At 32.9% G+C, this 94175-nt stretch carries 81 protein-coding genes and 1 pseudogene (1 of these 82 only partly in view); 60 read left to right on the plus strand and 22 right to left on the minus strand.

Annotated elements, in window-relative coordinates:
* Together AVL50_RS01090 and AVL50_RS01095 are read right to left on the minus strand one after the other, a co-directional pair.
* Positions 1-742: the 5' portion of an AMP-binding protein gene (locus tag AVL50_RS01090; RefSeq protein WP_062614630.1), read on the minus strand. It extends 899 nt beyond the left edge of the window; the window shows 742 of its 1641 coding nt (coding positions 1-742); its start codon is at positions 740-742; the stop codon falls past the left edge of the window.
* 94 nt (positions 743-836) lie between these two features.
* Positions 837-4325 (minus strand): hypothetical protein, encoded by a 3489-nt coding sequence (locus AVL50_RS01095; protein WP_062614631.1) that lies wholly within the window; start codon positions 4323-4325, stop codon positions 837-839.
* Between the two features lie 446 nt (positions 4326-4771).
* On the opposite strand from AVL50_RS01095, the gene AVL50_RS01100 reads away from it, so the two are divergent.
* From AVL50_RS01100 to AVL50_RS01245, 31 genes and pseudogenes are all read left to right on the plus strand, one after another.
* Complete coding sequence (locus AVL50_RS01100) at positions 4772-5587, plus strand: polysaccharide biosynthesis/export family protein (protein ID WP_157491087.1); 816 nt, start codon at positions 4772-4774, stop codon at positions 5585-5587.
* 271 nt (positions 5588-5858) lie between these two features.
* Positions 5859-7967, plus strand: a complete 2109-nt coding sequence (locus tag AVL50_RS01105) for a polysaccharide biosynthesis tyrosine autokinase (protein ID WP_172826736.1) — start codon at positions 5859-5861, stop codon at positions 7965-7967.
* A 41-nt stretch (positions 7968-8008) separates the two neighbouring features.
* Positions 8009-8710, plus strand: coding sequence for a hypothetical protein (locus AVL50_RS01110; protein WP_062614634.1), 702 nt, complete (start codon positions 8009-8011; stop codon positions 8708-8710).
* A gap of 75 nt (positions 8711-8785) precedes the next feature.
* On the plus strand, positions 8786-9301 hold the full coding sequence (locus AVL50_RS01115) for a UpxY family transcription antiterminator (RefSeq protein ID WP_062614635.1): 516 nt from the start codon (positions 8786-8788) through the stop codon (positions 9299-9301).
* A 69-nt stretch (positions 9302-9370) separates the two neighbouring features.
* Positions 9371-10420 carry a dTDP-glucose 4,6-dehydratase gene (gene rfbB, locus AVL50_RS01120; protein WP_062614636.1) on the plus strand — a complete coding sequence of 350 codons (1050 nt, stop codon included), beginning with the start codon at positions 9371-9373 and terminating at the stop codon, positions 10418-10420.
* Between the two features lies 1 nt (position 10421).
* Positions 10422-11330, plus strand: a complete 909-nt coding sequence (gene rfbA, locus AVL50_RS01125; RefSeq protein ID WP_062614637.1) for a glucose-1-phosphate thymidylyltransferase RfbA — start codon at positions 10422-10424, stop codon at positions 11328-11330.
* A 132-nt stretch (positions 11331-11462) separates the two neighbouring features.
* The gene (rfbC, locus tag AVL50_RS01130; RefSeq protein WP_062614638.1) at positions 11463-11993 is read left to right on the plus strand and encodes a dTDP-4-dehydrorhamnose 3,5-epimerase; all 531 of its coding nucleotides are present in this window, start codon (positions 11463-11465) and stop codon (positions 11991-11993) included.
* 204 nt (positions 11994-12197) lie between these two features.
* Entirely contained in the window at positions 12198-13055 is an 858-nt protein-coding gene (gene rfbD / locus AVL50_RS01135) for a dTDP-4-dehydrorhamnose reductase (RefSeq protein ID WP_062614639.1), read from the plus strand.
* Positions 13056-13403: 348 nt separating this feature from the next.
* On the plus strand, positions 13404-13895 hold the full coding sequence (locus AVL50_RS32655; protein WP_062614640.1) for a hypothetical protein: 492 nt from the start codon (positions 13404-13406) through the stop codon (positions 13893-13895).
* 96 nt (positions 13896-13991) lie between these two features.
* Positions 13992-14573 (plus strand): transposase, encoded by a 582-nt coding sequence (locus AVL50_RS01145; RefSeq protein ID WP_062614641.1) that lies wholly within the window; start codon positions 13992-13994, stop codon positions 14571-14573.
* Positions 14574-15324: 751 nt separating this feature from the next.
* On the plus strand, positions 15325-15612 hold the full coding sequence (locus AVL50_RS33795; protein WP_062614642.1) for a hypothetical protein: 288 nt from the start codon (positions 15325-15327) through the stop codon (positions 15610-15612).
* Between the two features lie 66 nt (positions 15613-15678).
* Positions 15679-15912: pseudogene (locus AVL50_RS33800) on the plus strand (transposase).
* A gap of 319 nt (positions 15913-16231) precedes the next feature.
* Positions 16232-16747 (plus strand): hypothetical protein, encoded by a 516-nt coding sequence (locus AVL50_RS01155; RefSeq protein ID WP_062614643.1) that lies wholly within the window; start codon positions 16232-16234, stop codon positions 16745-16747.
* Between the two features lie 13 nt (positions 16748-16760).
* Entirely contained in the window at positions 16761-18155 is a 1395-nt protein-coding gene (locus tag AVL50_RS01160) for a nucleotide sugar dehydrogenase (RefSeq protein ID WP_062614644.1), read from the plus strand.
* Positions 18156-18178: 23 nt separating this feature from the next.
* The gene (locus AVL50_RS01165) at positions 18179-19105 is read left to right on the plus strand and encodes a sulfotransferase (RefSeq protein WP_062614645.1); all 927 of its coding nucleotides are present in this window, start codon (positions 18179-18181) and stop codon (positions 19103-19105) included.
* 6 nt (positions 19106-19111) lie between these two features.
* Positions 19112-19804, plus strand: coding sequence for a sulfotransferase family 2 domain-containing protein (locus tag AVL50_RS01170; protein WP_062614646.1), 693 nt, complete (start codon positions 19112-19114; stop codon positions 19802-19804).
* Positions 19804-21255, plus strand: a complete 1452-nt coding sequence (locus AVL50_RS01175) for an oligosaccharide flippase family protein (protein ID WP_062614647.1) — start codon at positions 19804-19806, stop codon at positions 21253-21255. The genes AVL50_RS01170 and AVL50_RS01175 overlap by 1 nt, the downstream gene beginning before the upstream one ends.
* The gene (locus AVL50_RS01180; protein WP_062614648.1) at positions 21252-22379 is read left to right on the plus strand and encodes a glycosyltransferase family 4 protein; all 1128 of its coding nucleotides are present in this window, start codon (positions 21252-21254) and stop codon (positions 22377-22379) included. Before AVL50_RS01175 ends, AVL50_RS01180 begins: the two co-directional genes overlap by 4 nt.
* On the plus strand, positions 22363-23265 hold the full coding sequence (locus tag AVL50_RS01185) for a hypothetical protein (RefSeq protein ID WP_062614649.1): 903 nt from the start codon (positions 22363-22365) through the stop codon (positions 23263-23265). The genes AVL50_RS01180 and AVL50_RS01185 overlap by 17 nt, the downstream gene beginning before the upstream one ends.
* The gene (locus tag AVL50_RS01190; protein ID WP_157491088.1) at positions 23258-24472 is read left to right on the plus strand and encodes a hypothetical protein; all 1215 of its coding nucleotides are present in this window, start codon (positions 23258-23260) and stop codon (positions 24470-24472) included. Before AVL50_RS01185 ends, AVL50_RS01190 begins: the two co-directional genes overlap by 8 nt.
* Positions 24473-24475: 3 nt before the next feature.
* Positions 24476-25117, plus strand: a complete 642-nt coding sequence (locus AVL50_RS01195) for a CatB-related O-acetyltransferase (protein ID WP_062614651.1) — start codon at positions 24476-24478, stop codon at positions 25115-25117.
* Positions 25110-25688 carry an acyltransferase gene (locus AVL50_RS01200; RefSeq protein ID WP_062614652.1) on the plus strand — a complete coding sequence of 193 codons (579 nt, stop codon included), beginning with the start codon at positions 25110-25112 and terminating at the stop codon, positions 25686-25688. The genes AVL50_RS01195 and AVL50_RS01200 overlap by 8 nt, the downstream gene beginning before the upstream one ends.
* An 11-nt stretch (positions 25689-25699) precedes the next feature.
* Positions 25700-26848: a glycosyltransferase gene (locus AVL50_RS01205; RefSeq protein WP_062614653.1), complete on the plus strand. Its 1149-nt coding sequence runs from the start codon at positions 25700-25702 to the stop codon at positions 26846-26848.
* Positions 26835-27917, plus strand: coding sequence for a glycosyltransferase (locus tag AVL50_RS01210; protein ID WP_062614654.1), 1083 nt, complete (start codon positions 26835-26837; stop codon positions 27915-27917). Before AVL50_RS01205 ends, AVL50_RS01210 begins: the two co-directional genes overlap by 14 nt.
* Entirely contained in the window at positions 27907-28470 is a 564-nt protein-coding gene (locus tag AVL50_RS01215) for a transferase (RefSeq protein ID WP_062614655.1), read from the plus strand. Before AVL50_RS01210 ends, AVL50_RS01215 begins: the two co-directional genes overlap by 11 nt.
* Positions 28460-29356, plus strand: coding sequence for a glycosyltransferase family 2 protein (locus tag AVL50_RS01220; protein WP_062614656.1), 897 nt, complete (start codon positions 28460-28462; stop codon positions 29354-29356). Before AVL50_RS01215 ends, AVL50_RS01220 begins: the two co-directional genes overlap by 11 nt.
* On the plus strand, positions 29353-30288 hold the full coding sequence (locus AVL50_RS01225) for a UDP-glucuronic acid decarboxylase family protein (RefSeq protein ID WP_062614657.1): 936 nt from the start codon (positions 29353-29355) through the stop codon (positions 30286-30288). The genes AVL50_RS01220 and AVL50_RS01225 overlap by 4 nt, the downstream gene beginning before the upstream one ends.
* Before the next feature lies 1 nt (position 30289).
* Complete coding sequence (locus AVL50_RS01230) at positions 30290-31051, plus strand: glycosyltransferase family 2 protein (protein ID WP_062614703.1); 762 nt, start codon at positions 30290-30292, stop codon at positions 31049-31051.
* Positions 31052-31377: 326 nt separating this feature from the next.
* Complete coding sequence (locus tag AVL50_RS01235) at positions 31378-32748, plus strand: undecaprenyl-phosphate glucose phosphotransferase (protein ID WP_062614658.1); 1371 nt, start codon at positions 31378-31380, stop codon at positions 32746-32748.
* A gap of 6 nt (positions 32749-32754) precedes the next feature.
* Positions 32755-33867, plus strand: coding sequence for a GDP-mannose 4,6-dehydratase (gmd, locus tag AVL50_RS01240; RefSeq protein ID WP_062614659.1), 1113 nt, complete (start codon positions 32755-32757; stop codon positions 33865-33867).
* Positions 33868-33941: 74 nt separating this feature from the next.
* A complete protein-coding gene (locus AVL50_RS01245) occupies positions 33942-34886 on the plus strand; it encodes a GDP-L-fucose synthase (protein ID WP_062614660.1) in 945 nt (314 codons plus the stop codon).
* Positions 34887-34975: 89 nt separating this feature from the next.
* Here AVL50_RS01245 and AVL50_RS01250 read toward each other — a convergent pair whose 3' ends face one another.
* The 3 genes from AVL50_RS01250 to hemB form a co-directional block, all read right to left on the minus strand.
* Positions 34976-36292: a hypothetical protein gene (locus AVL50_RS01250; protein ID WP_062614661.1), complete on the minus strand. Its 1317-nt coding sequence runs from the start codon at positions 36290-36292 to the stop codon at positions 34976-34978.
* 120 nt (positions 36293-36412) lie between these two features.
* On the minus strand, positions 36413-38029 hold the full coding sequence (locus AVL50_RS01255; protein ID WP_062614662.1) for a M61 family metallopeptidase: 1617 nt from the start codon (positions 38027-38029) through the stop codon (positions 36413-36415).
* A gap of 109 nt (positions 38030-38138) precedes the next feature.
* Positions 38139-39116: a porphobilinogen synthase gene (gene hemB, locus AVL50_RS01260; RefSeq protein ID WP_062614704.1), complete on the minus strand. Its 978-nt coding sequence runs from the start codon at positions 39114-39116 to the stop codon at positions 38139-38141.
* Positions 39117-39286: 170 nt separating this feature from the next.
* Between hemB and AVL50_RS32855 the strand changes: the two genes are divergently transcribed.
* Positions 39287-39460 carry a hypothetical protein gene (locus AVL50_RS32855; protein WP_157491089.1) on the plus strand — a complete coding sequence of 58 codons (174 nt, stop codon included), beginning with the start codon at positions 39287-39289 and terminating at the stop codon, positions 39458-39460.
* Between the two features lie 41 nt (positions 39461-39501).
* Here AVL50_RS32855 and AVL50_RS01265 read toward each other — a convergent pair whose 3' ends face one another.
* The 3 genes from AVL50_RS01265 to AVL50_RS01275 form a co-directional block, all read right to left on the minus strand.
* The gene (locus AVL50_RS01265; RefSeq protein ID WP_172826738.1) at positions 39502-40512 is read right to left on the minus strand and encodes a hypothetical protein; all 1011 of its coding nucleotides are present in this window, start codon (positions 40510-40512) and stop codon (positions 39502-39504) included.
* Between the two features lie 57 nt (positions 40513-40569).
* Positions 40570-42246, minus strand: coding sequence for a mechanosensitive ion channel family protein (locus tag AVL50_RS01270; protein WP_172826739.1), 1677 nt, complete (start codon positions 42244-42246; stop codon positions 40570-40572).
* A gap of 234 nt (positions 42247-42480) precedes the next feature.
* Positions 42481-42819 carry an RNA-binding protein gene (locus tag AVL50_RS01275; RefSeq protein WP_062614665.1) on the minus strand — a complete coding sequence of 113 codons (339 nt, stop codon included), beginning with the start codon at positions 42817-42819 and terminating at the stop codon, positions 42481-42483.
* A 374-nt stretch (positions 42820-43193) separates the two neighbouring features.
* Here AVL50_RS01275 and yciA point away from each other — a divergent pair, with 374 nt between their 5' ends.
* On the plus strand, positions 43194-43595 hold the full coding sequence (gene yciA, locus AVL50_RS01280; RefSeq protein WP_062614666.1) for an acyl-CoA thioester hydrolase YciA: 402 nt from the start codon (positions 43194-43196) through the stop codon (positions 43593-43595).
* A 76-nt stretch (positions 43596-43671) separates the two neighbouring features.
* On the opposite strand, the gene AVL50_RS01285 is transcribed toward yciA, so the two are convergent.
* On the minus strand, positions 43672-45588 hold the full coding sequence (locus AVL50_RS01285) for an arginine--tRNA ligase (RefSeq protein ID WP_062614667.1): 1917 nt from the start codon (positions 45586-45588) through the stop codon (positions 43672-43674).
* A 484-nt stretch (positions 45589-46072) separates the two neighbouring features.
* Here AVL50_RS01285 and AVL50_RS01290 point away from each other — a divergent pair, with 484 nt between their 5' ends.
* The 5 genes from AVL50_RS01290 to AVL50_RS01310 all read left to right on the plus strand — a co-directional run bounded on the left by AVL50_RS01290 (position 46073) and on the right by AVL50_RS01310 (position 50490).
* Complete coding sequence (locus tag AVL50_RS01290; protein WP_062614668.1) at positions 46073-46867, plus strand: glycosyltransferase family 2 protein; 795 nt, start codon at positions 46073-46075, stop codon at positions 46865-46867.
* Between the two features lie 6 nt (positions 46868-46873).
* A complete protein-coding gene (locus tag AVL50_RS01295; RefSeq protein ID WP_062614669.1) occupies positions 46874-48058 on the plus strand; it encodes a class I SAM-dependent rRNA methyltransferase in 1185 nt (394 codons plus the stop codon).
* A 125-nt stretch (positions 48059-48183) separates the two neighbouring features.
* Complete coding sequence (gene dcd, locus AVL50_RS01300) at positions 48184-48720, plus strand: dCTP deaminase (RefSeq protein WP_062614670.1); 537 nt, start codon at positions 48184-48186, stop codon at positions 48718-48720.
* Between the two features lies 1 nt (position 48721).
* Positions 48722-49504: an MbnP family protein gene (locus AVL50_RS01305; RefSeq protein ID WP_062614671.1), complete on the plus strand. Its 783-nt coding sequence runs from the start codon at positions 48722-48724 to the stop codon at positions 49502-49504.
* Positions 49480-50490 (plus strand): cytochrome-c peroxidase, encoded by a 1011-nt coding sequence (locus AVL50_RS01310; RefSeq protein ID WP_062614672.1) that lies wholly within the window; start codon positions 49480-49482, stop codon positions 50488-50490. The genes AVL50_RS01305 and AVL50_RS01310 overlap by 25 nt, the downstream gene beginning before the upstream one ends.
* A gap of 125 nt (positions 50491-50615) precedes the next feature.
* Here the strand turns inward: AVL50_RS01310 and AVL50_RS01315 are convergent, their stop codons facing one another.
* Positions 50616-51155: a DUF4625 domain-containing protein gene (locus AVL50_RS01315; protein WP_062614673.1), complete on the minus strand. Its 540-nt coding sequence runs from the start codon at positions 51153-51155 to the stop codon at positions 50616-50618.
* 192 nt (positions 51156-51347) lie between these two features.
* On the opposite strand from AVL50_RS01315, the gene AVL50_RS01320 reads away from it, so the two are divergent.
* The 3 genes from AVL50_RS01320 to AVL50_RS01330 all read left to right on the plus strand — a co-directional run bounded on the left by AVL50_RS01320 (position 51348) and on the right by AVL50_RS01330 (position 59447).
* Entirely contained in the window at positions 51348-53555 is a 2208-nt protein-coding gene (locus tag AVL50_RS01320; protein ID WP_062614674.1) for an FUSC family membrane protein, read from the plus strand.
* A 210-nt stretch (positions 53556-53765) separates the two neighbouring features.
* A complete protein-coding gene (locus AVL50_RS01325) occupies positions 53766-57401 on the plus strand; it encodes a SpoIIE family protein phosphatase (RefSeq protein WP_062614675.1) in 3636 nt (1211 codons plus the stop codon).
* A 213-nt stretch (positions 57402-57614) separates the two neighbouring features.
* Complete coding sequence (locus tag AVL50_RS01330; RefSeq protein ID WP_062614676.1) at positions 57615-59447, plus strand: ABC transporter ATP-binding protein; 1833 nt, start codon at positions 57615-57617, stop codon at positions 59445-59447.
* A 20-nt stretch (positions 59448-59467) separates the two neighbouring features.
* On the opposite strand, the gene AVL50_RS01335 is transcribed toward AVL50_RS01330, so the two are convergent.
* A complete protein-coding gene (locus AVL50_RS01335) occupies positions 59468-60286 on the minus strand; it encodes an alpha/beta fold hydrolase (protein ID WP_062614677.1) in 819 nt (272 codons plus the stop codon).
* 251 nt (positions 60287-60537) lie between these two features.
* On the opposite strand from AVL50_RS01335, the gene AVL50_RS01340 reads away from it, so the two are divergent.
* From AVL50_RS01340 to AVL50_RS01365, 6 genes are read left to right on the plus strand one after another with little or no spacing between them, the layout of a single operon-like run.
* Positions 60538-61539, plus strand: a complete 1002-nt coding sequence (locus tag AVL50_RS01340; RefSeq protein WP_157491091.1) for a hypothetical protein — start codon at positions 60538-60540, stop codon at positions 61537-61539.
* Between the two features lie 29 nt (positions 61540-61568).
* Positions 61569-62939 carry a C4-dicarboxylate transporter DcuC gene (dcuC, locus tag AVL50_RS01345; RefSeq protein WP_062614679.1) on the plus strand — a complete coding sequence of 457 codons (1371 nt, stop codon included), beginning with the start codon at positions 61569-61571 and terminating at the stop codon, positions 62937-62939.
* Entirely contained in the window at positions 62940-64274 is a 1335-nt protein-coding gene (locus AVL50_RS01350) for a porin (RefSeq protein WP_062614680.1), read from the plus strand.
* An 11-nt stretch (positions 64275-64285) separates the two neighbouring features.
* A complete protein-coding gene (locus AVL50_RS01355) occupies positions 64286-65839 on the plus strand; it encodes a M14 family zinc carboxypeptidase (RefSeq protein ID WP_063850500.1) in 1554 nt (517 codons plus the stop codon).
* A gap of 10 nt (positions 65840-65849) precedes the next feature.
* Complete coding sequence (locus tag AVL50_RS01360) at positions 65850-67151, plus strand: hypothetical protein (RefSeq protein WP_157491092.1); 1302 nt, start codon at positions 65850-65852, stop codon at positions 67149-67151.
* Positions 67152-67163: 12 nt separating this feature from the next.
* A complete protein-coding gene (locus tag AVL50_RS01365; protein WP_062614683.1) occupies positions 67164-69188 on the plus strand; it encodes a lamin tail domain-containing protein in 2025 nt (674 codons plus the stop codon).
* A gap of 57 nt (positions 69189-69245) precedes the next feature.
* Here the strand turns inward: AVL50_RS01365 and AVL50_RS01370 are convergent, their stop codons facing one another.
* Positions 69246-70673, minus strand: a complete 1428-nt coding sequence (locus tag AVL50_RS01370) for a hypothetical protein (protein ID WP_062614684.1) — start codon at positions 70671-70673, stop codon at positions 69246-69248.
* A 187-nt stretch (positions 70674-70860) separates the two neighbouring features.
* Between AVL50_RS01370 and AVL50_RS01375 the strand changes: the two genes are divergently transcribed.
* From AVL50_RS01375 to coaBC, 3 genes are all read left to right on the plus strand, one after another.
* Entirely contained in the window at positions 70861-71091 is a 231-nt protein-coding gene (locus AVL50_RS01375; RefSeq protein WP_044204846.1) for a hypothetical protein, read from the plus strand.
* A gap of 418 nt (positions 71092-71509) precedes the next feature.
* Positions 71510-71818 carry a DNA-directed RNA polymerase subunit omega gene (locus tag AVL50_RS01380; protein WP_044204845.1) on the plus strand — a complete coding sequence of 103 codons (309 nt, stop codon included), beginning with the start codon at positions 71510-71512 and terminating at the stop codon, positions 71816-71818.
* Between the two features lie 358 nt (positions 71819-72176).
* Positions 72177-73382: a bifunctional phosphopantothenoylcysteine decarboxylase/phosphopantothenate--cysteine ligase CoaBC gene (coaBC, locus tag AVL50_RS01385; protein WP_062614685.1), complete on the plus strand. Its 1206-nt coding sequence runs from the start codon at positions 72177-72179 to the stop codon at positions 73380-73382.
* 71 nt (positions 73383-73453) lie between these two features.
* On the opposite strand, the gene AVL50_RS01390 is transcribed toward coaBC, so the two are convergent.
* The 3 genes from AVL50_RS01390 to AVL50_RS01400 all read right to left on the minus strand — a co-directional run bounded on the left by AVL50_RS01390 (position 73454) and on the right by AVL50_RS01400 (position 75228).
* Positions 73454-73708 carry a hypothetical protein gene (locus AVL50_RS01390; RefSeq protein WP_062614686.1) on the minus strand — a complete coding sequence of 85 codons (255 nt, stop codon included), beginning with the start codon at positions 73706-73708 and terminating at the stop codon, positions 73454-73456.
* Positions 73709-73719: 11 nt separating this feature from the next.
* Positions 73720-74592, minus strand: a complete 873-nt coding sequence (locus tag AVL50_RS01395) for a pyridoxamine 5'-phosphate oxidase family protein (protein WP_062614687.1) — start codon at positions 74590-74592, stop codon at positions 73720-73722.
* Between the two features lie 75 nt (positions 74593-74667).
* On the minus strand, positions 74668-75228 hold the full coding sequence (locus AVL50_RS01400; RefSeq protein ID WP_062614688.1) for a TetR/AcrR family transcriptional regulator: 561 nt from the start codon (positions 75226-75228) through the stop codon (positions 74668-74670).
* A 162-nt stretch (positions 75229-75390) separates the two neighbouring features.
* On the opposite strand from AVL50_RS01400, the gene AVL50_RS01405 reads away from it, so the two are divergent.
* The 3 genes from AVL50_RS01405 to AVL50_RS01415 are packed head-to-tail and all read left to right on the plus strand — an operon-like array spanning position 75391 to position 77774.
* On the plus strand, positions 75391-76293 hold the full coding sequence (locus AVL50_RS01405; protein ID WP_062614689.1) for a DUF4835 family protein: 903 nt from the start codon (positions 75391-75393) through the stop codon (positions 76291-76293).
* An 18-nt stretch (positions 76294-76311) separates the two neighbouring features.
* Positions 76312-77136 (plus strand): hypothetical protein, encoded by an 825-nt coding sequence (locus AVL50_RS01410; protein WP_157491093.1) that lies wholly within the window; start codon positions 76312-76314, stop codon positions 77134-77136.
* Positions 77136-77774 carry a class I SAM-dependent methyltransferase gene (locus AVL50_RS01415; RefSeq protein ID WP_172826740.1) on the plus strand — a complete coding sequence of 213 codons (639 nt, stop codon included), beginning with the start codon at positions 77136-77138 and terminating at the stop codon, positions 77772-77774. The genes AVL50_RS01410 and AVL50_RS01415 overlap by 1 nt, the downstream gene beginning before the upstream one ends.
* 1 nt (position 77775) lies before the next feature.
* On the opposite strand, the gene AVL50_RS01420 is transcribed toward AVL50_RS01415, so the two are convergent.
* Both AVL50_RS01420 and cobA read right to left on the minus strand, forming a co-directional pair.
* Entirely contained in the window at positions 77776-78321 is a 546-nt protein-coding gene (locus AVL50_RS01420) for a hypothetical protein (RefSeq protein WP_157491094.1), read from the minus strand.
* A 386-nt stretch (positions 78322-78707) separates the two neighbouring features.
* Positions 78708-79460 (minus strand): uroporphyrinogen-III C-methyltransferase, encoded by a 753-nt coding sequence (gene cobA, locus AVL50_RS01425; protein WP_062614693.1) that lies wholly within the window; start codon positions 79458-79460, stop codon positions 78708-78710.
* Between the two features lie 478 nt (positions 79461-79938).
* Between cobA and nirB the strand changes: the two genes are divergently transcribed.
* Both nirB and nirD read left to right on the plus strand, forming a co-directional pair.
* Positions 79939-82428, plus strand: coding sequence for a nitrite reductase large subunit NirB (gene nirB / locus AVL50_RS01430; protein WP_062614694.1), 2490 nt, complete (start codon positions 79939-79941; stop codon positions 82426-82428).
* Positions 82429-82519: 91 nt separating this feature from the next.
* A complete protein-coding gene (nirD, locus tag AVL50_RS01435; RefSeq protein WP_044204817.1) occupies positions 82520-82894 on the plus strand; it encodes a nitrite reductase small subunit NirD in 375 nt (124 codons plus the stop codon).
* A 161-nt stretch (positions 82895-83055) separates the two neighbouring features.
* Here the strand turns inward: nirD and AVL50_RS01440 are convergent, their stop codons facing one another.
* The 3 genes from AVL50_RS01440 to cysC are packed head-to-tail and all read right to left on the minus strand — an operon-like array spanning position 83056 to position 85911.
* A complete protein-coding gene (locus AVL50_RS01440) occupies positions 83056-84363 on the minus strand; it encodes a sulfate adenylyltransferase subunit 1 (protein ID WP_253764241.1) in 1308 nt (435 codons plus the stop codon).
* A 20-nt stretch (positions 84364-84383) separates the two neighbouring features.
* Positions 84384-85289 carry a sulfate adenylyltransferase subunit CysD gene (gene cysD, locus AVL50_RS01445; protein WP_062614695.1) on the minus strand — a complete coding sequence of 302 codons (906 nt, stop codon included), beginning with the start codon at positions 85287-85289 and terminating at the stop codon, positions 84384-84386.
* Positions 85290-85296: 7 nt separating this feature from the next.
* On the minus strand, positions 85297-85911 hold the full coding sequence (gene cysC / locus AVL50_RS01450; RefSeq protein WP_062614696.1) for an adenylyl-sulfate kinase: 615 nt from the start codon (positions 85909-85911) through the stop codon (positions 85297-85299).
* Positions 85912-86220: 309 nt separating this feature from the next.
* On the opposite strand from cysC, the gene AVL50_RS01455 reads away from it, so the two are divergent.
* Together AVL50_RS01455 and AVL50_RS01460 are read left to right on the plus strand one after the other, a co-directional pair.
* Positions 86221-87060, plus strand: coding sequence for a hypothetical protein (locus tag AVL50_RS01455; RefSeq protein WP_062614697.1), 840 nt, complete (start codon positions 86221-86223; stop codon positions 87058-87060).
* Between the two features lie 95 nt (positions 87061-87155).
* The gene (locus AVL50_RS01460) at positions 87156-89345 is read left to right on the plus strand and encodes a tetratricopeptide repeat protein (RefSeq protein ID WP_062614698.1); all 2190 of its coding nucleotides are present in this window, start codon (positions 87156-87158) and stop codon (positions 89343-89345) included.
* Between the two features lie 25 nt (positions 89346-89370).
* Here AVL50_RS01460 and lpcA read toward each other — a convergent pair whose 3' ends face one another.
* Complete coding sequence (lpcA, locus tag AVL50_RS01465; protein ID WP_062614699.1) at positions 89371-89955, minus strand: D-sedoheptulose 7-phosphate isomerase; 585 nt, start codon at positions 89953-89955, stop codon at positions 89371-89373.
* Positions 89956-90232: 277 nt separating this feature from the next.
* On the opposite strand from lpcA, the gene AVL50_RS01470 reads away from it, so the two are divergent.
* From AVL50_RS01470 to AVL50_RS01480, 3 genes are all read left to right on the plus strand, one after another.
* Entirely contained in the window at positions 90233-91072 is an 840-nt protein-coding gene (locus AVL50_RS01470; protein WP_062614700.1) for a mechanosensitive ion channel family protein, read from the plus strand.
* A 239-nt stretch (positions 91073-91311) separates the two neighbouring features.
* Positions 91312-92958, plus strand: a complete 1647-nt coding sequence (gene pgi, locus AVL50_RS01475; RefSeq protein WP_062614701.1) for a glucose-6-phosphate isomerase — start codon at positions 91312-91314, stop codon at positions 92956-92958.
* A gap of 333 nt (positions 92959-93291) precedes the next feature.
* Positions 93292-93969, plus strand: a complete 678-nt coding sequence (locus AVL50_RS01480) for a head GIN domain-containing protein (RefSeq protein WP_062614702.1) — start codon at positions 93292-93294, stop codon at positions 93967-93969.
* On the opposite strand, the gene AVL50_RS33470 is transcribed toward AVL50_RS01480, so the two are convergent.
* The coding region (locus AVL50_RS33470) for a hypothetical protein (protein WP_216639001.1) at positions 93966-94175 on the minus strand (210 nt) is incomplete at its 5' end. The two genes, AVL50_RS01480 and AVL50_RS33470, sit on opposite strands and share 4 nt — an antisense overlap.

Here is a 94175-nt window from a genome sequence, read left to right on the forward strand (position 1 = left end):
CTTCAGCCAAATTTGCAGGGAAAGATTCCAAAGACTCAGGAAAAGCAATGCTACCACCTAGATAAACTCCAATGAATTCGTATGCAGCTCTTTCAGCAATATGCGCCAATGATAAGAAAGCAAAAAATCTTGGATGTCTTGGCAACGTAAAATGGTGTTCAAACTCTGAAACAGCAAATTCTACACTTCCATAGCTATGCATCACTCCCTTCGGATTGCCTGTTGTACCTGATGTATACAAGATAGTCATCAGGTCATCTTTGGCAGGCTTATAAACATCTTGAATAGGCGCTGATTTTTCAATCATTTTATCCCATCCATGTTCTTCATTTACACCATGCATCTCTATTCCTATCTTAGGAATACCTTGTATACCTTCCTTTTGCGATGCATAATCATCCAATTTACCAACAAAAATGGCTTTGGAACCACTATGTTCCAATATCAATTTAATTGTAGCCTTATCAGTAGTAGGGTAAATTGGAATACTTACACAGCCTGCCATTAATATAGCTAAATCGGCCATGATCCAATGAGAACAGTTTTTTGATAAAATTGCCACATGGCTTCCCTTTTCAATTCCCATTTCCTGTATAGCAGTCGCCATTCTTCTGATCTGATCAGCGGCTTCCTGATAAGATAATGTTATTTTTCTGCCATGAATATTTTGATGCAAAAAAGGTTGATTAGGTGTCTCCTTTTCCCATTTCTGGAAAGCATCCAAAACAGATATAAAGCCCATAGTTATGTTTCTATTTAAATGTTTCAGTTCGGATATTAATGAATAGTAAGTATAATAAAATTGCTAATATTTAATAACATTAACAAATCATTTTCTAGAATAATGCAATTAAGTTCATACTTCCTATGTGTACACTGTTAGAATTTTCTGATTTTCGTCCATCATACTGAACTCTTAACTGCATACCATTAAACAAACTTTGAGTCCAAGAGACATTCCATTTTAAATTCACACCCTCATTCAGTGCATCAAGCATTTCATATCCTATGGCAGAATTAGGATCTCCATCATAGTTTTGGAAAATAGCAGAGAATCTTCCTGTAATTGTAAATAATGATGCTTTATTCCATTTTGCCTCAAAAGAAGCTTCCTGAATTTGAGAAGATTCTTGATTTGTTTCTGGGTTGAGTTCTCCTAATTTTCTCTTTATGCTATAACCTAATGAATAACGCATAAAAATAGAAGGCTGAAATGAAATAGACGGAGTCATTCCCACCTCATTGATATTGTAATTTCTATCTTCTAAATAATCTGAACCAGAATTTATCATTCTTTGGTACCCTTCTAACTTCAATGTCAATAGCTTAGTCACATTTACCCTTCCACCAAGAGTATAACGAATATCCTGTCTTACTTCCCGTCCTTGTGTGAGTAATTGTGTATTTTCAAGGGATATAATTCTAAAATCAGCACCATAAAATGGATTGTTTCTATTGAAAAATAAGGTATTTCTAAATGCATAATTATAAGCCAGCATTTCTTCTTCTGTTACACTTCCAGGAAATGGAGAATACCTACCCCAAATATCGTCTGTTAAACTTTTTTTATCGACCAATAAAGACGCATTATTAGAGAACTTTGACACCATCTTTTTCAGTGCCTCTTTCTTCTGCCACTTATTAGGGGCCTTTAGGTTCAACCTCAAATTTAAAGTAGATCTATAGGCAGGTATATAATCATCTGTCGGTGTATAAAATCTAGCGTATTGTCTCTCATCAGGGTTCTGAGCTAAAAAGAACTCATTTTGATCTTGAATTCCATCTCCATTCAAATCTCTCCAAGTATGTGTACCTCTTCCATCTTCTACCCTAACATACACAAACTCCCTCAACAATTCTCTGGAAGATGAAATAGTATATGTACCATTTAATTTGCCTATACCTTGACCAAAGTTTACGCCTCCTACCAAACGTCCTTGAATAGATTCCTCATCAGATGGTTCACTTGCAAAATAATCCGTCCATTTCCGATAAGTTGCTCCCAATTGAATGTTTCCTCTCCTTCCTGATTTCCCTACATTCAATTGATACGTATTAGAGATAGTTTGCAGTTCCATTTTTCCATTTCGTGGAGCTTTATCTTCTCTGTAAGAATAATTAAAGTTGAAATTCCAATTCAAGCTATCACCACTTTTCAAATAAGCTTCATGCTCTTCAAAGTTCATCCATGAATAAACTATAGAATCGGTACCCATTAATTTTGTAGACTGCTGATCCAATTTGTAATTATAACCGGGTATTAGTATTTCACCTTTATAAAAAACACCTCCATTCAATCTTAACCAATCTGCCTTTTGATTTTCATTCAGCAATTGAGAATTCATATTAAATAAATCTCCTACAGCATTGAATTTACCAATATGATATTTCAAATGAGTGTCATGTTGATATCCACTAATGGCATCTTCTCTCTCTCTTTGAGCAAAAATATAACTTATATTTCTATCCTTTTTATCTTTTAAAGCTAAACCTCCTTCGATATAAATTTCTTCTCCCTCTGGCAAATCTTCATAATTCAAAGCCCAATTTCTATCAAATTCAACGCTCCTAAATCGATCAATACTACTAAAATCTTTTCCTATCTGCATCAATGAAGCATGTGTAGACAAAAGGTACCGTTCGCCTAAAGGACGTTCTTGTGATTGGATTCCAAAGTTTAATGCACTTCCCTTATTATTCCCGTTATCCATCACAGAAAACAAATTAATGTCCTGGTTAGAAAAAGCTCCCTCAAAAGAAATTGTTTCATAATTGGTTACTTTATAACTACCTCCAGCAGTGATCATTTGTTTACTATTTGGAGCCTCAAGTCTCCTCACAGGCAAATAGCGTCCTTGACGAACACCATTTTCAGGTGAAACCCATTTATAATACCTTCCAAAAGAGGTCACTTCATCTAAAATATAATCTCCATTACCTTGACCAACATCAGAAAATCCAGCGGTATATAAAGGTGTATCATCAAAATTTGCTCGCCTCAAACACAAAACACTCTCTCCTCCAAGCGTAACTGTATCAACTTCAGTATATAAAATTCTATTAGGATCAAATTCCGAAACGGTATCAATAGCCGGAACTATTGCATTCTGAAGGCTATCTCCTATTCCAGCTAACACTCTTTTTTCATCATCTGATAATGAAAAAAACAGACTACTATTTCTATCATCTTTCTCCTGATAAAAATTGAAAAAAGCATCCCATTTTTGTCCAGACATATAATGACTACCCTCAGTAATTGTACGGCTATAATACTGTGTAGCATATTCATAATCTATTCTTATTCGAGTATATTGGGTGATTAACACCTTTTCTGTAAAAGTAATTTCAGCTAAATTATAATCAATCACATAGTCTGCATCAAACCCTCTTCCCATCAATTTACCATCAATATATACCTTCTCTGAATTTGCAATGACTACTATATTACTCTCACCATTAGGCCCCCTTAATCGATAAGGTCCCAAAACTCCATCAATAGGAGCTATTTGAGCAGAATAAAATTGTCCCTTTGCCACAGATATTCCTCCTTTTGTAACACTTTTCACCTTAGTTGAATCATCACCCAGCATAATTTTAGCTTGAGCACCTTGCACATTTTTATAATACCTAAGGAATACACTAGGATTATTTTTCATCACAATATCACCCGCAGACAATTGAGCATTTCTGTGAGCCAATTCTATATATACCCTATCAAAATCTTGTATCTGTTGTGTATTTCCTTCTGGCTGAAAAGGCAAATCCTGATCCGTCAATATTGCAGTCAACTGTACATCATCAGTGATATTTCCTTGTAATTGAAGGTTCATAGCAGAATTTACAAATACATCCTGAGAATTACCCATTGAAATCCCTCTTGAAATACTCCCTGTCTTCTCTATATTTGGTGCACTAAACAGTTCCTCTTTTTTTTGTTTTTCTTCTATCTCAAGAATGTATCTCTCATTTTTTTTAGCAAGCCCATAACCTCCAGATTGATAAAGTTCTTGTGAACGGTGTTGAAAACCACTAAATAGTTGAGATGGATAGATTCGATATTCAATTAAAGCTTTTATGGAAGAATCTTTTAACTTTTCTCCGTTTACATGAAATAGATGAATAAAATTATCTTCACCTAAGTTGAACTTTAAATCTAAATGCTCTGGAGTTGTTTTTATGATACGAACTGAAGACTGGAATATAGTATTTGAATCCAAATATACACTATCACTACCCACCCACTTCTGTTTTAAAAGGGTGGTTTGTGCAAAAATGGCATCTGAAGAAATAAAACAGAGAAGGATTAATAAAATTCTATATAACAAAATTCCTTTTCAATATTAAATGGTATTGGAGTATAAAGTTTAGAAAAAACGATCATTCAAAGATAGAAAAAATACAAGATTCAAAAAAAGTCCAAATTATTGTCAAAACAAGGTTTCTTAATACATTTTAAGCAGAAAACTTAAAGCAACATTAATTCAAAGTATTGTACAAAATTATTTTTTTTGGATATATTGCAGCTTAAATAATAGAAACGATTAAAATATCTAATAAAAATAAACTGTAAACGAGCTTTTTGATTTCATTTCATAAAAACTGGATTATTCTTTGATTACTATATTGTATAATCAGTCATAAAGTAAATTTTATGAAAATTATATCCAATATTGTAACTTTGGACTATTCTTAAAAGCTCTCAGTTAACATATTGTTTTATCACTTTTCAGAGACAAAAACTTTTTGGATTAACTTTTTAAATTACAAACACTTGAATTCCAAGAAACTTTTATATTTTTTAGTAGGACTTACCCTTTGCGTAAGCAGCTGTGTTTCAAACAAGAAATTAACTTACTTAAAACACGAAGGAGAGCTTCAAGAAGAAGTTGTTTATGACTCAATATACAGAACAACTCCAACGGTTCCTTTAGCCTTGAATACTTTACGACCTTTTGATCAAATTCTTGTAGAAGTTAAAACAGTAACTCCCCCCGAATATAACCCATTTGCATATGTTGAAAGTATTGCTGGAAATAATGTAGCCAATATTCAACATCCAGAACAAGGTAGCTTATTAGGATATACAATTAATGAAGAAGGCAATGTTGACTTACCTTTAATAGGAAATATTAAGTTAGCAGGTCTAACTTTTTCACAAGCTGAATTCAAAATAAAAGAAATACTCGATGATATGATGGATAACCCTGCTGTAAGGATTAAGTTATTAAACTTCAGGTATTCAATTTTAGGAGAAGTAACGAGACCTGGCATTTATGGCACTTTCAGTAGAGAAATGTCAATATTAGAAGCTGTTGCAAAAGCCGGTGGAATAAAAGAATTTGGAGATAGAGCTAAGGTTAAACTACTAAGAAAAAATGGTGTAACTATGGAAACAATCTATCTCAATCTAAATGATGAAAAATTTGTAAATAGTCCTTATTATTACTTACAACAGGAAGATGTTTTAGTAATACTCCCATTAAAAAGAAGACCTACTTTAGAATATGTCCAAAAAAACGTATCTATCGTAGCCTCAATAACAGCAGCACTTGTCTCTATTGTTACCCTAATTACTGTTAATCGATAAAAATATCATGCTTAAGGATAAAGATAATTATTACAATAAGATACAATCAGACCCCGAGGATAAAGCAATCCAAGATTTCAAGAAATGGTTTTATTTGTGTTTGGAACAGTGGAAATGGATCATTTTATCAATTTCAATCGGATTGACTGCATCAATCCTAGTAAGTTTATATCAAACAAACCGTTGGTCTGTTACTACAGAACTTGTAAAAAAAAGTACTGAAAGGAAAAGTAATTCAACTGATTTTATGTCAATGCTACCTATTGATGCAATGGGAGCTGAATTCAGTAAGATAAACTTAGAATATGAAAAACGATATTTTACATCTAATGAAGTATTGTATAACCTAATCGACAAACTTAATTTGAATATTCATTATTATGACATAAAAGTTATTAAAGTTACAGAACTCTACAAAAACAGACCTTTTAGTATAATTTATGATAAAGAATCCACATGGACTCCTTTCAATGAAAATATTAACTTGATACCCTTAGAAGGTTTTAAAGAATTTCAACTTATTGTTGACAGTGATACTTCTGCTATATTTTTTGAAGGTAAAACATTCAAATTCTCTAAAAAATATAATATCAATGGATTTATTTTTAAAGTTGTAAAAGAAGATATTTCTTTTGAGAACTTTAATGGACTCTCGTTCATAATAAACACCAACATTTTAGAATTAAGGAATTTAAGAAAAAAAATCTCTTTCAATGTTTTGGGTGAAAAAAACACTGATCTTCCATTGATTCAATTGAAAACTGAAGGCAGTATACCCATAAAAGAAAAAGATCTATTGAATGAGTTAGTTACTACAGTACAACAAAAAGATATTCAAGATAAGAACTTCGCGACCAAACAATCTGCTAAGTTTATTCAAGACCAACTTCAGATTATATCTGACTCTATGCAATTAATTGCAAATCAGGTATACAAATTAAAAACAGAAAACACAGAATTAGCTGGTGGTGCTGAATTAGTTTTTGAGAAAATATATAAATTAGATGACAAAAGGAATGAACTACAACTTAGCATTCGCTACTGTGATTATTTACTGAATAATATGAGTTCAGGAGATCAAGAAGAAATACTAATGCCTGAATCCTATGGAATAAAAGGTTCTCAATTAACCGAAATGCTAAGCATATATTCAGAAATGAAGCTAAAAGATGCACTTTCTAATCAAAGGTTAAAGAAATCAATTCTTTATCAAGAAGATGCTATTGAAAGAGAGAAGGCATTAAAAGAATTAAGATTAAAAATTTCGGACGCAATAAGAAGCACGAAAAAAGCACTTAATATTCAATTAGAAGAATTAAATCTAGAATTAAAAAAATCAATACAATCTACTAATACCCTTCTATCTGAAGAAAAAACACTTCAAGATTATCAAAGACTTTTCGAAACTCATGAACAACTGTACAAATTACTTTTAGAAAAACAAGCAGAATACAGCATTAGAGCCGCAAGCACAATAAGTGATTATACAATGCTTTCAGTCCCTGAAAGCAGTGAGTTCCCCGTTTTCCCTAAAAGAAAACTCAATGTATTAATTGGCTTTATTTTAGGTTTTTCATTACCAGTAGGAATATTATACATTATTGTCTTATTTGACACGAAAGTTCGAGATGAAGTAGATGTGAAAGATATTTGTGACAAACCGTACATTGGCAACATTATCTCTCAAGACACATCAGCCCTATTAGATCCTCTTACACGATCTTTAGCTGCTGAAAGTTATAGAAACTTTAGAACAAACCTCCAATTTATGCTGGGAGATAAAGATAAATTTACAATTCTCATCACCTCATCAATTAGTGGTGAAGGAAAAAGTGTCACTTCTGCAAACCTTGCTAATTTTTATACGATTCTTAATAAAAGAGTTATATTAATTGGAGCAGACTTAAGGAAACCTGTTTTTAAAAAACTTTTCCCAAAAAATAATGAGAACATTGGCCTTTCTAATTATTTAAGTTCAGGTAAAAATATTGATGATTATATCCAAAAAACTGATAATGAAAACTTGGACTTAATATTGTCAGGAACTATCCCTCCAAATCCGACAGAGTTACTACAAGGTAAAAAAATGAAAGAATTAATGGATGATTTAAATGATAAATATGACATAGTTATTTATGATACAGCTCCAATAGGTATAGTTTCCGATGCTCGAAAAATGATGGAAAAAGCAGATCTTGTTTGTTACGCAATTAGGCAAGGACGCACCCCTAAATCTCAGTTAGAAAGAGCTTTACAAAACTTTCTACCATCCAAAGAAATCAAAGTGGCATTATTTATGACGGATGTAAATATGAGTAGAAAAGGAGGATATCAATACTCTTACTACGGAAAAGACTATATTTCTTACTTAGAAAAGTAATTATTTATTAATTTTGAAAAAAAAATTTAACTATAGATACAATGAAATCCTTACTACTAGTCCCAATATTAATTTGCTTAAATATAGGTGTTTACGCACAATCTCATAGGTCTTTAAATCTCATTGAGCGCACGAATTATTTTTTAATTGGAGGAAATATAGGTGTAGCATATTTATCAGGTGGTTACGCTAATCAAACTCCACAACAGGTCGACCTATCAGCTGCAAGACCAGCAATCACTGGTTACCTCCAAACTAAAATTTCAAAAAGATGGCATGTTAGAGCACAAGGATCGCTTATGATGTTAACTTCAAAGGATAAACGTGCTAATCAAGAAACTACGGGTCAAAAAGCATTTGAAACGATCCTTTTTGACTTCGCTCCGCTTTTTGTTTACGATTTAGGAGTTAATAAAAAATATAAAAGAAGATCACCTTATAGTAGAAAAAAAGGGTCCCTAATTTCGTGGTATTTAGTTGGGGGTACAGGATTGTTTGCAGCTAATGTAAAAAACTATATTGGAGGAACTTCTGGCAATAGATATGGAGGTACACTAAATGGCGGTTTAGGCTTAAGGTATACAATTTCTGAAAATTGGATTTTCAATGCAGAAGCATTAGGTAGATTAAGTACTACTACCACTTTAGATGGCACAAGATCGCAAAAACTTCCTGTTGACCTTTATCTTACTACACAAATTGGTGTTGCATACAGGATACCTGGTATGCGTATTATGAGATAAACGCTAGTTATTTTCATAAGCCTGTATAATATAGGCTTATGAATATTTCTTTCTATATAGATTAAGACTTAACAAATGACTATCAAAGAAACAAGACAATGGTTAGTAATTTATACCAAACCAAGGTCTGAAAAGAAAGTTGCTGAGCGTTTAAATAAAAAAGGATTTTTCACTTATTGCCCTACCTTTACCTCAATACGACAGTGGAGTGATCGAAAAAAGAAAATCATCATACCAGTGATACCATCTTATGTTTTTGTTAAACTCAATGAACTAGAAAGGTGGGAAGTTTTAAAAGATCCAGGTGTTCTTAACTTTATTTTTTGGCAAGGAAAACCTGCTGTCATAAAAGATGACCAGCTTAATTTATTTAAGAACTTCATCAATAATACACCTGAACATTCTGATATTAAAGTTGAAGATTTAAGCAAAGGTGATAGGGTCTTAATTAAAAACAGTGCTTTTACAGATCAAAGTGGGATAATTGAATCAATACATAAAAATAAATTGGAACTTATTCTACTAGAATTAAACTTAAAGGTGATTTGTTCCCCAAATCAAATTAGAATACAAGAAAAAGTTGTAGATTAGCCTACACATCAGAAGCCAATGATGTTCATCATTGGCTTCTGATGTGTAGGCTAAATTTTTTATACTAAAATGAAAAATATTTTAATTACCGGTGGTGCAGGATTCATCGGTTCACATGTCGTGAGACAGTTTGTTAATAACTATCCAGAATATCATATTTTCAATCTAGATGCCCTCACATATGCTGGTAATTTAGAAAACTTAAAAGATATCGAGAATAAAGAGAATTACACGTTTATAAAAGGTGACATCACTAATGAACTATTTATAAATGATATTTTCTCAAAATATAAATTTGAAAGTGTAATACACCTTGCTGCAGAATCTCATGTTGATCGTTCTATAAGCGATCCTCTTGCTTTTGCAAAGACTAATATTCTTGGTACAATGATTCTATTGAATGCATTCAAGAATGAAGTTGATTACACGAAAAACAATTCATTGTTTTACCATATAAGTACTGACGAAGTGTATGGTACTTTGGGTGAAACTGGATTATTCACTGAAACCACGCCATATGATCCAAACTCTCCATATTCAGCTTCAAAAGCAAGTTCTGATCACTTTGTTAGAGCTTATGGAGAAACATATAACATACCTTATGTTATCACAAACTGCTCTAATAACTATGGTGAATTTCAATTCCCAGAAAAGTTAATTCCTCTATGTATCAATAATATTATTAATAATAAACCACTTCCAATCTATGGGGATGGCAAATACACTAGAGATTGGCTATATGTTGTTGATCACGCCAAAGCAATAGATCTAGTTTTCCATAAAGGGAAAAATGGGGATACCTATAATATTGGCGGGTTTAATGAATATCAAAACATTGACCTTGTAAAAGAACTTTGCAAACAGATGGATCAAAAATTAGGACGAGAAGAAAATACTTCAGAACAACTAATTACATTTGTAAAAGATAGACCTGGACATGATTTAAGATATGCAATTGACGCTACTAAAATCAATAAAAATTTAGGATGGAAGCCTTCTGTAACATTTGAAGAAGGGCTGAGTAAAACAATTGATTGGTATTTAAATAACACAGAGTGGTTAGAAAATATCACAAAAGGTACTTATCAAAAATATTACGACCAACAATATTCAAAATAATATGAAAGGTATTGTCTTAGCTGGTGGTTCTGGAACTCGTTTATATCCTATAACAAAAGGAACTTCTAAGCAATTACTCCCGATTTATGATAAACCAATGATATACTACCCTATTTCAGTATTGATGCTTGCTGGAATAAAAGAGATCTTAATTATCTCAACCCCACACGACCTACCTAATTTCAAAAAGTTATTAGGAAATGGCAAAGATTTAGGTGTAAGTTTCTCATACATTGAGCAACCTTCTCCAGATGGACTTGCTCAAGCTTTTATCTTAGGTAAAGAGTTTATAGGAAATGACGATGTTTGTCTTGTTTTGGGTGACAATATCTTCTATGGACATGGTATGACTGATCTCATCAAACAAGCCAGAATCAATGTCAAAAGAGAACGAAAATCAACTGTTTTTGGCTATTACGTTAATGATCCTGAAAGGTATGGAGTAGCTGAGTTTGATAATGAAGGTAATGTTGTAAGTATAGAAGAAAAACCATCTCAGCCAAAGTCAAATTATGCTGTTGTTGGACTCTATTTTTACACTAATGATGTTGTTAAAATTGCACATACGATAAAACCATCAGACAGGGGGGAATTAGAAATTACAACTGTCAATGAAATATTTCTAAAGCAAGAGTGCTTGAAAGTTGAACTAATGGGAAGAGGATATGCTTGGTTAGATACAGGGACTCATGATTCACTTTTAGAGGCTAGTAGTTTTATACAGACGATTGAAAAACGACAAGGGTTAAAAGTAGCTTGTCTAGAGGAAATAGCATATGACCAAGGATTTATTTCAAAAGAGCAAGTTGAAATATTAGCTCAACCTTTATTGAAGACAGGATATGGAAAGTATTTAATCAAAAAGATTAACTCTAATGTAATAACTCCTCATAATCCTTCAAAGATCTAAGCGATCAATATTTTAAATTATGTATATTAGTTTATATCTAATTAAGCTAGATTAGAAAGGATTACATTGATCGCAATACGATTATTTTTTTTTAAATACTGATGACATTCGTTATTCAGCGGATATGATATCATGGAAATTATTGAAACAAAAATAAAGGATTTATATATCCTTAAACCAAATGTTTTTGGGGATAAACGTGGTTACTTTATGGAATCATATAAGGAAACTTGGTTTAAAGAAAATTTCCCTCATTTACATTTTATACAAGATAACGAATCACAATCCTCTAAGGGTGTGTTAAGAGGTTTACATTATCAAGAAGGTAGATATTCCCAAACAAAATTAGTTCGTGTCATACAAGGAGAAGTATTAGATGTCGCTGTAGATTTAAGGACAGAATCCCCAACGTATGGTCATCACGTAAGTGTTATTTTAAGTGCAGAAAATAAAACACAATTTCTCATCCCAAGAGGTTTTGCCCACGGTTTTCTTGTATTAAGTGATACAGCAATCTTTTCTTACAAAGTAGACGCACCTTACTCTCCTGAAAATGAAAATGGCATAATATGGAATGACCCTTCATTAAAAATTGATTGGCACCTTGATCATGATAAAATTATTTTATCAGATAAAGATCTAACTTTACCTTTTTTCAAGTAAAATACTATATATACAAACGCTAAAGCAATATATTTAATTTGCTTTAGCGTTTATTATTATATCTCATAGTCTCACACCTATTCCTATCCGCCTATTATTTAATTTTTATAAACTTCTAAAAGAAAAAAGTTATTTTATATTTTGTCCGACTGTAATTAAATAATAAACACAGTTTTTTGTATTACCCTATTTTTATATCAAATCATGAATATTCTTGTAACAGGCAAAAATGGGCAATTAGGCTCGGAAATAAATGCCCTTTCAACTCAGTACTCAGATTTTAATTTTCATTTTACAGATATTGAAGAATTAGATATTACAGACAAAAACGCCATTGATAATTTCTTTTCCTTGAATAAAATTGATTTAATTATCAACTGTGCTGCTTATACTGCTGTAGATAAGGCAGAGGATGATATAATAGCAGCTAATAAAGTAAATAACCTAAGTGTAAGATACTTGACAGAAGTTGCCGAGCAGTATTATTCTAGGATTATACATATTTCAACAGATTATGTTTTTGATGGAAAACACTATCTCCCTTATAAAGAAACTGATAATACTAATCCGATCAGTGTTTATGGAAAAACAAAACTGAATGGCGAATCCCATGTTATAAATTCAAAAGTGCCAGCACTTGTCATTAGAACATCTTGGGTCTATTCTCAGTTTGGAAATAATTTTGTAAAAACCATGCTTCGTTTAGGAAACGAAAGAGAAAATATTGGTGTAATTGGAGATCAGATTGGCACACCTACTAATGCAAATGATCTTGCTAAAGCTTGTCTTGACATAGCTTCTAAAACTGAATTATGGAGTAAAAAAAATGAAATTTATCACTTCTCAAACCTAGGAATTTGCAGTTGGTATGACTTTGCAAATGAAATTATGAAATTGAGTGATATCAACTGTAAGATAAATCAAATTGAAACAATAGATTATCCAACTAAAGCTCAAAGACCGCAATACTCGGTCCTCAATAAAAAGAAAATTACTGAACAATTTGGCATTGATAATTTTCATTGGAGTGATTCTTTACAGAAAATGATCAAAGCTATTTAGGGAGTCTTGGAGAAAGGTTAACTACCTGATAACAAGATGTTTTCTGAATATAAGAGCATATAAAAACCCCGAAAAATGTCCAATTTGGCTTTTTTCGGGGTTTTAGCTTGTCTAAATTTGAGTTACCACACAAAAATCTAACACAAACCAAACTCAAATATAGTATGCAATTCGAAATATTCAAGCCTGAACAGCTCAACCCCTTAAATATTATAAATTCAAGAATTCTGAGTTAGGAAAAATTCATTCTTGTATTCCCTGGGAAGAATTGGAGCAATTATTACCTTCTATTTCAAAAAAAGCAGGTAGGAAATCATGGTTTAATAACAAGGGAAAGTTATAGCTCTAATGTTTCTCAAATCTTATTCCGGTTTAAGTGATGAAAAATTAATTGACAGACTGAACACAGATTGGGCTTATCATATGTTTTGTTTTCGCTTTTTAAAAGATGATGAAACAATAAGAGACATCACTCTACCAAGTACAACGCGTTCTTACATTTCATCAATTATTGATATCGATGAACTTCAATTTACCTTATTAAAACACTGGAAAGGAACTGTTGATTTTTCCAACCTATTACTGATGGATTCAACCTGTTATGAAAGTGATGTCAGGTACCCTACAGATGTAAAATTGTTATGGGAAAGTTGCTATTATATTTTTGAAAAACTGCCTTTCAGGTTCTGTGAAGAATTAAAAATAAAACGTCCCAGAAGTAAATATGTAGAGCAAAAGAGAAAATATTTGACTTACTCTAAGAGGAGAAGAAAAGGATACAAACTGACAAGAAAAAGAAACAGTTCATTGCTGAACTTACTGAGTAAAGGACTGTGTTAATTACAAGATATTTTAGATACAGGAAAAATCGATTTACTAAAAAAGGAAAGAGATAAATTACGTGTAATCAAGAAAGTATACTTCCAGCAACAATATATGTTTGATCATAAAAAGGAACGTATTGATGACCGTACAATCTCCCTTACCAAGCCTTGGCTTCGCCCGATAGTAAGAGGTAAAGAACTAAAAAAAGTAGAGTTTGGATTCAAAGCTCATATTCTACAAGCAGGAGGAATTAGTATTATTGACTATTTATCTCCCAACGCCTTCAATGAAAGTACTCGTCTAAGACAGAGCTTCCTTAAACATCAAAAAATCTTTGGAAGTGCAACACATCTTGGTGCAGATGGGATCTATGCAACCAATAAAAACCGCCGATTCATTACTAGTAAAAATATCATCACAAACTTTAAAAAGAAAGGTCCAAAATCCTACACGAAGCAAGAAAATAGTATGGTTGAAATCATCGCAAAAGAAAGATCGACTCGTATGGAAGGTATTTTTGGAACCCATAAAAGAAGCTATGGACTCGGTAAGATAAAAGCGAGAACAAAAGAAAATGAAAAACTACGGATTGTGTTTGGTATTCTTACTTCTAATGCTGTTTTAATGGCGAAGAAAAAGGAAACGAAACCACTTGTAGTAGAACAAGGAAGACAACTAAAATTAGCAGTCTAAAAAGTCATTTCCCCAATGTCCCCTAGATAAATGTGTCCATACAGTTCTTAATGAGGTAATTTTTGAGATCTTGTATTCTGGCAAGCTGACTTTTTTGTGCTGATTCAGTTTTTAAGCTAATTCTATATAAAATCACCCACTAAAACAGATAGAATACTTCTGTTTTAGTGGGTGATAGAATCCATTTACCAAGATTCCCTATTTAGGGAGTCTTACCTAAAATAAAGGTTAACTACCTAATAACTTGTTCTCCATATAGTAAACCCCGAAAAATGCCTGATTTTGGAGTATCTACCTTTAGGATTACACAAAAAAGTATACCTTTCTTAACTTATAGCGTTATGAAAAGATACGAAACATCATTTAAAAGAAATGGTTGTTGAATTATTGAATTCAGGTCAATCATTAAGTAATGTGTCCAAAGATTATTGAGTAAATAAGGTTACACTTCGTAATTGGTAAAAGAAATTTAATAGTTCTGAAGGTTTATCAGGATAAGAAAATCCTTACAGCAGAACAAGAAGAAATTAAGAAACTCAGAAAAGCATTGCGAGAAGCAGAAATGGAGCGTAATATCTTAAAAAAGGCAGTAAGAATTTTAGAACAGCTTCAAAGGAAAAGACATTATATTATAAAGCAGAAATTACACGTATTTTTGAGAATAACCTTAGTATTTATGGAAGTTACAGAATACAAAAAGAACTTCTAAAAAATGGAATAAATCTATCTAGGATCTATTGTGGAACGTCTTATGCAAGAATTAGGTCTTGGAAGTATACTAAAGAAAAAGCTTGTTATCACCACTGATTCTAAGCATAATCAACCAATAGCAAATAATCTTTTAGATAGGAAATTTCTCGAAAATAGGCTTGGTAAGAAATGGGCTTATCTGACCACCATGATTGACCTGGCAGATCGTAAGATTATTGGTTGGTCACTGAGTGAAGATATGATAACAGAAAATACGGTTTTAAAAGCATGGGTAAACGCGAGAAATAATAGAGGCATTGAAGATGGGTTCTTGCTACATTCAGATTGAGGAGTTCAATATAGCAGTACACTATTTACTTCTATTTTATCAGAGAACCCAACTTCAAAACAAAGTATGAATCGAAAAGGAAATTGTTGGGATAATGCTGTAGCTGAAAGTTTCTTTAAAAGTATCAAATACGAATATCTTTATAGATTTAATTTTCAATCAATGGAACACTTAAATTGAGACGTGATCAAGTATATTTATTGGTACAATAATGAAAGACTTCATTCAGCTTTAGGATATAAAACACCTACTGAAAAAGAAAATGGATTAAAATTTATGAATTTAGTGAGGGCAGCTTAAAATTTGTATCCTTTTTGGTTGCTATTCCAACCGTGATATACTCTATTAATTAGATTAAAAACTATTATATCAGTTCTTGAATAACATTATTAACATCCACAAATCAACATTTTAAAGTACAAAAAACACTTAATATTTTCACGCTGATTATCAACATGTTAATGTAATCATCAAAAAAAATAACTAAAGATAATTTGTGTAAAATTTTTACTCATCTTTAATTTACAATCATTAATACCTTTAAACGGTCATAAAAAGTAATATGTGACCGACGTGGCGAAGCCATATTTAATCTAAATTAACATTCTTAATAATACCAATGCTAGATGCATTAATCACTTCAAAAACTAGATTAAAATTACTTCTTAAATTTTTTCTAAACCCTAGTAACACCGCTTACTTAAGAGGACTTGCTATAGAATTTTCTGAATCAACCAATTCCATACGTATTGAACTGAACCGTTTAGAGAAAGCAAAAATGCTTGAAGCCTCCTTTGAAGGAAATAAAAAAATTTTCAGAGTAAATAAATCGCATCCTCTTTTTAATGATTTACAAGCTATCGTACATAAATATGTTGGTTTAGATATAATTATTGAAAGGATTTTAAAAAAACTTGGTAACATCAAAGAAGTTTACTTAGTAGGTCATTTAGCTGAAGGGTTAAATAGTAATAAAATTGAGCTCTTAATTAAAGGTAATTTTGATCATATATACCTCAAAAGTTTAATACAAAAAGTAGAATCCACAGTTGGTAAAAAAGTCGTATATAAAGAAATAAATGATTTATCAAAATCAGATATTCCTCTTAATGCGTTGAAAATTTTTAGTCTCTAAATAAATATAAGTTATGAATAAAATTAAAAACATTTGCTGTATTGGCGCAGGTTATGTGGGAGGTCCTACAATGGCTGTTATTGCCCTAAAAAACCCACACATTAAAGTAAACATTGTTGATATCAATGAAAAAAGAATTGAAGATTGGAATGATGAAAATCTAGATAAGTTACCAATTTATGAACCTGGTTTAGCTGAAGTTATTGCACAAACAAGGAATGAAAATCTATTCTTCTCTACGGATGTCGAGCAAGGAATAAAAGATGCTGATATGATCTTTATTTCTGTAAATACTCCTACAAAAACTTATGGTAAAGGGAAAGGTCAGGCAGCTGACTTGAAGTATATAGAATTATGTGCACGTCAGATAGCTAAAGTTGCAACAAATGATAAAATTGTTGTTGAAAAGTCGACTTTACCTGTAAGAACTGCGGAAGCATTGAAAAGTATTTTATCAAATACGGGAACAGGTGTCAATTATGAGATATTATCTAACCCTGAATTTTTAGCTGAAGGTACGGCTATTGAAGATTTATTTAACCCCGATCGTGTTTTAATTGGAGGTGATAATACCAAATCTGGCCAAGAAGCAAAAGACATTTTATCTTCTATCTATGAATCTTGGGTTCCAAAAGATAAAGTACTACAAACAAATGTATGGTCATCTGAATTATCCAAACTAACTGCTAATGCTTTTTTAGCTCAAAGAATTTCATCTATCAATGCTATGTCAGCATTGTGTGAAAAAACTGAAGCTGATGTAGATGAAATAGCAAAAGCTATTGGTATGGATTCTCGTATTGGACCAAAATTCTTAAAATCATCTGTTGGATTTGGTGGATCTTGTTTTCAAAAAGATGTATTAAACTTAGTTTACATTGCTAAGTCTTATGGTTTAGATGAAGTTGCTGAATATTGGAATCAAGTAATACAATTAAATGACTATCAGAAACGAAGATTTGCTGATCATATCATTAAAACATCTTACAATACCGTTTCTGATAAACAAATAACATTTTTTGGTTGGGCATTTAAGAAAGATACTAATGACACTCGTGAATCCGCTGCGATTTATGTCGCAGATCATCTACTAGATGAAAATGCTAATATTACAATATATGATCCAAAAGTTTCTGCAGAAAAAGTTTATACAGACCTTGAATATCTAAATACTCACACTCCTGAAAAAATTCGTTCTAAAGTTAAAATAATTAATGATCCTTACGAAGCTGTCAAAAATACATATGGCATTGCAATTCTAACTGAGTGGGATGAATTTATTAGCTATGATTGGAACAAAATATTTGATTTAACTTTAAAGCCAGCTAATATTTTTGATGGTAGAAATATATTAGATAGTGAAAAGTTAAGTAGTATTGGCTTTAAAGTAAGTCAAATTGGTAAATAATTTGATCAGTTTAATTAAAAATTATGATTGAGAATCATTTCATCGTTGGTATGTCTAGAGCAGGAACTACATGGATATCTAATGCTTTAGATAAACATAGTAAAGTTTCTGTATTTGGAGAATCTTGTTTTTTTGGTCGCCATTACATTGAAAACAAAAAGTTATATTCAAAAGACGATTTAGTAACGTTAGCTCCAAAATTTATAAATGGTTCTTTAGAAAGTACAAAAATATTTAGAGATAACAACATTGATTATCAGGTCTTTTTTAAAGATGTATTTGATACATTAATAGAACGAAATGAAGATATTAGACCATCAGATATTTTTGATTACATCTCAAAACAAATATCTGAAATTTCTAAAAAATCAATCATCATTGAAAAGACACCTCATCACCTTAATTATATAGAAAGAATAAAAGAGTCGTACCCTCAAGCAAAATTCATCATAATGAAACGTAATGCTGTCGATTTTTTACTTTCATATAAACACCAAAGTGATAGAAAAGTTGGTATATCAAAAAAGGAATTAAAAGCTATTTATCACCCCTTAGGTGCACTTCTCATATATAGAAAATATCTATCTTCAATTCTAAAAAATCAGTTTGATAGGAATACCATTATTTTTGAACTTAATAATAACGATGAAAACATACTTAAAGAAGTTCAGGAATTTTTAGATATCGAACAGGAAGATATTAACATAAAAAAAGTCAACTCTAGCTTTAATAGTGAAATAAAAAAGGAGCTTTTAATTGAGGAAATGTTTTGGTTAAACTTGTTTGGGTTTGTTAAATACGATATAAATTATTTTTCAATAAATAATTTATTAAAAATTATCATGAGTATGATCAAGATTCCTAAATGGGGATTCAACTCTATAGTAATTATGAAAAAAAATTCATCTACAAATATCGTTAAATATTTTCTCAATATACTAAAGGGATAGAAAACAATGCCAGTTGCTCAAAATAACAAAGTTCTATTTATACATATTCCTAAAAATGCAGGTAAATCCATTGAAGTGGCTTTAGGAATTACTACTTCCCAAGAAGCTATTAAATATACATGGAGGAAGACTTTAAACCGTATAGCTGTTTTTCTCCTAAGGCTTACAAAAGACAAAAAAAGTCATGATCGAATTTGGGGAATTATTGATTATACTTTCACTGCTCAACATCTTACTCTACAAGAGATATTAAATTCTCAATTAATAAACCCATATGAGAAAGATAATTTTATTACAATTGCAGTTGTTAGAAATCCTTATGATAGAGCAGTCTCTAGTTATAATCACTTCTGTTCTCAAAATACAGAGCAAATATCCTTTCTTGATTTTTTAAATACTTTTTTTGTTTACCAGAAAAATGATCGTCATAATGTAATTGCACATAAAAGAACTCAAAGTGAGTTCCTTAGAGATACATATGGAAATATTAAAATTAAATATTTATTAAGATTCGAAAACCTTAACGAAGACTTTAAATCATTTGCTGATGACTTAAATTTAAATCAAAAAAGCCTTGATAAAATTGGAGCAAAAAAACGGAATCATAATAATTACAGAAAATATTATTGTGATGAAAGTAAGAAAATTATCGAGGAATATTTCAAAGATGATTTAGAGAACTTCTCATATACATTCTAATGTCAAAAGTTTTTTCTAATATAAAATCAGGTGTAGTTTGGTCATTTTTACAAATTTTCGCATCTAAGTTTTCTACAATTATTGGTCAGCTCTTACTAGCCTACATTCTTAATCCTGAGGATTTTGGTAAAGTAAGTATAGCAACTTCTATCATTTATATCATATCCCTTTTCCAAAATATTGGAATTTCAGATATTTTAATTAGTAGAGGAAAGTATTTTAGTATATACACACAAAGTGCAAGATCAATTTCCCTTGTTACAGGATTTATATGTCTCACTGTAACTTTAATATGTGGCAAGGTAAGTGAGTTTATTTATCATGATCAGGATGTAAGTAACTTCATATACCTTTCTTGCATCTCAATATTTTTCAATACGTTAAGTAATATACCTGAATCTGAGCTTAAAAAACAATTAAAATTTAAAAAATTATCAATTTTAAAATCAATTGAAAATTTATCTACACAGATATTTATTGTTCTTTTTGCCTATATAGGTTTTAAATCTTATTCATTTATTTACTCCTCAATAATAATCTCAATTTTTCATTTTTTTTATATACATAAAATTGCAAAGTATAGTTATTTTTTTGAGATAAAATTTAAGTATTGGAAATCATTGATACATAATAGTATTTGGGGATTAATATTTAATATTACTCAAACATTAATAAGACAAGTAGATTACTTGATACTTGGTGTGTTTAGTACTCAAAAAGCTGTAGGACTTTATTTTATGGCATATACTCTTAGCACACAAACTATTAGTTTAGTGATTAATATTATTAACCCTATTCTATTTCCTATTTTTAAAAGTTCAAGTCAGCTAACAACCAAAGAAAGGAACAATAATATTATAGAATTATCAGAAGTCTTTTCATTTATTGGTTTTACATTTTCGATTTCTCAAGTATATATATTACCTCCAATAATTGATTTATTTCTAGAAGAGAAATGGTTTAATAGTATTGAAATTACTCAGATTCTATTATGGGGTATGGGATTTAAAATAGCATCTACTTTATGGACATTAATTTACAAAGTCAACTCTGATTTTATAAAGCTAGGAAAAGTATCATTAATTTCATCAATTATTTTCACACTAATTATTACATTTTCTTCATATAAATTTGGAAATATTGGAACTGCATATGGTGTAAGTTTTTATAATGTAATATCATCTTATGTTTTTTTATATGTAGCTTTCTCTAATAACAATATAACTTCTAAGAAGATTTTATTCTCTATAACAAGAGACTTTTTACAGTGTAGCTTCTTTTTTATTGTTGTGAACTACGTGATAAGATATTTTAATTTTGATAATAAATATGTTATTATTTTGCTAAATATTACTACAACATTAGTTGTCTTATTTTCATTTACATTAACATACAAGAAAAATATAATTGTTACTAAAATTAAAAATAGAATTAAAAATAAAATTAAATGAAATATACAGTTATTGTCAACGGAAGATTTCAAGCTTTTGATTATGCCTCTGAGCTTCATAAACAAGGTAAACTTGATAAACTAATTTCTTCCATGCCCTATTATATTGCTAAAAAGTATAATATTCCAAGTGATAAATATGAAGGTTTTCCAATTTTTGAATATCTAAAATATTCTTCCCGAAAAGTCTTAAAGAAAAACCTTCCAACCATGCTATATGCTAAAGCTTTCACAAAGTGGGCTAAAACAAAAATACCAAAAAACACTAATGTAATTTTTTCTTCTGCAGGTTATAGCTATGAAATATTCACTGATAAGCAATTTCAAAATGTTATTAAGGTATTAGACAGGCCTTCTACCCATACTTTATCCAATATAGAGCTTAAAAAAGAAGCTTATAGATATCATAATAGTACATTTACTCCTCATAAAGAAAGTTTCGTCAAAAGAGAATTAGAAGAATACAAAAATGCTAATAAGATTATGATTCCTTCCTCTTTTGTAGAAAGGACTTTTTTAGATAATGGTATTAAGCAAGATAAAATTATTAAAATACCTTACCCAATTGGAAATAATAAGTTTAAAAATTTGACTAAAACGGACTCGAAAAGAGAAAAAAGTGTTCTTTTTGTAGGTCAACTTTCCCCAAGGAAAGGGATTCAAGTTCTTCTAGATGCTTTTAAAATCATTGATAAAAAAAACAATGAAATTTTTTTAAACGTTGTTGGTCATAGAGTAAAAGATTATAATGTTAATTTTGACAATTATGAAAATGTTAAATATTTAGGACCTCAAAAAGGGCAAGCACTCTACGATATTTTTAACACCTCATCTCTATTTTGTCTACCCGCATATGAAGAAGGCATGGCATTTGTCTTAAGTGAAGCTAATTATTGTGGTTTACCAATTATAGCTACAAAGAATTCTTCTATTGAAGACTTCAAGGTAAATAATAGTAAATCAATTATTGAGATCCCAACTGGAGACCCTGAAGTATTAGCTGAAAATATAATGTCTTTTTTCGAAGAAGGCCTTAAACAACATTCCTTTGTAAGTAGATCACATGAATCAGTAAGGAATTACCTAGAGTATACAAATAAGATAATAAATGAAATTGAAAAATAATAAACGTCACCTTGTTAATATTGATCAGGTAGGTTTAAAAAGTGCTGACTCAGCTTATGGTGGATACCTAAATGCTTATTCTTTTGAAGAAAAAATATTTGATGAATGGATTAATGATTTTAAAAATCTCCTATTATCTAAAATAAATACAGAATATTTTCCAATATACAGAATGGCAGATGGTGAATTTAGATTTTTAATGGGTCGAAAACTAAATTTACATAAAAAACCTTTAATTAAAGAGCTTCTAGCTATTACTGCTGAAAAACTTTATATTAGAAATCCCAATAAATGGAAAACCTCCTGGGGTGAAGAATATTCACCCGATGTAGTTTCCAATCTCAGGAAAAAACTAATAGAAGATATAAGATATATTTCCAAAAAAGGCATATTAGCATGTTATTATAATGAAAATGGTTTAAATGCATTTACAGAATATAATAAATATTTGGAACCTTTTTTTTTAAAAAATAACATTCCTTTTAATAATGATAACTATTATCCATTTCATTTCGTTTGCTCAGTTTTAATTAAAAACAATTATCAAGATTTCTATAGAAACAAAAACATTCTAATAGCTACTGGTAGTGACGACGACTCTGAAGAAAAAATCAAATCAAATATTTTACAATTAGGGGCAAAAAGTGTTTCTTTCATAAGAATTTCTAAGACGAAATCGATGCAAGAAAAAATTGATTTATCTGAGATAAAGATAAATATAGATATTTGCTTTGTTGCTGCGGGAATAGGATCAGCAAGTATATTAAAACAATTAGAACCCCTAAGAACTTTAACAATAGATATTGGAGGCTTTATAAATTGCTTTATAGATAAAACGTCTAGTCAACATGGGGGTATATTTAGTCATCCAGAAAAAAATGAGTAGATTAAAATCAAAAAATATTCATGCATCTTTAATGATTTTATTTACCAGTTTACCTGTAATTTACACAATTATTTTCCCTGGTAAAATTGTTGTTATCAACTCATTATCTGTAGTACTAAGCCTAATAATAACATTTCATTTTATTTTAAGATCTAGTAATTTTTTCAGATTTGATTTTTATACAATAACAGCTTTTATTTTTTATAATGCATTTACTTTAGTTAGAGGTTTTTTTATTGCTAATGATTTTACTGATTATAAAATACTAATTGGGGGTTTAGGGATTAATCTCATACTATATAATTTTATATTTTTTGGAATGTATTCTAATTACCCTGTCATTTTTATAAGAAATTATTACGATTTGCTTAAAAAAATGATAATACCGTTTATTTGTATTTTGTTTATTTTTAGTGGTTCTGGTGAAAAAATGGTAATTCTTTTAAAGCCTCATTACCTTTTAATTTTAATAAGTATATATTTATCTAAAAAATCAAAATACTTTATATATTTTATATCACTTTTTTCTATAATCATTGATTTACAAAATCGTTATAATATAATATGTATAGTGCTATTATATTTGATTGTTTTTCTGATAAGAAATTTTAATATAGAAAAAATCACAAACTTATTTAGAAAACAAAGAAAATTAACTTTGTCATTAATGTATTTGATGGTCTTTATGAGTATTATTGGATTATTTAATCCATTCCAAAGTATACAAGATCTGGTTTCTGATGAAAGAGAAGGAAACATTCTTGTTGATTCTAGGTCAAAAATATATGAAGATGTCTGGAATGAACTTAATGAAAAACAAAGCTTCCTTATTGGATTAGGGCTGTATGGTAAAACTTCAACATTTTTAACAGATAGTGTAAATAATACAGCCCTTGCAGAGATATATAAAAAAGGAAGAAACGGCACAGAAAGTTCGATGCTGAATTTTCTGCAATATGGAGGGCTTATTGGTTGTATAATTTATATTCTCCTTTTTTCAAAAGCTTCATATATTGCAATTACCCATTCAAATAATATTTTTTTTAAAGCATTAGGGTTATGGGTCATGCTTAGAGGGGTCTTATCATTTATAGAAGATAGACATTTCTTCAACATTAATACTTTGGTAATTTTCTTAACGATAGGCTTATGTTTCAATCATAAATTTCGAAATCTTTCAGATGACGAATTCAAATCATTATTATAAAAGATGAAAAAAACATTAAAACTTATCCTTCTAAAAATTAGAAATCCTCAATCAGCAATTTCAATAAATTCAAATGTTTCTCTAAATACTAAAATAGGTAAACGTGTCAAAATTCTTAAGGGGAGTAATATTGGAGATTGCAGTATAAGTAATTATACTTATGTTGGTAAAAATTGTTCCTTTGAAAGAACAATAATTGGGTCTTTTTGCTCTATAGGACCTGAAGTTATTTGTGGCATGGGCAGTCATCCTGATAACTATGTTTCAACTTACCCTGGTTTTTACTCGAATAATGCCTCTGGAAGTTTCTTCTTTGGGAATTCAATTAATGAAGTCGTTGAGTTTAAGAAAACTATTATTGGAAATGATGTATGGATTGGTGCTAGAGCAATCATACTTGGAGGTGTAAAAATTGGTAATGGAGCAATAATTGGAGCAGGTGCAATTGTTACTAAAGATGTCCCTCCTTACGGTGTTGTGGTAGGTGTACCTGCGAAAGTAAAAAAATATCGTTTTGATAAAAATACTATTGATTTACTAAACGAATCTAAATGGTGGGATAAAGATGAAGAAACGATAAAAAAAAGTGCCAAATACATTAATAATATTAACTCTTTTTTAGAAAAAATAAACAAACATGATTAAACAAAACATAAAAAAAATACTTTATTTCCCACACTTTACTATTGATTGTATCTTTTGTTTATTCAAATTAAAGTATTGGAAATCATCTTGGAGACTATATGGTTTACCAATAATTCAAAAACATAAACATGCTCAGGTAATAATTGGAAGTTCTTTAATTTTGAGAAGCAAACCGAGCTCTAACTCTATTGGAACCTTTCAAAAGGTAATAATAAATGCTTTATCACCTAAATCTATTATCAGAATTGGTAATAATGTTGGAATTTCAGGTAGTACTATATCTGGAAAAAACATCACAATAGGTGATAATGTATTAATTGGCAGTGGTTGCTTAATTACTGACACTGATGCACACCCTATTCATCCAAGTTTAAGAAATGATAAAACTAAGATAAAATCAGCTCCCATTGTTATTGAAAATGATGTATTTATAGGAACTAGATCTATTATCTTAAAAGGTGTAAAGATTGGTTATGGAAGCGTAATTGGTGCTGGTAGCGTCGTTACTTCTGATGTAAAACCTATGACTATAGTTGGAGGAAACCCAGCTGTTGAAATCAAAGCAATTTAGATAAAATTAAAGTGGAAAATAAAAACACAATCTTTTGGTGTGGGTCTATTCTTACATTTGAAGGTTTAAATAAATTTAAAGGTGAAGCTCCATCAGCTACAATTTGGACTAGAGAAATTTTAACTGGTTTTTCAAAGAATAGCATAAATGTTAAAATATTTGCACCTATTTGGGATGCTATGTTTCCAAAAGGTTATTTATTTCCAGGTTCTACACAATACTTGGACCCCAATTTTAATCAACAGAATATAAAATATCTTAATATTCCGTATATAAGAAAATATTCATTAGCTAGAAATCTTTTTAATTCAATTCAGAAAGAAATCGAAGAAAATGGAGAACCCAAGGCTATTATAAATTATAATACATACCCTCACTATATAATTGCCTTAAAAAAAATAAAGGAAAAATATCCTAATATCAAATGGATAAATTATATTCTTGACCTAGATGACCCCGACAAAGATAATTGGCTATCCTATTCCAATGATGTTAAAGGTTCTGATGGTTGTATATTTTTATCATGGTGGGGATTTAAAAATACGCCTACTAAAAATAAATTATATGTTGAAGCAGGGTGGAATGGTAAATTACCAGAATCATCTATAACAGATAAATTTATCTTTATATATGCAGGAAAACTGTCAGCTTATGGAGGTATTAATGATTTAATTGAAATAATTAAAATCTATAAAAATAAAGATGTTCAATTTCATTTTTATGGGAAAGGCAAAAACTTAGCATTAGAAGACTTAGCACAAAACGATAAACGTGTTCATATAAAAGGTTTTGTTTCTGACGAAGAATTAAAAAAAGCATGTGAATCTGCTAATGGATTTTTGTCTCCAAGAGATGTAAACTGTCAGGAAAACAAAATGATTTTTCCATCAAAAATTTTATATTATTTAAAATTTCGAAAGCCAATTATTTCACAAGATCTACCAGGACTACCACCTGAATACCATAATGTTTTATTTATTCCTAAATCGTCATCATATGACGATTGGATAAATGAAATCAAAAGAGTTAAAGAACTCTCTAAAGATGAGACTAAAATTAATTTTGAAAAATCAACTGCATTACTTGAAATTAAAAAATGGTCTAATCAAACTTTAAAAATTATGTCGTTTATTAATGAACTGAACAATGAAAATTCTTAATGTTATTGCGTCTTTAGACAAAAGTGCAGGTGGGCCTTCAAGAAGTGTCCCTACAACATGTAATGGAATATCTCATCTTGGAACTCACATCACTTTATTATCAAATAAGTCTGATAATCCTGTTAAAATAAGTAAAAACAAGAATTTTGAAGTTATTTTTCTAGGGTATACTCAATTGATCATTTTTTGTCTTTTCAAATTGAAAAATAATAAATTTGATTTGATACATTTACAACATATTTGGCACCCTTATACTGCAATTGTTACATTCTTTTCAAAATTATACAATATTCCGTATTTGATCACGCCTAGAGGGATGCTTGAACCATGGATCATGAACAAAAATCCTATTAAAAAAAAAATAGCTTTATTTTTATATCAAAAAAATGATTTAAAAAGAGCAAATTGTATACATGCTACTTGCGAATTAGAAAAAAATAATATCCAAAAGGTAATTTCTCATGATAGTATAAAAATTGTTCCAAATGGACTCGATTTGTCAAAGGTTCCATCGGAAAAACAGTCATACAATAATAAAAAAGTCGTTTTTTTGTCTAGAATACATCAAAAAAAGGGAATAGAACTTTTAATTGAAGCATGGAAAAAAATAGACACTGACTGGAAACTAGAGATAGCGGGGGACGGTGAGGCGAATTACATAAAATCAATAACTGAAAAAATAAATAATTCAAATTCTAATATAGAATATGTTGGAGCAGTCTATGGTACTGAAAAATGGGATTTTATCAAATCCTCAGATATATTTATTTTACCTACATATAGTGAGAACTTTGGAATTGTAGTTGCGGAAGCTTTATCTGTAGGAGTACCTGTAATAACGACAAAAGGCACACCATGGAACGACTTAAATGTAAATAAATGTGGTTGGTGGATTGATCTATCTATTGATAATTTAGCAGATACACTTCAACAAGCTATTAATACCTCCCCTGACGAACTAAGAGAAATGGGAAAAAATGGTATTAAATTAATAACAAGTAATTATGACATTAAACAAATTTCTAAAAGGATAAATACATTATATTTTCAAATACAAAATGAAAACTGAAATCTCAATAAAAAACTACAAACACTCTTTTAGTTTAGGTAATAAAATCTCAAGGCTTGTTTGGTCAATAGTTTATCTTTGTCTTTTCAGACCATTTTCAAGTCGATTATTTAAATATTGGAGGGTATTTATTCTAAAAATATTTAAGGCTGATATACAATGGTCTTCTCACGTCTACTCTTCAGTTAAAATATGGGCTCCTTGGAACTTAAAACTAGGTAAATATTCGACTCTAGGCCCATTTGTTGATTGTTATAATCAAGGTAAAATTGAAATCGGTGATAATACTGTAATTTCTCAAAAGTCATACATGTGTGCCTCATCACATGATATTTCTGACCCCTTAAATAACCTAATCTTAAAACCTATAAAAATAAAAGATCAAGTTTGGATTGCAGCTAATTCATTCATCGGACCAGGAATAACCATAGGAACCGGTGCGGTTGTAGGTGCAACGTCTTCAGTCTTTTCAAATATTGAAGAATGGTCAGTTGTTAGAGGTAACCCAGCTCAATTTGTAAAAAAAAGAATACTTCGAGGAAATGAAAAATGATATTTCTGTTATAATCCTAACATACAATGAAGAAATGCATATAAAAAGGTGTATCAATTCATTGAAAAATATAGTGAAAAACATTTTTATTATTGATTCTTACAGTAGTGATAATACTATCAAGATTGCCAAAGAGCTAGGAGCAATAGTATTTCAAAATCCATGGAAAAATTATGCGACTCAATTCAATTGGGCACTTGAGAATTGTCCTATAGATACTAAATGGGTATGGCGGGTAGATGCTGATGAATTTATAGATCATGAGCTTGCTGATAATGTCAATAATCAAATTACTACTATAAAAGAAAATATAAGTGGCATTTATGTTAAAAGAAAAATTGTTTTCATGGGCAAGCCATTAATGCATGGTTCATGGTATCCCCGTTGGTATCTAAAAATTTTTCGGTACGGTATTGGTGAATGTGAAAATCGATGGATGGATGAACATATAGTTTTATCCTCCGGTAATACAATCAAACTAGAAGGAAATCAAATTGACGACAATTTAAACAATTTAACTTGGTGGACCGACAAACATAATAAATATGCTAATAGGGAAGTCATAGATATATTATTTAAAGAATATAGTTTAAATGAGAAAGATAATGTAAAACCTTCTTTATTTGGCAACGATGAAGAAAGGTTAAGATGGCTAAAAAAATATTATAATAAGACTCCTATTTTAGTAAGGCCATTATTAAACTTCTTCTACAGATATTTCATTAAGTTTGGATTTCTTGACGGTACTCAAGGTTTAATCTGGCACTTACTTCAAAGCTTTTGGTATAGGACTTTAGTCGATGCGAAAGTTTATGAGTTGAAAAAAAGATTTAATAATAACGAAAAAGAAATAATTGATTTTTTAAAAACTGAATATAAATTATGAAAAGAATATTAGTAACTGGTGGAGCTGGCTTTGTAGGTTCACATTTATGTGAAAGGTTATTAAAAGAAGGCAATGAAGTAATTTGTTTAGATAATTATTTTACAGGAAATAAAGAGAATATTTATCCGTTAATGGATTATAAAACTTTCGAAGTTGTAAGACACGATGTCACAGAACCATACTATGCTGAAGTAGATGAAATATATAACTTAGCATGTCCTGCTTCTCCTGTCCATTACCAATATAACCCAATAAAAACGATTAAAACTTCTGTTTTGGGTGCAATTAACACTCTTGGATTAGCTAAGAGAGTAAATGCTAAAATCTTACAAGCTTCCACATCCGAAGTATATGGTGACCCAAGCATTCACCCTCAACCAGAAAGCTACTGGGGGAATGTTAATCCAATAGGTATACGATCTTGTTACGATGAGGGAAAAAGATGTGCTGAAACATTATTTATGGATTATCATAATCAAAATAATGTAAATATTAAGATCATTCGAATCTTCAATACTTATGGCCCTAAAATGAATCCTAATGATGGAAGAGTAGTCTCCAATTTTATTGTTCAAGCATTAAAAGGTGAAGACATTACCATTTTTGGAGATGGTTCTCAAACAAGAAGTTTTCAATATGTAGATGACTTAGTAGAGGGTATGGTTAGAATGATGGGAAGTAAAGATGACTTTCTTGGCCCTGTAAATATTGGTAACCCTAATGAATTTACGATGTTAGAATTAGCTGAAAATATTTTAAACTTAACTAATTCTAAATCTAAATTAATTCATCTACCTTTACCTCAAGATGACCCTAAACAAAGACAACCTAATATTGAACTTGCTTACAAAGAGCTTAATGGATGGCAACCGAGCACACAATTAAAAGATGGTTTATTAAAAACAATTGAGTATTTCGAAAATAAAATTTAAATTGAAAATTTCAATAATAACAATCGTATATAATAATGCTAGCTATATTTCTGATTGTATTAATTCTGTTATTTCACAAGATTACGATAATATCGAATATATTGTAATCGATGGAGGATCTAATGATGGGACTCAAGAAGTTATAAAAAAATATTCTGAAAACATTGATTTTTTTATCTCTGAAAAGGACAAAGGGTTATATAATGCTTTAAATAAAGGGTTAAAATTATGTACTGGGGATATCATCGGAATTTTACATTCTGATGATATCTTTTATTCAAAAAGTATAATAAGAGATATTGTAGGTATTTTTCAAACACAAAAAAATGATTTACTTTATGGAAACGGTATGTATGTCGAAAGAGATAATCCAACAAAAGTAAAAAGAATATATAAATCGAATAAGTTCTCATCAAGGTATTTAGCTTTTGGATGGATTCCACTCCATACAACCATTTTTGTCAAAAAAGAAATGATACATAATTTTGGTTTATATAATGAAAATTATAAAATTGCGAGCGATTATGATATTTCTCTCAGATGGTTCAAATCAAATTGTAATAAATATTATTTGAACAAATGGATTGTCAAAATGAGATTGGGTGGAAAAAGTACAACAATGCAACTTCAAAAAGAAAAATCTAGAGAAGATCTAGAAATCATTAATAAACATCAACTATTTGGTCGTATTACCTTGTATTGCAAGATTATTCAAAAAATTCCGCAATATATTTTACCTTACTTTTTTAAGTATGATAATTAAAAAATAAAATACTTAAAGTTTATATCATTTTAATGATTGCATGTACTAGTTTTCCCTTAAAGGATAATTCTTTATTATAGGCATGAAAACTAACATTCATAATAAGTAACTTTAGTTTATTTGAACGCAAAATTACATCATATTTTAAAATTTTTTATGAATTGGTGCTGTTTTTGATTTCCTTTTTTAGGAAATAGAATAGACTTTTAAAATATAGATTTCTCTTGGGTTAGAACAAGCTTGCTGTAGCTATAAAAAGACTCATAAACTCTATCTTTACTCAAGCCCAGGTATTTGTTAGTTACTTTTAAATTACTTCTTACTAAATGAAAAAGAGAATAGATTACCTAGATCAAATAATACTTTTAATTGAATTAGTTCTTTTAAATATAGTATTTAATGTCCTTTTCTTCCTAAGATTTAACGAAACTATTTTTAATCAAAACATTTCATTACATTATACCTTTTTATATTCTTTTGTTAATGTTTCATGGATCCTGATTGCTATTATTTCTAAGTCTTACAAGCTAACTAGAACAATTAGTAACTTTAAAATAGCAGTAAACACTTTCTATGCTCTATTTTTACAGGTTTCATTTATTACAATTTTCATATTTTTCTTAAAACTTGGTATTTTATCACGGGAATTTTTGGCTCAATTATTAATAACCTTCTCTACACTCACACTAATACTAAAACTGTTTATAGCACAGCTTTTAAAAATATATAGAAGAAATGGACGTAGCTTTAAGCAGGTTATAGTTTATGGAAATAAAAATAGTGGCTTAAAATTATCTAGTAAGTTAGTTCAGAACCCACAATACGGCCTCCATTTTATTGACTTTTTTGATTCTAATGAAGATAGTGACATAAACCACATGTTAAACTTTGTAAAAACCAACAATGTTAATGAGATATATTGTGGATTACCTTCAGTGAATCATCAAAAGCTCGAAAAGTTAATACATTGGGGAGAGACTAATTTTGTTCAAATAAAACTATTTACTGAATGTAACACAATTGGCAAAACAAGTCTTAATTTTAGTGAAATCGATGGTCAACCTATCATTAATTTAACTAATCATCCTTTAAACGATTTTGGAAACCAATTTTTGAAAAGATGTTTTGATTTAGCGTTTTCATTAGGTGTCATCATATTCGTTTTATCTTGGTTAGTACCTTTTATTGGAATATTAATAAAGCTAGAATCTAGAGGGCCAATATTCTTTAAACAGAAAAGAACGGGTTTAAATGGTTATAGTTTTGATTGCTATAAATTAAGGTCAATGAGGGTTAATAATGATTCGGATAAAGTACAAGCTTCGAAAACAGATAGTAGAATTACTAAAATTGGTAAATTTATAAGAAAAACCTCTATTGATGAATTACCTCAATTCTTTAATGTGTTAATGGGTAATATGTCTATCGTTGGACCAAGACCACACATGGAAGCACACACTGGGATGTATGCTAATATTATTCAGAAATTCATGAAAAGACATTCTGTTAAACCCGGTATCACAGGTCTTGCTCAGGTAAGTGGCTATAGAGGAGAAACAGAAAATGATAATTATGCAATGAGAGGTCGAGTACGTTTAGATCTTTTTTATATAAATAATTGGAATTTTCCATTAGATTTAAAAATTATTATAAGAACAGCAACATCTATGGTTTTAGGTGACAAAAAAGCATATTAATTTTTTATGAAAAAAGCGTTAATTACAGGTATTACAGGTCAAGATGGTGCTTACCTAACTGAACTATTACTTGAAAAAGGTTACGAAGTACACGGTATTAAACGCCGTTCTTCTTTATTCAATACAGATAGAATTGATCATTTATATCAAGATCCTCATGAGACTGATGTAAAACTTAAATTACATTATGGTGATCTAACTGATTCTATGAATCTTACTAGAATTATTCAAGAGGTTCAACCAGATGAGATTTACAACCTTGGAGCGATGTCTCATGTTCGTGTAAGTTTTGATACTCCAGAATATGTTGGAAATGTTGATGCGTTAGGTACACTTAGAATACTTGAAGCTGTTAGATTGTTAGGTTTAACTGAAAAAACAAGAATCTATCAAGCATCTACATCAGAATTATATGGTTTAGTGCAAGAGGTACCTCAAAAGGAAACTACTCCTTTCTATCCTCGTTCTCCATATGCAGTTGCTAAACTTTATGGCTATTGGATTACAGTAAACTACCGTGAAGCTTACAATATGTACGCTTGTAATGGTATTTTGTTCAACCATGAATCTCCTATTCGTGGAGAAACTTTTGTTACTCGTAAAATTACAAGAGCTGTTTCAAAAATTGCTTTAGGGCTTCAAGATACTCTTTACCTTGGCAACCTTAATTCAAAACGTGACTGGGGTCATGCAAAGGATTATGTAAAAGCAATGTGGTTAATTCTTCAACAAGATAAAGCTGAAGATTTTGTTATTGCCACAGGTGTTACTACAACAATCCGTGACTTTGTAAAAATGTCTTTTGCTGAAGTAGGAATTGAATTAGAATTCGAAGGTGAAGGTGTTGATGAAATCGCAAAAATTAAGTCTTGTAATAATCCTGAATATCAAGTAGAAGTTGGGCAAGTTGTACTAAAGGTTGATCCTCAATACTTCCGTCCTACTGAAGTAGATCTATTGATTGGTGACCCTACAAAATCTAAGGAAAAATTAGGTTGGGAATTAGAGTATGATCTAGACGGATTGGTGAAAGATATGATGCAATCTGACCTTAAATTATTCAAGAAGGAGAAATACCTTTTGGAAGGTGGTCATGACATTCTAAACCAATACGAATAATAAAAATATAAAGTTATTCTTCAAAAAGCCCGTAACCCTAGTTATGGGCTTTTGAGGTAAAATCAATTCTAACTATGGATAAGAATTCAAAAATATATGTAGCTGGTCATAGAGGAATGGTCGGTTCAGCAATTGTTAGAAAACTTGAAAAAGAAGGTTTTTCTAATATTATTACTAAAACTTCTTCTGAGTTAAACTTAACAGATCAAGTAGCTGTTAAAATATTTTTTGAAGAAGAAAAGCCTGAATATGTTTTTTTAGCAGCTGCTAAAGTTGGAGGTATTTTAGCAAATAATATTTATAGAGGTCAATTTCTATATGAAAACTTGATGATTCAAAATAACGTGATTCATCAAAGCTATGTACAAGGAGTTAAGAAATTAATGTTCTTAGGTTCATCTTGTATATATCCAAAATTAGCTCCACAACCTTTAAAAGAAGAATACCTTTTAACTGATACCTTAGAGCAAACAAATGAGCCTTATGCTATTGCTAAAATATCAGGTATTAAAATGTGTGAGGCTTATAGAGATCAATACGGGTGTAACTTCATTTCTGCTATGCCCACAAACTTATACGGCTACAATGATAATTACCATCCAAAGAACTCTCATGTTCTTCCAGCTTTATTAAGAAAATTCCATGAAGCTAAGGTAAATAATGAGCCAACTGTAGAAGTTTGGGGTACTGGTTCTCCTCTTAGGGAGTTTATGTTTGTAGATGACTTAGCAGAAGCTTGTTTCTACCTAATGCAAAACTATGATGAGAAACAGTTTGTGAATGTAGGAACAGGTGTTGATTTAAGTATTAAAGAGTTAGCAGAAACAATTAAAGAAGTTGTAGGTTTTGAAGGAGAATTGGTTTGGGACAGCACAAAACCTGATGGAACTCCACGAAAATTAATGGATGTTTCTCTACTTCATAATGCTGGATGGAAGCATAAAGTAGATTTAAAGGAAGGTATTGAATTAACTTATCAAGACTTCCAGAAAAATGTAGATGTATTAGCTGAGAGGTAATCATTGATACTTTCTAATACAAAAAGGAACAGCCTGAATAAAGACATTAAAACTTTATTCAGGCTGTTCCTTTTTATTAATATCAGACTCTACAACTGTGCCCCTCCCTCATTTTCAGAATTAAAAGATTCTATAGAATAAGTGGCTGCAGGGAAGTATGGTCCTTTTCTAGCATCTTGAAAAGACTGGATACATTTTGGAAAATTCTGTTTATTGTAGATGTATCCCATCAATAAACTGTATTTCACAAACTCTTGTGGAGATACATTCGAATTACTTAATAGGTTAAGACCTGTATTGATTGCATCTTCTCTTTTCCCCAATTTATATTGAGCAACTAGTTTATAGTATAAGATATTTCTTGCTCCTTGGAAGTTCGCTAAACATTCATCAGCGTATTTCAATGCCTTTTCATACTTCTGTGAACAAATCAGGATATCTATAAACTGATCATAAGCTTTTAGATATAACTTATCGAATCCTTTGTAATCTTTAAGTCCTAATTCAAAAAGGTGAATCCCTTTGTGATGATGTTCTTCTCTCACTATAATATCAGCTAATAAAATATTTGCTTTGATATAAGTAGGATCAATTTTCATTGCCTTTTCCAACATTGTCTTTGCTTGCTCAAAGTTATAAATATCTTCATATGCAGAAGCTACAGCGAAGAAATAATCCGGTTTTAACTTTGTAATGAATGGCTTATATGGACCAACATCAGCTTTATTTAAGATAGGCATAGCATTGTTATAATCTTCCATAAGATAATAAGCCATTCCTTTTTCGTAATAATATTTCGCTGTTTGATTTATTGGTGCATTTTCTGGAAACTGACTCAATATTTTGTCTATTGTTGCAATTGATTCAGTATACTTACCCAAATTGTTGGTAATTTGAGCATCCAAATACAATGATTCAGTATTATCCGGTGCTATCTTCAATGCATTTTGAGAATAAATTCTTGCATCTTGAAAACGATCTTGATAAAAGAAGAAATTTGCAGTTTCAACACATAAATTTATTTTTTTTATTGGATCCTTTTCAATCAATAACCACTGATCAACATTTTTCTTGTATTGAGTATAGCTCTTTTGATTTTGATATACTTTCGAAAGTGCAGGATATACAGGCAAGTAATTATTATCTAATGCAATCACTTTCTGCCAATCTTCAAGAGCCCTAGTGGTATCTTTAATCATCAAATTACATACACCTTTCCAATAGTGTACTTTTGCAACAGTATCAGCCAATGAGATAGCTTGCTCATACTCGACTATTGCCCTATGATAATCTTTGGCCACCCTGAACTTCTCAGCGTTTTTAAAGAACAATTCAATAGGATTTTTCTCTTGAGCGAATACAGCGTTTGAAGTCAGAAATAAAAAAAGTAATAGTAAATTTTTCATGTCAGTCAGATATGAAATTGAGTTTTTAAATTAAATGTTATATCGAGAAGCAACTTCTATTTGTATTATTTATAAAATTCCAAAGTCGTGCTTAAACATTATCTCTCAAAGATAACTATATTAAATTATACTTAACTTTGAATAGTACATATTTTTCTTTGCAATTAACTGTTTTGCAACTATTTGTCCATCTCTTTCTAGAAAAATGTCAATTTTATCCTTTTTCTCTATGAAATTTTCCCATGATGTCACTTTTTGTTGGTTGCAATATTTAAATACATCACCGACCTGTATATCATCAGTATTGTTATAAGCTACATCCGTAACTTCGCCAGAATTGGATAGTTTTATACCGAAATCACTCATCCATCTGCTCTTAGAATTACCTTTTTCTACCTCCCAACCTAAAAACTCTAGGTCTTCTTTCAATTCTTCCTCTAAAGGTTTTACCCCATAAATATAATTGGAGAAAAACGCTTCGAAATCACTACCACAAACCTCTTCTACAATAGACTGAAAGTCTTTAGATGTATACCCACCCTTTTTCAAGTTCTTTTGCTGATACAATAAAAACATCACATCATCTAAACTTTTCGACTTATTGGTAATACTTTGAATTTTACTGTCAAGCATCAAGGCAACTAAAGCTCCTTTAACGTAAATAGATGTTTTTCGAGCAGGAATTCCTTTCTCATATCCATCTAGCCATAATTCTAAAGAGGAATCTGCAATAGATTTTACAAATCGGCCTTGGTTTTCAAAATGTCGATCCAATAAAGTGTTTAGTTCTTTCTTATATTGTTCTTCACTAAAAACCCCTGCCCTATACAAACAGGCATCTCCATAATAAGTAGTAATTCCCTCCGCTACATATCCAGTATCAAAATACGTTTCCTTAAATAGGTTATAAGGTAATAATTCTTCAGGTCTTATTTGCTTAATATTCCAAACATGGAATAGCTCATGAGAACTAACTCCTAATAAATTATTATAAAAATCATCTTGAGTGAACTCACTAGAAGGTCCCAAGGTGATCACTGTATTTTTGTGATGTTCAACTCCATGATAGTGTTTAAATAGAGGAAGAACACATAAATAATGATAGTCTTTATGGGGGAATGATTTAAAAATGTCAAGCTGAATTTTTGTAAAAGACTTAAAATCTTGAATAGTTTTATCCCAATCAGGATCCACATCACCCTGCAACCAAATATGATGTGTTGCATTCATATACTCAAAACTCCCATGATGAAGTTGTTTTCCTAATAGAATTGGTGATTCCGTTAAATCTTCAAAGTCGTCAAACACAAACTGATTTTCTACTTGAGAAGCAGATGTTGCCACTTCAAATCCCTCATCAAACTTTAACCCTACAGTAATCTTATGGCTCAATTTATACTCAGGAACTATTGCACATCCTATAAAATTAATCAAGCAGAATTGATCACTCAACCATGTTCCTCCCGCATCCTGATGTCTTGCATAATATTCATAAGATATAGTAACCAGGTTTCCCTTTTCAATTCCCGTTAATTTCCATTCATTTCTACCATGTACTCTTAACTGACCTTTAGAAGGTGATATTTCTCTAATGTTTTTTGCAAAATTCTGGGCTTGATATCTGCCCGGTCTCCACAAAGGAAGTCTTAATAAAGTATGATTATCTTCTACTTCAAACGTCAATTGAATGGAGAGAAAATAAGGATGAGCTTCGTTTTTTTGTATCGAGTAATGCATCTTTTAGTTTTTACTTTGAATGATCGTCATATAAATATGCATAAAAAAGCTTTCTATTGGTAGAATTCATTCTCCAATAGAAAGCTTTCAATATGTATTCAGGAAAAAATTACTTTTTCAAAAGCACAGCTGCTTCTTTCGCAAAATAAGTCAAGATAGCACTTGCTCCTGCCCTTTTGATACTTAAAAGCATCTCCATCATTGTTTTATCGTTTTCTAACCAACCGTTTTGAGCGGCTGCTTTCAACATTGCATATTCACCAGATACATTATAAGCTGTAATTGGTATGTCAAAGTTGTCTGACAATGTTTTAATGATATCAAGATAAGATAATGCAGGCTTCACCATAAGGAAATCAGCACCTTCAACGTAGTCTAATTCCGCTTCAATTAATGCTTCTTTTACATTTGCAGGATCCATTTGATAGGTCTTCTTGTCTCCAAATTTTGGAGCTGAATCCAATGCATCACGGAAAGGACCATAAAATGCAGAAGCATACTTAGCAGAATAAGACATGATCGAAACATCAGTGTATCCGTTATCATCTAATACCTCACGGATATAACCTATTCTACCATCCATCATATCTGAAGGTCCTATAATATCAGCACCTGCTTTTGCCTGTGCTAAAGCCATTTTCCCAAGGACTTCTAACGTTTCATCATTAATGATTTTGCCTTCTTTTACAATACCATCATGACCGTCAGAACTATATGGATCCATTGCCACATCTGTCATTAAAACAGCTTCAGGATATTTTTCTTTAATTGAAGACAATGCTACTTGATAAAGACCTTCTGGATTACTTCCCTCGGTAGCCATACTGTCTTTTTTATCTTCACCTAATGATGGGAAAAGGCAAAATGATTTAATTCCTAAATCTAAACACTCCCCTATTTCAACCATTAAATGGTCCAATGTATATCTATAAATACCTGGCATTGAAGGTATCTCTTCTTTTTTATTTTCACCTTCAATCATAAATAAAGGGAAAATGAAGTCATCTACTGTCAATATAGTTTCTTGAACCATTTGACGAATTCCTGCTGACTTTCTGTTACGGCGTGGTCTTCTTGTTAACATCAGTTGATCAAATTTTTCACAATTTATTAGATGAAAATTCAAGAATCAAGTGATTTTTTTTTTTATAAGTGAAAGATTTGTATCAAATGTTAATGTCATAATCTAACCAACTCTCAATTACGTATTAAAATATATAATACACTAAATAACACACACTTAAACAACAACGAATCATGAAAAAGTTTTTGCTATTTATCGTACCTACTGTTTTTCTAATTTTAGATATTGGAGTTATTCAAACAGCTATTAATGCTAATACTCAGCTTGGTGTTGTAATGGCTTCATTAGTTGCTATTATGGTTTCAGCTGTAACCGTTTTATCCATCCCTATGATTAAGAATAGTTAAGTACTGTATTGAACAGGTTAATACTTAATCCTAAAAAATAATTACTTTGAAGAGATTGATGAAAAATTGATCTCTTTTTTTATATCCATAGTTAGCGACTTCATCAAATTTGCAGGTTTTTCCATATCACAGATCAGCTGTTCACGAGTGTAGCTTTTCGGTTGAAATGTATTTAAAGAAGATTGTTGCTGAAGTTGTTCGTATTGATCTAAGCAGACTACGCACCTATTGAATACCCCAATGCTATAAAACTCAAGAAAAGTTTCAATACTACTGAAATTGGTCTTCGATGCTTTTTGAAAAACTTTTATAATCAGTTCATAGTACAACGTTCTCACCTCTTCTACTGAGCTTGATGTAGTTAATAAAGTATCAACATTTTCTTCAAGGTCTTCATACAAATCAAAGATATCATTGCTAAACTGAGTCACGCCTCCCAATAAATAAAAGAAATCATCTTCTTCTGGAGTTATCTCACTAAGGTATAATCGAATAAAATAAAGGAATGATTCTCCACCTTTTCGAATTGTCAAATCTATTAAATCATCTTTATCCAATACACCTTGAATCAACTGTTGTCTACTATCTTCTTGCACTTGTAATACACGATCTAAACTTTCAATATACCCTTTTCGGTTTTTATAAAAGTCAATGCTTTCGCGATGTAAAAAAGTAGATAACTGTTCTGTAGATGTAATGGGTCTTTTCTGAAATGAAACGATCTTTTTCACTTCTTCAAGAGTAAAATCGTGTACATCAAAAAAATCATCCACCAAGCCCGTTAGACTACTTTGGTAAGTACCATATTTTCTTTCTACAAAAGACATTTTCTTACCTCTTAAAAGACAAAGTAATTCCCCTAAAATTGAAGGTACAATTAAACCATAATATTTCGTGATCTTATTATAATCTGTTTCAGTTAATGTTTGATCTGCATTTTTAAAAAATGGTCTAATTTGGGGAATGAAATGTTTTTTTATAAACAACTTCTGATGTAAAACAGCCTTTCCAACAAAAACTATTTTCCAAAGAATTTTAATATTCTTAATCAACAAATTCATACGACGAAATTGACAAAAGTTTTTGAATTCATCAATATCAAATTCTTATTAACTTTTTTCATCCTCCCCATCCTGATTTTTCTGCTCATGATCATCTACTCCTCGAGACAGTGGATTTTCATCTTTCATTAATTTAAAGTCGGGTATTGTAGTCTCGTTATCTTCCCTATTTGCTCTGTAATGTGGTGACATTATTTCCACATTTTCTCTTGCAAAAATATCTTGAATATTTTGATGTAACCTTGAATAGATTCTTGGTATTTTTTGAGGTAATTTTGTATGTGCGTTTAATTGATAACTCACGTAATAATCATCCAATGAGGTTTGTAAGACAAAAGGAATTTCTCCTGCAATCAGGCCTTCTGTCATCTCCGCAGCTTCCTTCAACATTTCATGAACTTTTCTCCATGGAACATCATAACCAATGGTAACTGTAGTATGAATAATTAGTTTGTATCGGTTGATGGGTTGAGAATAATTGATGGTATTGGATTCTGATATTTTACTATTGGGAATGGTTATAATTTCATTTTTTGAAGACTTCAGCCGTGTTACGAATAATGACCTTTCCACTACTTCACCCATCACATCATTAATTTTTATCCAATCCCCTATCTTGAACCTTCTCATGTAAGTAATCACAATACCACTGATTGCATTAGTGATTACAGAAGTAGAACCTATAGAAAGTAATACACCAACAAATACTGAAATACCTCTAAACTCCTGTGATTCTGCACCTGGCAATAGTGGAAAAATCATGATCACCATAAAAGTATAAAGTACAAACTTGATAATCTTCATCGTTGGTGGCACCCAATCAGGGTAAAAACCGTTGATCCTTAACCTACCTTCTGCAATTGCTTTCGCAAATGTTTTTATGATTCTAATTGTAAAATGGAATACTAAAATGATGACCGCAATTTTTAGCAAACTTGGTGTATAAGCAATTATTGCATATATAATCTCAACAAAAGGGTCTATAATGTAACCAAAAACTTCATCAGAAAAATCTCTGAAGGGTGGAGAAAAACGACCTACTATGGGTAAATAAAGAGAGACCAAAATAATAATTAAAGCAAGTCTAATTCCTACTAATAAATACTTCGCTATTAATATTTGATTTTCCTCTGTTAGAATCCTTACATTTTTAACTGTCTTACTTCTGAACCATCCTTTCTCATCCCGAATTACTTTTATCATTGTCACTCTAAATCCTCTATTAATGAGAACTATCAAAATTAATAAGATCATCAGTCCAATTAAGGCAATGATTCCAGAAACTTGTCCTTGATAGTTGATCTTTTCTCTTAATGCATCATTAATCTGTTCCTGCCTAAACTTTGCTAAGTTCAATATTGACATTTCTGTTAATGATGCATCAATAGAATCCACAGTGTGCAAAACAGTTTCCTGATAAACTAACTGATAATTTGAATCAAAGACTTGTAATTCTACCGAATCGATAAGATAAAGCGTATTTTCAGCTATTTCTGTAATGGAATCAGAAAGCGACGATGCTCTTTCCAATGCAGATAATTTATTTCTTCGATGGACAAAAAACAACGTATCCTCAAAAGGAATCACTGGCTTCCCTTTCGCAAAAAACTTTACCTGTTTCTTTGAACTTTTATCTGATAATGAATCAAGTTTTGCTAACTGCCTACGGAGAAAATCTCTATAAATTGAATCTGCTATAATAAGACTTTGGATCTCTTTATACATTTGCAACTTTTCTTGGGACAGAGTTTCATTTTTGTTTTGGGCGCTGATTATTGGAACAAGGAATATAAAAGAGAATACGAATAGAACGAACTTTTTAAAATTCATTTCATGATTGTTTTTGGGTATAAATGCAATGAGATTACAATAAGTTAGTAAATTCTTTGGGCAAAAGAAAAAAGGTCTAACAACCTCAGTTGCTAGACCTTTTGATATAATTACTTAGATGTTATGGAATTAGTATCTTCCACCACCTCTATTGTAACCACCTCCGCCGTAACCGCCACCGCGGTTACCGCCACCATATCCACCACCACGGTTTCCACCGTTGTTTTCACGTGGACGAGCTTGTTTTACTACAATAGTACGGCCATCTAATTCTGACTCATTCAATTGCTCGATAGCAGTAGTTGCTTCCTCATCGTTTGGCATCTCAACGAAACCAAAACCTTTAGAACGCTCCGTTTCACGATCATAAACTACTTTAGCAGAGGATACTTCCCCGAAGTTTTCAAATAATACTCTTAATGCTTCTTCTTGAGTATTATAATTTAATTTTGCTACAAAGATATTCATCTTCAACAAATAAAAATGGTAATAAAAAAAACAAATATTGAGATGAAATATCAAATGTGAAAAACGATCCAAAACTGGAAACTACCGTATTTTAAATAGTTATAAATAAGAAACTCAACTCATATACATGCAAGGTAGCCAAAAATATTAGAAGTATGCATTAAAATATTAAAAAATCTATATTAATTTATTATTTAGAATCAATTTATCTTAATATTCAGATTTTCAACACTTTACAAAAACGCTATTCTTGTATTATCAAAATAATAATATTTTACCTGTAAATAATACACTAAAATCTTATTTCTTAAACAAATCATAATAGAAAATAAATATTCATATATTCGCACATTATACACCTAAACTTTTTGATTATGTTGGACGAGAAAACTCCCAAAGGGGAATTATTACTACGTACCCTAGCTATGCCTGCTGATACCAATGCAAACGGAGATATTTTTGGTGGTTGGATTATGTCACAAATGGATATTGCCGGTGGAATTTTAGCAAAAGAAACAGCATTGGGAAGAACTGTTACTGTTGCTGTCGATGGCATGACTTTCCATAAGCCAGTAAGTGTAGGAGATGCTGTTTGTGTTTATGGAGAAGTTATTAAAACGGGCAGAACTTCTCTTAAAATCCATCTGGAAGTATGGGCAAAGCCGTTATTAAAAGGACACACTGACCTCCATAACTATTTGGTTACTGAAGGTACTTTTGTGTATGTTTCTATTGATGATGATAAAAAACCAAAACCTATTCCAACTACTGTATAGAACTTTCTACTAAAAATGATAAAAGGCTACTTCCTCAGTGAAAAAGTAGCCTTTTAACTATTTGAATATCTATTTCTTACATTCTTGACGGCGATTGAACACCAATCAAGCTTAATGCAATTCTAATAGCATCAGAAGATTGTTTTGACAACGCAATTCTAAATGCTTTCTTCTTAGTATCCTCTTCGTTGAAAATTGGTGACTCAGAGTATACTTTAGAGTATTGTTTTGCCACATCAAAAGCATAATTTGCAATGATTGATGGAGCATAAGCATCTGCTGATTCAACAATTTTATCATTTAGTTTTGATAATAATGCAACTAAATCGGCTTCTGCTTCAGAGATTTCAGTTAACCCTTTGTATGATTCAGCTGAGTAATCAATACCATCTTTATCCGCTCTTCTTAATAAAGCTTGAATCTTAGCGTGATTGTATTGAATATACACACCAGTATCCCCCTGGAAATCAATTGATTCCTTTGGATTGAAAAGCATCGTTTTCTTAGGATCTACTTTCAATAAGTAATATTTCAATGCACCTAATGCCAGTTGCTTGAATAAAACTTTTGCTTCTTCAGGTGTGAAGCCGTCAATTTTACCAGACTCTTCTGTTCTTTCTTGAGCGGTATCAATCATTTCCTGAATCAAATCATCAGCATCAACAACAGTTCCTTCACGTGATTTCATTTTACCTTCAGGTAATTCAACCATACCATAAGATAAATGATAAATTCCATCAGCATAAGAACGGCCCATTTTTTTCATGATCGCTTGAAGTACTTTAAAGTGGTAATCCTGCTCGTTACCCACAACATAAACAGATTTGTTCATGCCAAAGTCTTTGTATTTCAAATCAGCAGTACCCATGTCCTGCGTCATATAAACTGCAGTACCATCTCCTCTTAGTACAAGTTTCTCATCCAGTTTTTCTGCTTTTAGATCGATCCAAACTGACCCGTTCTCCTTTTTGAAGAAAACTCCTTTATCTAAACCTTCTTGAACGATATCTTTACCTAGAAGATAAGTTTGAGATTCATAATATACATTATCGAACTCAACTCCCATCATTTCATAAGACTGAGCAAAACCTGCATATACCCAATCATTCATTTTCTTCCAAAGGGCCACAGTTTCTTCATCTCCTGCTTCCCACTTTCTAAGCATTTCTTGAGCCTCTAATAAAAGAGGTGCATTTTTCTCTGCATACTCAAATAAAGCCTTGATATCTTTAATCTGAACTTTTTCTTCATCCGTCAAAGGAATTTTATTTTTCTTGGAAGCACCTTTTGCCTCTATCGACTTTTTCAATGCTTTCAAGTCTTCAATACCTTCCAAAGATGGATAGTCCGATTTCTTTTCTTCAATTAATTGAGCAATCTCTGATTTGTATGCCTTATCAAAAGCTACATAATAATTACCCACTAATTTATCACCTTTCAATGTTTCACTTGGCTCCTCACCTTTCCCGAACTTTGTGTAAGCCAACATTGATTTACAAATATGAATACCTCTGTCATTAACAAGGTTTACCTTTTGTACATCATAGCCCGCCGCATCTAAAATTAAAGAAACAGAGTGACCTAAAAAGTTATTTCTTAAGTGACCCAGGTGAAGAGGTTTGTTGGTATTTGGAGAAGAATACTCTACCATCACTTTTTCACCGTTACTTGGTAAATGACCGTAGTTTTTATCCTCAGCAATCTCTGCTAAAGTATTTACCCAAATACCTTTACTGATTACCAAGTTTAAGAATCCTTTTACAATATTATAATCGGCAACTGCCTCCGTGTTCTCTTTCAAGTACCTTCCGATTTCCTCACCGATTTCCACTGGGTTTTTACCCAATTGTTTTGTCAATGAAAAAGTCACGAAAGTCAAAGAACCTTCAAACTCTTTTTTTGTAGGTTGTAATACAATTCTGGAAGTAGGTAATTCTACATCATAAATTGCCTTTACTGCTTCGGCAATACCATTTATAATTTGTTGCTCCATTTTCTAATTAAGATTTTTCTTGCTTCTAAAAGCAAATTGATCTGCAAAATTACTCCTTTGTCATAAAAGTCAAAAGATACATCCTTAATAGTTGTATTTTTTTACATTTTGGCCACTGTTTTGTATATTACTATTCTGATTATTCAATTTCCAGATATCACTTAGTGTATAATAAAAGAAGTACTACTGACTCCAGCGATTATCATTAAAAGAAATTTATAAAGTAATACTCTCTTCAAAAGAAAAAGAGGTTCGAGTGTAAAAAATAAATAACTACGAAAAAATAAAAATGGATTTTTTATACAATCATCAGTTTTGATGAGCGAAATGATTACTGTTTTAAAACTTTCCGTTGAAATTCATATGAGCTCGTTAAGAGTTATTAGAAATGAATAATGCATCTTCTCTCTTTTAATATACAACAACACTTAATTATTAGAATATAATTAATAAAAGATATTCTTTGATTATTATCTTTGCATTTATGGTTAAAATTAGCGTCGTCACTATTTCATTCAATTGTGAAAATGAAATCGAAGACACTTTAAAGAGTGTCATTCATCAGGATTATCCAAATATAGAATACGTAGTTGTAGATGGAGGATCAGATGATAAGACCCCTGCAATCATTGAAAAATACAAAAAAGACATTGATGTATATGTATCTGAAAAAGATAAAGGCATATATGATGCAATGAACAAAGGCGTAAAATTATCTTCCGGAGACTGGGTTATTTTTATGAATGCTGGTGATGTATTTTATGAAAATACCACAATTTCTAAAATGTTTGCCCAAGTACAACCAGCGGCTCAATTATTATACGGAGATCATGAAGTAGTTTACGAACATTTAACCAAAGTAAAAACTGCAGGAAGTCCCAACCAGTTATGGAAAGGAATGATCTGCAGTCATCAAGCTTTATTTGTTAAAAGGGAACTGTTAGTTCAATTCCCTTTTGAATGGGAAAAATGGAAAGTATCAGCCGACTTTCACTTTATTTTCAACAGATGGTATGAGGGTGCCCCTTTTCAGCATGTTAATGTTTTTGTAACAAAATTTGCAGCTGGTGGATTGTCTGATGTAGGCTCGATTGATTCAAAATTGGAGACATGGAAAATCGTTAAAGAAAGAATGGACTCACCAGCAGTGGATGAATACTATAATTCTTTAATTAAATATGAAAAATATGTCAATCTCTTGAGGAAGTCCATGCCAAATGCCGCCTTTGAAAAATTGATGAAATTAAAAAATAAGGTGAAAGGAGCTGACATTAAATAGAAGAAATTGGAAAAAATATACATCAAAAAAAATAAACTCAAGGCTCTTGAAAATAGACATCCTTGGGTTTACTCTGGTGCTGTAGCAAAAATGCCAGAAGGACTCAATGATGGTGATATTGTTGAGATTGTACATAGTAACGACAAACGTTTAGGCTATGGGTTTTATGCTCCTGGTAATCAAATTGTTTGTAGAATATTTGAATATACTAGAAAAGAAATAGACCCTACTTCTCAAGAGTACTGGTCCGATAAAATTGCTAAAGCTTATGCGTTGAGAAAAGCTCATGTAATTACTGATGAAACCAATTGTTATCGATTAATTCATGGTGAAGGTGACTTTTTCCCTGGATTAATTGCTGATGTATATGACGACCTTATTTCACTTCAGATTCTGATCAAAGGGGTTGACCGCATCGCTCCAATGATCATCAAAGCATTCCAGGCATTAGGTTTTGAAAGAATTTACAATAAGAGTAAAGAAATTTCAAAACGTCTTGAAAATGTTGAAACACCAAAAGGATGGCTTACTGAAAAGCAAGGTTCTCCAAAAGTAGAGGTGCTGGAAAATGGGGTAAAGTTTTGGGTGGATGTTGAAACAGGTCAGAAAACTGGTTTCTTCTTAGATCAAAGAGATGCAAGAGCATTGGTTGGCCAATATTCTAAAGGAGCAAAAGTGCTCAATACATTCAGTTATAGTGGTGGTTTCAGTATGTACGCTCTTAAGGCCGGTGCCACTTTGGTCCATTCTGTAGACGCTTCTCAAGGTGCTATTGATCTTTGTGATGAAAATGCCGTTTTGAATGGTTTCGATAATGGAGAACACCAAGGGTTCTGTGCTGATGTTTTCGAACATCTGACTAAAATGGAAAGAGACGACTATGATGTAGTGATTCTTGATCCACCTGCCTTTGCAAAATCGGCTAAAGCAGTTACTGCCGCTGCAAGAGGTTACAAACAACTCAATTTAAAAGCTTTAAGAAAAATAAAGCCGGGTGGAATTATCTTCACGTTCTCTTGTTCTCAGAAAATTGACAAAGAACTTTTCAGAAAGATTGTATTCCAAGCGGCGGCTGAAGCTCACAGAAACGTGAGAATTTTACATCAAACTACACAACCAAACTGCCACCCTATCAATATTTTCTACCCAGAAAACGAATATTTAAAAGGATTGGTACTTTATGTAGAATAAATCTGTATTAAGTCTTCGTTTAAATTAAATGCCATATCAAGAATACTTACAAACCTATGGCATTTCATTTGTGAAAAAGAAAACAATTTTCCAATTTAAAACTACAGTACTATCATTGGAAATAAATGATACTATCAGACACTAAAATATTAGAAGAAATAGAAAAGGGCACAATACTTATTGAGCCTTTCAACGAAGAATGCTTGGGAACTAACTCTTATGATGTTCATTTGGGTAGACATCTTGCTGTTTACAAAAATGAGGTTCTAGATGCCAAAGCACACAACGAAATTGAAACCTTTGAGATCCCAGATGAAGGCATTATTCTTCATCCGGGAAAAATATATCTTGGCGTAACAAAAGAGTATACAGAAACACTTGAACATGTTGCTTTTCTAGAAGGGCTTTCCAGTGTGGGAAGGCTTGGAATCAGCATCAATGCCAATTCAAGAGCCGGCGATGTGGGGTTCTGTAATACTTGGACTTTAGAGATTAGCGTTGCTCAACCTGTTAGACTTTATAAAAATATGCCAATTGGACAGTTATTTTATTTTAAAGTTGAGGGAGATATCACAAATTATTACCATATTAAAAAAGACGCAAAATACATCGACAGGACCATGAAACCTGTAGAGTCAATGATGTATAAAAATAAATTTTAGCATGAAACAAATCCTTTTATTACTCTTATTCTCCTCGTTTTTGATAGGATGTGATACTTACAAAGAAACATTCGACGCCGCAGGAACGGGGGAATTAACAATCAAATTAAACCTTTTGCATGATGATGATTCTCTAACTTACAATAAAGAGTATATCAATGCTCTAAGTCAGAACTACACCATCAGCGACTTCCGCTTTTACTTGTCCAATATTGTATTAAGGGACACTTCAGCCACCAATTATTTCAAAATTCCTGAAAGCTACCATTTGATTGAGATGATTGACAAAGCAGACACAAGTATTGTACTGACAGGTCTTCCAAATCACGCTTTTTCAGAATTAGAATTTTCTATTGGTGTTGATAATGCAGCCAATTATAGCACTGATCAAGTTGGTGACCTTGACCCTGCCAATGGTATGGCTTGGAATTGGGATACCGGATACAAGTTCATGTTAACAGAGGGACTTCGCTTGATTGATGATGTAAATACAAAAGGCTTAGTATACCACATTGGTGGTGATGCTAATTATAGAACGGTAAAGTTTAGTGGCAAAGAGATTTACCTCAACAAAAACAACAAACAAGAAATTGTACTCGATGTTCATGTAGACTTTATTTTTGGAGATAAAAAAGAAGCTCTAAAACCTGAAGATCAAAGAAATACCAATTTCATTGATTTTAATAATGATACCGATCAAGACACTATGTTTGGACCTAATACTCAACTAATCGCTGACAATTACGCTCAGATGTTCGAATGGAAAGAAATCTTTGTAAAATAGTTTTAACCCTTAGCATCACGGTATTTGTAGGAGCTTGTTTGTTTTCATGTGAAGAAAATAGACAAGCTTCTGTCATTTCATATGATAATATACCGGCTCCTGACCACAACAAAATGGACCTTTTAAAAGTAGAATTAGGTCGGAAACTTTTTTTTGACCCATCTCTTTCAAAAGACTCAACAGTCTCCTGTGCACACTGTCATCAGGCGAATTATGGCTTTGGAGAAAACGTTTCACTTTCTACTCAAGGAGTCAGCCACAAACCCTTGCTCAGGAATTCACCAACAATCATCAATATTGCATGGGCCAAAGGTTGGTTCTGGGATGGAGGAGCTAAGAACATTGAATCACTGATCTTTGGACCACTTACACATGAGGATGAAATGGGTGTTGATTTAAAACTTTTGATGCGAAACATTAACGCTTCTGCATATTATAAAAAAGAGTTTAAATCGGCCTTTGGAATTGATAAAGTTTACTCTGCACACCTAGCTAGAGCTTTAGCCCAATATGTAAGAACTTTGATATCAAATCAGAGTAAATATGATTTGTACTTGGAAGGCCGATATCAATTTTCGGAAAAAGAGGCATTAGGATATCAACTTTTTCAAAAGAACTGCAATAGTTGTCATCAAGAGCCATTTTTTACAGACTTCGGTTATCATAATAATGGACTGGATAATACATTTTCGGATGATCATGAAGGCATCAACAAAGGCAGAGGAAGGATTACTAGAGTTGACGAAGACCTGTTAAAGTACAAGACGCCTACACTGAGAAATATTTTTGCTACTGCTCCTTACATGCATGACGGCAGATTCAATTCTATCAATGAAGTATTGAATCATTATGAAAAAGAGATTAAGCACTTCCCTACGCTAGACTCCACACTGATCAATGGAATTCAACTTGATGCTTCTGAAAGAGAATATATGCTTGCATTCCTTGAAACCTTAATGGACTCCTCCTTTTTAGAGTTAAATTAATTGGACTAAGACAGAATACATAGACATAAAAAAGACTCAATAATTTTTTAATTATTGAGTCTTATATTGAAATTAATTCACTGAAAAACAGAATTGCTTTTTCAGGACATTACAATATTATATTCTTACTCAGCGTGTTCACCGTCTTCGTGCTCATGTCCGTGAACATGAACAGTGATGTTTTGCTGTGTTTCGTTACCTTTTTGATCCCATAAATGTAACACAAAGTGGTACTCTCCTTCTAACACACCTTCTGGCACATCAATATGTTGATGAAAATCGTGATTGTTAGGGAATACACCTTCTGGAGTTAAACCATTTTCAACTTCAGTACCAACACCAAATTTCCACTCAATTTTCTCCGTCCACTTTGGCTCATCTTCACCGTTAGCGTTTAATCTTGAATGCGTGTGACCTTCACCCCAGTGAATATCCAACAATACAGTTTGTAAAGCTTCACCTGCTAATTCAGCATCAATGTGAGCTTCTCCACCCATTTCTAACTCAGGTTCTTCACCTTCATCTGATAACCTTGCATGGTCGTGTGCTTCACCTTCTATAGTATAGTTACTAATTGTTGGAAGTGGTCCCTCATCAGTGTCATTGTTACAAGAAAACAAACCGATTAATAAAAGGGAGATTAATGTAAGACTTTTTTTCATCATTATTCTTAGTTGTTTGTGCAATACTGTCGCAAGTAGCAAATCTTTTCGCTTAAAAGCAATTTTAAAATTGAAATATATGTTTACAGATTACCCATGAATTCTTACAATTATTTATAATTTTGCATAAACCTATACTTCCGGTTATTTCCATATCCACGTATTAACATTATCATTTAAATCTCATCCTTTATAATGGAGCAAATCAGCGCTTTTTTCCGAAGCAACCAATTTTCTAATGGTTTAAGGCTTACTTGGGCAATTGTTTTCCCTATTTTTATCGGCCTTTTGACCGATACTATAGCCATAGCTACAGCTGTAGGTATAGGAGCTTTGACTGTAGGACTTTCTGATTCTCCAGGAAGTTGGAATGAAAAAGCAAAAGGATTGATTGGTGGGTCTGCACTGAATTCAGTTTGTGCCTTTGGTATGGCATTCACTATCAACTGGCCTATTGTCGGGTTAATTTACTTAGGAATAGTATCTTTTATAGGTGCATTATTGTCCATTTTTGGAAACCGTTCTAATATGATTGGCAACAGTGTTCTCATTTCAGTCAGTTTGGGATTAGGTTTTGGACTTTCAACTCAAATATTGCTTCCATTATTTTTAGGCATGTTTGGAGGAGGTCTATGGTACAGTCTTAACTCGTTATTACTATGGCAGATCAGACCGTATGCTACTATCGAGAAACTACTGGGTGAGAATTATGAATTGATGGCTGAATATATTAGAACTAAAGCAAAATTATTTTCTGATCCAAGTTCCAAATTCAGTGAAAAGAGATTGTTTCAGCTTCAAACTCAAATTGAGCACAAACAGGAAGAAATAAGAAACTTATTACTTACTCAAAGATCGGCTTTGCAAGGTGCAACACCACATGGCCGTTCTCTCATATTATTAATGCGTTTTTCAATTGATCTCTTTGAAAAAGCAAGCGCTACACATATTCAGTATTCAACGCTTCATGAACAATTTAAAGACACTTTACTTCCTTTCAATTTGGAGAAGCTGTTTTATCAGTTAGGTGTCAATATTTCCATTCTTGCAAAATCAATTCAAAAAAGAAAAGCTGTTGAGCAACTTCCCTCTATTGATCAATCTTTCGAAGACATCAATCTGCTATTTGAAACTTTAAGAGACCAAAATGACCGAAAAATTCCAATCTCATGGTTTGCAGAGGTTAAAAATATTCTTAGAAATTTTAAAAGAATAGACAGAATTACGTTAGAAATTGCTGAGTTCACGGACTGGAAGAATATGACAGACCGCTCACATACCGATGGTCTTCGACTGCCAAACTTCCTTACCAAACCAGAACAGGGCAACTTATCCGACAACCTCACATTATCTTCAGGGCACTTCAGACATGCTATTAAGATCTCTATTGCCATGATGCTTGGCTATATCAGTGCTCTTTTTTTAGACTTAGAACGAGGTTACTGGATTTGGCTTTCAATCTCAGTCATCATGAAACCTTCTTTTGCAATCACCAAACAAAGAATGATAGCAAGAATTGTAGGAACTTCAATAGGAATTGTAATCGCCTCTGTAGTCATGTGGTTTACGGCCAACCCTTTTGCCTATCTAATTGTATTAATACCTCTTGGAGTTGGTACTTTTGGCACCTTAGCCAAAGATTACCGCTTAGGGATGACTCTTCTAACCCCCTTCATTTTATTGCTGATAGCAATCAGCACACCTACCAATTTTGAAATTGCATTAGCTAGAATTATAGACACTGCTTTAGGGGGAATTATAGCTTATATTATTAGTTTTGCCATTTTACCTGAATTCGAAAAAAATAAAATCAACGCTAGAATAATTGAATCAATTAGAGCCAACAGCAACTACTTCAGAGAAGTCGCTATAGGCTTCACAGGGTTAAAATCTTTGAATCAAAATACCTATAAACTTGCCCGAAAACGTGCCCAACTTGCCAATGCAAACCTAGCCATGAGTTTTCAAACTATGTTAAATGATCCAAAATCTAACCAAGTACCTTCTACAGACTTATATGAGTTTATTGCTACAATACGCATGATTTTCTCCCATACCGCAACGCTTTCCGCGAATGTAGAGCGTCTTTCAAAAAAATATCAATATTCCGAGTTGGAACTTTTTATCAATAGTATTTGTAACACATTAGAGCACCTTGCTTTGTATGTTCAAAACAAGAGTGAAATTATTGAAGATGAAGATATTAACAGATTTCTAACTACAATAGACAATGAGACCGAAAGGCTAGAGAAAATTCGAGAAAAAGAATTGACATTAGGCATCAAAAAATCAGAAAACATTAAAAAACTATCTGATATTGTGATTATTAATAATCAGTTTAGAAGAATAGGGGAAAATGTAAACTGCTTGAAACAATATACATACAATCTCCAGCGTATATAATAAAGAGACACCCTACTCAGCTTTAATTAAATATTTAACTATTCAAAGTTTTATAATAAATGTAAATGTTGTACTTTTGGTAATGACAGAAATTACACAAATATTACAAAAAGAATCAAATATATATTTCATTTCGTGATGTATTACTTGTAGCTTTTTTTCATTACTCTTTACTTTATTAGATTAAACTTTTACTACCCGAAGCTATTTATGCAGAATTTGCTTAAATATATTACTCTATTACTGCTAATTATCCCTTTAAACCTGTTTTCTCAAGACATCAAACAACTAGAGAAACAAGCACGAAAGGCTTATACTCACCATAATTATGCAGAGGCTTTGCAGTATATGGAGCCACTCGTTGAATTATACCCTAACAACGAGTCCTATATCTACAGTTTAGCTGTATGTTATATCAAGACCAACCTTCCCAAAAAAGGCATTGATTTATTAGATTCTATCAAAAAATCTTCCGCTGCTCATAGTGCGGATTTCCACTATTATATTGCTGAAGGCTATTTATCTTTAGGTAAGATTCACCAAGCAGAAGATGCCATCTACCAAGCTTCGTTATTTTCCAAAGGAGTTGAAGATGTGGAGGTCCTTAAACAGCAAATTGAGAATGCCAAAGTGATTCTTTCTGACAAAACAAAAGTTATTGTTAGACACCTTGGAGATAAAGTAAATTCTAATTCAAATGAACATAGTATTACTTTAACAAAAGATCATCAATCATTTTTATTTACTAGAGTGACTAAGCTTGGTGATGAAAAAAGTTCAAAAGGAACTCGTTTTGAGCAAATTTATCATGCCTACATGGACGCCAATGATGAATGGGCAAGCCCAGCTAGGGTGGCTGAACTATCTGCAGATGGACACGCGGCTACAATTCAATTATTTGACAATGATACCAAAGCTCTTCTTTACAGAGATGGAAATATTTATGAAAGAGAAAAGTATGGAGAGACCTGGGGAAATGAATATATTTTGAAAGGTGTAAATTCACCCGCTCAAGAAACACATGCTTTTATTACTGAAGATCAACAGCATTTATACTTCGCTTCAAGAGGTTTTAATGACACCGATGACCTTGACCTCTTTCATTCTACATGGAACAAAAGAAAAAGACAATGGAATGAACCTGTAGAACTTACTGAACTTAACACCCCACAAGATGAAGATTCTCCTTTTATTAATGCTGAGGGAGAATTATTTTTCTCATCTAAAGGACATCATTCAATGGGTGGATATGATATATTCAGATCTGTTTATGATGAAGAAACACAAAAATGGACTGCTCCTCAAAACTTAGGAGTACCGATTAACTCTACTGCTGACGACACCTACTTCAGTATGTACGGTAAAATTGGTTATTTCTCGTCTGCAAGAACTGAGTCAATTGGACAGCTAGATATTTTTCAAGTGTTTTTCTTTGATAAAGTGAGAATTAATGGAATTGTCCAAAAAGAAAACGGAGATCCATTGGTTAATGCTTCAGTTCGACTAGAATCTAAGGAACAACTTTATGAGACCATTACCAATGAAAAAGGTGCTTATTCCATCCTTGCTGACATTGATAATAATTTTTATATCAAGGTTGAAAAGAATTCAAATATCTTCCATGAAGGAACTTATTCTATTAAAATTGGAATGAGAAATAGCAAAGAGGAAGAACAGCATTTTTATGTTATAAAAGAAAACACGCATGAAGAAGGTGTTGTATTGGCGAATGCCGAACCAAATGTCATTCCTATTAAAGTTCACAATACCTTTAATGTCAATCCAATGCTTGGTTCAAATCAAGGTATTGATATGACCATCAAGAAAACGAAAAAACGCTACCTTACTGGAAAAGTTTCTTATCGAGGTCTTCCTATAAAAAATGCAGAAATCACTGTTAATAATAAACCATTTAAATCTGATGATAAAGGAGAATTTATTTATCACTTAGACAATAAGGAAGGTTTATTTAGTACTCCAAGAGTTTTGACGGTGGCTAAAGAAGACATGGAATTGAAGTCGTGGTTTATTGAAGGCGATAGAATTATTGTACTTCTCAGAGACAAACTTCAAGATGTGTTAGAGGGTAGAGTTGTAGACGAGGATGACAACCCTATCACCAATAAAGTACTTCACATTTTTGTAAAGAACAGGTTATATTCAACGGCTACTGATTTCAATGGCGAATTCTCAATTACATTCCCAATTGGTGTTCGTTTAAAAACCAATTTTGAAATGTTGGTACCAGGCCGTAGTTTGAGATCATTTGCTCAGGAAAGAAGAGAGTATTCTCAATTCATTAAAATGAAAGTCTCCAATCAGCAAGCGGTTTCAAATATTGGGTTTAGAGTAATTGATCAAGACGGAAACTTTGTAAATGATGCATTGATCCTTGCTGATGGTAAGTTTGCATCAACAAATAATAGAGGATATACCAACTTAAGAGTTGACATGACTCCTTCTGAATTTGAAGGGTCGATCAGCTTAGTACATATCCACGCACATGATATTATCAATAGATTCTATGATCCGGTTCAAAAGACATTGACAATTACAGTTAATATTGAGGAGGAAGAAGAAATTATTGAAAATATTGAGGTAGCAGCTTTAGGTGCTGAAGCGACCGAAAAAACAATTGAACAAAGAAGGGAAGAACTTTCTTTAAGAAATGACTTCTTGAGTGTTTATGAAAAAGCAGAAAATAAAGAACTAATCGCCCAACATGAAATTGACTCTTTAAATGCTGAATTAACTAGATTGGAGAGTAAATTAACCACTAAAACAGATACTATTTTCTCTTCTCAAGACAGTTCTTTGCTTGCCATGATTGGCGTACTTAGAAATAAGTTACAGGAAAAAGAGGACCGTATGGTGAAATTTAAAGAAGAAAATCAAATCTCTGAAGCAGAACATCAGAAAGAAATATTGACTTATTTTTTAGCGATGTGTGGTTTATTATTGCTTGTTATTGGTTTGATTGTCATCGTACGTAGAGCATATCTTCAAAAGCGAAAAGTAGAATTGGTAAAAGAGGAATTGGATGATGCTATGACTCAGGTGAATGATCAAAATATCAAGATAACCAATAGTCTCAGAGCAGCACAAACAATTCAATACGCAATCTTACCTCCTATTGACCTTTTGGAAAGTAAATTCAAGAAATTATTCTCTATCTATCGTCCTAAAGATATTGTCAGCGGTGACTTTTACTGGTATGGCGAGACAAAAAAAATGGATGGTTCTGTAGTGAAGTTTTTTGCCGTCGTAGACTGTACTGGACATGGAGTGCCAGGTGCTTTGATGTCCATGATAGGAAAGACTATTTTACAGGAAGTTGTTGATAAAAAATTAACACAAGACACTTCTATTATTTTAGAAATGTTGAATCAAAGAGTCATTACTTATTTGCGTCAGCAAGAAAATACTATTAATGACGGTATGGACATTGCCCTTTGTAAATTTGAAACAATAGACGGCGTACCAAAGTTATTCTTCTCTGGAGCAAAAAGCGATGTCTATCTTGTAAGAAAGAAATACGGAGTGTTAGAAAGACATAGAGGCAGTAAAAAAGCTATTGGAGGAAAACAAAAAGTAGGGAGAGAATTCCAGACAGAACAGATAGAATTTGAAGATGGTGATTATTTGATCATGCTTACCGATGGTATTTTAGATCAAAATAATGAGCAAAATGATAAGTTTGGCAGAAGGTATTTTGAACAATATATCAAGAAACATATTGATCAGCCTATTGAAGATTTAGGTGATTTGATAGAAGCCGCTTTAGATGTACATCAAAATAATATCCCTCAAAGAGATGATATTACGGTATTGGGCATTCAACTTTAATAGGTATTATTCAAGACAAATCATTACTAGACTGTTTGCGACACTATTTATTATGCTCACATATAAAAAAGTTACAAATTACTTTTCGACACATTCTTAAAATACTGAAATGGAGTTGACTGATTTATTTTTTTATATTTTTTTTGGTTAAAATTATTGTTTCAACGCTCCTCTTACTAATTTACACCCTCAATTAATATGAGATAATAATTTATGGAGAAAAATAACGCTGACATTCTCTTAGAAGTAAAAGACTTATCTATTTCATTCGATAATGAAGAAAGAGGTAGTTCTACGGCTGTGCATAGTATTAACTTTGCACTTGAAACAGGAGAGACGTTGGGTATTGTTGGTGAATCAGGTTCAGGAAAATCAGTTACTGCCCTGTCTTTACTCCAATTATTGTCAGATAATGCATCTATAAACTCTGGAGAAATCCTTTTCAAAAGTAAGGACAAAGGTATAATCAACCTTCTAGCACTCAGCGGAAATGAAATCAGAGATATCAGAGGAAGTGAAATCGGTATGATTTTTCAAGATCCTATGAGCTCGCTAAACCCTGTTCTTACTTGTGGTTATCAACTTATTGAAACCATTAAAATACACGAAAAGAAGATTACAAATGCAGCGGCTAGAAAAAAAGCACTTCAAGCTTTTGAATTAGCACAGCTCAAAAATCCGAAAAAGGTATTTCATAGTTATCCTCATCAGTTATCTGGGGGACAAAAACAAAGGGTGTTAATCAGTATTGCGTTAGCTTGCAACCCAAGTCTTCTAATTGCTGATGAACCCACCACTGCATTAGATGTTACTTCTCAAAAAGGAATACTAGATCTTTTCTATCAATTTAAAGAAACTAGAAATACTGCTTGCATGTTCATTTCACATGACTTATCCACTGTTGCTCAAATGGCCGATAAGATCATTGTAATGCGTAAAGGAATTATTGTTGAATACGGAACTGTTTTCGATGTATTTAACAACCCACAACACCCTTATACTAAGGGACTTTTAGCATGTAGACCTAGAATTGACATTACACTTAAAAGATTACCCACTTTAGAGGACTTTTTAGAAGATGTTTCAAAAACAGGAAAATCAAAGGCTAAATTCATGTCTGTAGGACAAGCTTTAATCTTAAATGCACAAGATGAAAGTAAAGTCATAGAGAAACAAAAGAAAATCCTTGATAAGCCCCCTGTATTAGAAGTAAAAAACCTGACAGCAGCCTTCCCTATCAAGAAAAACTTATGGGGAAAAGAAATTAAAACTTTCACTGCTGTTGATGATATAAGCTTTCAAGTTAATGAAGGCGAAACACTAGGCCTTGTAGGCCGATCTGGTTGTGGTAAAACAACGCTTGGCCGTTGTATTCTAAGACTCATTGAACCTAGGGATGGACATGTTTATTTTGAGGGAAAAGATTTGGCAACGATCCCTAAAAAAGAAATGAACAATTTGAGAAGAGATATTCAAATCATCTTCCAAAATCCTTATACCTCTTTAAATCCAAGGACCACCGTCGGGCAATCTATTATAGAACCAATGAAAGTTCATAATATTCTTTCAGATGACAAAGCTAGAAAGAAGGAAGCAATCCGACTATTGGAGACTGTAGGACTAAGCAGTTCTTACCTGAATCGTTATCCACATGAGTTTTCTGGAGGGCAGAGACAACGTATTTGTATTGCTAGAGCATTAGCTACAAAACCAAAATTTATCATTTGTGACGAGTCTGTTTCCGCACTGGATGTTTCTGTTCAAGCTATGGTCTTGAACCTTCTTTGTGACCTGAAAGAGAAATTCAATCTAACATATATTTTCATATCACATGATTTGGCTGTGGTGAAATTTATTGCAGATCGAATCCTTGTCATGGAAAAAGGGAAACTTCAGGAATGGGACCTCGCCAATGAAGTTTACACGAACCCTAAGGCTGAAGCAACAAAGAAATTAATCAAAGCCATTCCAACGGCTGATTTTAATAAGATAAAACAAAATATTCTTAGAAATAGAATTGAAAAAGAAAAAGGGACTTCTGAATAAGAATTCCCTTTTTTCGTGTATTATTTCTTACAAAAAGCTCTTATCACATCATTATATTCTTCTGGCAACTCATAATAAGGCGAATGGGCTGTTCCTTCGAAAACTTTCAATTCAGACTTGACTACCAACTGATGTAATTCCTTAATCCATTCAGGAGGGAATGTAATATCTTCAGATCCTGTACAAAAAAGCATTGGCACTTTTTTATTCAATTCATTGACTTCATCTACTGTAAAAAAAGTCTCTCTAATTATTCTACGCATGTCTGAAGGAGCCGGAGGGCACATTGATCCAATTTGTAAATACAAATAAGCTATCTCGGGCTTTTTTTCGTAAAACTGATCTGCCAAACCGAAATGTTTTCCAAGTGGCAAACTGGACAAAGGTGGTCTTGGAGCAGGTATTTCATAAAAGTGTTTGATACTTTCTTGATAAATCCCTGCCAAAGAATTACTGAACACAATAGACAAAGCCCTTTTAGGATAATTCATAGCAAAATCTAGCATGCACCACCCTCCCATTGACTGCCCTAACAAATGGGCTTTTTCTACTCCCAAATGATCTAATATAGCTTTCATATCTTCGGCTGCAGTATGTGGAGAGTGTTTAAGATGAACGTTAGTGGAATTTCCAAAGCCACGCTGATCAAAAGTTATCACTCTATATTCCTTAGCCAATAAAGGCACTTGTTGAAAAAAAATAGCATGACTGCCCCCTAAACCATGTCCTAACACAATGGCTGTTCCTTCTCCAACACTTTCATAGTAGATTTTTTCTCCTTCTCTTTCAATATAACCCTGCCCTGTTTTCTTAGGTCGGTTAGCAAAAAGCTCCTCCATAAAATTATTAAATCAGCTGATTAAAAATAACGTAAATAACTGATTATCAATTTCTTTAAGATCTGTCAATTTTAAAAACTCTTAATTGAACTATTTATTGATTTTATTTAATGATAACCATAATCTAAACTTCAAATTATCAACTAATCGTTATGCCTTATTAAATTATATGTAATGACTCATTATTCAGTCTTTTTCTCACTATGAACAACTGTATTCTACCTTTAGCTGTAACAAGCTTTCTTTTTCTTATGCTCATTTCTTGTCAATACAAACCTGAAACGCCTCCCGATTATGTAGTTTCAGATGGCACAGAACTCAATACTTTCATTAAAGTAAACCTTGACAATGCCAATTCATCAAGAACCACCACATTTTTTACTTCTATTGATTTAGAGGATGATACGACACTTCCTCAAATTACTTCAATGACATTGGTTGTTCATGGGTTAAGTTATGACTATCAAGGAGATTTTCAATCTATTTACAATAGTGTATATGATGTTGGAGGAATTAGTTCAACATTAATTGTTGCTCCTTTTTTTAGCAATAATGGTGCAGATAATGCTATTTTCTGGAATGGAGCAATTTGGAGAATTGGGGCTAATTCTGAAGATGGTCAAAGCTCTTTTCTTCTTTTAGAAAAATTCCTAACTAATTATGTATTTACTGAAAAACTTCCCAACTTAAAAAATATCATTTTTATTGGTCACTCCGCCGGTGGGCAATTTACACAACGATACGCTGCTCTCAACAACCTTGAACAGCAATACGAAAATTATACATTTAAATACATAGTAAGTGATCCCTCTTCGTATTTATATATCAATCACAAAAGATTTTCGGACAACGCTAATCAATATGTTATTCCTACAGACTGCGAAGGATACAATGATTACTACTATGGATTAACTGCCATCTCCTCATTTACAGATTATAGAGATGATCTTGATTCCTCTACAATTGTCTCTCAAAATATAAACCGTCTAGTAACATATGCTACAGGTACAGAAGACCTTGATAATTCTGATAATAGCTGTCAGGCCAACTGGGAAGGAGGTGGATCCGATATAACAAGTACAAGTCAAAACTCCAGGCATAAAAGAGCTTTGTATATGCAGATGTTTTATGACTCGTTATATACTGATGAGCACAGACATCAACTATTCCAAGTTCAAGGTATAGATCATAATGGAGCAGGAATTTACAGGTCTATTGAATTTATGAATTGGTTAAAAGTCAACTTAAATTAGTGCATTGCAACCACCCAAAAACAAATTAAATGACAATTTTAAGCGTGGTCATTACTATAGTAATGATCGGAATTGTAGCCTACCTACTTACTAAGAAATATAATCCTCAAGCCGTCCTTCTTTTTAGTGGTTTGATTATGATGGCAGTTGCCCTGTTGATGGGCTATGACCTTCCTGAAATGAAGAAAAGTACAGGTTTAGGTGCATTTGATCTATTTGCTATGATTACTGAAACCTTATCGGACAAGGGTTCCAAAGTAGGTCTGATGATTATGACAATTGGTGGATTTGTAGCTTATATGAGGCATATTGGAGCAAGTGACGCATTAGTTTACGTGAGTACAAAACCACTAACCTATTTAAGAAAAACTCCTTATCTAGCTGCATCTTGCGTTATTCCAATCGGGCAATTTTTATTTATGTCTACACCTTCAGCAACAGGGCTAGGACTTCTACTAATGGCGTCCATTTTTCCTGTGCTGACAAAATTAGGCATCAGTAAAGTATCTGTTGTATCAGTAATCACTGCTTGTACTGTGTTTGATCTCGGGCCTGCATCTGCCAACACTGCACAAGCATCTCATCAAGTAGAACTTGAAGCTGTAGATTATTTCCTACACCATCAATTACCGCTTACTATTCCTTTAACGATAGTTTTAATGATTGTTTACTTTTTTGTCAATAAATATTATGATAAAAAAGAAGGACACTTCGATAAAGAAAAACAGGAAGATGGCGAATCATTCAAAGTTACAGCTCCATTATACTATGCATTGCTTCCTGTAATGCCCTTACTTTTATTAATGATATTCTCTCCTACTTTTGATCTCTTTGAACCTCCCGTCACATTGGATACTACCACCGCCATGTTAGCTTGTACTCTCCTAGGAATGGTACTGGAATTAATTAGAAAAAGAGATTTAAAAGATATGATGAGTTCCATGAAAATCTTCTGGGAGGGCATGGGGCGTGTCTTTGCAAGTGTAGTCACACTCATTGTATGTGCACAAATGTTTTCTAAAGGGCTAATTTCTTTAGGCTTTATTGATCATTTAGTGGACGCCTCACAAGGTGCCGGTTTTGGTTTTGAAGGGGTCTCTATCTTAATGACAACCTTAATTTTTCTAGCCTCCATGCTTATGGGGAGTGGAAATGATTCTTTTTTCTCTTTTGGTCCTTTAGTACCACATATTGCCGCCCAATTAGGAGGGAATAAAATAGGTATGATCTTATCCATGCAACTTGCCTCAAGTATGGGAAGAGCCACTTCTCCAATTGCCGGGGTAATCATCGCTACATCAGAACTGGCAGGAATATCATCCTTCGATCTCGCAAAAAGAAATCTCATCCCTCTTACAGTAGGATTGATTTCAATGTTCATTCTTAAATCAGTCTTCTAAATGAGAAAGACATTTAAAATTATATTAAGTGCATTCATATTGAGTTTTTCAGCAATTACGCTGGAAGCTCAAGAATCCTCCTCACCACCTTTTTATATTCAAGATTATGAATTGGGAAAAGGGATTCGGTTTCATGGTCCCAATGGTGGCTATTTTATGAAAATCCGAAGTTATGTTCAATCTACAATAGAAATAAGAACTACAGATAACTGGGATGAAGTCGAATCTCGTTTCCGTATTCGCAGAGCTCGGTTTGACATTGAAGGAAAATCAGCCAAAGAGAAATTCAGCTACCGTATCAGAGTTGATTTCGCCATTCCTAATAATGCAGATGGTGAAGATCTCTACTCTGGAACTTTACTAGATGCTTTTGTGACGTATAAACCTCACAAGAATTGGAAAATCACTTTCGGTCAACGCTCTACTATGACGGACAATAAAGAAATGAGGATCTCTTCCGATGCTATGCAATTTGTAGAACGTTCTAGAGTCACTTCTGCTTTTGCTGCAGTAAGAGATTTTGGTCTTTTTGTAGAAGGAAAACAGCGAGTAGGCAGTTGGTTTGTGAAACCAGGTTTTACTGTTTCTGCTGGTGACGGCCAAAATGCTTTTAGAAACAGAGGAGGTTTAAAATATGGTGGGCGGATTGACTTTCTTCCTTTTGGGCTTTTCAGAGGAATGGGAGAATTTTCTGAAGTTGATCATGCACGGCAACTTACGCCCAAACTCATTTTTGGTGCTGCATATAGTTATAACGTAGGAATAAGCAGCAGAAGAGGCAGGAAAAGTGGTGATATCATTTACTTAGGAAGTGATGAAGTGACGGAAACTTTACCTGATTACGGAAAATTAGTTAGCGATTTCATGTTCAAGTATCAAGGATGGACCGTCCTCGGTGAATTTACGTGGGCTTATTCTAGGGTTTACTCTCCTGAGATCTTTTACCGTGTTAGAAACAACGGAACAACAGCTAATCTTAGATCAGACGATGGGTTAAATAATGCCACTATTGTGGATTACATCTCTGCAAGAATGATGGTAGGCAGAGGTTATAATATCCAAGCAGGTTACCTCTTTAAACAAGGTTTTTCCGTAGATGGCAGGTTTACTTATTTAGACCCAGATAGTAATTCATTCCTCAATAATGAACAATTCTACAACAGAGATAAATACTACACTTTAGCTTTTTCAAGATACTTGATGAAAGACGCCGCCAAATTTCAAGTATCGATGACCTACGTGAATGCCCTGCCAGGTTCGAAAAGAAGTGATGGCGAAGTAATGGACGCAAACGCTGAACTTTTAGGCAGGCTAATGTTTCAAGTTTCCTTTTAATACTACAGTACATGAAAAAGACAATAGCATATATTCTCATAAGCCTCATGACTGTTTACCAGGTTCTTGGACAGTCTAGAAAAATGGAAGAAAAGTTCTTTCCTGAACCTAATATAGATATTCCTACTCCTGCATTTCAAAAGGCTGAATGGAAAGGGTTTACAAAATACAAAGAGATGGTGGCATATGTCACAAACCTTTCCAAAGAAGTTGACTATATAGTAGTGGACCAAATTGGCGAAAGTCAGAAAGGAAAGGAAATCATTAGAATTAGAATCAACAAACCTTCTGATCAAGACAAAATAAAAGTATGGTTGCAGGGAGGGTTACATGGCAATGAACCCGCCAGTACTGAAGGCGTGCTATATATCCTTTATACTTTAATCAATGACTCAAAATACAATATACTTTTAGACAGATTGGATATTACAATTCTTCCTATGGCAAATGCTGATGGCTATAATGTCCAAAACCGGTTTTCTGCCAATGGTATTGATCTAAATAGAGATTTTATCAAATTGGCAACCCCAGAAACCAATGCCATTCGCAAAGCCTTTTCTGAATTTTCACCTCAAATAGCTATCGATTTTCATGAATACAACCCTTATCGAGCTCATTTTAATTACTTTGGAGAAAAAGGGATCACAACCTATTATGACGCTTTCTTTTTGTACTCTAACAACCTTAATGTCAATTCAGTTATTCGAAAAACTACAAAAGATTTATTGGTAGCTAATGCCAAAAAAGCATTACAAGAGAATGGACGTAACGTTTCTGATTATTCAAGTACTAAGATGCTCAAGGGGCATATTCATTTCAATCAAGGTGGCTCTAGTCCAAGGTCTACCTCTACCAATTTCGCTTTAAATAATTGTTTGTCTGTGTTGATGGAAATTAGAGGTGTCAACTTGAAAAGAATATCTTTCAAAAGACGAGTACAAACTACTTTCATTGCAGGAATGTCTTATTTAAATACGGCTTATAAAAATGGAGACAAAATCAGAGAGGCTATCAAGAAAGCCAATACTCTGACTGCCAGATTAAGTGAGAGTGTAGTAATTAAGCAAGAAAAAACAACGATAAAAACTGATTATACTTGTATCGATCTCGCTACAGAAGAAAAGAAAACAATTGAAGTCATCATGACAGATGGGCTTCAAATGAAAGCCAAAAAGACAAGAGAAAGACCTTTTGCTTACATACTTCTTCCGGAAGAAGAAAAAGCGGCTCAAAAACTTGAAATATTAGGTTGCAAAGTAGAGCAACTTCCTTCTGATAAAACAATTCAAGTAGAAGCCTATCAAGTGCAGAAAAATGCTGTTTCTATTGTAAAATGGGAAAATATTTACCTCAGAAGACTAAAAACGGAAGTCACCAAAACCAGTAAACAATTCCCTAAAGGTTCTTACATCGTCTACCTATCACAAGAACACGCCAATGTGGTCCCTCCTGCCTTGGAACCCGAAAATGACAATTCGTTTTTCACTTTCAGAGTCATTGATGGAACATTTGATGTAGGAAGTGAGCTCCCCGTTTATAGATATATGATAAAGCAAAAAATATAGAAAGACAACAATGAAAAAAATAAAACACAAAATAGTTTTCCTAGCACTGATAGGGTTGTTGCCAACCTTGTTATTTGCTCAAGATATTGATGATGATCAAACCAATGATGTTGATTTATTAGAAAATACCAATACTTCACATTTTGAACTAGGTAATGGACTCAATCTGAATATGAATCAAGGAGATTATTCCTTTAAAATCAGCGGCATGTTAAGACCATCTTATGGTCATGAAAATTTTGATAGAGATACTTCTGCCAATAACTATCTGTATGTAGGTGCTGCCAGAGCTAATTTTGAAGGAATTGCTGTCAAAGAAAAAGTTAGCTTTTTTATAGAAGCCGATTTTGTTAATTCTTTTACACTGCTAGAAGCATTTGTTGCCTTTCATATCAACGAGAAAATGAAGTTGTCAGTAGGGCAAAAACTTACTTTTACAAATGACAGAGCATATGGTATTAATGAATCTCAATTATCTATGGTAAACAGAAGCCCACTTTCCAATCGTTTCACTACCAATGGCAGGGAGTTTGGAATTTTTTATGAGTCTTCTTTTCAATTCGGAGATGTGATCCTCAATCCACTAGTTGCCATTACCTCAGGAGACGGAATGAATTCTTTCGGAGACAATTCTATTGATGTTGACAAAGGCGGACTCAAATATGGAGGACGATTAGAAATACTTCCCTTGGGTACTTTCTCTGGAAAAGAGGGACATAGACATGTTGTTGATTTTCATAGAGAAGAAAAATTGAAACTGGCAGTCAACGGCTCTTTCAGTTACAATGTTGGAGCTTCTGATCAAACTGGCGATGGACATGGTGAATTTGAACTTTTTGATGCAGATGGCAATGAAAAATTCCCAAATTATGGAAAGTTTTATGTGGACCTTTTACTCAAATATAAAGGTATTTCCTTTTCAGCTGATTTTGTAAATAGCTTTGCCTACTCAAGCAAAGACATCTATTCCTCCCAACAAGCTGTTATCCGTTTTACAGGAGAAGAAGTTAGTTCTAGATATGTTTTAGGAACTGCCTTTAATACTCAACTCGATTATTTATTCACCAATCAATGGGGTATAAATATTCGATATACCACATTGATGCCTGAGTATGAAAACTACGAGCAAAGTATACTTCAAAAGGAAGATTGGTATACCCTAGGTATTGGAAAGTATTTCAAAGAAGATGCTTTAAAAATTCAAGCGATGGGTTCATTTGTAGATGGGAAAGACAGTACCAACCCTACTGATCAATCCAACATTACAAATGACAGGTATGAAGTACATGTGGTCGCTCAAATTATTTTCTAAAATTCAAACAACATGAAACATAAATTAATCACTTTTCTCTTCATCCTATTTGCTGTATTTGGCTGTAAAAGTCAAGTAGGTGAAGATTCTGATTCCGGTGGAGGCCAAAAAATTTATCTTTTTGACAATCCTATTCTCGGCTTTGATTTATATGCTTTGAATTATGGTCACCGTGAGATTGATGGTACTGACACGGTTTATTACATTATACCCAATGAAGTAGCAAGAGTTAGAGATTTAGATATTGCTAAAAACAGTTCAGGTACTAATGTTGATATTCTTTCTCCTGAAAAATTAACAGCATTTGAAGAACTGACCTACTTTACAGGACTAGAAACCTTCCGAGCAACATCTAATGAATTCACCTCATTGAATTTTTCTCAGTGTAGAAATATGAAAGGTATTTATATCAATAATAACTGGCTAGATACTTTGAATGTTGATTCATTGTCATTATTGGAAGAAATAGAGTTTAGCGCCTCCTCAAGGGCTCCTGGGTTTGTTTCTTCTATCAACTTGACAAATAATATCAATCTAGTTGTTTTTGAATTAGAAAGTCATGATCTAACAAGTCTTGATGTATCCAAAAATGTCAACCTCAGAGAAATTGATGTTTCTGAAAATACGGGTGCTCCAATCACTATTGATTCTGTTATTTATGACCAATTAACGGTGAGGAATGGAGTCACAAGAGAGCAACCTAATGTTGAACTTCCTGATGGTGCTGTTGTCATACAGGATATTAATTTTGGAAAAGCATTAGACTCTTTAGGTTATGCAGGAGGCCCAATCTCTACAGGACACTACTTCTTATTTCCCGATAGTGTAAAGGATGTAACATCACTTGATGTAAGTGAAAAAGGTATTGCAAAAGCCTCAGAACTCTCTTATTTCATAGGTTTAGAAAGATTAAATATTTCAGCTAATGAAGTAGATACTTTAGCACTGGGCGGTAATACAAATTTGTTGAGTTTAGAGGCTGATCACTCAGGAAGTGGCTTAGGCAATCTAGTTTCTATTACTTTACCTAACTCCATTGACTCCATCAGTATATACCGCTATGCTGGTGAAACATTAGACTTGTCTGGGAAAAGTAATCTAGTCCATCTTATAGCAGAACAATCCACTATTACTTCTATTGATTTAAGTGATTGTGGAAGTTTAGAGGTCTTAAGAATCAGACAGTACAACGCCGGACAATGGGATGCAGGTCTTGGATTAACTTCAATTGATCTATCCAATAACTTTAAGCTCAAAGACATTTATCTCTTCAGAAATCAACTTCCTAACTCTGCTTCAATTACATGGTGGTCGTCCTCAGACGATACAGGAACATTGGAAAGTGTTGATTTAAGCAGTAATCCATTTGGTGAAGAAGCCACTTTTGAAGTGCCTGCCCACATTTTCGCCGCCGAATCAAGATCAAGCAACATTGTCCTCGAAGGTGGCTCTCCTGACAATTCAAATCTTATCATTTCAGAATATGCTTGTTCTTCAACCAAAGAGTCCGGTACTGATTTTAGAAATACCTACATTGAAATATATAATCCAAGCAGTACGGAAACAGCCATGCTTTCTAACTACAGTTTAGAATATTCTTCAAATGGCGGAGATTGGGGAAGTGCACATACTTTTACAACCACTTCCTTAGGACCTGGAGAAGTCTTGGTTATTGGTCGCGATGGTGTCAACCTTGACCGTATTACAGTAAATGAAACTTGGGGAGATTTGACAGCTAATGGCGATGACGGCATTAGATTATTGAAAAACAACACAGTAACTGATGTTATAGGAACAAATTATGCTTCTGATCCTCCTGTAGGAACTGACCCTGGTGATGGCTGGGAAGTGGCGGGAACTGCAGATGCCACAAGAGATTTAGTACTATGGAGAAAAATTTCCATTACTGATCCTAATACTGATTGGGATAATTCAAGAGGAACAAATAGCTCAGACTCTGAATGGATTGTTTCTAACATCAAAGAAGATTATGGAAACGCCGGATCTCCTACCGACGACTCTGTCCCTTCTGAATAGACAAAAAAATAGGCTACCAATTAAATGGTAGCCTATTTTTTTGAATGATCTATTTTTTTAAAACTTCATATCCACTAATGAAATAAAGTTCATTACAGCATCAGAAGTAAAGTCCCAATCATATTGTTGAGCGTAATGTGTTTTAATAAAACTAATAGCCTCTGTGTAATCTTTACTCCCGTCAATTAATTTTATCGCATCGTCCATCACCTCAGCATCTCCACCAAATAATTCTTTTTGGAATAAGAATTTCTGGTTGATACTCATTTGACTTCTTAAACTTTCAGATGATGAAGAATTTCCTTGAATCTTATCCAGCAAAGTAGCTCCTTCTTGTTCCGTAGTATCGGATTTAAAAGTATCTTGTAATGTAGCCGCTGATTCACTTTCCACCACTTTTGGTGTTTCTTCCTCCTGTGATTGTGGTACCTCTGCAACTACTTCCTCTTTCTCAACTTCATTTACTACAATAGGAGCCTCTTCTTCAGGCTGCTCAACAACAGGTTCTTGAGGAGCTTCCTCCTTTGTAATTTCATCAAAATTGAAACTTTCCAATGAGCTTTCTACGGCATCCTCTATACTATCATCTGCACTAGAGTCATCAAAAGTAGGTTCTTCAATAACAATAGCTTCAAAGCCTAAATTATCATCGGCTTCTTCTGAAGACTTTTCCTCTTCTCCTTGTGCTTGCGGTTGTTCAGCAATTACATTTTCCTCCACTTGAGTTTCAGGCTCCTCTTCTTCAGGAGTATCAAAACTCACAATATCATCCGATAATTTCTCAATATCAATATCATCCACTTCTTTTGGTTCAAAAATAGGAGCATCAGATAAAGGTGGTTCATCAAGGTAATTAGGATGTAACTCAAAGATACCTACTGGAACTATTTCATTAAACAGTGCAATAATTTCTTTTGGATCATCTTGTAATTCCTTATGATGATCTATAATGTTATTGGTGATATTAATGGCCTCATTTCTTTTGATATTAACTCCAGCTTCTTCCTGTAAAGCACTTAATATCTCAGTCGCTAATTTTGGATGAATTTTAATGTACGCAAACATTGGTACCAAATAATTTTTCATTGGTATCTTAATGCCTTGTACACCAAAAAATTCTTCATAGAATATTTCTGGAGCAAAAGTCAAAATCAAGACATCTCTAATTGCTTTTTGCAAAAGAGGTAAGAAATGAAGTCTTGAAATATGTATATTTTTTGAAAGAGCATTCATTAATTGCTCCAAAGATGATCTTACACTTTCAGCAGAATAATCAAAATAAGGGCTTTGAATCCTAATTGCCTCTTTCTGCCAGTTCTCAAAAATCCTTTTTAATATGAATAGGTTGATACTCTGAATAGAGCTCAACTTTGTTATTTGTATACCTGTTATATAATCGTGTTCTGAGAAAAAGTCATCGCATATTGCATCTGCTACCTTCTCAGCATAAATCTCAATTGCGGATAAATTTGGTTTTTTATTCATATTTAAAAGAGGTCGAAGAATAATATAAGACGAAATATAACGTCTGTTAATCAAATCTACTAAAAAGTTTGCATTGTCTCGCCTTTTATTTCAGGAATCCTTCAAGATTTTCTTGTGTTTCTTCTTTGAAAGCGTAATTTTGCGTTGACTATGCGCATTAAGTCAAACAAACACTATAGAGAAGTTTATGAAAAAGTTTTTTATTTATAGCAGCGTAATTGCAATATTAGCAACCTTAACTTCGTGCTTTGGACAGCACAATCACGCTCCAAACCCAGGTGTAAATTTAAACAGCAAAAGAATTTATGGCCCTAGCAGAGATGCTGAGCCAAATCAGCTTAAAAATGAATATGCTGATGCTGACACTGAATTACGTCTTAGAATCAACGACATTCGCAATCAGTTATTTCCTAACTAGATCGTAGTATATCTAAAGATCTTTTTGATGAAGCCACTTTTTTTCAGAAAAGGTGGCTTTATTTTTTCGTCCTATTTTAATATAAAACCCACACTAATTTCAAATTAATGTGGGAGTTGAGAGATATAAATCATTTAGTTGGTGGCCTTTCTGCAAGAGCACATCAAATAATCTACACTCCATAACCTCCATTTCCCAATAACTACGTCATCATATCACTTTTTGCAGTGGTAAAGAAGTAGGCTACAAAGTTATTGAAGTAGATAAAACCACTGATAATGAGACTTCCCAAAAATTACTTCAACTTATATTAAGTTTTATTTTTTATAGATTCAAAAGCATTTTTTGGGAATATCGCAAAAAAACAATAATTTAGCGGACTTGTAAGTAGTATTCGATTATAAATAATATATATCTAATGCCTAAAGCATCACTTATAACTCGTGATTTAACAGATTTGACGAAAGAGACTGATAATATCTATAAGTCAATTGTTATTGCGGGAAAACGTTCAAGACAAATCTCATCTCGTTTAAAGGATGAGTTACAAGCAAAATTGTCAGAATTTGCTACCACTGTTGACAACCTTGAAGAAGTTCAAGAAAACCGTGAGCAAATTGAGATTTCTCGTTTCTACGAGCGTATGCCTAAAGCAACGACTCTTGCTGTTGAGGAGTTGATTGAGGATAAGATCTTTTTTACTAATGTAGAAGACAGATCATACTAATTGATCGGACACTATTATTAGACCTAAGAACTTCCAAGTTTACATTTAAGTAGAATTGGAAGTTCTTTTTTTTTATTTTTACTGCCCAAGAGCAGTATCAATGGAATACTAAAGAATAATTTTAATTGTAATAAGTACTAAGTCAAAAATAAATCATAGTTAATTCTAATTAATTTTTTGTGAGTACAATGCTAAAAAAACGTATTAATAGTGGTTCTATTAAAAGTTTTTTGAAGGAAGTAATCGTAAAACAATAAACAGAATTAGTGTTAGATAATTTTGAATTTGTACTTAAAACCTGGTTTTTAGGAAAATACCATTAAAATCGCTCAAAAAAATAACTGAATCAACATAACAAATGGATAGCATTCTTAAAGGAAAAAAAATCTTAATCGGTGTTACAGGAGGAATTGCAGCGTATAAAATTGCATTATTGACACGCTTATTGAAAAAACAAAAAGCGGAAGTTCAAATAATCATGACAGAGGCTTCAAAACAGTTCATCACTCCTGTTACATTATCTACACTATCAGAAAACCCTGTATTAACTCATTATGCAAATGAAGAAACCGGTGAATGGAATAGTCATGTAAAGTTAGGCCTTTGGGCAGATTTAATGATTATTGCTCCAGCCACAGCCAATACCATGGCAAAAATGGCCAACGGTATGTGCGATAATTTATTGATGGCCACCTACCTTTCTGCACGTTGTCCTGTAATGATTGCTCCTGCTATGGATTTGGATATGTTTATCCACCCTTCTACCACAAGAAATATCAATACACTTACTTCTTATGGGCATATTATTGTCGACGCTGAAGAAGGTGAGTTGGCCAGTGGTCTAGTTGGAAAAGGAAGAATGGCAGAACCTGAACATATTATTGACGCTGTCCAAGCATTTTTCCAACCTAAAGAAGATCTTCCTCTCTATGGTAAAAAAGCAATAGTTACGGCAGGCCCTACAAGAGAAAAAATTGATCCTGTAAGGTATATTACGAATGGTTCTACAGGTAAAATGGGATATGCAATTGCAGAAGAGTTAAGAAATCAAGGTGCCGAAGTGACCATTATTTCAGGCCCTGTTTTACTACCTCCTCCTGCATCAGTTGAAGTAACTAAAGTACTTTCTGCTCAAGAAATGTACGAAGCAGTTGATGCTCGTTTTGAAACAACTGATATCTGTATTTTCACAGCAGCGGTTGCCGACTATACTCCAACACAAGTTTCTGATTCCAAAATCAAGAAAGAAGAAGGTAATCTTCAGGTTGATATGAGAAGAACATTCGACATTGCTAAAACAATGGGCGAGAAGAAAAAAGAAGGGCAAATTACAGTAGGTTTTGCACTAGAAACAGACAATGAGTTAGAAAATGCAAAAGCAAAATTGAAAAGAAAAAATGTCGATTTTGTAGTATTGAACAGCCTTAATGACAAAGGAGCTGGCTTTGGCCACGACACTAACAAAGTGTCTATTGTAGCGAATGAAGGAGTCTCAGACTTTCCTTTAATGACTAAAAAAGAAGTTGCTGCTACAGTGGTAAAAAATATCATTGAAAGGCTTTAATCCAATAAAAAAGTAGGGTAGACTTTTAACTCTACCCTACGTTGCTTCTAAAAACTGAATGCTTCATTGATTTAAAACATTGGCGTTCCGTCTACTTTCTCATATTTATCGCATCGGTCTTCATACCAACCATCATACAAAACGGTCAACTCTTTAAAAAACTGTCCAATTCTCTCTGCACCCCTATACTCTTCCTTACCTTGCACAATGATGGGCATTTCTAAAGTGTCCTCTGTTTCTACTTTTTTTGCTAGAAACATTTCATCTAATTTTTGTTTGATCAAAAGATCCTCTTTTCTCGTGGGGTTAATTTTTAATAGTAGCATAATGATTTATTTTAATAGTTATAAACTGATGAATCAAAAAATATAGACTGCAACTCAATCGTTTCATGATAATGCACCCAATCTTTTACTGTTAATTCCCAATGCGTCACTTCACTTTTGTCTTCATTAAAGATTAAAATTGCTTCTCCTTTAACATCAAGCAGTTCACCGTTTTCAAAATCAAAAAACAACAAACCTACTTTAGAGTAATCAAGTATATTACCTAAGGAATTATACAAACCATTCCCTTTATAGTCAGGCACTTTCAGAGTATTGTCACCAACCTTAACAAAACCCTTATTTCCTCCCCTATGAGAAGCATCCATATCTCCATTTGCATTACTTGTTCCTATGAAAAAAGTGTCTGCATTTTCAATCATTTTAATCTGATCAATTGTCAAAACATTTCCTTTCTTGATTACTTTAGAATTGGAATAGTTAAACTCAAGAGTTCTTGATTGAATGTACTTTGGGCAATTAACATACGCTTGCTCTACTTCAATTTCAAGCATTGAATTGTACTGCCTAACCATACCATTAACCCTCAATCTTCTCCGGGACAATAAATCGATAAATAGAAAACCTACTTTTTGAATGGTTTTGACATCAACTTCAAAATGCTCAATCATTTGAGCTTGTGACTCTAGATTTATTTTAATAACAGAAGGAGAAGGTACTCGAATCATATCCATACCACTCAATGGCAGTACCTGAGGAAAACCATTTTTATCTCGATAACTCATAAAAGCATAATTCAAGCTTCTAATAAAACGAGAGGCCCGTTCATCTATCTGATTTGTAATAATTTTCCTAGCTACTTTATGATTGATATTGGAGCCAAGTATTTCCTGTAAATAGCGTTCTTTCTCGTGAAATAATTCCATAGCATATTATGTTTTGGGAATGTAAAATTTAGGGTATTCAGTTGTTGGTTTATGCAGCAATTCAATAAGAAAACTTCATAATTGATATAATTGAGCAATATTTTTCAGAGTCTGAGTAAAAACTTCATTCTTTTTCATCACCTTCGATACCGTCAATGCACCTTGAATTTGAATCATCACTTTCACAGCATTTTCCTTGGCTAGAATGGGATCAAGGCCTTTGTCAATTCCAAACTGTTCCCAAGCTCCTATCCAATTGGTCATCCCTTTTTCTAATTCTTTATCAAAAATGGAATAACTATTCTCTAATGAAAGTGCCTTGAAAAGACAAGTATATTCTCCGTTGTTATAAAAAAGACTTATATTTTCCAAGGCCTTATCTAACCTTGTCTCTATATCTAAATTTTGGTCTTTCAAGAATGACAATATGTTCTGACTAACCCAATCGGCCACAAAAGCCATCACTTTTTGGGTCATTTCAATTTTACCATTCGGAAAACGATGGTAGAGACTTGCTTTTTTCAAGCCAGAGCATTTTTCGAGATCCCGGATACTAACTCCGTCAAATCCTTTGGAGCGTATACTTTGAAATATACTTTTTATCAGCTCTTCATCATTTATTTTCTGAGGTCTCATATTTATTAGTAATTTACCGTTCGTTCGGTAAATATAAAGAATATAATTTACAAAACTAATTCTACTATATTTTAGTTTAGATGTTGATGAGAAATTTAAGAATTGTATATTCGTAAATAGTATTTTTTTAATAAGCTATTGTTGCTTATAAAGCAGTCCATTATGAAACAACTTCTAATATTCTTTTTTGGTTTACTTATCGTTTCGAAAAACTACGCACAGGAAATCAACGCTACTGTGACTGTAAATGGCGAACGTGTACAAACCGCTGAAAAACAAGTGATCACTGATTTGCAGAATAACATGCAACAGTTTATTAATGGTCAAGAATGGACGGATGATAAGTTTGAAGATGTAGAAAAAATCAAACTTAATTTATTAGTAACACTAGGGTCAAACTCTGATGTTACCGCTCAGAGTTATACTGCTGATGTGCAAATACAAAGTATTCGTCCTGTTTATGGTGCTTCATTTGAAACAACTACGCTAAACTTTCTAGACACAAAATGGCAGTTCAATTACAATGCTTCTGACAGAATGGTCTATTCCAAAGGCATCTACAGTACTGAAATTGTAGCATTAATGAGTTACTATTCTTATATTGTATTAGGCATTGATTATGATACTTTTTCTCCCAAAGGTGGGTCAAAATACTATGAAAAAGCATTAGAGATTGCCAATTTTTCTGAACAGAATGGTAGAGCGGGATGGAGTGCTTTTGGAGATAAAAGAGACCGCTTCTTCCTCGTTCGAGATTTCATGGACCCTCAATTTGAGAAATTCAGAGAGTTCTTATATACTTATCACCGACAAGGTTTAGATATCTTTGAAGAAAATCCTGAAGAAGCCAGAACCAATATTTTAAAAGGATTGAATGACCTTAAGATCGTTAGAAAAAACATTCCAATTTCTGTTACAATGGATGTTTTCTTTGCTGCAAAGGGAATTGAAATGGCTAATCTTTTTGCAAAGGCACCTTCAGAAATGGCCAATGAGGTTGGAAAATTGTTATTAGAATTAGACCCCACTCGTTCGAGTCAATATAAAAAATTATTAACCCCATAACTTTAACCCTCTTCTTCTTTGAAGCAACTTTATCACTATATACAAGCCTTGAGCATAGATGTGGCACTGGGTGCTATAGTCTGTTCTATGTTTCTGGGTAAAATCAATAATACAGAAATTCCAATCCCCATTTATTTTTCACTCGGAATTGCCGTTTGGGTTATCTATACATTGGATCATTTGATGGATGCCTTTTCCATTCAACATACTGCACATACTTTTAGACACGCTTTTCATCAAAAACACAAAAAAGCATTATCTACCGCTTGTTCTGTTTTAGCATTCGTAGGTTTCATAGTCACCGTCAGCTATCTCCCCCTCACTGTATTCTATCATGGTATTGTATTAATGATAATAGTAGGTGCCTATCTTTTGATTATTAACCTGAAATTTATCCCTTTTTCAACATTCAAAGAAACCACAGTAGCACTGATCTATACTTTGGGCGTTGCACTTCCAGTTTATAGTTTAAGCGACACTTACCACCCTGCTCTGCATTTCTTCAGCATTAGTATTTTCATTTTAGCTACTATAAATCTATTGGAATTTTCATTATTTGATTTTGAATCCGACACCAAAGATAAAATGATGTCTGGAGCCTTAAAATTAGGTTATGAGGGAATCAATTTAAGATTGAAAATCCTTTTCGCAGTGTTCACTTTTTTGTTTTTTATCAGCTTCTTTTGGTTAAAACTTGACTATATCATTCCACAAATAATCTTCTTTTTAATGGGTTTATCCCTATTTATCATTTATATTAAGTCAGATTTCTTTTCGAAAGATGATTATTTTAGGATTTTAGGAGATTTTGTCTTCCTTTATCCAGTGTTATGGGTTTTATAATGAACAAAGATCAATTTGATTATATAGCAAAGTTTTATGATTTCCTTGCTGCCATTGTTTTTGGCAAGGCAATCCAAGAAATTCAATTGAAACATCTTGAAAAGGTTAGAAAAAACAGCAGAATATTAATTATCGGCGGAGGTTCTGGGAAGATCTTGAAAAAGATTGATCAATTAGGTATAGCATCTGAAGTTGTATATATTGAAAAATCTCCTAAAATGACCGCTTTAGCAAAGAAAAACAGCATTAGAACACCCGTAAAGTTCGTCAGCACTTCTTATGAAAATGCCAAAGACTACGGACAATTCGATTTAGTTATCACCAATTTTTTTGTTGATTTATTAAATGAGAAGCAGTTTCAAAAGTTTATCCCTTTTATTTATTCGTTATTAACCGACTCAGGAAAATGGATTGTCACTGACTTTAGAATCCATGAGCGTTTTCCATTAAGGTCGCTCCACAAACTTATTCATCTAAGCATGGTTTCGTTTTTTAGGATTACCGTAAATCTTCAAAATACAAAACTTTTCAATTATCACACTTTAATCCACGAAAGCCATTTTTTTCAAGCTGAAAGTAAAAAATATGCTTATATGCATATGATGTTTAGCAGTATTTTCAAAAAAAGAAAGATGTAATCTAGTTACAGCCTCTTTCTAAAATCCCATCTGACTGATACATCATTTGAGAAGGCAATTGCACTTCAGGAAGTATAGCATTCAAAGCACTCAAATCCATAAAATATTGTTGTTTTTCCTGATTCCACTTGAATGTGTTGACACTTTCAATAAGTGATGTTAATTCTTCTATATCAGAAAAAGGGTTATCATTATCACAATTGACAAGTGTTTTGATTGGAGTAGATTCCTCAATGATAAACGAATAAGAAAAATCTTGATTTAAGAATAAGTTTGAAATCTGTGCATTGACTTCTACTACCACATCTTGTTTTACACCATCAATCTCACCCTCTCCTTTCAACATTAAAATCAAACGTTCGGCATTAGGTCTAGCATTTAACAACACCTGAACTTCTATAGATTCATTTGTCAAATTAGGAAGATCAATACTTACATCCTGTTGCTCAAAATATATTTCCTGAAAAGAGCTTGGATCCACATCTAGATCATTGCAAGCATTAATAATCATAAGTAGGAATGTAAAAATAAATATGTTCGCTTTCATGCAAGAGTGAGTTAGTGACTTTAACAATTCAATAAAATTACAAAACAGATAAAAAGGTTGAAAGAAAAGCTTCACTTTTCCCCCAACCTTAACAATCAATTTATATAGAATACATTTACTACACACTTATGGCTGAAAATGTTTTACTTCTCTACCTTTTCGGGCCTCAAGAAAAAAAGAGCCAGAAGTAAAATTGAATAATCCATTGGTTATTCAATCTGAGGCAAAAAGTAAAGCTCCTTCACAAGAAAGAAATTGTTATAAGATAATTTAGCTTTACCAATATGAAATAAAAAAAGCCCCAAGATCATGGAGCTTTTTCTGTTCTAGTTCTTTTTGCCAGAGAAATAGAGTATTATTTTAAACACTTAATTTATTAAATAGAGTTATATAGAGTTCTTTACCATTGACACTAATGACTGTTTTGCAACCAACTTCACTACCTCACCAATTACGATAACCGCTGGAGGTCTAACACCTTTTTCATTGGCTTTCTCCACAATATCACCCAAAGTACCTGTTACAATTTTTTGTGTAGGTAATGAAGCGTCTTGCACTAATGCAATAGGTTCATCTTCATTACGGTACATTGAGAACAACTGAGAAATCAACTCCAGTTTTCCTACCCCCATCAATATTACGATAGTAGCTGAAGAAGAGGCAGCATGTGTCAAATCTTTTGAAAGTCCACCCGAACAAGTAGTTGCAGTCACTACCCAAAAGCTCTCATTAATTCCTCTTTTCGTAACAGGAATACCAGCTAATGTTGGCGCTGCTAATGAAGATGAAATACCAGGAACAACTTCACAATCAATTCCATATTGCTGTGCATGTTCAATCTCTTCCTGACCTCTTCCAAATACAAATGAATCTCCTCCTTTTAATCTTGTTACTGATCCGTATTCAAATGCTTTCTCTACAATCAGTTCATTTGTTTCTTCTTGTTTTAAATGATGAGCACCAGCTCTCTTACCTACGTAAACCTTATCCACATGATCAGGAATAAGTGCTAATATATCCTCTGATACTAATGCATCATATAATACTACTTTACTCTCCTTTAAAATACGTACCGCTTTTAAAGTAAGTAGTTCTACGTCTCCTGGACCTGCTCCGATTAAGTAAAATGTTGGTGTCATAATTCTAGTGTTTAGGTGAATTGCTAGCTCAAAACTACGTATATATACTTAATTAATCAAGGTTTTTACGTAATTTTTAAGTAACTCACCCTACTTACATTCATTTTAAAGGTAAAAAGTATAACTCTTACGAAGTGTATATTTAAATAATAACTTAAAATATAACAATGATTAAATGTAATTATTAAAAAATAAAATTTATTTCTCGCATATAAAGTAAAAAAGCTGATTTTACTCAACAATAATATTTATCGTAGTTATACTTAGAACCCATACCTTATATACAGAAAAGGAAATGAAGACCTAACTATAGTAGTATACACAATATATAAATTACGTATTTACAGCTTAAAAATACTTAGAATTAATCTAAACAATGACTTTTTTTATCTTTATAATCATTTTTTAAGTAAGTAATATTGATTTTTCAGTATTTATACGTAGTTTTACTTAAAATCAATATTAAACAGAATCAATTATGGCAAGAATAGTTATTGTAGGAAACGGTATGGTTAGTTATAAGCTATGTGAAAAGCTTGTTGAGAAAAATTCATCCGCATCAATTACTGTCATAGGCGAAGAACCTCGTCCGGCATACGACAGAGTACATTTAAGTGCTTATTTCGAGGACGAAAATGCAGACAAACTTACTATGGCACCTAAGGATTGGTACGACGGAAATGGTATCAATCTCATCACTAGCGAAAAAGTATCTCAAATCAATAGAGAAGAACAATATGTGACTACACACACTAATTCAAAGTATGAGTATGATTACTTAGTATTAGCAACAGGTAGTTCAGCTTTCGTTCCTCCTATTAAAGGAGTGGAGAAAAAAGGCGTTTTTGTTTATAGAACTATTGAGGATTTAGAAATGATGATGGCTTATGGTAAAAAAGCATCATCTGCAGCAGTTCTTGGTGGAGGTCTTTTAGGTTTGGAAGCAGCGAAAGCTGCTATTGACATGAACTTAAAAACTTCAGTAGTAGAATTTGCTCCTCGTTTAATGCCAAGACAAATTGATGAAGAAGGTGGTTTATTACTGAAGAGTAAAATGGAAGATCTTGGTATCGACATTTTATTAGGTAAGGCTACTAGTAATATTGAAGGAGAAGAAAAAATGACGGGAATGGCATTCTCTGATGGTACTTCTTTGGATGTTGATATGCTAATTATCTCAGCGGGCATCAGACCAAGAGATGAATTAGGAAAAGAAGCAGGTTTAGAAGTTGCTGAAAGAGGCGGTTTCGTAGTGAACTCATTAATGCAAACTTCAGATGAAAAGATTTTTGCAGTTGGAGAGTGTGCTTCTTATGAAAATATGATTTATGGGTTAGTTGCTCCAGGCTACGACATGGCAGAGGTTGTAGCCGAGCAAATAGCCAATGATAATAAAGAATATACATTTACTGGATGTGATATGTCTACCAAATTAAAATTAATTGGTGTAGATGTAGCGAGCTTTGGTGATCCGTTCTGTGATAATATCCCACATTATCCAATCTCAATCAATGATAAGAAAAACGGTATCTACAAGCGAATCAATGTTGATTTAGAAGGTAAAAAGCTATTAGGTGGTATTCTAATCGGTGATGCTGATGATTACAATATGCTTCACCAGATGTTTATCAATGAAATGGCTTTACCTCCACATCCACAAGATTTAATCATCAAATCTTCAGGTGAAGAAGGTGGTGCAGGAATCGGTATTGATGCTCTTCCTGATACAGCTCAAGTTTGTTCTTGTGAAAACGTATCAAAAGGCGACATCTGCTGTAGCATCAAAGACGACGGTGTAACGGACATCAACGGTATCAAGGCTGCTACGAAAGCAGGTACTGGCTGTGGTGGTTGTCTACCAATGGTCAACAACATCCTTGAAGATACTCTTGCACAAATGGGTACAGTAGTTCGTAAAGAAATTTGTGAGCACTTCCCTTACACTCGTCAAGAGATGTTTGATTTAATCAAAGTAAATGAAATCAAATCCTATACTGAGCTATTAGAGAAGTATGGTAGCGGCGGTGGTTGCGAAACCTGTAAACCATTAGTAGGTTCACTTTTAGCTAGTATATGGAACGACTTGATCTTAAAAGAGTCAACAATTCAAGATACAAACGACAGATTCTTGGCAAATATCCAAAAAGGTGGTTCTTACTCTGTAGTACCTCGTATTCCAGGTGGTGAGATCACTCCAGACAAACTAATTGTTATTGGTGAAGTTGCAAAAGAATTTGATTTATATACTAAAATCACTGGTGGTCAAAGAATTGACTTATTCGGTGCACGCCTAAACGACCTTCCATTAATCTGGGAAAGATTAGTAGACGCAGGTTTCGAAAGTGGTCATGCTTATGGTAAATCACTTCGTACTGTAAAGAGTTGTGTAGGTAGTACTTGGTGTAGATTCGGTCTTCACGATTCAGTAGGTTTCGCTATTGAAGTGGAAAACAGATACAAAGGTTTAAGATCTCCACACAAATTGAAAGGTGGTGTTTCTGGTTGTATTCGTGAATGTGCTGAAGCTAGAGGTAAAGATTTTGGTATCATCGCTACGGAGAAAGGATGGAACTTGTACGTTGGTGGTAACGGTGGTGCAAATCCTAAGCACGCTGTTCTATTAGCAGGTGACATTGATAAGGAAACAGTAATTAAGTACTTAGATAGATACTTAATGTTCTATATCAAAACGGCTGAGCCATTACAAAGAACTGCTCCTTGGCAAGAGAAATTAGAGGGTGGCATTGATTACTTGAAGCAAGTAATCTGTGAAGACTCTCTTGGAATTGGCGAACAATTGGAAAATGACATGAAGATCTTAATTGCTCACTACACTTGTGAGTGGAAAGCGGCAATCAATGATCCTGAAATGAGAAAGAGATTTACTCACTTCAGTAACGATGATTCTCATGATCCAACGCAAAAATTCAAGAGAGAAAGAGGTCAACGTTTCCCAGTTGCTTGGTAATTACTAAGACAAGAGTTGACAAAACAAAAGAAGTGCATTATTCATCGAAATACTGCACTTCTATTTCCCATTCCTTAAAAATTAGAATACAATGACATTTGAACATAATACATTAGATCAAGTTACTACATGGGTCAAAGCAGGACATGTAAGTGACTTTCCAGAAGACGGAGGTTCATCTATACTTTATAAAGATCAACAAATAGCCGTTTTCAACTTCACTACCATTAATAAATGGTTCGCTACACAAAATTTATGCCCTCATAAAAAGCAGATGATCCTTGCAAGAGGTATCATTGGTACGCAAGGTGAGGAACAGACGCCTAAAGTGGCATGCCCTTATCACAAAAAGACTTTTTCTCTTGAGACAGGTGAAAACCTGAACGGATGCGAGGATTCTATCACTACATTTCCGATAAAGATAGAAGATGATACCGTATTCGTAGGTCTTGTAGAGGAAAAATAGGTGAAAAGTAAATAATTGAAAACACTTCCATATGGGGGTGTTTTCTCTCTTAGTCAGTTATTTGATTAAAATTCCAACCTCTTTCCTGTAAAAAGAAAGAGCGATCAGATAGTAAAAATAAAGCGGAACTTCAATTTTTGAAGTTCCGCTTTTTTATTTCCTTATGCAGTGATCATCCCTGCCGCTACTGTTTCATTTGACTCTTCATCAATAAGAATCAAACTACCGGTAGCCCTGTTTTTAGTATAAGCATCAATCATTACTGGTTCAGAAGTTCTGATTGTGACCTTACCAATTTCATTCATTTTAAGATCATCTGCATCGTTCAAGCTTTCCATTGTATTGATGTCTAGCTTGTCATCAATAGAAGCAACTTCAGCACTCACTTCGTTTGAAGTATGTCTTAAAATGTATTTATTATTTGGTACTAATGCGTTTTTGTTCATCCAGCATAAAGTAGCTGTAAACTCAGTAGCACTCTTTGGCTCAGCGTCTGTTTTGGCAAGCAATTCACCTCTTGACAAATCTAAATCATCATTTAGTGTTACTACTACAGACATTGGAGGGAAAGCTTCTTCAATCTTACCGTCCATTGTTTCGATTGTCTTGATTGTAGTTTTATCACCTGAAGGTAAAGCTACTACTTCATCTCCAACTTTGATGATACCGCCATCTACTCTACCGCCGAATCCTTTGAAACCTTCCGCTTCAATTACTCTTTGGATTGGGAAACGACCGTTCTCTAAATCGTGATCATTGCTGATTTCTACTGATTCAAGATTGCTTAGTAAAGCACCACCTGTATACCAAGGCGTTCTTTCCGAGTCATCCACTACGTTATCCCCTTTCAATGCTGAAATAGGAATAAAACGGATATCCTCGATACCAATCTTTGAAGACATTTCTAAGAAATCCTTCTTGATTTTATTGAATTGCTCTTCAGAGTAATCCACCAAGTCCATCTTGTTTACAGCAACAATGATGTGCTTGATCTTCAATAAAGAAGCAATGTAAGTGTGACGTCTTGTTTGCTCAATCACACCATTACGAGCATCCACCAATACGATCGCTAAGTTCGCAGTGGAAGCACCCGTTACCATATTTCTTGTATACTGAATATGACCTGGAGTATCCGCAATGATAAACTTACGTTTTGGAGTAGCAAAGTAACGGTAAGCCACGTCAATCGTGATACCTTGTTCTCTCTCTGCTTTCAAACCGTCTGTCAATAACGCAAGGTTTACATTTTCGTCACCTCTTGTTTTACTTGATTTTTCGATTGCTTCTAATTGATCTTCGAAGATTGACTTTGTGTCATACATCAAACGACCAATTAAAGTACTCTTACCATCATCCACACTACCCGCAGTAGTGAAACGAAGTAAGTCCATATTCATATAAGATTGATCTACTGCTGAAGCAGACTCTTCTCTTCTAATACTTGGATTGTTTAATACTGTTTCGCTCATTGTTTTAGTAGAATAATAGTTTAGAAATAACCTTGTAATTTTCTTTCCTCCATTGCCGCTTCAGATCTCTTATCATCCGAACGGTTTCCTCTTTCAGTAGTTCTTGAAGAAGCTACCTCTTGGATAATTCCTGCTAAATCATCTGCATCAGACAATACAGCACCTGTACAAGTCATGTCTCCTAAAGTACGGTAACGAATCAATTTCTCTTCATATACCTCATCTTTAAGAAGTGTATTCCATGGAGATTCTGCTAATAAAATTCCATTTCTATTTACTACATTTCTCTTATGAGCAAAGTAGATTGAAGGTAAAGCAATTTTCTCTTGAGCTATATATTGCCATACGTCCATTTCAGTCCAGTTTGAGATAGGGAAAATACGGAAGTGCTCGTAATCATTGTAACGACCATTGTAAAGCGTCCATAATTCCGGACGTTGGTTCTTAGGGTTCCATTGTCCAAACTCATCTCTATGAGAGAAGAAACGCTCTTTTGCTCTCGCTTTTTCTTCATCTCTACGGCCTCCACCAAAAGCTGCATCTACATTGTACTCTTCTAAAGTTTCTAAAAGAGTAATCGCCTGTAAACCGTTTCTACTTGGGTTGGTGCCAGTTTCTTCAACTGCAGTTCCTTTATCAATTGACCCTTGAACAGATCCTACGATTAGATCCAAGTCATATTCTTCTACCAGCCAATCTCTGTAATCAATGGCCTCAGGGAAGTTGTGTCCAGTGTCCACGTGAATTAACGGGAAAGGTACTTTTCCGGGCCAGAATGCTTTTCTTGCAAGGTGCAACATGACGATAGAGTCCTTGCCACCAGAGAATAGCATTGCTGGTCTTTCAAACTGAGATACTACCTCTCTAAATACATAGATAGCCTCCGACTCGAGTTGTTTTAAGTGGGTCAGTGTATAAGACTGCATTCTAAAGTTATTTGATGTTTGATAATTTAATGACAGGAAGAACAGCATCCAGTAGTTGCTTTAAACTCTCTTCCAAAGTTTGAGTATGCGTTGGGATTCTTACAAATGGGTCAGCAGGAATTTCAAAAGGAGAATCCAAACCCGTAAAGTTTTTAATCTCACCAGCTAGTGCTTTTTTATAAAGCCCCTTCACATCTCTTTCCGCACACACCTCAAAAGGTGCATCTATATGTACTTGGTAAAAATCTTCTTCACCAATAATATCTCTTGCTTGAGCTCTAATTTCCTCTGTTGGGCTGATTAGAGAACAAATAGTGATCAATCCTGAACTAACAAAAAGCTTTGACACCTCAGCTGATCTTCTTACATTTTCAGTACGATCTTCCTCTGAGAAGCCTAAGTTGCTATTAATGCCTGTTCTAAGGTTGTCTCCATCTAAAAGCATGGTATTGTAACCTAAATCATGTAAAGCAAATTCTAATGCTCTAGCCAATGTACTTTTTCCAGATCCAGAAAGACCTGTCATCCAAAGTACAATACCTTTTTGTTTTAATGATTCTTGTTTTTTCTCTCTTGATAAAAGAGAATTAAAAATCGGATGTATATTCGTTGCTTCGCTCATACGTATATTTTATTTAGTACTGCGGCAAATATACTTGAGCTTTTGAAATTTCTATCCTTAATTATTCAATGAATTGAATAATAATATATTCAAAGAATTTAAATGGATAAGAATTCATAATATCTCAATTACCTTTGACCTAGTACCAAGAGTAAGGTTAATAATTCTATTACCCTATATATTTAATAGACAAATATATAGTAAGCGTATTTTATTACAAACAATTCAGCAAAAAATTAACCTTCTTGCAATATTAATGATAAAAAAAGCAGTCATTTATTACGTAATTTTCATACATTAACAAAACAGATGATAAATCACAATAAAAACTCAAGGGAGGAAGAAGTCGAAAGTTTAAAGACCCTTTTTAATTATTTAGAAACTTCTAATATTAAATATCATATTGATCGCTATTCTGATTTATCCCCTTATATTTTCATTTCACTTGAAAGTATCAATACAAAAATTCACTTTATTAGCCCAATTCCAGAGCACAAAAAGTGGCATTCAGAACAGTTACTTAGCTCAATTAATTCTAGATTCCCAGAAAACCGTATTATTCACCTTTGGAGAGATGTTTGGCATTCACGTCAAAATGCAGTGCTTTCAAGAATTGCTGGTTTATTGGGAGTGACTAATAGAATTTTTGCAAGAACTTTAGAGGTTAAAAGAATAGATGTTCATACTTTGAATGACTTCATAGAAGTAAACCACATCAGTGGTTCTCCCAATTCAAAAATCAAATTGGGACTCTATAAAGGTGAAAAACTAATGGCTGTGGCTTCCTTTAGTGGAAAAAGAAAAATAAATGATAGAAATGGTTTACCTCATCAATCTTATGAACTTATACGCTATTGCAATCTCAACTATCATACGGTTGTAGGCGGGTTAAGCAAGATCTTAAAACACTTCATTAAAACATATTCTCCAGATGATATCATGACCTACACTGACTCTGATTGGTCTATGGGTGAGAGCTTTATAAAATTAGGATTTGAAAAAATCGATCACACCTCTCCTATTGCATTTAATTGGAATGAAGGTCTTAACACAAGAGAAAAAATGAATCAAACCACTGAAATTAGTTATAAAGTTTTTAACACTGGAAGCAACAAATATGTACTCAACTTAAATAGGATTAACAATTAAAATTTAATGGATATAAAAATGTTTATTAACTTATCGTTTGATTACACCGTTTAAAGATAGAATTATCAGGATGTTCTATCTATTTAACATGTCATATGAAGAACTTTTTAGGCATACTTTTTATTTTCTCTCTTTTTCAATTACCAACGATAGATGCTCAAAACAAAAAAATTGAGCAATTGAAAAGCGAGTTACCAAACCTCTCTAAAGGTCAAAAATGGGATACCATGATTGACTTGATGTGGGAGTATAGAGACATAGAACCAGAAAAAACTATTACACTTGGAAACGAATTATTACAAGCAACAAAATCTGATGTAAAGTTTAAAAATACGGCCAAGGTACTCAATCTTATGGGAGTAGCTCAACGTAATTTAGGTAACTACACTGAATCATTAGACTATTACAAACAGGCATTACTTCAATCTGATATTTTAAATGATACTCCTCAAAAAGGATATGCTTATATCAATATTGGCAACCTCTTTTATTTTCAAGGCAATCAATACGAAGCTCTGAAAAATATGAAAGAAGCATTAATTATCAGTACTAAGGAGGAAAATAACCATATGATGGGTTATTGTTACATGAACCTAGGAGACATTCAGCTTTCTTCTGGGAAATATGATATAGCACTTGATAATTATAAAAAAGCAAGAGAAGCAAGAGTTGCTATTAATGATGCTGAAGGGATTGCTGTTGCAGATTATAGTATTGGAAAAGCGTTTCTTGAAGGTGGAAGTCCTCATTTAGCTCGTAGTATGTTTAACAAGGCTTTGGAAGAAGCTCAGAAAACAGAATACGAATCATTACAGTATAAATGCTTTGAATATTTAGGCCTTACCTACACCTATAGCTCAAATGACAGCCTTTCATGGGCTTTAAAATATTACGATCAAGCCTATGAAGGATTTCTTCAACATCAACAGCCTTTGGGACAAGCACGCATTCTAATCAAAAAAGCTGAAGTAGAATATAGGCTCAAACATTATGATGAATGTATTTCATATGCTACAAAAGGACTTGAAATCGCAGAAAACCTACCCGCCATTGCTGAGGCTTTACAATTTTCTGAAATTCTTGTAAAAGCTTATAAAAAGAAAGGGAAAGTTAGAAAAGAGAACAAAGCTTTAAGAAATAATATTAAGTACCTCAAGCTTTTTAATGACAGTGAAAAGTTGAGAAGAGCGCAAATGCTGGATAATTCTATTCAGCTATCCAACAAAGAAAAAGAAATTGACAAACTGTATTTTGAAAAGAAAATATCCAACGATCAAATTCAGAATCAACAGTACTTTATTACAGCCCTGATTATTGTTTTTGTGCTTCTAGCTGTTATTGTTTATCTACTCAACTTACGTTCTAAACGTTTTAAACAATTCAGTATTCTAATCAAGGAAAAAGCCAAGGAAATCCAAAAGCAAAAAGTAATTATTGACCAGAAAGCTTTGGAGGAACATGAACTGAATGAAAGACTCCTAGAGAAAAATATTGAATTGATGGAAGCGTTGGAACAATCTAAAAAGATGTTTGAACAGCTGGAGAAAAACGACAAATTAGCACTTCTAGGACAAATGATGGCTGTAGTAGCTCATGAAATCAACAATCCAACCAACTTCATTTATAATAACGTTGTTCCTATTCAAGAGACATTAGCAGAGTTCCTTACGTTTTTTAATGAAATGGATAATGTTGATGAAGAAAAAATAGAGGATTTAGAAGAATGTGGACTGTTGCTTGATGGTATACAAGATGGTGTGAAAAGGATTATGGATATTTCTGCTGAACTGAAAAATGTTGTAAAAAGTAATCATGGTCTTCCCAAGCCGTATATGGTTCATGAAAACCTTGATACTACACTTAACCTTTTGCACAAAAAATACAAGTATGATGAGATTGAGGTGGTTAAAGAATACGATCACAAAGTAGAAGAGATTATTTGCCTTGGAGGAAAAGTTTCTCAAGTATTTATCAATTTGATTGACAATGCGTTCCAAGCCATCAAAGAACATACTCCTGAAGGTGGACGAATTATTATCAGAACAACTCTTTTAAAAGATAAAGTTGGGGTAAGCATTATTGATAATGGTGGTGGAATTAAAGATTTAGATCATTTATTCGAGACTTTCTTTACCACCAAAAAAGACGGTTTAGGCTTAGGTTTAATGATCTGTAAAGACATTATCAAACAACATAAGGGAGAAATTAATGCCTTCAACAACAAAGAGGGAGGTGCAACTTTCTCGATACAACTCCCTCTTGAATTTGATGACTCAGGCGTTTAAGTCCTTTTTGTATTAGTCATTCCTATTAATATCCTAATTTCTTTTCGATAAGCTGGATTATAATATGAATTACTTTGATATGGATTTCTTGGATACGGTCAGCAAAACCAAAGTGTGGCACTCTTATTTCAACATCAGCCATATCAGCCATTTTTCCTCCATCTTTTCCAGTTAAAGCAATTACCTTAATGCCTTTTTGGTGTGCAGTATTGATGGCATTCACTATGTTTTGAGAATTCCCGCTTGTACTCAATGCAAAAAGCACATCTCCTTTTCTTCCCACTCCTTCTAAATACCTTGAGAAAACATACTCATATCCATAATCATTGCTCACACAAGATAAATGACTTGGATCTGAAATAGAAATAGCACCTATCGATGGTCTATCTTCTCTATACCTTCCCGTCAATTCCTCTGCAAAATGCATGGCATCACAATGCGAACCTCCATTTCCACAAGAAATCACCTTCCCTTCATTTTGAAAAGAACTTACAAGAAGATCTGCTGCCGCTTCAATTGCCTTTATATTATTAGTATCTGATAAAAAACGAGTCAACACTTGCTGTGCTTCCTGCAACTCTTCAATTACCAAGTTTGTATAATCTGACATGTAATCTTTGTTTTTTAATGAAAAAAGCAATGTTTTTTCTTTTTCCAGTTACAATATTCTGAAAAATAATTCTAATTTTATACAATCTAAGTATCTAAGTATACAGGTAATATTAATTTATATTTCATTTAACTAATAATTCTTTCTGAAAAACAATCATGATTTTCCCTTTGAAATTCTTAGTTGATCGTATGGATGAATATTTCATTGCGTTTAGAAATTAGATAGAAAGTAAATTCTTCAATTCCCAATCTATTCTTTAATTATAACCTTACAAATGGAAGAAATCTCTCAATATCAAGAAGTAATAACAGTTTCAACTGTCAATTTCGTTAACCAGTATGCTTTTAAGCTACTTCAAGCTTTAGCCATTTTAATTATTGGTTTTTATATAGCCAATAAAGCTGGAAGTTTTGTTTCCACTCAGGTCAAAAAGAAATACTCTGACAACAAGGCTTTAGTAGATTTTTTAGTTTCAATCACAAAGATTATCCTAAAAGTTATCATCGTTGTTGCAGCAATAGGCCAAGCAGGAATTGAGACAACATCGTTTATTGCAATGTTAGGTTCTGCAGGTTTAGCTATTGGTTTAGCACTTCAAGGTTCTTTGGCCAATGTAGCGGGCGGTGCCTTAATTTTAACTTTAAGACCTTTCAAAAAAGGTGAATTAATCGACGCTCAAGGTCATTTAGGGGTTGTTTCTGACATTGGATTATTTGCAACAACCATTGTTACTCCACACCGTAGACACGTATTTATTCCTAATGGGGCTTTAGCAGGTGGTGTTATTAAGAATTTTACTCGTGAAGGTTTTGTAAGATGTGATATTCCAATTGGTATTTCATACGGTGCCAATATTCAAAAGGCAAGAGAGATATTACTTGATCTCGCAAATAACGACAAAAGAGTACTAGACAATCCTGAGAAGCCTGTAGTTTGGGTAACAAACCTTGGTGATAGCTCTGTAGATTTACAATTAAGAGTTCATGTAAGTGTAGATGACTATTGGGGCGTTCTTTTTGAAACGACTGAGGCCGCTAAAATCGCCTTTGATAATGCTGACATCGAGATTCCATTCCCTCAACGAGTGGTACACATGCAAAAATCAGAAGATTAATAGAAATTGAATCAAAAATGATATAAATAAGAAAGAGCATACGAATAAAAAGTATGCTCTTTTTGTTTTCTCTTCCTTTTTATTTCCCCTATCAATCCGTTGAAATCAAAATAGTAAGTAAAATCACAAAAGTGTGAGTAAAATCAACTTGTGTCATTCCTATGAAATCGTAATTTTGTGACTTGAAGCAAAAGCTTCTATTATTTTAGAAATTAATAATACACAAAAGCAGATATAACATGTTGAAAACAGTAAACCCGACTTCAACAAACGCTTGGAAAGCACTTGAAGCTCATTATGCTGAAATGAAAGACGTACATATGAATGATTTATTCAGTGCGGATGCAGATAGAGCAGAAAAATTTTCATTGACGTTCGAAGATATTTTTGTTGATTTTTCAAAAAACATCATCGACGAGAAAACATTCAGCCTACTTCTTGACCTTGCAAAAGAAACTGGTGTAGCTGAAGGTATTCAATCAATGTTCGCTGGAGAGCATATCAACCAAACAGAAGATCGTGCTGTTTATCACGTAGCATTACGTAATCAGTCAAACGCTCCTATGTCAGTGGACGGAGAGGATGTAATGACTGAAGTGAACCACGTAAAACGCCAAATGAAAGAATTTACAAACAAAGTAGTTTCTGGAGAGTGGAAAGGTTATACGGGTAAAGCTATTACTGATGTTGTAAATATTGGTATTGGTGGTTCTGACTTAGGTCCTTTCATGGTCACTGAGGCTTTAAAACCATACAAGACTAACATCGATATTCACTTTGTTTCTAATGTTGACGGTACTCATATCTCTGAGACATTAAAAGGTTTAAATCCTGAAACAACTTTATTTATCATTGCTTCTAAGACGTTCACTACGCAAGAAACAATGACTAACGCTAACTCGGCTAGAGAGTGGTTCTTGGAAGCTGCAAAAAGCGAAAATCATATCATGATGCACTTTGTTGCTCTTTCTACAAATGAAGAAAAAGTAAGAGAGTTTGGTATCGCACCTGAAAACATGTTCCGTTTCTGGGACTGGGTAGGTGGTCGTTACTCATTATGGTCGGCAATTGGTCTTTCTATCGCTTGTAGCATTGGATATGATAACTTCGAGGAGTTATTAGAAGGTGCTCACGCAATGGACAACCACTTCAAATCTGCTGAATTCGGCGAAAACCTTCCTGTTATCTTAGCAGTATTAGGTATCTGGTACAACAACTTCTTTGGCGCTGAAAGCCACGCTTTACTTCCTTACGATCAGTATATGCACCGTTTTGCGGCATATTTCCAACAAGGTGATATGGAGTCTAATGGTAAATATGTAGACAGAGCGGGTAATCCTGTAGACTACCAAACTGGTCCAATCATCTGGGGTGAGCCAGGTACAAACGGTCAGCACGCCTTCTACCAATTGATCCACCAAGGTACTAAATTGATTCCTGCGGACTTTATTGCTCCTGCAGTTTCTCAAAACCCTATCGGTGATCACCATCCTAAGTTATTATCTAACTTCTTTGCTCAAACTGAAGCATTGATGACTGGTAAATCTGAGGAAACTGTAGTTGCTGAATTCAAAGCGGCTGGAAAATCAGACGAAGAGATTGAGAAATTAAAGACATTCAAAGTGTTTGAAGGTAACCGTCCTACAAACTCAATCTTATTCAAGAAGTTAACTCCATTTACATTGGGTGCGATGATCGCTATGTACGAGCACAAAATCTTTGTACAAGGTGTAATGTGGAACATCTTCAGTTTTGATCAATGGGGTGTAGAATTAGGTAAGCAATTAGCGAACAAAATTCTTCCTGAATTACAAAACGATGATAAAGTTGCTTCTCATGATTCATCTACGAATCAATTGATCAACAAATACAAAGAGATGAGATAATTCATCCTTTAGAAATACATCTTTAAGCACCACATTATGGTAATGTGGTGCTTTTTTTATGACTATTTGAACACGTTTTTTAAGAAATAGAAGAATAACAAACGAATTGTAACAAAGTATAGTTTTGAAAGTAGCTATTAACCTAAACCAAAGATTTTTTATAAAAACAGGTAAAAGTTTTTGATCTATTTTTCTTTACTCAATGTATTACCCTTTGAAAGGGTAATACATTTTTTTTGAAATGAACTTTGAAGAACTCGTAAAATAAATTCCTATATTGATGCAACTATTCTAATTCACTTTTGTCTTTAAAAGAAAACTTTTACTTTCATCATGAACAAATTACTATTATTTACGAGTGTCATTTTAATTTCTATTTCCACAACTTTTGCTCAAAAAGAACAAATCACTAAAAAAATTGAAGTGGAGGATTTCAACTCCATTGAAATCATTGGTGAGTTTGACGTGGTCTTCAAACAAGGAGACGTTGCCAAAGCTTTTATTGAAGGAAAAGAAAAGTATGTCAATGAGGTTACTGTAACTCAAAAAGGAAACCACATTGAATTTAGAAATAAAAAAGACGGAGAAGAAAAGAAATCGTCCAACTCAAAAACAAAAAAAGTGGTACTTTATGTACAGTTTGTTGATTTGGAGAAAATCGAAACTTCAATGGTTGGGTCAATGTCATGTGACAACGATTTGAAGTTCAACGAGCTTGATTTTGAATATACAGGTGTAGGTGATACCGAATTGGTATTATCTGCCAAAAAATTCAATCTTGAGTTTGATGGCGTAGGTCAGATCACCCTGAAAGGAAAAGCCAACAAAGCTACAATGGAATGTAATGGCGTTGGTAAAGTAATGGCCAAAGATTTTGTAGTTAGGGATTTGGAAGCAGAATGTAATGGTATTGGAAGCATGCACGTAAATGCTGAACAGTATATCAAAATGGAAGCTTCAGGTATTGGTTCTGTCAAAAACCATGGGAATGCCCAAGGTCCGGCTAACTAAGAGAATTCATCTTGAAATAAGATTCTCATTGAAGGGAGTGATTGAAAAATATCACTCCCTTTTTTTATGTCTTCTGTTTTTTTCTTAGTTTCAGAATAAGTACTGTGACAGAAGAAAAGGGATGATTTTAGTTTAATATTTTTTATTCTAATCAAGGCAGATTTGCAGAGCATAGCCTTAGTTACGCGATAAAAATCTAACGAAGA

The organism is Flammeovirga sp. SJP92, assembly GCF_001583495.1.
In the GTDB taxonomy this organism is placed as follows: Bacteria; Bacteroidota; Bacteroidia; order Cytophagales; family Flammeovirgaceae; genus Flammeovirga.

Bases quoted from the DNA above. Each gene is read 5' to 3' on its own strand.
- AVL50_RS01220 (WP_062614656.1), top strand. From the start codon at position 28,460: ATGAAAAATGATATTTCTGTTATAATCCTAACATACAATGAAGAAATG.
- AVL50_RS01370 (WP_062614684.1), bottom strand. From the start codon at position 70,673: ATGAATAAAAAACCAAATTTATCCGCAATTGAGATTTATGCTGAGAAG.
- rfbD (WP_062614639.1), top strand. From the start codon at position 12,198: ATGAATATTCTTGTAACAGGCAAAAATGGGCAATTAGGCTCGGAAATA.
- AVL50_RS01250 (WP_062614661.1), bottom strand. From the start codon at position 36,292: ATGAAAAATTTACTATTACTTTTTTTATTTCTGACTTCAAACGCTGTA.
- AVL50_RS01115 (WP_062614635.1), top strand. From the start codon at position 8,786: ATGACTATCAAAGAAACAAGACAATGGTTAGTAATTTATACCAAACCA.
- AVL50_RS32655 (WP_062614640.1), top strand. From the start codon at position 13,404: ATGTTTCTCAAATCTTATTCCGGTTTAAGTGATGAAAAATTAATTGAC.
- dcuC (WP_062614679.1), top strand. From the start codon at position 61,569: ATGACAATTTTAAGCGTGGTCATTACTATAGTAATGATCGGAATTGTA.
- AVL50_RS01365 (WP_062614683.1), top strand. From the start codon at position 67,164: ATGAAACATAAATTAATCACTTTTCTCTTCATCCTATTTGCTGTATTT.
- cobA (WP_062614693.1), bottom strand. From the start codon at position 79,460: ATGACACCAACATTTTACTTAATCGGAGCAGGTCCAGGAGACGTAGAA.
- dcd (WP_062614670.1), top strand. From the start codon at position 48,184: ATGATACTATCAGACACTAAAATATTAGAAGAAATAGAAAAGGGCACA.
- coaBC (WP_062614685.1), top strand. From the start codon at position 72,177: ATGGATAGCATTCTTAAAGGAAAAAAAATCTTAATCGGTGTTACAGGA.
- AVL50_RS01340 (WP_157491091.1), top strand. From the start codon at position 60,538: ATGCTCATTTCTTGTCAATACAAACCTGAAACGCCTCCCGATTATGTA.
- rfbA (WP_062614637.1), top strand. From the start codon at position 10,422: ATGAAAGGTATTGTCTTAGCTGGTGGTTCTGGAACTCGTTTATATCCT.
- AVL50_RS01145 (WP_062614641.1), top strand. From the start codon at position 13,992: ATGTTTGATCATAAAAAGGAACGTATTGATGACCGTACAATCTCCCTT.
- rfbC (WP_062614638.1), top strand. From the start codon at position 11,463: ATGGAAATTATTGAAACAAAAATAAAGGATTTATATATCCTTAAACCA.
- AVL50_RS01420 (WP_157491094.1), bottom strand. From the start codon at position 78,321: ATGAAAGCGAACATATTTATTTTTACATTCCTACTTATGATTATTAAT.
- AVL50_RS01470 (WP_062614700.1), top strand. From the start codon at position 90,233: ATGGAAGAAATCTCTCAATATCAAGAAGTAATAACAGTTTCAACTGTC.
- AVL50_RS01455 (WP_062614697.1), top strand. From the start codon at position 86,221: ATGATAAATCACAATAAAAACTCAAGGGAGGAAGAAGTCGAAAGTTTA.
- AVL50_RS01405 (WP_062614689.1), top strand. From the start codon at position 75,391: ATGAAACAACTTCTAATATTCTTTTTTGGTTTACTTATCGTTTCGAAA.
- AVL50_RS01320 (WP_062614674.1), top strand. From the start codon at position 51,348: ATGGAGCAAATCAGCGCTTTTTTCCGAAGCAACCAATTTTCTAATGGT.
- AVL50_RS01460 (WP_062614698.1), top strand. From the start codon at position 87,156: ATGAAGAACTTTTTAGGCATACTTTTTATTTTCTCTCTTTTTCAATTA.
- cysC (WP_062614696.1), bottom strand. From the start codon at position 85,911: ATGAGCGAAGCAACGAATATACATCCGATTTTTAATTCTCTTTTATCA.
- AVL50_RS01375 (WP_044204846.1), top strand. From the start codon at position 70,861: ATGAAAAAGTTTTTTATTTATAGCAGCGTAATTGCAATATTAGCAACC.
- AVL50_RS01335 (WP_062614677.1), bottom strand. From the start codon at position 60,286: ATGGAGGAGCTTTTTGCTAACCGACCTAAGAAAACAGGGCAGGGTTAT.
- AVL50_RS01170 (WP_062614646.1), top strand. From the start codon at position 19,112: ATGCCAGTTGCTCAAAATAACAAAGTTCTATTTATACATATTCCTAAA.
- AVL50_RS01305 (WP_062614671.1), top strand. From the start codon at position 48,722: ATGAAACAAATCCTTTTATTACTCTTATTCTCCTCGTTTTTGATAGGA.
- AVL50_RS01235 (WP_062614658.1), top strand. From the start codon at position 31,378: ATGAAAAAGAGAATAGATTACCTAGATCAAATAATACTTTTAATTGAA.
- AVL50_RS01185 (WP_062614649.1), top strand. From the start codon at position 22,363: ATGAAATTGAAAAATAATAAACGTCACCTTGTTAATATTGATCAGGTA.
- cysD (WP_062614695.1), bottom strand. From the start codon at position 85,289: ATGCAGTCTTATACACTGACCCACTTAAAACAACTCGAGTCGGAGGCT.
- AVL50_RS01380 (WP_044204845.1), top strand. From the start codon at position 71,510: ATGCCTAAAGCATCACTTATAACTCGTGATTTAACAGATTTGACGAAA.
- lpcA (WP_062614699.1), bottom strand. From the start codon at position 89,955: ATGTCAGATTATACAAACTTGGTAATTGAAGAGTTGCAGGAAGCACAG.
- AVL50_RS01395 (WP_062614687.1), bottom strand. From the start codon at position 74,592: ATGGAATTATTTCACGAGAAAGAACGCTATTTACAGGAAATACTTGGC.
- AVL50_RS01325 (WP_062614675.1), top strand. From the start codon at position 53,766: ATGCAGAATTTGCTTAAATATATTACTCTATTACTGCTAATTATCCCT.
- rfbB (WP_062614636.1), top strand. From the start codon at position 9,371: ATGAAAAATATTTTAATTACCGGTGGTGCAGGATTCATCGGTTCACAT.
- AVL50_RS01285 (WP_062614667.1), bottom strand. From the start codon at position 45,588: ATGGAGCAACAAATTATAAATGGTATTGCCGAAGCAGTAAAGGCAATT.
- nirD (WP_044204817.1), top strand. From the start codon at position 82,520: ATGACATTTGAACATAATACATTAGATCAAGTTACTACATGGGTCAAA.
- AVL50_RS01225 (WP_062614657.1), top strand. From the start codon at position 29,353: ATGAAAAGAATATTAGTAACTGGTGGAGCTGGCTTTGTAGGTTCACAT.
- AVL50_RS01180 (WP_062614648.1), top strand. From the start codon at position 21,252: ATGAAATATACAGTTATTGTCAACGGAAGATTTCAAGCTTTTGATTAT.
- AVL50_RS01195 (WP_062614651.1), top strand. From the start codon at position 24,476: ATGAAAAAAACATTAAAACTTATCCTTCTAAAAATTAGAAATCCTCAA.
- AVL50_RS01415 (WP_172826740.1), top strand. From the start codon at position 77,136: ATGAACAAAGATCAATTTGATTATATAGCAAAGTTTTATGATTTCCTT.
- AVL50_RS01440 (WP_253764241.1), bottom strand. From the start codon at position 84,363: ATGAGCGAAACAGTATTAAACAATCCAAGTATTAGAAGAGAAGAGTCT.
- AVL50_RS01255 (WP_062614662.1), bottom strand. From the start codon at position 38,029: ATGCATTACTCGATACAAAAAAACGAAGCTCATCCTTATTTTCTCTCC.
- AVL50_RS32855 (WP_157491089.1), top strand. From the start codon at position 39,287: ATGAAAAAGTTTTTGCTATTTATCGTACCTACTGTTTTTCTAATTTTA.
- AVL50_RS01155 (WP_062614643.1), top strand. From the start codon at position 16,232: ATGCTAGATGCATTAATCACTTCAAAAACTAGATTAAAATTACTTCTT.
- AVL50_RS01165 (WP_062614645.1), top strand. From the start codon at position 18,179: ATGATTGAGAATCATTTCATCGTTGGTATGTCTAGAGCAGGAACTACA.
- AVL50_RS01210 (WP_062614654.1), top strand. From the start codon at position 26,835: ATGAAAATTCTTAATGTTATTGCGTCTTTAGACAAAAGTGCAGGTGGG.
- yciA (WP_062614666.1), top strand. From the start codon at position 43,194: ATGTTGGACGAGAAAACTCCCAAAGGGGAATTATTACTACGTACCCTA.
- AVL50_RS01215 (WP_062614655.1), top strand. From the start codon at position 27,907: ATGAAAACTGAAATCTCAATAAAAAACTACAAACACTCTTTTAGTTTA.
- AVL50_RS01110 (WP_062614634.1), top strand. From the start codon at position 8,009: ATGAAATCCTTACTACTAGTCCCAATATTAATTTGCTTAAATATAGGT.
- nirB (WP_062614694.1), top strand. From the start codon at position 79,939: ATGGCAAGAATAGTTATTGTAGGAAACGGTATGGTTAGTTATAAGCTA.
- pgi (WP_062614701.1), top strand. From the start codon at position 91,312: ATGTTGAAAACAGTAAACCCGACTTCAACAAACGCTTGGAAAGCACTT.
- AVL50_RS01480 (WP_062614702.1), top strand. From the start codon at position 93,292: ATGAACAAATTACTATTATTTACGAGTGTCATTTTAATTTCTATTTCC.
- AVL50_RS01175 (WP_062614647.1), top strand. From the start codon at position 19,804: ATGTCAAAAGTTTTTTCTAATATAAAATCAGGTGTAGTTTGGTCATTT.
- AVL50_RS01275 (WP_062614665.1), bottom strand. From the start codon at position 42,819: ATGAATATCTTTGTAGCAAAATTAAATTATAATACTCAAGAAGAAGCA.
- AVL50_RS01390 (WP_062614686.1), bottom strand. From the start codon at position 73,708: ATGCTACTATTAAAAATTAACCCCACGAGAAAAGAGGATCTTTTGATC.
- AVL50_RS01330 (WP_062614676.1), top strand. From the start codon at position 57,615: ATGGAGAAAAATAACGCTGACATTCTCTTAGAAGTAAAAGACTTATCT.
- AVL50_RS01270 (WP_172826739.1), bottom strand. From the start codon at position 42,246: ATGTATAAAGAGATCCAAAGTCTTATTATAGCAGATTCAATTTATAGA.
- AVL50_RS01245 (WP_062614660.1), top strand. From the start codon at position 33,942: ATGGATAAGAATTCAAAAATATATGTAGCTGGTCATAGAGGAATGGTC.
- AVL50_RS01290 (WP_062614668.1), top strand. From the start codon at position 46,073: ATGGTTAAAATTAGCGTCGTCACTATTTCATTCAATTGTGAAAATGAA.
- AVL50_RS01310 (WP_062614672.1), top strand. From the start codon at position 49,480: ATGGAAAGAAATCTTTGTAAAATAGTTTTAACCCTTAGCATCACGGTA.
- AVL50_RS01355 (WP_063850500.1), top strand. From the start codon at position 64,286: ATGAAAAAGACAATAGCATATATTCTCATAAGCCTCATGACTGTTTAC.
- AVL50_RS01400 (WP_062614688.1), bottom strand. From the start codon at position 75,228: ATGAGACCTCAGAAAATAAATGATGAAGAGCTGATAAAAAGTATATTT.
- AVL50_RS01105 (WP_172826736.1), top strand. From the start codon at position 5,859: ATGGGAGCTGAATTCAGTAAGATAAACTTAGAATATGAAAAACGATAT.
- AVL50_RS01350 (WP_062614680.1), top strand. From the start codon at position 62,940: ATGAGAAAGACATTTAAAATTATATTAAGTGCATTCATATTGAGTTTT.
- gmd (WP_062614659.1), top strand. From the start codon at position 32,755: ATGAAAAAAGCGTTAATTACAGGTATTACAGGTCAAGATGGTGCTTAC.
- AVL50_RS33795 (WP_062614642.1), top strand. From the start codon at position 15,325: ATGCAAGAATTAGGTCTTGGAAGTATACTAAAGAAAAAGCTTGTTATC.
- AVL50_RS01200 (WP_062614652.1), top strand. From the start codon at position 25,110: ATGATTAAACAAAACATAAAAAAAATACTTTATTTCCCACACTTTACT.
- AVL50_RS01360 (WP_157491092.1), top strand. From the start codon at position 65,850: ATGAAAAAAATAAAACACAAAATAGTTTTCCTAGCACTGATAGGGTTG.
- AVL50_RS01190 (WP_157491088.1), top strand. From the start codon at position 23,258: ATGAGTAGATTAAAATCAAAAAATATTCATGCATCTTTAATGATTTTA.
- AVL50_RS01160 (WP_062614644.1), top strand. From the start codon at position 16,761: ATGAATAAAATTAAAAACATTTGCTGTATTGGCGCAGGTTATGTGGGA.
- AVL50_RS01315 (WP_062614673.1), bottom strand. From the start codon at position 51,155: ATGATGAAAAAAAGTCTTACATTAATCTCCCTTTTATTAATCGGTTTG.